General features: G+C 60.8%; 103 protein-coding genes (1 of these 103 running past the window's edge). 78 read left to right on the forward strand and 25 right to left on the reverse strand.

The genetic code is table 11. The features are described from left to right. The 6 genes from AC1Q9F_RS22910 to AC1Q9F_RS22935 form a co-directional block, all read right to left on the reverse strand. The coding region (locus AC1Q9F_RS22910; protein WP_492634787.1) for an Ig-like domain repeat protein at positions 1–2,989 on the reverse strand (2,989 nt) is incomplete at its 3' end. Positions 2,990–3,113: 124 nt separating this feature from the next. Next, positions 3,114–4,715 carry a hypothetical protein gene (locus tag AC1Q9F_RS22915; RefSeq protein WP_492621050.1) on the reverse strand — a complete coding sequence of 534 codons (1,602 nt, stop codon included), beginning with the start codon at positions 4,713–4,715 and terminating at the stop codon, positions 3,114–3,116. Between the two features lie 32 nt (positions 4,716–4,747). After that, positions 4,748–5,656: an immunoglobulin-like domain-containing protein gene (locus tag AC1Q9F_RS22920; protein WP_492621049.1), complete on the reverse strand. Its 909-nt coding sequence runs from the start codon at positions 5,654–5,656 to the stop codon at positions 4,748–4,750. A 70-nt stretch (positions 5,657–5,726) separates the two neighbouring features. Then, on the reverse strand, positions 5,727–9,743 hold the full coding sequence (locus AC1Q9F_RS22925; protein ID WP_492621048.1) for an RCC1 domain-containing protein: 4,017 nt from the start codon (positions 9,741–9,743) through the stop codon (positions 5,727–5,729). Positions 9,744–9,861: 118 nt separating this feature from the next. Continuing rightward, on the reverse strand, positions 9,862–10,257 hold the full coding sequence (locus AC1Q9F_RS22930) for a YbaN family protein (protein WP_492621047.1): 396 nt from the start codon (positions 10,255–10,257) through the stop codon (positions 9,862–9,864). Between the two features lie 10 nt (positions 10,258–10,267). Next, entirely contained in the window at positions 10,268–10,855 is a 588-nt protein-coding gene (locus AC1Q9F_RS22935) for a UPF0149 family protein (protein ID WP_085605689.1), read from the reverse strand. A 276-nt stretch (positions 10,856–11,131) separates the two neighbouring features. On the opposite strand from AC1Q9F_RS22935, the gene recQ reads away from it, so the two are divergent. The 3 genes from recQ (at position 11,132) to AC1Q9F_RS22950 (ending at position 15,739) form a co-directional block, all read left to right on the forward strand. After that, entirely contained in the window at positions 11,132–13,261 is a 2,130-nt protein-coding gene (gene recQ / locus AC1Q9F_RS22940) for a DNA helicase RecQ (RefSeq protein WP_127797260.1), read from the forward strand. A gap of 134 nt (positions 13,262–13,395) precedes the next feature. Continuing rightward, positions 13,396–13,830 (forward strand): MarR family transcriptional regulator, encoded by a 435-nt coding sequence (locus tag AC1Q9F_RS22945; RefSeq protein ID WP_007958397.1) that lies wholly within the window; start codon positions 13,396–13,398, stop codon positions 13,828–13,830. Between the two features lie 127 nt (positions 13,831–13,957). After that, entirely contained in the window at positions 13,958–15,739 is a 1,782-nt protein-coding gene (locus AC1Q9F_RS22950; protein ID WP_492621046.1) for a motility hub landmark protein FimV, read from the forward strand. Between the two features lie 6 nt (positions 15,740–15,745). On the opposite strand, the gene AC1Q9F_RS22955 is transcribed toward AC1Q9F_RS22950, so the two are convergent. After that, entirely contained in the window at positions 15,746–17,947 is a 2,202-nt protein-coding gene (locus AC1Q9F_RS22955; RefSeq protein ID WP_492621045.1) for a patatin-like phospholipase family protein, read from the reverse strand. Between the two features lie 71 nt (positions 17,948–18,018). Between AC1Q9F_RS22955 and AC1Q9F_RS22960 the strand changes: the two genes are divergently transcribed. Then, entirely contained in the window at positions 18,019–18,306 is a 288-nt protein-coding gene (locus AC1Q9F_RS22960) for an Rdx family protein (protein ID WP_011332993.1), read from the forward strand. On the opposite strand, the gene AC1Q9F_RS22965 is transcribed toward AC1Q9F_RS22960, so the two are convergent. Both AC1Q9F_RS22965 and AC1Q9F_RS22970 read right to left on the reverse strand, forming a co-directional pair. After that, a complete protein-coding gene (locus AC1Q9F_RS22965) occupies positions 18,300–19,193 on the reverse strand; it encodes a DMT family transporter (protein WP_492621044.1) in 894 nt (297 codons plus the stop codon). The two genes, AC1Q9F_RS22960 and AC1Q9F_RS22965, sit on opposite strands and share 7 nt — an antisense overlap. A gap of 72 nt (positions 19,194–19,265) precedes the next feature. Further along, positions 19,266–20,030, reverse strand: coding sequence for an AraC family transcriptional regulator (locus AC1Q9F_RS22970; RefSeq protein ID WP_492621043.1), 765 nt, complete (start codon positions 20,028–20,030; stop codon positions 19,266–19,268). A gap of 132 nt (positions 20,031–20,162) precedes the next feature. Between AC1Q9F_RS22970 and AC1Q9F_RS22975 the strand changes: the two genes are divergently transcribed. Further along, positions 20,163–20,978, forward strand: coding sequence for a UDP-2,3-diacylglucosamine diphosphatase (locus AC1Q9F_RS22975; RefSeq protein WP_207985383.1), 816 nt, complete (start codon positions 20,163–20,165; stop codon positions 20,976–20,978). 117 nt (positions 20,979–21,095) lie between these two features. Here AC1Q9F_RS22975 and AC1Q9F_RS22980 read toward each other — a convergent pair whose 3' ends face one another. Next, positions 21,096–21,686, reverse strand: a complete 591-nt coding sequence (locus AC1Q9F_RS22980) for an HD domain-containing protein (protein ID WP_207985384.1) — start codon at positions 21,684–21,686, stop codon at positions 21,096–21,098. 24 nt (positions 21,687–21,710) lie between these two features. Continuing rightward, positions 21,711–22,022 carry an Mpo1-like protein gene (locus AC1Q9F_RS22985; RefSeq protein ID WP_492621042.1) on the reverse strand — a complete coding sequence of 104 codons (312 nt, stop codon included), beginning with the start codon at positions 22,020–22,022 and terminating at the stop codon, positions 21,711–21,713. Between the two features lie 167 nt (positions 22,023–22,189). Here AC1Q9F_RS22985 and AC1Q9F_RS22990 point away from each other — a divergent pair, with 167 nt between their 5' ends. Continuing rightward, entirely contained in the window at positions 22,190–23,251 is a 1,062-nt protein-coding gene (locus AC1Q9F_RS22990; RefSeq protein ID WP_202949245.1) for an AraC family transcriptional regulator, read from the forward strand. On the opposite strand, the gene AC1Q9F_RS22995 is transcribed toward AC1Q9F_RS22990, so the two are convergent. Further along, positions 23,208–24,662, reverse strand: coding sequence for a TrkH family potassium uptake protein (locus tag AC1Q9F_RS22995; protein ID WP_085699555.1), 1,455 nt, complete (start codon positions 24,660–24,662; stop codon positions 23,208–23,210). The genes AC1Q9F_RS22990 and AC1Q9F_RS22995 overlap by 44 nt on opposite strands. 121 nt (positions 24,663–24,783) lie before the next feature. Between AC1Q9F_RS22995 and AC1Q9F_RS23000 the strand changes: the two genes are divergently transcribed. Next, positions 24,784–25,350, forward strand: coding sequence for a nitroreductase family protein (locus tag AC1Q9F_RS23000; RefSeq protein WP_492621041.1), 567 nt, complete (start codon positions 24,784–24,786; stop codon positions 25,348–25,350). Positions 25,351–25,355: 5 nt separating this feature from the next. On the opposite strand, the gene AC1Q9F_RS23005 is transcribed toward AC1Q9F_RS23000, so the two are convergent. The 6 genes from AC1Q9F_RS23005 to AC1Q9F_RS23030 form a co-directional block, all read right to left on the reverse strand. Next, positions 25,356–26,696: a sensor histidine kinase gene (locus AC1Q9F_RS23005; RefSeq protein WP_492621040.1), complete on the reverse strand. Its 1,341-nt coding sequence runs from the start codon at positions 26,694–26,696 to the stop codon at positions 25,356–25,358. Between the two features lie 175 nt (positions 26,697–26,871). Beyond that, positions 26,872–27,321 (reverse strand): Spy/CpxP family protein refolding chaperone, encoded by a 450-nt coding sequence (locus AC1Q9F_RS23010; RefSeq protein WP_007958371.1) that lies wholly within the window; start codon positions 27,319–27,321, stop codon positions 26,872–26,874. Positions 27,322–27,457: 136 nt separating this feature from the next. Next, entirely contained in the window at positions 27,458–28,135 is a 678-nt protein-coding gene (locus AC1Q9F_RS23015) for a response regulator transcription factor (protein WP_192563957.1), read from the reverse strand. Positions 28,136–28,142: 7 nt separating this feature from the next. After that, the gene (locus AC1Q9F_RS23020) at positions 28,143–28,553 is read right to left on the reverse strand and encodes an SH3 domain-containing protein (RefSeq protein ID WP_007958369.1); all 411 of its coding nucleotides are present in this window, start codon (positions 28,551–28,553) and stop codon (positions 28,143–28,145) included. 120 nt (positions 28,554–28,673) lie between these two features. Further along, positions 28,674–28,973, reverse strand: a complete 300-nt coding sequence (locus tag AC1Q9F_RS23025) for a YciI family protein (protein ID WP_064378589.1) — start codon at positions 28,971–28,973, stop codon at positions 28,674–28,676. 1 nt (position 28,974) lies between these two features. Then, entirely contained in the window at positions 28,975–29,571 is a 597-nt protein-coding gene (locus tag AC1Q9F_RS23030; protein WP_179692295.1) for a septation protein A, read from the reverse strand. 87 nt (positions 29,572–29,658) lie between these two features. Here AC1Q9F_RS23030 and AC1Q9F_RS23035 point away from each other — a divergent pair, with 87 nt between their 5' ends. From AC1Q9F_RS23035 to arfB, 9 genes are all read left to right on the forward strand, one after another. Continuing rightward, complete coding sequence (locus AC1Q9F_RS23035) at positions 29,659–30,522, forward strand: PHP domain-containing protein (RefSeq protein ID WP_085747145.1); 864 nt, start codon at positions 29,659–29,661, stop codon at positions 30,520–30,522. Between the two features lie 13 nt (positions 30,523–30,535). Beyond that, positions 30,536–31,165, forward strand: coding sequence for an L-threonylcarbamoyladenylate synthase (locus AC1Q9F_RS23040; protein WP_045121866.1), 630 nt, complete (start codon positions 30,536–30,538; stop codon positions 31,163–31,165). After that, positions 31,166–31,984, forward strand: a complete 819-nt coding sequence (locus AC1Q9F_RS23045; protein ID WP_007958362.1) for a segregation and condensation protein A — start codon at positions 31,166–31,168, stop codon at positions 31,982–31,984. A gap of 11 nt (positions 31,985–31,995) precedes the next feature. Then, positions 31,996–33,027 carry an SMC-Scp complex subunit ScpB gene (gene scpB, locus AC1Q9F_RS23050; protein WP_492621039.1) on the forward strand — a complete coding sequence of 344 codons (1,032 nt, stop codon included), beginning with the start codon at positions 31,996–31,998 and terminating at the stop codon, positions 33,025–33,027. A gap of 2 nt (positions 33,028–33,029) precedes the next feature. Then, entirely contained in the window at positions 33,030–33,221 is a 192-nt protein-coding gene (locus tag AC1Q9F_RS23055) for a DUF1289 domain-containing protein (protein WP_007958358.1), read from the forward strand. A gap of 154 nt (positions 33,222–33,375) precedes the next feature. Further along, positions 33,376–34,593 (forward strand): 23S rRNA pseudouridine(2605) synthase RluB, encoded by a 1,218-nt coding sequence (gene rluB / locus AC1Q9F_RS23060; protein ID WP_007958356.1) that lies wholly within the window; start codon positions 33,376–33,378, stop codon positions 34,591–34,593. Positions 34,594–35,441: 848 nt separating this feature from the next. Beyond that, entirely contained in the window at positions 35,442–36,857 is a 1,416-nt protein-coding gene (locus tag AC1Q9F_RS23065) for an amino acid permease (protein WP_129973378.1), read from the forward strand. Positions 36,858–36,965: 108 nt separating this feature from the next. Further along, the gene (locus AC1Q9F_RS23070; RefSeq protein ID WP_207985389.1) at positions 36,966–37,661 is read left to right on the forward strand and encodes a pentapeptide repeat-containing protein; all 696 of its coding nucleotides are present in this window, start codon (positions 36,966–36,968) and stop codon (positions 37,659–37,661) included. A gap of 21 nt (positions 37,662–37,682) precedes the next feature. Next, a complete protein-coding gene (arfB, locus tag AC1Q9F_RS23075; protein ID WP_011333010.1) occupies positions 37,683–38,096 on the forward strand; it encodes an alternative ribosome rescue aminoacyl-tRNA hydrolase ArfB in 414 nt (137 codons plus the stop codon). Here the strand turns inward: arfB and AC1Q9F_RS23080 are convergent. The 6 genes from AC1Q9F_RS23080 to phhA all read right to left on the reverse strand — a co-directional run bounded on the left by AC1Q9F_RS23080 (position 38,093) and on the right by phhA (position 42,515). Further along, on the reverse strand, positions 38,093–39,280 hold the full coding sequence (locus AC1Q9F_RS23080; RefSeq protein WP_207986181.1) for an MFS transporter: 1,188 nt from the start codon (positions 39,278–39,280) through the stop codon (positions 38,093–38,095). The genes arfB and AC1Q9F_RS23080 overlap by 4 nt on opposite strands. Positions 39,281–39,375: 95 nt before the next feature. Next, positions 39,376–39,555 carry a hypothetical protein gene (locus AC1Q9F_RS23085; RefSeq protein ID WP_007958348.1) on the reverse strand — a complete coding sequence of 60 codons (180 nt, stop codon included), beginning with the start codon at positions 39,553–39,555 and terminating at the stop codon, positions 39,376–39,378. 73 nt (positions 39,556–39,628) lie between these two features. Beyond that, positions 39,629–39,760, reverse strand: a complete 132-nt coding sequence (locus tag AC1Q9F_RS23090; protein WP_007958347.1) for a hypothetical protein — start codon at positions 39,758–39,760, stop codon at positions 39,629–39,631. Between the two features lie 303 nt (positions 39,761–40,063). Next, positions 40,064–41,257 carry an amino acid aminotransferase gene (locus tag AC1Q9F_RS23095; protein WP_492621038.1) on the reverse strand — a complete coding sequence of 398 codons (1,194 nt, stop codon included), beginning with the start codon at positions 41,255–41,257 and terminating at the stop codon, positions 40,064–40,066. Further along, a complete protein-coding gene (locus tag AC1Q9F_RS23100) occupies positions 41,257–41,613 on the reverse strand; it encodes a 4a-hydroxytetrahydrobiopterin dehydratase (protein ID WP_003222798.1) in 357 nt (118 codons plus the stop codon). Before AC1Q9F_RS23100 ends, AC1Q9F_RS23095 begins: the two co-directional genes overlap by 1 nt. A gap of 110 nt (positions 41,614–41,723) precedes the next feature. Continuing rightward, positions 41,724–42,515, reverse strand: coding sequence for a phenylalanine 4-monooxygenase (gene phhA / locus AC1Q9F_RS23105; protein WP_039765515.1), 792 nt, complete (start codon positions 42,513–42,515; stop codon positions 41,724–41,726). A gap of 280 nt (positions 42,516–42,795) precedes the next feature. Here phhA and AC1Q9F_RS23110 point away from each other — a divergent pair, with 280 nt between their 5' ends. From AC1Q9F_RS23110 to flhB, 53 genes are all read left to right on the forward strand, one after another. Then, entirely contained in the window at positions 42,796–44,355 is a 1,560-nt protein-coding gene (locus AC1Q9F_RS23110; RefSeq protein ID WP_492621037.1) for a sigma-54-dependent transcriptional regulator, read from the forward strand. 311 nt (positions 44,356–44,666) lie between these two features. Continuing rightward, entirely contained in the window at positions 44,667–45,407 is a 741-nt protein-coding gene (locus AC1Q9F_RS23115) for a flagellar basal body rod protein FlgF (protein WP_007958343.1), read from the forward strand. A gap of 45 nt (positions 45,408–45,452) precedes the next feature. After that, positions 45,453–46,238, forward strand: coding sequence for a flagellar basal-body rod protein FlgG (gene flgG / locus AC1Q9F_RS23120; protein WP_127797273.1), 786 nt, complete (start codon positions 45,453–45,455; stop codon positions 46,236–46,238). Positions 46,239–46,291: 53 nt separating this feature from the next. After that, entirely contained in the window at positions 46,292–46,987 is a 696-nt protein-coding gene (gene flgH, locus AC1Q9F_RS23125) for a flagellar basal body L-ring protein FlgH (RefSeq protein ID WP_085683025.1), read from the forward strand. 27 nt (positions 46,988–47,014) lie between these two features. Continuing rightward, entirely contained in the window at positions 47,015–48,103 is a 1,089-nt protein-coding gene (locus AC1Q9F_RS23130) for a flagellar basal body P-ring protein FlgI (RefSeq protein WP_045121865.1), read from the forward strand. An 11-nt stretch (positions 48,104–48,114) separates the two neighbouring features. Next, on the forward strand, positions 48,115–49,407 hold the full coding sequence (flgJ, locus tag AC1Q9F_RS23135) for a flagellar assembly peptidoglycan hydrolase FlgJ (protein ID WP_207985392.1): 1,293 nt from the start codon (positions 48,115–48,117) through the stop codon (positions 49,405–49,407). A gap of 21 nt (positions 49,408–49,428) precedes the next feature. Beyond that, positions 49,429–51,474, forward strand: coding sequence for a flagellar hook-associated protein FlgK (flgK, locus tag AC1Q9F_RS23140; protein WP_207985393.1), 2,046 nt, complete (start codon positions 49,429–49,431; stop codon positions 51,472–51,474). Positions 51,475–51,487: 13 nt separating this feature from the next. Beyond that, positions 51,488–53,056 (forward strand): flagellar hook-associated protein 3, encoded by a 1,569-nt coding sequence (locus AC1Q9F_RS23145; RefSeq protein WP_207985394.1) that lies wholly within the window; start codon positions 51,488–51,490, stop codon positions 53,054–53,056. A gap of 109 nt (positions 53,057–53,165) precedes the next feature. Then, complete coding sequence (locus AC1Q9F_RS23150) at positions 53,166–56,768, forward strand: glycosyltransferase (protein ID WP_492621036.1); 3,603 nt, start codon at positions 53,166–53,168, stop codon at positions 56,766–56,768. Between the two features lie 229 nt (positions 56,769–56,997). Further along, a complete protein-coding gene (locus AC1Q9F_RS23155) occupies positions 56,998–60,651 on the forward strand; it encodes a beta strand repeat-containing protein (protein ID WP_492621035.1) in 3,654 nt (1,217 codons plus the stop codon). A gap of 96 nt (positions 60,652–60,747) precedes the next feature. Continuing rightward, positions 60,748–62,754: a calcium-binding protein gene (locus tag AC1Q9F_RS23160; protein WP_492621034.1), complete on the forward strand. Its 2,007-nt coding sequence runs from the start codon at positions 60,748–60,750 to the stop codon at positions 62,752–62,754. 246 nt (positions 62,755–63,000) lie between these two features. Further along, positions 63,001–63,774 carry a glucose-1-phosphate cytidylyltransferase gene (rfbF, locus tag AC1Q9F_RS23165; protein ID WP_492621033.1) on the forward strand — a complete coding sequence of 258 codons (774 nt, stop codon included), beginning with the start codon at positions 63,001–63,003 and terminating at the stop codon, positions 63,772–63,774. Further along, a complete protein-coding gene (gene rfbG / locus AC1Q9F_RS23170; RefSeq protein ID WP_492621032.1) occupies positions 63,756–64,838 on the forward strand; it encodes a CDP-glucose 4,6-dehydratase in 1,083 nt (360 codons plus the stop codon). The genes rfbF and rfbG overlap by 19 nt, the downstream gene beginning before the upstream one ends. After that, the gene (locus AC1Q9F_RS23175; RefSeq protein ID WP_207985398.1) at positions 64,835–65,395 is read left to right on the forward strand and encodes a dTDP-4-dehydrorhamnose 3,5-epimerase family protein; all 561 of its coding nucleotides are present in this window, start codon (positions 64,835–64,837) and stop codon (positions 65,393–65,395) included. The genes rfbG and AC1Q9F_RS23175 overlap by 4 nt, the downstream gene beginning before the upstream one ends. Further along, positions 65,392–66,618 (forward strand): methyltransferase domain-containing protein, encoded by a 1,227-nt coding sequence (locus tag AC1Q9F_RS23180; RefSeq protein WP_492621031.1) that lies wholly within the window; start codon positions 65,392–65,394, stop codon positions 66,616–66,618. The genes AC1Q9F_RS23175 and AC1Q9F_RS23180 overlap by 4 nt, the downstream gene beginning before the upstream one ends. Beyond that, positions 66,615–67,472: an NAD-dependent epimerase/dehydratase family protein gene (locus AC1Q9F_RS23185; RefSeq protein ID WP_492621030.1), complete on the forward strand. Its 858-nt coding sequence runs from the start codon at positions 66,615–66,617 to the stop codon at positions 67,470–67,472. The genes AC1Q9F_RS23180 and AC1Q9F_RS23185 overlap by 4 nt, the downstream gene beginning before the upstream one ends. Before the next feature lie 64 nt (positions 67,473–67,536). Next, positions 67,537–68,271, forward strand: coding sequence for a cephalosporin hydroxylase family protein (locus tag AC1Q9F_RS23190; protein ID WP_179692274.1), 735 nt, complete (start codon positions 67,537–67,539; stop codon positions 68,269–68,271). 55 nt (positions 68,272–68,326) lie between these two features. Continuing rightward, positions 68,327–71,242 (forward strand): TIGR00180 family glycosyltransferase, encoded by a 2,916-nt coding sequence (locus AC1Q9F_RS23195; protein ID WP_492621029.1) that lies wholly within the window; start codon positions 68,327–68,329, stop codon positions 71,240–71,242. A 23-nt stretch (positions 71,243–71,265) separates the two neighbouring features. Beyond that, positions 71,266–72,267 (forward strand): UDP-N-acetylglucosamine 4,6-dehydratase (inverting), encoded by a 1,002-nt coding sequence (pseB, locus tag AC1Q9F_RS23200; protein ID WP_207985402.1) that lies wholly within the window; start codon positions 71,266–71,268, stop codon positions 72,265–72,267. After that, positions 72,264–73,421 carry a UDP-4-amino-4,6-dideoxy-N-acetyl-beta-L-altrosamine transaminase gene (gene pseC / locus AC1Q9F_RS23205; RefSeq protein ID WP_207985403.1) on the forward strand — a complete coding sequence of 386 codons (1,158 nt, stop codon included), beginning with the start codon at positions 72,264–72,266 and terminating at the stop codon, positions 73,419–73,421. Before pseB ends, pseC begins: the two co-directional genes overlap by 4 nt. Positions 73,422–73,452: 31 nt before the next feature. Further along, entirely contained in the window at positions 73,453–74,073 is a 621-nt protein-coding gene (locus AC1Q9F_RS23210) for a pseudaminic acid biosynthesis-associated methylase (RefSeq protein WP_207985404.1), read from the forward strand. Further along, the gene (gene pseF, locus AC1Q9F_RS23215) at positions 74,070–74,765 is read left to right on the forward strand and encodes a pseudaminic acid cytidylyltransferase (protein ID WP_492621028.1); all 696 of its coding nucleotides are present in this window, start codon (positions 74,070–74,072) and stop codon (positions 74,763–74,765) included. Before AC1Q9F_RS23210 ends, pseF begins: the two co-directional genes overlap by 4 nt. Beyond that, positions 74,762–76,264 carry a UDP-2,4-diacetamido-2,4,6-trideoxy-beta-L-altropyranose hydrolase gene (pseG, locus tag AC1Q9F_RS23220; RefSeq protein WP_492621027.1) on the forward strand — a complete coding sequence of 501 codons (1,503 nt, stop codon included), beginning with the start codon at positions 74,762–74,764 and terminating at the stop codon, positions 76,262–76,264. The genes pseF and pseG overlap by 4 nt, the downstream gene beginning before the upstream one ends. Further along, positions 76,261–77,313 (forward strand): pseudaminic acid synthase, encoded by a 1,053-nt coding sequence (gene pseI, locus AC1Q9F_RS23225; protein ID WP_492621026.1) that lies wholly within the window; start codon positions 76,261–76,263, stop codon positions 77,311–77,313. The genes pseG and pseI overlap by 4 nt, the downstream gene beginning before the upstream one ends. Positions 77,314–77,539: 226 nt before the next feature. Continuing rightward, positions 77,540–78,466, forward strand: coding sequence for a ketoacyl-ACP synthase III (locus AC1Q9F_RS23230; protein ID WP_085611535.1), 927 nt, complete (start codon positions 77,540–77,542; stop codon positions 78,464–78,466). A gap of 87 nt (positions 78,467–78,553) precedes the next feature. After that, positions 78,554–79,846 carry a motility associated factor glycosyltransferase family protein gene (locus AC1Q9F_RS23235; RefSeq protein WP_492621025.1) on the forward strand — a complete coding sequence of 431 codons (1,293 nt, stop codon included), beginning with the start codon at positions 78,554–78,556 and terminating at the stop codon, positions 79,844–79,846. Next, a complete protein-coding gene (locus AC1Q9F_RS23240) occupies positions 79,843–80,109 on the forward strand; it encodes a hypothetical protein (protein ID WP_207985410.1) in 267 nt (88 codons plus the stop codon). Before AC1Q9F_RS23235 ends, AC1Q9F_RS23240 begins: the two co-directional genes overlap by 4 nt. Before the next feature lie 243 nt (positions 80,110–80,352). Beyond that, the gene (locus AC1Q9F_RS23245) at positions 80,353–81,204 is read left to right on the forward strand and encodes a flagellin domain-containing protein (protein ID WP_207985411.1); all 852 of its coding nucleotides are present in this window, start codon (positions 80,353–80,355) and stop codon (positions 81,202–81,204) included. Positions 81,205–81,277: 73 nt separating this feature from the next. Beyond that, entirely contained in the window at positions 81,278–81,634 is a 357-nt protein-coding gene (locus AC1Q9F_RS23250; RefSeq protein WP_207985412.1) for a flagellar protein FlaG, read from the forward strand. 82 nt (positions 81,635–81,716) lie between these two features. Next, a complete protein-coding gene (gene fliD / locus AC1Q9F_RS23255) occupies positions 81,717–83,177 on the forward strand; it encodes a flagellar filament capping protein FliD (RefSeq protein WP_492621024.1) in 1,461 nt (486 codons plus the stop codon). Positions 83,178–83,306: 129 nt separating this feature from the next. After that, entirely contained in the window at positions 83,307–83,702 is a 396-nt protein-coding gene (fliS, locus tag AC1Q9F_RS23260; RefSeq protein ID WP_207985414.1) for a flagellar export chaperone FliS, read from the forward strand. A 10-nt stretch (positions 83,703–83,712) separates the two neighbouring features. After that, positions 83,713–84,009 carry a flagellar protein FliT gene (gene fliT, locus AC1Q9F_RS23265; RefSeq protein ID WP_127797297.1) on the forward strand — a complete coding sequence of 99 codons (297 nt, stop codon included), beginning with the start codon at positions 83,713–83,715 and terminating at the stop codon, positions 84,007–84,009. 172 nt (positions 84,010–84,181) lie between these two features. Beyond that, entirely contained in the window at positions 84,182–85,657 is a 1,476-nt protein-coding gene (locus AC1Q9F_RS23270) for a sigma-54 dependent transcriptional regulator (RefSeq protein ID WP_003222863.1), read from the forward strand. A gap of 110 nt (positions 85,658–85,767) precedes the next feature. Further along, on the forward strand, positions 85,768–86,979 hold the full coding sequence (locus AC1Q9F_RS23275; RefSeq protein ID WP_492621023.1) for a sensor histidine kinase: 1,212 nt from the start codon (positions 85,768–85,770) through the stop codon (positions 86,977–86,979). A gap of 5 nt (positions 86,980–86,984) precedes the next feature. Further along, the gene (locus AC1Q9F_RS23280) at positions 86,985–88,376 is read left to right on the forward strand and encodes a sigma-54-dependent transcriptional regulator (RefSeq protein ID WP_492621022.1); all 1,392 of its coding nucleotides are present in this window, start codon (positions 86,985–86,987) and stop codon (positions 88,374–88,376) included. 127 nt (positions 88,377–88,503) lie between these two features. After that, positions 88,504–88,833 (forward strand): flagellar hook-basal body complex protein FliE, encoded by a 330-nt coding sequence (fliE, locus tag AC1Q9F_RS23285; RefSeq protein ID WP_007958292.1) that lies wholly within the window; start codon positions 88,504–88,506, stop codon positions 88,831–88,833. Between the two features lie 15 nt (positions 88,834–88,848). Further along, positions 88,849–90,636 (forward strand): flagellar basal-body MS-ring/collar protein FliF, encoded by a 1,788-nt coding sequence (fliF, locus tag AC1Q9F_RS23290; RefSeq protein ID WP_007958290.1) that lies wholly within the window; start codon positions 88,849–88,851, stop codon positions 90,634–90,636. Continuing rightward, entirely contained in the window at positions 90,629–91,648 is a 1,020-nt protein-coding gene (fliG, locus tag AC1Q9F_RS23295) for a flagellar motor switch protein FliG (protein WP_007958288.1), read from the forward strand. Before fliF ends, fliG begins: the two co-directional genes overlap by 8 nt. A 4-nt stretch (positions 91,649–91,652) precedes the next feature. Then, a complete protein-coding gene (fliH, locus tag AC1Q9F_RS23300) occupies positions 91,653–92,459 on the forward strand; it encodes a flagellar assembly protein FliH (protein ID WP_492621021.1) in 807 nt (268 codons plus the stop codon). After that, positions 92,449–93,807 carry a flagellar protein export ATPase FliI gene (gene fliI / locus AC1Q9F_RS23305; RefSeq protein WP_207985417.1) on the forward strand — a complete coding sequence of 453 codons (1,359 nt, stop codon included), beginning with the start codon at positions 92,449–92,451 and terminating at the stop codon, positions 93,805–93,807. Before fliH ends, fliI begins: the two co-directional genes overlap by 11 nt. Before the next feature lie 6 nt (positions 93,808–93,813). Beyond that, positions 93,814–94,263, forward strand: a complete 450-nt coding sequence (gene fliJ / locus AC1Q9F_RS23310; protein WP_007951935.1) for a flagellar export protein FliJ — start codon at positions 93,814–93,816, stop codon at positions 94,261–94,263. 101 nt (positions 94,264–94,364) lie between these two features. Next, positions 94,365–94,670, forward strand: a complete 306-nt coding sequence (locus AC1Q9F_RS23315) for an STAS domain-containing protein (protein WP_492621020.1) — start codon at positions 94,365–94,367, stop codon at positions 94,668–94,670. A 5-nt stretch (positions 94,671–94,675) separates the two neighbouring features. Beyond that, positions 94,676–96,379, forward strand: a complete 1,704-nt coding sequence (locus AC1Q9F_RS23320; RefSeq protein ID WP_492621019.1) for an ATP-binding SpoIIE family protein phosphatase — start codon at positions 94,676–94,678, stop codon at positions 96,377–96,379. Between the two features lie 30 nt (positions 96,380–96,409). Continuing rightward, on the forward strand, positions 96,410–96,757 hold the full coding sequence (locus AC1Q9F_RS23325) for an Hpt domain-containing protein (RefSeq protein ID WP_007951942.1): 348 nt from the start codon (positions 96,410–96,412) through the stop codon (positions 96,755–96,757). 105 nt (positions 96,758–96,862) lie between these two features. Beyond that, entirely contained in the window at positions 96,863–98,224 is a 1,362-nt protein-coding gene (locus AC1Q9F_RS23330; protein ID WP_207985419.1) for a flagellar hook-length control protein FliK, read from the forward strand. Between the two features lie 211 nt (positions 98,225–98,435). After that, on the forward strand, positions 98,436–98,939 hold the full coding sequence (gene fliL / locus AC1Q9F_RS23335; protein ID WP_492621018.1) for a flagellar basal body-associated protein FliL: 504 nt from the start codon (positions 98,436–98,438) through the stop codon (positions 98,937–98,939). 9 nt (positions 98,940–98,948) lie between these two features. Beyond that, positions 98,949–99,917, forward strand: a complete 969-nt coding sequence (gene fliM, locus AC1Q9F_RS23340; protein WP_003222890.1) for a flagellar motor switch protein FliM — start codon at positions 98,949–98,951, stop codon at positions 99,915–99,917. Between the two features lie 56 nt (positions 99,918–99,973). Beyond that, complete coding sequence (gene fliN / locus AC1Q9F_RS23345; RefSeq protein ID WP_492621017.1) at positions 99,974–100,432, forward strand: flagellar motor switch protein FliN; 459 nt, start codon at positions 99,974–99,976, stop codon at positions 100,430–100,432. Further along, positions 100,433–100,888, forward strand: coding sequence for a flagellar biosynthetic protein FliO (fliO, locus tag AC1Q9F_RS23350; protein WP_492621016.1), 456 nt, complete (start codon positions 100,433–100,435; stop codon positions 100,886–100,888). Then, positions 100,888–101,646: a flagellar type III secretion system pore protein FliP gene (gene fliP, locus AC1Q9F_RS23355; RefSeq protein ID WP_007951950.1), complete on the forward strand. Its 759-nt coding sequence runs from the start codon at positions 100,888–100,890 to the stop codon at positions 101,644–101,646. The genes fliO and fliP overlap by 1 nt, the downstream gene beginning before the upstream one ends. Next, positions 101,643–101,912, forward strand: a complete 270-nt coding sequence (gene fliQ, locus AC1Q9F_RS23360) for a flagellar biosynthesis protein FliQ (RefSeq protein ID WP_179692254.1) — start codon at positions 101,643–101,645, stop codon at positions 101,910–101,912. The genes fliP and fliQ overlap by 4 nt, the downstream gene beginning before the upstream one ends. Positions 101,913–101,915: 3 nt before the next feature. Further along, positions 101,916–102,701, forward strand: coding sequence for a flagellar biosynthetic protein FliR (gene fliR / locus AC1Q9F_RS23365; protein ID WP_179692253.1), 786 nt, complete (start codon positions 101,916–101,918; stop codon positions 102,699–102,701). Between the two features lie 3 nt (positions 102,702–102,704). After that, positions 102,705–103,844, forward strand: coding sequence for a flagellar biosynthesis protein FlhB (gene flhB, locus AC1Q9F_RS23370; RefSeq protein ID WP_492621015.1), 1,140 nt, complete (start codon positions 102,705–102,707; stop codon positions 103,842–103,844). Between the two features lie 219 nt (positions 103,845–104,063). Here flhB and AC1Q9F_RS23375 read toward each other — a convergent pair whose 3' ends face one another. Then, positions 104,064–104,438 (reverse strand): DUF6124 family protein, encoded by a 375-nt coding sequence (locus AC1Q9F_RS23375; RefSeq protein WP_492621014.1) that lies wholly within the window; start codon positions 104,436–104,438, stop codon positions 104,064–104,066. Positions 104,439–105,151: 713 nt separating this feature from the next. Here AC1Q9F_RS23375 and AC1Q9F_RS23380 point away from each other — a divergent pair. The 9 genes from AC1Q9F_RS23380 to AC1Q9F_RS23420 all read left to right on the forward strand — a co-directional run. Further along, on the forward strand, positions 105,152–105,817 hold the full coding sequence (locus AC1Q9F_RS23380; protein ID WP_492621013.1) for a hypothetical protein: 666 nt from the start codon (positions 105,152–105,154) through the stop codon (positions 105,815–105,817). Between the two features lie 182 nt (positions 105,818–105,999). Next, the gene (flhA, locus tag AC1Q9F_RS23385) at positions 106,000–108,129 is read left to right on the forward strand and encodes a flagellar biosynthesis protein FlhA (protein WP_207985425.1); all 2,130 of its coding nucleotides are present in this window, start codon (positions 106,000–106,002) and stop codon (positions 108,127–108,129) included. Between the two features lie 11 nt (positions 108,130–108,140). Next, complete coding sequence (flhF, locus tag AC1Q9F_RS23390) at positions 108,141–109,481, forward strand: flagellar biosynthesis GTPase FlhF (RefSeq protein ID WP_007951958.1); 1,341 nt, start codon at positions 108,141–108,143, stop codon at positions 109,479–109,481. Positions 109,482–109,594: 113 nt separating this feature from the next. Continuing rightward, positions 109,595–110,425, forward strand: coding sequence for a flagellar synthesis regulator FleN (gene fleN / locus AC1Q9F_RS23395; RefSeq protein ID WP_003222917.1), 831 nt, complete (start codon positions 109,595–109,597; stop codon positions 110,423–110,425). After that, the gene (gene fliA / locus AC1Q9F_RS23400) at positions 110,422–111,162 is read left to right on the forward strand and encodes an RNA polymerase sigma factor FliA (protein ID WP_007951959.1); all 741 of its coding nucleotides are present in this window, start codon (positions 110,422–110,424) and stop codon (positions 111,160–111,162) included. The genes fleN and fliA overlap by 4 nt, the downstream gene beginning before the upstream one ends. 167 nt (positions 111,163–111,329) lie before the next feature. Then, positions 111,330–111,701, forward strand: coding sequence for a chemotaxis response regulator CheY (locus tag AC1Q9F_RS23405; protein WP_003183998.1), 372 nt, complete (start codon positions 111,330–111,332; stop codon positions 111,699–111,701). Between the two features lie 18 nt (positions 111,702–111,719). After that, positions 111,720–112,508 carry a protein phosphatase CheZ gene (locus AC1Q9F_RS23410; RefSeq protein WP_007951961.1) on the forward strand — a complete coding sequence of 263 codons (789 nt, stop codon included), beginning with the start codon at positions 111,720–111,722 and terminating at the stop codon, positions 112,506–112,508. Positions 112,509–112,547: 39 nt separating this feature from the next. Further along, positions 112,548–114,818, forward strand: coding sequence for a chemotaxis protein CheA (locus AC1Q9F_RS23415; RefSeq protein ID WP_492621012.1), 2,271 nt, complete (start codon positions 112,548–112,550; stop codon positions 114,816–114,818). A gap of 49 nt (positions 114,819–114,867) precedes the next feature. Next, positions 114,868–115,343 carry the start of a protein-glutamate methylesterase/protein-glutamine glutaminase gene (locus AC1Q9F_RS23420; RefSeq protein WP_179692246.1) on the forward strand. It continues 670 nt past the right edge of the window, so the window shows 476 of its 1,146 coding nt (coding positions 1–476); it begins with the start codon at positions 114,868–114,870; its stop codon lies off the right edge, out of view.

Consider the following 115,343-nt stretch of genomic DNA (forward strand, 5'->3'; position numbering starts at 1 on the left):
CATCGGTGACGGGCGCGACGGCGGTGGTGCCGTCATAGAGCTGCACGGTCTGGCCTGGGCTGGCCTTGCCGGTGATGATGACGCTGGTGTCGAAGGTGATGCCGTTGTGCGGCACGCTGCTCTTGGAGTCGGTGATGTCGGTGATAGTTGGTGGAACCGCTGCCATCACCGTAAAGGCACGGATCAGGCTGAAAACCGGGTCCGCTGCATATAGAGCGTGAGCTGTAATGTGATAATCCTTGATCTGGAGGTTGAGCAGCGTCTTGCGCCAGACGCCATCGGCACCAACATCAGCATTGCCGTGCGAGGTCGAGCCATCGAAAAGCTCGACCGTCTCATATTGGGTCGCAGAGCCTTCGACAGTTACCTGCTCAAAGAAAGTTTTGCCACCCTCCGTAACCTCCCCATTGGCGTCAGTCACATGGGTGATCTTCGGCGTCAGCCAGTCGTATCGGGTTCTGATCGTAAGCGGCAATCCCGGGAATTCAATCGCATCGACTTCTTGATCGCTGCCATCAAACGAGACTTTGCAAATCACGTTTGCCGGTGTGGAATGCCCCAGTTTCATCAACTCGCTTCTGAGCAGGACTTCATTCAGCCCGCTACCGACTTGCGCCAGAGTGATCTCGTCGCCATCGAGCATCCGGATGACGTGATCGCTTCCCGCCGCTGTCTTGCCTTCCAGCCTTAACCAGAGGCGTTGCTTGAGCGCAATGAACGGCCATTTCAATACGAGAGCTCTCGCATCGCCGATGAACATCATCAGATCGAGAACATCGTTGTTTGCCAAGGGGACTTGCGGACGGGGCCAGTCGTTTTGAGGATCCTCGAAGTTGGAAACATACAAGTCCAGTGACTCGGAGGGAGTGGTAAAGCCATAGCGTGTCACGCCATAACCGACGCTCACTCGTCGGTCGATGTTGGCGCCGATAACCGAGCCATCTATATGAAAAGTGATGGTTCCACTGGCATCCCCCGGCAATTCAAGATCAGTCGAGGTGCCAGCACCCGGTGTGCCGATCCAACTGAGGTTGATTTTATCCAGAACGGGTTTCATGTTTTCGTAACTGACGCGTACGTCGACGCCGTTGAGGCCGTCTTTGGGGTTCAAAATGTCATCAGGGGCCTGAATCACCTTGGGCGCAAGCAGTTCGCCAACCAATTCACCAATTAACAGAATGAGCGTTGCGGAATATTCGTAGCGCTGAGTGGAGGGGCGCCACAGCACATATCGCACCTTGACGTACTGCCCGATACTACGCGTGACGTACTCTTCGGGAACACGAAAACGCAGCGATTTACCGGCGCTCAGCGAGGTGATGGGCACCCCGTCGCAGATGCTGCCGAACTGATCGGGCGCTTGCCAGTACCAGGTCACGAAGTCGTCTTTTTGCGTCGGCGGATTTTCGATGAGTATGTGGACGACATCGAAGACTTTGGAAGGGTCGAGCACATCGGGGTCTTTGTCGGCTTCCTCCACCTCGGGCCTCGCCAGTGTCGCAGTGACGGCTTGCACCTTGACCAAGAGATGCTCTGAATCACTGACGCCGTAGAGCTCCGGCTTGTCATTGGACACGGTGTACCAAAGATTGAGTTTGCCCTTGTCGAGCACGATGATGTGCTCTGCGTCGACGTAAGCAGTGAAAAAGCCTTCTTTTGCCTCGCTGTCACTGACGGTGTGGGTGAACTCATGGACATAGGGCTGACCGTTGAACTTTTCACCTATCCAGTGAATGGCGACCAGATCGCCATTGGCAATGGTCAGGTACTTGATCAGTACCGTGGCGTAGGGCCTGAACGACTCGAGTATGTCACCCAGCAACTCGACAATCGTCGGTGCGTACGGCATCGAAACGTCACCCACCACGTCGGCGAACTTACGTTTGGAGGATAACGGCTTACTTCCGTCTGCTTTAGTCAGTACGTAGGAGGCATCGGCCCGGCCCATGGCGATGGCGCGGACTTGCGCGTACGGCACATCGAATTCCATGACGCTCGGGATGTTCCCCACCGGTTTGGTTTCCGTGTGAATCAACGGTTTGCCAGTGAAAGGGGTGCCGATCCAGGTCATTTTCACTGAATCGTTCAGCGCGAAATCCGAGCCCTCGATGTGGACCTGGACCGTGACGTCCTCCTTGTTCAAGTCGATGATCGTGATGATCCCATTGATCGATTCCTTGATAATCGGGGCAGCCAGACGCCAGGCGCCGGCGTCGACAGCGATTCGTGTGCGTTTGGAGTGCCGGGACGACCAGTTCAATACTTCATCGTGAGGGTCGTACATGATTTCCAGTGCCGCGCTGTCGCCACCGGCCAAAATGTCTTCCTGTTTTGCGACGATCACGATGGGATCCTTGCCCTCGGCCTGAGCTAGCGTGACGAGGTGAGGCGCCAGAGTATGGCTGCCCCAGCGCATCAGAATCGTGTCTCGCAGTCTGATTTCCGGGAAGGCAGGGACAGTCAGCGGAACGCCTTTTTTCGCCCAGTCGGCATCGATTACTCCCTGATCGATGATTTCCTGCGGCAATTGCGCGATGTGCAGTTCGGAGTGCCCGTCGGGTAGATGAGGTTCCCTGTCTCGACCACCGGGGCTGGTAAGTTTGACGAAAAAACGTGACGCCACAGAGGGATCGTCCGGCCTGCTTGCGCCGAACCGGGTCAATTCATAAAAGCATTCATGCAGACCAGGAGTGAACAGCGCCTTGGGCAGGTAAAAGAACAGGTGCTTGTCTTTTTCCCCCGTTTCAACCGTTCGGGTGAACACCGGAATGTCGTCCCAATAAACAACAATTTCATCACCCTCCAGCATGGCGAGGTACGCCACGATTACGCACAGCACCCCGCTGGCGCTTTCCTCGACCACTGCGATATTGATCCCGCCATCGGCATCCTCGACTGGCGTGACGGCGCCGCTGATCTGCATGGGCCGAAGCGCCAGGGTGACGGGCTGGTCGAGATGGGGAAACAGAAGCGGACTGTGGGTGAGCATGACGAAACTCCTGAACGAGCACGCAATGGGATCGCAGACGGTTTTTTATTGAACCTGAGGGGAGGAGGGAGGGGTACTGTCAGATCTGACAGGTGCAGGCTGGTTTGCGACGAACGGTCCAGGCTCACGGTATTTCCCCGCCAACTAGCTGGTCTTGCGGATCGAATTCAAATCTGTAGGCGTTGTCGGAAGCGTTGACGGTCAGTCGCATCACCGGCAGGAAACCTGCGGTTTGCTCGAAGTAATCCTGCTGGAAGTACCGGGCGCTCGGCTTACCCGAAACGTCGGTGTAGAAAAACGCCTGGAGCGGAATTTTTTCAGGAATGTTCTGCGGCCAGTCCGCGATGATGGATTCGTTATGAACACGTTGATCCTGCGCCGAAAACAATGCGCGAACCTGGATGCTTACGGCGAAAGGCGCTTGCTCGCCTTTAAGGCTGCATCCGGCGTAGCGATTGGCAAGTGCGTTGAAGTGAGTAAGGTAGGCGTCGACCGTCGTAATGCCTTGCACGTCGCATGGACGACTTGTCTCAAGGTTTAGCGAGCTTTCATTGCAGCTATCACTTCGATAATACGTAGCACCGTCAAATGGCCATGCGCAGCGCAGTGTCAGAGGATAAGCCGCAGGAGCAGACAGTTCCTTGAGGATCAAACCCTGCGGCTTTGACCAGGCCAGAATGGGCAGATAAATGTCGGCTCGCAAATAGGAAAAAGAAACCCCGTTGCGCTCTACCGACCCAGGGCTGGAATTCCACGCATGGTATTCGGGTGTTGCACTGGTCGTGCGTAACAGGACTCCGCTGCACTTGTAGGCGGGTTCATTATCAGGACACGTCATGGTCGTATTGGCGTAGCGGGCATTCAAATTCGCTGCGACCTGGTAGCCGGTGTACAACTGATCCTGCTGTTTGAAACCGAACACCCCACCTGCCGGCGGGCTCAAATCCATGCGCAGGATCGGCAACCACTCCCCCGTAGCCCTGAAATAATCGCGCTGATCTTTCTGTGCCCCGAGCAGTGAGCCTGTCTGCGTCGCGTCATAAAACAGCGCTTGCAGCGGCAGCTTGGCCGGTGTCTGTTCATCCCAGTTGCGGATTTGCACCTGCATCGGTTGCGCAGACCACGTGGCGTCGAGCCCTTGGTGCGCAATCAGGCTGGCCTTGAACTGTGCGGGATTTTCGCTGCTGAGTGAGCATTGCGCGACAGCCTGATTGCCTTGCTGTGCGAAGTGCGCGAGCCAGCCTTGTGCGTCAGTCACGCCCAGCGCCGTGCAGGAACTGATGTCTGGTGCACTTTGTACTGCGGCGGCGGCCCAGCCGCAGCCCATTTCCGGTCGGGTGGCGGGTATCGGAAATTCGAACGGATAGGCGCACAGGACATCCAGCGATTTGTCCACACCAATCGCGGTGAACTGATCACTGAATACCGCGCCGTATGCTTGCGCCAGCGTGCGGGTGCCGAGATCGGCGCGCAGATAGTTCAAGCCCTGTGCGCCGAGTTGTGTGGCGGGCGCACTTTGTTTCCAGAACTCTGCTGTTCCTGTGCTCCCAAGCAGCAATACGCCGCTGCAAAAATATGCCGGATTGTCGCCCGGACATTGGGTTGTGGTGTTCTGGTAGCGCTGGTTGAGCAGTTGAGCGGTTTCCGGACCGGTTGCGGCTTGGCTGACGCTGCCGAACAGTGACAATGCGAGCAACAGACATCTGATTCGCAACGTGCCTTGCATGGCGATCTCCACAAGTCTTTGGTCACAGTCGCTCAAGCCTGGGAGACACCCAAAACCTGCCAGAACGAGGCCATGTCCTGGCTGGTGGCGTTGTCATTGACCGAAGTACCGTTGAGGTCGTACGTCCAGGCGGTGCCGGCACCCAGGAGATCGGCGGTCCACACCGGGTAGTTCAGCCACTCGAGGAAATCCGCGACGGGGCCGCTGTCGGGGAAATAAAGCGTCCACAGCCGTTTTGTCTGGGCGAGGGTGATCGGTTGCAGTTTTGCAACGTTACAAATTCTGGTCATGCCCTCCCAATCCGCGCCGGCACTGAGGAAGTGCACCTCCTGAATACCCTTGACGGTGAGGGGGTACTCGCGGCTCTGGCTCTGGCTATCGGTCGCGCGGATCCTGCAGTCGCCGTTGCGCAGGGCGGTGATCTCGCCCGATTGTGTATCGGCACGGGCAATCAACGGATCGTTGCTGTCCCAGGTGTAGGGAGCCTGGCCCCAAGTGGCTTCACGGGTCATGCGAGCCGCAGGGGGAGGGGCAAGCGGTGGCTTGTCGACGGAGACGACGTAGTTTTCGGTGCTCAGATCCAGTGTGGCGGCGGCGTCGAAACCCGTCTGCAATTTCAGATCCAGGATGTCCGATGGTTCGCGAGTGCTCTGGTACAGCTGTACTTCGTAGCGAATCGGTACGATCTCATTTACGTCGGCAACAAATTCCGAAGCGTCAACACTGAATAAGACATCCTTGCCGACTGCACCGGCGCTGATCGGCAGGTCATCGGTGTAGGTGTCGCCGACGAACAAGTAAACGTGATCGCGGAACGTCATTGGTACCCAGGGCTTTATCCTGACGGTCGCCCCCCCGGGAGGAAGCGTTTGAGGATCCAGAATGCCGTTGGGCGCTTCGTCTACAGTTGGCGCCCGCAGATTGTTGTTGGTCTGGCTCATGTCACCCTCTCCTCAATTCAGATAGGCGGCGCTCGGGTGAGCGCCGCACAGCAAGGCATCGTCGAGGGTGTCAGGGGGTATTGAGCCTGGCCAAACGACTGGCCTTGAGCGCCAGACCGCGGGTGACCGCATTGGCGTAGTACGACACCTGGCCTTTGAGACGGTCTTGAGCGGCACTGCTGTCGCCGCCGGCGAGAGCGTTACCCCAAGTCACTACTTCGCCGTCGGAAGTGAGCGCCGTAAAGGCATGACGGTTGGCGTAGATCGCGACGACTTTGACCAGTTTGGCGGCGACGGGCGTGGTATCTCCGCCGAGCAATGGGTCTCCCCCGGCCACGACGGTTCCATCTCTGCACACTGCGGCGAACGCTCCGGCGGTGGCGGCCAGTTGAACATAATCGTCTCTGCTGGCCATCGCGTCAGGTGTCAGGCCACCCAAATTTTCGGCGGGCCATGCGGTGACGTGACCGCTGTGTCGAAGCACTGCAAACATATTCGAACTGGCGACGACTGAGTCGATATCCGTCAGGGAGCGGATTTCCGGAGGAATTTCCCCGCCATACGCTGAGGGCCCCCAGCCCGCGATTTGTCCGCTTGTGAGCATGACGACAAAGGCTTGGGCATTTGCGCAGGCCAGTGTCTTGATGTTGGTCAGGCCGGCGACATCGTCGGATACGGTGCCGCCTTTCGCGGCATCACCCCAAGCGACCACTGCGCCGTTTTCCCGATGTGCAGCGAAAGCGAAGCCATTGCCGATAACGTGTTTGATATCGGTGAGGCTGGCAATCTCTGCAGGAACAACGCCGCCAAACCCCGCTCCACCTCCCCACGCCATCACCTGACCGGTTGCCCTTAGGACGGCAAAGGCATTTCCTGCCGGGGTCAGCTCGACCGCGTCTCTCAAGGCCAGAATCTCGGCAGAGGGTGTCCCGCCGTTGGTAGCATTGCCCCACGCATGGACTGTTCCATTGGTTTTGATGCCCGCGATTGCAACGCTGTTGCCGGCGAACACTTTGAAGTCCGTAGGAACCACCGCGCCCATTTCTCCACCCTGACCTGCAGTCCCGGGCCATGCCACGGTGAAGTTGTTGGTGCGAATCAGCGCGTAGGAGCTGCCGGAACAAGTAATCCGGGCAATGTCGGTGAACGTCTGAAAGGTTGGCGGGATTTTCTGGCCATTCAATGGGTTGCCCCAGGCTGCCAGATTGTCCTTGTCCCGCAGCGCCACGAATGCCCCGTCATTGGCGGGAGTGCCAGGGCCACCGGTGCCAAATATATTCACTCTGTTCAGGGTGACCTGGTCGTCGCTGGTGCGAACTTGCAAGGGGGCATACGGATCGGTATCAACCCAGATCTTCGCTTTCGTCCAGGTGCTGTCGTCAGCGTATTTCCACTCTGCCTCTACGCGTTGCAGGGTGTCTGCATTGAAGGCGGATATGAGCCAGCTGGAACTGGTCTCCCGATAAATTCCCTTGTTGTACCGGGCTCCCATGACCCGCAACTTGCCGCTGCCGATCACCTTGCGCACATCGTAAACCGTCGGGTTGGAAGGACCATCGGTTCCGCCGGCCTTGCGTTTGATTTCGTAGCTCAAGGCGATGCTTCGGCCGTCGTTGGCGTTGATCTCGCTATGCGGCACCTTGATCACGGCCAGCTCTTTGTCGGCCTGCCCGGACGTCACTGTATGCGGATACGTGGTGGTGGTTTGACCCTCTACCGTTACTGTGATTTCGTCGTCTGTCTTCAGAAGGGCGGTTTCCGGTATCACCACGGTTGCGCCGTTCGGATAAACATCATCGGGATTCAGCTGATCATTTTGCGGACCGGTCGCCTCTTTGAACGTGGCGTCTGGCAGCTTGAACTCCGTCGCCTCGACTCTCAGCGAATGATCCTCCGCGGGGGCCTGGCCACCCTCCAACAGTTCCACGTAATAACGGATCACCACGTTTTTGTTCAGACAGGCGAGCAGGGTGGGGTGCCCAACCGTGAACTCGACGGGTTTGCCCTTGTTGTTTCCGCTGATGGATTTGTCATCCGTGTGCACTGTCACGCCATCCGTCGTGGCCCACGTCATGTAGTAATGATCACCCGCATTCTCTGGCCGATTGGCTGCAATTCTGACGGTTGCACCGTCCGGGGCATTGGCGGGGTCCAGGATTCCCTCAGGGTCTTCTTGCACCACTTCCGCTGGATCCAGCAGTGGTTGGTCTGCTTTGCCGACGACAAAGGGCAGCGGATTGGAATAGCTGGTGGTATCGGTTTCCTTGCGCCAGATCCGGTAAGTGGCAGTTATTTTTTTTCCGCGGTTGGGTTCAATGTGTTCCGCTACGAGTGCGGCATTCAGTGTGAAGGGCACATCCTTGTTGGCCGAGAGGGCGTTTAGCGTGACGAAGTCTTCCTTCTTGCCTGTGAGCTCGCCATCCAACGTATAGGTTACGATGTCGCCAGACTTGCTTGGCGTACCGGTTGGTCTTGGCGCAGTGAGCTTACTGGCGCCTGCGGGCAGGTCGCCGGGTTCCAGTGCACCATTCTTTTCTCCCAGAACGATAGGCTTGACCAGTTCAAACTGCGGTTCGCCGACGTTGACGGGGGTCGTAGCTCGAGAAGGGCGTTTGACGATTTCACCGTCTTTGTCCATCAGCAGTGTGTAGGACGCGACGACTTTTCCGCCTTTGAGGGTGTGAATGTGTACGCCGTCGATAGTGATGACAAAACCGTTTGGGTTGTCCACCTCGGACTGATCCGGGAAATACCACTCATCTTCGAAGCTGGGATCATAGGTACTGCCATCGGGTCGCGTGCCGAACCATCTAGGTTCGATTGCCATACCGACTTCAATGACCGGGTTGTGCGGGATTCGCAAAGTGGTATTCGGGAGGTCCTCGGGAATCGCACCATTTTGTGCATCGTCGAGAGTCGGGGCGGCCAGTTGATCGGCTTCGCCCACAATCTGCACGAACTGGCCTTTGGATCGAAGCGGGTCGGTGCTGCCATTGCGTTTCAGGTGGTAAGAGAAAGTGGCTTGGGTTTTTGCCAGCTTTCGCGCATCCGAGTTCTTGATTATCAACTCGTAGGTGTGTGGCAAGTTGTCAATGGTCACCAAGGGAGCAACGCCTTCGAACAGATCGCCATCTACTGTGGTGCCGCGCATCTTCAGTTCGATTTTGTCGTCATGCTTGAAGTCTGGGGCTCTGGCCACCACTTGAACGATGACGTTGTCATCACCTAGAGCCTCAAGATGAAGCACGTTGTTGATGGCCCGCTCGACAATAGGGGCGAGCAGAAGATTTATGCCTACCGATACTCTGATCCGAGTTTCCGTGCACCAGTCTTCTGCGTAGTTTTTCACGATGTCGTGAGGAATGAAGCTCACAGCAAGGCCTGTGTCATCGGTATCGCCGGCCTCCTCGATCATGGCTTTGTCCACCACAATTTCGATCGGATTGTTGGCGGGATCACTGATTTGCTCGGCGGTGACCGGTTCGGATTCTTTGAACACTCCACCCCACGTCAACTTCATCCTGTCACCGACCTCCACGTCAGAATAAGGCACACCGGATCCGGATTGAGCACGGACGATAATCGGCACACCTTCTTCAGCAATGTCCTTATCCACGACGCCGTTGACGATTTCCGGGTCGATATACATATACAGCCCAGAGTGGCCAGGGCCTGGCAACGTATCTTGCCCCGCTGGAATCTCGAGTTTTTCGTATATTTTGGTCGGTGGAGTCTGGGTTTCCCACGCTTGATTGAGTCGTTTGACTCGGTAATTCAGGGTATGCGAGCCGGTCCGGGCGTGTCGGGGGGCGACGAATAGCGTTACGCGCTGCCCGACCTCGGCGGCTTCCCTGATGGTGGTCTGAGCAACGACATTGCCATCTTTCAACAGCTCGACATTGTCACCAATGTCCATCTCGGTCCATTGCGGAATGTAAGTCTGCAGTCCTTGTTCAGGGTGTACCCCCATCGCCGCAGCCCAATTGATCCCCCACTCTCCGGAAGGCAGTTGTTCGGGTTGCTTGTCGGGGATTTCCAGCTCGGCAAGAGCCAAGGTGGTAACTCTTTTCGCAGGTTTTTTCAACATGACAGACACTCCTGTCGAGGGATGGGCGACGGAGTGATTTAAGGATTGAAGTCGATCGTCTGGCTACTGTCAGATCTGACAGGTGAGCAGGGTTTTTCGACCAGCGGTTGCTGAGCTCTCAGCGTTTGTGCAGGGTTTTCTGTCGCAGAATGTAGACCGTTACCAGCACCGCACTGGTCAACATGAACCCCCGCGCCCACACCAGCGGCACCAGGTAACACGAGAAAAGAATGCTCGCCCACATCAGCCCGATCGCGTAGACCTTGCCCTTGAGCGGAATGCCGTTGCCATTGAGGTAGTCGCGGATCCATGGCCCGAGCCGGGGATGCTCGACCAGCCATTGATAGAAACGCGGGGAGCTGCGGGCGAAACAGGCGGCTGCCAGCAGAAGGAAGGGGGTGGTGGGGAGAACAGGCAGGAAAATCCCGATCACCCCCAATGCCACGCTGAGCCAGCCGATGGCCAGCAGGATGTAGCGCAACATCAGGGGGCGGTTGCCTATGGGGTTGTCCATAGGCCGGATCTTAGTGGTGACGTGGCTTGAGGATCGCCGGTTTTTCGTCGGGCGCCTGGCACAGCAGGTACAGCGCAGTCAGGGCTTCCGGGATCTGGACGATCATGTCGTCCATCAGGTTGGCGTCCCTGGCGATGTCTTCGAACTCAGGCTGTTCGTCGAACAGGCCCGAACCGACCATGATCGGCAGGAGCATTTCGCTGACTTCTTCTTCGGCGGTTTCGAACCAGGCCGCCTCGCGCAGGAACACGCCTTCCATGAAGCCGATGCACCAGCCGCGCAGTTCGGAATCGTCCGGGTCGTCGCCCAGGTCCAGTTCGCAGGGCAGCTCGAATTCTTCATCGGAGGCCAGTTGGCGGGCGATGTGGGCTTTGAGGCCGATCAGCGTGGCTTCGATCTCTTCGCGCTGGGCTTCGCTGCTGTAATGCGGCTCTTCGGCGAACAGGGCGTCGATCCACTCACGATCCGGCACCACGTCGGCGCAGATCGACAGCGCCGTCAGGTAACCGTGAGCGGCCACGTAGTCCAGCGCCTCTTCATGCAGCTCGTCGGCGTCGAGGAAGACTTGCAGGCGGGTTAGTTGCTCGGCGAAGGACATTAAAGGGCTACCTTGGGGGAATAAACAATGCGGGAATTCTAGGCCTTCTTGAGCCCTCAAGCCAGCCGCACGGCAGATTTGCCCGCACAAGCTTCTTATCGGCGGTGCCCTTTGCCGGGGAGGGCTCGGGTATACTGCCGCGCTTTGCGATCCCTGCCGGTGTCGCGGCTGATTTTGTGGGCGCGATGCAATGCGCGCTTACGTTTTGTTTAAAGCAGCCTCGGCTGTCTTGAACCAGCCTGTGCAGGGATGTTTCGGTGGATTTTTGGAGTTTTTATGCTCGAACAGGCTCAACGCGTCCTCAAGGACATCTTCGGCTACGACAGTTTCCGTGGCCGTCAGGGTGCAATCATTGAGCGCGTGGCCAGTGGCGGTGATGCCCTTGTCCTGATGCCGACCGGCGGCGGTAAATCCCTGTGTTTCCAGGTGCCGGCGCTGCTGCGCGACGGCTTGGCGGTGGTGGTGTCGCCGCTGATCGCGCTGATGGACGATCAGGTCGCCACCCTCGAAGAGCTGGGCGTGGCGGCTGCCGCGTTGAACTCCACACTGAGCGCCGAACAGCAGCGCGACCTCGCCAACCGGATCAAGCGCGGCGAAGTGAAAATGTTGTATCTGGCGCCGGAGCGTCTGGTGCAGCCGCGCATGCTGTCGTTCCTGCAAGGCTTGAACATCGCCCTGTTCGCCATCGACGAAGCGCACTGCGTATCGCAATGGGGCCACGACTTCCGCCCGGAATACCTGCAACTGGGGCAGTTGGCGGAAATGTTCCCCGACGTGCCGCGCATCGCCCTGACCGCCACCGCCGACAAGCGTACCCGGGAAGAAATCGTCACTCGCCTGCATTTGCAGAACGCCGAACGTTTTCTGTCGAGCTTCGACCGGCCGAACATCTTCTACCGCATCGTGCCCAAGGAGCAGCCGCGCAAGCAGTTGCTGGCGTTCCTTGCTGAGCGGCGCAGTGACGCCGGCATTGTCTACTGCCTGTCGCGCAAGAAGGTGGAGGAGGTGGCCGCGTTTCTCACCGAGCAGGGCTTCCCGGCGCTGCCGTACCACGCCGGTCTGCCCAACGATCTGCGCGCCTATCACCAGAAGCGCTTCCTCAACGAGGAAGGCCTGATCATGGTTGCCACCGTGGCGTTCGGCATGGGCATCGACAAACCCAACGTGCGCTTCGTCGCTCACCTCGACCTGCCGAAATCCCTTGAGGCGTATTACCAGGAAACCGGACGCGGCGGCCGTGACGGCCTGCCGGCGGACGCGTGGATGGCCTACGGTCTGCAAGACGTGGTGATGCTCAAGCAGATGCTGCAGAACTCCGAGGGCGACGAGCGCCACAAGCGTCTGGAGCAGCACAAGCTCGACGCCATGCTCTCGCTCTGCGAAGAAACCCGCTGCCGCCGTCAGGCGCTGCTGGCGTATTTCGACGAGGACATGCCCGAACCGTGCGGCCACTGCGACAACTGCACCGACGGCGTGCAGACCTGGGACGCCACCGAGCCAGCGCGTCAGGCGCTCTCGGCGATCTATCGCACCGGCCAGCGTTACGGTGTCGGCCATCTGGTAGACGTGCTGCTGGGCAAGGACAACGAAAAGGTTCGCAGCTTTGGCCATCAGCACCTGTCGGTGTACGGCGTCGGCAAGGCGCTGAGCGAGAGCGAATGGCGCTCGCTGTTTCGTCAACTGGTTGCCCGCGGTCTGGCGGATGTCGATCACGAAGGTTATGGCGGGCTGCGCCTGAGCGACACCTGCCGGCCGCTGCTCAAGGGCGAAGTGAGCCTGGAGTTGCGCCGCGACCTCAAGCCGCAAGTCGCCGCCAAGAGCGGCAGCAAGAGCCCGGCCAGCCAACTGGTGCGCGGCGAAGAACGCGAGCAGTGGGAAGCGTTGCGGGCCCTGCGGCGCAAACTGGCGGAAGAACACGGCGTGCCGCCGTATGTCATCTTCCCCGACTCGACCCTGCTGGAAATGCTCCGCAGCCAGCCGACCTCGCTGGCGGACATGGCCCGGGTCAGCGGCGTCGGCGCGCGCAAGCTGGAGCGTTACGGCGAGGCCTTCCTCGAAGTGCTCGGCGGCGAAGCCGAGGCGCCGAAAGTGGTGGCCGACGTGCGCCACGAACTGATCACCCTGGCCCGCGCCGGCATGACGCCGCTGCAGATCTCCGGTCAGTTGCAGTGCTCGGAAAAGAACGTCTACACCATGCTCGCCGAAGCCATCGGCAAACAGCAGCTTTCGCTCGAGCAAGCGCTGGATTTGCCGGAAGACCTGATGGGCGAAGTCCAGGACGCGTTCCTCGACGGCGAAGGCGAGTTGCCGTCGGTCGCCGAAGTGGCGGAGCTGTTTGCCGGTCGCGTACCGGAAGGCGTGCTTTACTGCGTGCGGGCTGCGCTGCAATCCGAGTTTGAAATGTAAGAGGGCGTTTGTGCCAACCGTTATACGGTTGTAACGATTCAGTACAGGACGCCTCTTGCCTATAGGCAAATGTCATGCTTAGCTGACTAATAATTAGTTTTTCTCTATTTGTTCAGTCTAATCATGAGTGTTTTATGCCGTTAACCGATCAACACCGTTTTGGCATGCAATTGGCCCAGATGTCTCGTGGCTGGCGTGCCGAACTGGATCGCCGGCTGGCGGGTCTGGGCTTGTCCCAGGCACGCTGGCTGGTGCTGCTGCATCTGGCGCGTTTCGAAGAGGCGCCGACCCAGCGGGAGCTGGCGCAAAGCGTCGGCGTCGAAGGGCCGACCCTGGCCCGTCTGCTCGACAGCCTGGAAAGCCAGGGGCTGGTGCAACGCCAGTCCGTGATGGAAGACCGCCGGGCGAAAAAAATCGTGCTGTGCTCACCGGCCCTGCCGCTGATCGAACAGATCGAAACCATCGCCACACAACTGCGCAAGGAATTGTTCGAAGGCGTCGACGAGGCCGATCTGAAGGTGTGCATGCGGGTTCACGGGCACATTCTGGCCAATCTGGAAAAGTCTTGAGGCACAACCGCGTGCCGTTTTTTTGAGAGATCGCGCTGGGCAGACTATAAGAACTACTGGGCAATATCGTGTTCGTACCGGATGTGCGAACGCATAGAAGTCGGTTTTGCTTATTTAAGGGATGCTCATGCTCGGAAGTCGGCACGTGGTACTGCGTTGCGCCAACTCGCTGTGGGTGGCCGGTGTTTTCACCTGGTCCACCGCGTCATTGGCGCTGGGGCTCGGTGATATCACCGTGCATTCAGCCCTCAATCAGCCGCTCAAGGCTGACATCGCCCTGGTGGATGTCGGGGGCGTCAGCGAAAACGAACTGGCGGTTCGTCTGGCCTCGGCGGACGAGTTCGGCCGCGCCGGCATTGAGCGCGTGTTCTTTCTCAATGACCTCAAGTTCACCCCGATCCTGCGTGGCAATCGCAACATGATCCGGGTGACTTCGACCAAACCGGTCAACGAACCCTTTCTGAATTTCCTGGTGCAGCTCGATCAGCCCAATGGCCACCTGCTGCGCGAATACACCGTGCTGATCGACCCGCCGGGTTCGCCGGGGATTGTCCCGGCCACCGACGAGCCAACTGTGCGTGCGCAATCGTCGGAATTCCCGACCCCCGAGGCTCCCTCCGCAACCACGCCGGCCAAACCTGCTGCGCCTGTGCAGCCACCGGCCCCGGTCGCCGACACTCAGGCCGAGCAACTGGCGGCGAGCCTTGTGCAGAATCAGCAACTGCAAAAAACCATCGATGAATTGAACGTGAAGCTTCAGGCCCAGGAAGTGCTGATCGCTGACGGCAAGAAACAGCTCGGTGATTTGCAGGCCCGCCTGATTGAAGTGCAACAGGCGCTGCCGGCACCTGTCGCACCCGTGGCACCTGCGCCTGCGCCGGTCATTGCCCCGATCGAGTCTCAGGAGGATTCACTCAACTGGCCGCTGCTCGGCGGACTGCTGCTGGTGCTGGGGTTGTTGGTGGCGGGACTGTACGTGCGCCGGCAACGCCAACAGTCGCAAGGGGCTGAGGCGCCGACTCCGTTCCTGCCGGTACGAAATGAACCCCCGGTCGATGACGCCGAACCGATGCAGCCGAGTGCCGTTCACAGTGCTGTCGAACATCGCGAGGAACACGCCAACGGCGATGTGCTGGAAGCGGTCGGCATTTATCTGGCCTACGGACGCTTGGGCGAGGCCGCCGGTCTGTTGCGTGATGCCTTGCAGCGGGAGCCGGAGCGCATCGACCTCGGCGTGCAATTGCTTGAAGTGCTGGGGCGGCAGGGCGACACGCCGGCCTATGACGAGCAGGAAAGCCGTCTGCGCCAGCTCGGGGTCGAGGATCAGCGGCTACAGGAAATTCGCGCCCGCTATCCAAAACTGATCAGCGCCGCACCTCTGGTGGCGGCGGCCCCGGTGATTGCCGCGCTGCCGATCGAACCTGCAACGCCTGTGGAGCCGGTAGCCGAAGACAATTTCGAGCTGAACCTGGATCAGCTCTCGATGGCCTCCAGTTGGGATCTTGAGGAGGCTCGCCCGGCCACCACAGCACCTGAACAGCTACCATCAACGCTCGGCTCCGATCTGCAAGTATTGCCACAGGATTTCGAATTGCCGGAAACCCTGCCCGACGATGCCGAGACCGCCGAACTGGAATGGATCGTCGAGCCGGAAGCACAACCACTGGACGATGATTTCCTCAACGAGTTTGGCGATCCCGGCACGTCGCTCTCGCTCGAACCACTGGAACTGCAAGACCTGGAACCCGAACCCTCGGACACCGCCAACGCCGGCAAACTCGAACAGGCCCAGACCTGCATCGACGACGGCGATATCGACAGCGCCATTGCCTTGCTCAACGAACTGCTCAAGGAAGCCGACGAACCCCTCAGGCAAACGGCGCGCACGCTGTTGGCGGGGATTCGTTGACCGCTGTCAGAAGGTCTGCCCAAGGTTCAGGTACACCGCCTGTTCATCCGCATCGTTCAGGCCGTAGCTGAAATTCAGCGGCCCCAGCGGCGTATCGAAGCCGATGAACACGCTGGCCGCGTTGATGTAGCCGCTGTCGAACTCATTGTCGTTGTTCCATGCCCGGCCACGTTCCAGCGATGCGCCGGCGTACAGCGGGAAATCCAGTGGCAGGTATGAACGCGGGGTGAGGCGGCGGTAATACACCGCGCGCATCAGACTGACGTTCTGTCCGGAGATCGCGTCCTCGCGGAAACCGGACAACTGCCGGGCGCCGCCGAGCAGGAAACTGGAGGTCACCACATTGGCATCGTCCAGCGTGCGGCCGTAACGGCCACCCAGAATCAGCGTGTCCGGGCCACTGCTCATGGCCTTGTCCAGTTTGAATTCCCACTGCCGGTAGCGCGTATCGGAACCCAGGCTCGGCTCGAACTGCACCAGCGTCAGGCCAATGTCTTCGCCTTCGTGGGGGTAGTAGACGTTGTCCAGCGAGTCGAAGGAGTACTTCAGCGCATAGAACCCTTCGTTGAAGTTTTCGCTCGGCAGATCCTGATCGCCGATCCGCACATCCGCCTTGCCCCAGGCTTCGCCGACCCCGAAGCGCACCTCGCCGCTGTTGCCGATCTGCCGGCCAAAGTTGAGGCCGAAGCCGTAGCGCTCGACGCGATACTGGGCGATCGGATCGTTGTCCAGAACCGAGTCGACGTTCTGTGCGGCAAACGACGCATAAGGCGCCACGAAGTAGCGAGAGCCCACGTCCAGCGGCTGATAGAACTCACTGTACAACTCTTGTTTATCGCCGATCTGTGCCCGGGTCAGCCATTCCGCACCGAGGCGGTTGATGCCGTTCATGCGGTAACTGGCGCCGAGGTTGAAGGCGCTGTCACCGCGCATGTCGTCCGACAGGTTGAGGCCGACCCGCAGGTAATCCGTGCCAGTACGTTTGCCGCGCGCGCTGATCACCAGCGTGTGATCAGCGCCTTTGTGCACCACGCGGTATTGCACCTGCTCGAAGTAATCGAGGCCGTACAGGGTGCCCATGTCGGTTTGCAGACGACCCAGATCCAGTGGTTCGCCGATGTGCTGGCGGATGTAGTAGCGGATCACGTCATCGCCGACTTTCGAATCGTTCTCGACCTTGATCGCGGTGATGATCGGCGTGCGCTGGCCCGGCGCGCGGGCGGCGTTGAGTTCGGCGTCCTGCGACTGCACGGGTTTGAGACGGGCGAGGCGCACGTTCAGCGCCTGGGTTGCGCGGTAGCCGGCGTCGATCATTTCCTGGCCGCGACCGAAGTCGGTGGCGCCGAAACTGGCCAGTGGCGGCTGGATCAGCACGTCATCGGGATGCAGGGTCGCCAGTTGCTCTTCGGAGTTGCGCCGGGTCATCAGGGTGATCGACTGGTTCAGCACATCGACCACGGTCACCAGTTGCTTGCGGTTGCGCAGCGGGGTACCGATGTCGACCACGATGGCCACGTCGACGCCCATTTCACGGGCCACATCGAGGGGGATGTTGTCGGTCATGCCGCCATCCACCAGCAATCGGCCGTCGAGTTCGACCGGGGCGAACACCGCCGGGATCGACATGCTGGCGCGGATGACCTGGGGCAGGTGGCCCTTGCGGAACACCACTTTTTCGCCGTTGGCGATATCCGTGGTCACCGCGCGGAACGGGATCGGCAGCTTGTCGAAATCCCGGGTGTCACTGGTGTGGGCCAACAGGCTTTCCAGCAGCAGCGCGAGGTTCTGGCCCTGAATCACGCCCAATGGCAGGCCGAGGCTGCCGTCATCGCGAAAGCTCAGTTTCTGTTTCACCAGAAAATCGCGGTCGTCCTGCTTGCGCCGGAACGGCACGTCTTCCCGGGGCGGGGCGTCGGACAGCGCCTGCTGCCAGTCGATGGTCAGGGCGAGTTTTTCCAGTTCGTCGATCTTGTAGCCCGAGGCATACAGCCCGCCGACCACTGCGCCCATGCTGGTGCCGGCAATCGCATCGATCTTGATGCCTTGTTCTTCCAGGGCCTTGAGCACACCGATGTGCGCCAGCCCACGGGCCGCGCCGCCGGACAGCACCAGGCCGACTTTCGGGCGTGTGGCCTCACTGGCATGGACGCTGACACCAGCGAGCAGGGGAAGGAAACCAAGCAACAGGCAGATCAGAAGACGACGCATCGTGAGTCTCGGGGCGAGCGATAAAGCCGGCTATTATAGCGGCGCCCTCTGGCTCAGGAGTTTCAGCGATCATGACCGTCACAAAACCGGAAATCGTCATCACCTATTGCACGCAATGCCAGTGGCTGTTGCGCGCCGCATGGCTGGCACAAGAGCTGCTTAGCACCTTCGGCGACGACCTCGGCAAAGTGTCACTGGTGCCGGGCACCGGAGGGATATTTCACATTACCTGCAACGACGTGCAGATCTGGGAACGCAAGGCCGACGGCGGTTTCCCCGAAGCCAAGGTGCTCAAGCAGCGGGTGCGCGACCAGATCGACCCTGACCGCGACCTCGGCCACAACGACCGTACTCAGTGAGAGGCGGCTTCGGCCGCGACGGTTTTCTTGTCGTTGCCGCCTGACATTCGGCTCGACACCACGATCGCAACGATGATCAGCGCGCCGCCGATCAACATGCGCAGGGTCGGATCTTCATCGAACAGCAACCACGCCACAGTAATCCCGTACACCGGCTCCATGGCGAACACCACCGCGGCGGTGCGCGCCTTGATGACCGCTAGGCTGGCGACGAACAGGCTGTGGGCGACGCCGGTGCAGAACACCCCGAGCAGACCGATCCACAACCAGTCGATGGCCCGCACTTCGCTCAGTTGCGGCGCCGCCACCGGCAGCAGACACAACGCCACCACCACGTTCTGATACAGCGCCGCCTGCACCGCCGGGATGCGCCCGGAGCTGGCGCGGTTGGTCAGGGACAGCAGGGAAAACAGCAGGCCGGACAGGATCGCCCAGAGCAGGCCGGCGGTCGCGCCGCTGGCCAGATCGAACGCTGGCGTCACCAGCACCAGCCCGATACTGACCAGCGCCACCAGGATGATTTCATTGGCGCGGATGCGTTCGCGGAAGATCAGCCCTTCGAGGATCACCGTGAAGGCCGGGAAACTGGCGAAACCCAGGGTCGCAATGGCGACGCCCGCGACCTTGACCGCAATGAAGAAACTCACCCAGTGCCCGGCCAGCAGCACGCCGCTCAGGGCCAGTCGCCGCCAGTCGACGGCCTGCAGTTTCTGCCAGCCGCCCTGTTGGGCGAAACGGGCGAAAAATGCCAGGGCCAGAACGGCAAACGCGGCGCGTCCGAACACGATGACCGCGGGCGTTGCGGCCGCGAGTTTGCCGAAGACGCCGGTCAGGCCGAACATCAGTGCGCCGATATGCAGGGCGCCGAGGGCGGTACGGGGAGTCATTGCAGTCCTTTTTCCAAACACCATTACAGGCACACATTGAAGCGTGTCACGACGGAAAAGTCTGTCGGCAGGCTATCGACTTTTGTCGTCAGCCTCGCGTCGCAATTGTGTAGGAGAGGTGCCGAACTCACGCAGGACGGCGGCCGAGAAGGCGCTTTGTGAGTTGTAGCCGACGCGGCTGGCCACTTCACCGACAGGCAGCGTGGTGTTGCGCAACAGCGCCACGGCTTTGTGCAGCCGGCGACTGCGAATGTAGTCCATCGGTGTCTGCCCGCATTCGGCGACGAACCGCGCATGCAACCGGGCGCTGGATAATCCGGCGACGCGCGCCAGATCCGCGACTTGCAGCGGATAGGCCGCGTATTGCTCGATGTGCGCATCGAGTGCCGCGTAGGGCAGGCGGCGCGCGACGATCTCGGCGGGTGGCACGTGGTTCAGGCTCGCCAGCAACAACACTGCGCCCTGTTGCGCAATCAATGGATCATCCACCGGACTGTTCGCCAGCCAGTTGACCAATTGACCTTGCCCGGCATCCAGTGACAACCGGGCGGCGTTGTCCAGCAGACGGCGGCTGGCATCGGCGTGATTGCCCAGCGAGCGCGTCAGCCATTGTTCGTCGGGCACATCCAGCACCAGACAGCGGCTGCCCTTGGGACTGCCGCACGCGTGATGCGCGCCGGCGGGGATCACCACGAAGCTCTGCTGCAATACCTGACTGCCACGCCCTTCGACTTCGAAATCCAGCGCGCCGGACAGGCCGAACACCAGTTGCGCGTGGTCGTGGCTGTGGGCGATCAGGTCGTGGCTGTAATGGCGCAGGGTCAGGATCGGTTGCATGGCGGTCTCCGGGCGAGCCGCCAGTCTACACCGGCGCAGGGGCGGCGCGTTTGTCACACGACTGACGCATACCTGTCATGGTCGATTAACCGGGCGCGCGCAGAGTGGCGAAAACATCGCAGAGGGTTGCCCATGACCAGCGCCGAGCTCGCCAGACCCAGCCGTAAACAACGGGTTCGCACCCTGTGGATCTCCGACGTGCACCTGGGCACGCGGGATTGCCAGGCCGAGCATCTGTCGCAATTTCTCAAGGGCTATCACGCCGACAAGATCTACCTGGTCGGTGACATCATCGACGGCTGGAAACTGCGCGGTGGCATGTACTGGCCGCAGGCGCACACCAACGTGATCCGCCGTTTGCTGACCATGAGCAAGCGCGGCACCGAGGTGATCTACGTCACCGGCAACCATGACGAATTCCTGCGCCGCTATTCAAAACTGATTCTGGGCAACATCCAGTTGGTCGACGAAGCGGTGCACGTCACCGCCGATGGCCGGCATCTGCTGGTGATTCACGGCGACCAGTTCGACGTGATCACCCGCTATCACCGCTGGCTCGCGTTCCTTGGCGATTCGGCCTACGAGTTCACCCTGACCCTCAACCGCTGGCTCAATCACTGGCGGGCGAAATACGGTTACGGCTACTGGTCGCTGTCGGCCTATCTCAAGCACAAGGTGAAGACAGCGGTCAGCTTTATCAGCGATTTCGAGGAAGCCATCGCCCACGAATGCGTGAAGCGCGAGTTGCACGGCGTGGTCTGTGGGCACATCCACCACGCCGAGATCCGCAAGGTCGGCGAGGTGGATTACCTCAACTGTGGCGACTGGGTGGAGTCATGCTCGGCGCTGATCGAGCACTGGGACGGCACGATCGAGCTGTATCGCCTGGCGGATGCGCAGGCGCGGGAAGCGGAATTGAAAGCGGCGAAGGTTGCCGAACTGGCCTGAGCGACGGCCCCTGTGGGAGCGAGCTTGCTCGCGAATGCAATACATCAGACAAAGCTGTATTGACTGACACTCCGCATTCGCGAGCAAGCTCGCTCCCACAATGGGTCGGGATTGCCTTTATGCGGGGGTGTGCTCTTCCATCGCCGCTTTGTAGATCGAGTTTTTCGGCTGGGCGAACAGCCTTTCCATCATCGGCTCGAAGAAGCTCAGCGGCAGGGTGTCGTATTCGGGGTCGAACGCCGCCGCGTCGTATTTGGCGCAGAACTCCGCGGTCGCCAGAAACTGCGGGTGGTCGCTGAATTGCTCGCGCAGGTGCCGATCCATGCCCAGGTGATGGAAGAAGTAGTAGCCCTGGAAGATCCCGTGCTTTTCCACCATCCACAGGTTTTCGGCGCTGACGAACGGCTTGAGGATCGCGGCAGCGATGTCCGGGTGATTGTAGGAACCCAGGGTGTCGCCGATGTCGTGGAGCAGGGCGCAGACCACGTACTCTTCGTCGCGCCCGTCGCGAAAGGCGCGGGTCGCGGTTTGCAGCGAGTGGGTCAGGCGATCCACCGGGAAACCGCCGAAATCACCTTCGAGCAGTTTCAGGTGGGCCATGATCCGGCCCGGCAACTGACGGGCGTAGGCGCTGAAATCCGCCGCGATGATCGCCCAGTCGTCCTGTGTGCCGTCCTTCATGTGGGTGAAACGGGCAGTGGCATTCATCGGCAGTCCTCTTGGTCGGAATTTCTAGAACGGCACGCGGCCCAGGATCATGTCGCGGTACATGACGAAGTCGCCGAGCAGGCTGTAGAACGGATGCTGGAAGGTGGCCGGGCGGTTTTTCTCGAAAAAGAAATGGCCGACCCAGGCAAAGCTGTAGCCCGCCAGCGGCAATGCGAGCAAAAGCAGCCAGGCGCCCTTGGCGATGGTCAGGGCGAGAATGAAGATCACCAGCGTCGTGCCGATGAAATGCAGGCGACGGCAGGTGCTGTTGCTGTGCTCGTTGAGGTAATACGGATAGAACTCGGCGAAGCTGTTGAAATGCTTGATGGTTTCCACGACTGCGATCTCTGTGGTTATTGTTCTGATTGCAAGTTGTTCGGCGGGTAGCTTATTTGAGTCTAGAGTGATCAATGGCGTCGGCCAGTGACAATCGGCGCCACTTTACTATCCTTGGGAAATCCGCCGTAGTATGCGGCTCATCATGTCATCCAAGAAAAAACGCCATGAGCGAACGAACGACTTCTGCAAGCTGGGCGATGGGGATTGTCAAAGCACTGGAAATGGACGGCCTGGATTGCCGGGTTTTGTTCAGACAGCTGGGGCTCGACTACGCGGCGCTGGAGGATCCGGACGCACGCTTCCCACAGGATTCCATGACCCGACTCTGGCAACGGGCGGTCGAGCTGTCCGGTAATCCCGCCATCGGCCTGAACATGGGCAAGGTGGTGCGGCCGGCTTCGTTCCATGTCGCGGGTTATGCGCTGATGTCCAGCAATACGCTGGCGGAAGGTTTTCAGCGACTGGTGCGTTATCAGCGAATCATCGCCGAAAGTGCCGACCTGAGCTTTCGCCTGCTCGACGAAGGTTATGCGCTGATCCTGACGGTGCATGGCGATCATCTGCCGCCGACCCGGCAAAGTGCCGAAGCTTCGCTGGCCTGCGCGCTCGCGCTGTGCGGCTGGCTGACCGGACGCACGCTGCACCCGCGCAAAGTGCTGGTGCAGGGCGACGAGCCGGATGATCTTGAACCCTATAAACAAGCCTTCCATGCACCGCTGGTGTTCAACGCGCCGTACGACGCTCTGATCTTCGAACGGGCCGACATGGAAGCGCCACTGCCCACCGCCAACGAGGCGATGGCGCTGCTGCACGACCGGTTTGCCGGGGAATATCTGGCGCGGTTTTCCGAAAGCCGCGTGACCCACAAGGCGCGTCAGGTGTTGTGCCGTTTGCTGCCGCAGGGCGAACCCAAGCGCGACACGGTGGCGCAGACCCTGCATCTGTCGCAGCGCACCTTGCAACGACGCTTGCAGGAGGAGGGCACCAGTTTTCAGCAGTTGCTGGATGACACCCGCCGCGAACTCGCCGAGCAATACCTGGCGCAGCCGAGCATGACCTTGCTGGAGATTGCCTACCTGTTGGGGTTTGCCGACCCGAGCAATTTCTTCCGCGCCTTCCGCCGCTGGTTCGACACCACGCCCGGCGATTACCGGGCGCGGTTGCTGGAAGCGCCGAACGCGATCAGTGACGCCAGAACGCCGGAATACACAGTACAAACACCGTAATGATCTCCAGTCGGCCGAGCAGCATGCCGAACGACAGAATCCACTTGGCCGCATCCGGCAGGCTGGCGAAGTTGCCGGCCGGGCCGATGGTCTCGCCCAGGCCGGGGCCGACGCCGGACACGGTGCTGGCGGCGCCGGTCAACGCCGTCATCCAGTCCACGCCCAGCAGCGACAGCAGCAGGGCGATCACGCAGATGGTGATGGCGAAGAAGAACGAGAACGTCAGAATCGAACGGACGATCTCTTCGTCGAGTCGATGACCGTTGTACTTCTGCTTGATCACCGCCCGTGGGTGAATCAACTGGTTAAGGTTAGCCTTGAGCAGAATGTAGGCGACCTGGAAACGGAAGATCTTGATCCCGCCCGCCGTCGAGCCGGAACAACCACCGACGAAGCCCAGATAGAAGAACAGCATCAGCGAGAAGTTGCCCCACAGGCTGTAGTCCCCCAACGCAAACCCCGTGGTAGTGACCACCGACGTCACGTTCAGCGCCACATGCCGCAGCGCGTCCAGCCAATGCAGGTTGGTGGTCCACCAGTACCAGGTGCCGAGCACCAGCCAGGTCACCAGCAACATTCCGAGCAAACCCTGCACCTGTTGATCCTTGATCAGCGCCCGGCGGTTGCCGCGCAGTGTCGCCACGTACAGGGTGAACGGCAGGCTGCCGAGGATCATCACCACCACCGCCACCCAATGCACCGCCGGTTGCGTCCACTTGGCCAGGGATTGGTCGGAGGTAGAGAACCCGCCGGTGGAAATCGCCGACATCGCGTGGTTGATCGCATCGAACGGGCTCATCCCGGCCCACCAGAACGCCAGGCTGCCGAGAATCGTGATGCCGACGTACGCCGCCACGATCAGCCGCGCCACCATGTGCGAGCGAGGCATGACCTTTTCCGAGCGGTCCGAGGATTCGGTCTGGAACAGCCGCATGCCACCGATGCGCAGCAGCGGCAGGATCGCCACCGCCATGCCGATGAAGCCGATACCACCGATCCAGTGCAGCAGCGAGCGCCACATCAGGATGCCGGGGGACATGTCGTCCAGATGGTTGAGCACGGTCGAGCCGGTGGCGGTGATGCCGGACATGCTTTCGAAGAACGAGTCGGTGTAACTGATGTGCTGAGTCAGCAGAAACGGCAGTGCAGCGAAAATGCACACTACCAGCCAGCTGCTGACGGTCAGCAGGTACATGTCGCGGGGGCGCAGGTGAATGTGTTCCGGACGACCGGGAATCACCAGCGCGAGGCCGGCGACGAAGGTGATCATGCTCGCCCAGAGGAACGACGGCAGATCGCCGGTGCGCTCGAAAATCACCAGGGTGGCCATGGGCACGACCATGGCGATGGCCAGGGTGATCAGGAAGATGCCGATGATGAAACCAATGATCCGTAAGGTCGGCAACGCCATGAAGTCCGCTCGGGCTGATGTGGGAAGGGCGCCATTCTACCTGCGGTGCAAGGCATGTAAACCGACGCGTCTGGATCACTTGCAGCTAGAATAGCCGGACATTTTTTTCAGGAGGTGGCCGATGCAGGCTCTCGACGCTTTGCTCAACCGTGTTTCCGTTCCACGACTGATCGATCCGGCCCCCACCGCCGAACAGCGCGAAGTGCTGTTTGCCGCCGCGACCCGCGCACCGGATCACGGCCATTTGCAGCCGTATCGCTTCCTGACCGTCGAAGGCGCGGCGCGTGAGCAGATGGGCGAGTTGCTGGCGCAAGCGGCACAAATGCAGGAAGGCGAAGTCACCGAAGCGATGATCGACAAGGCCCGCAACGGCCCGCTGCGGGCGCCGCTGGTGGTTGTGGTCATCGCCAAATTGCAGGATCACGTCAAATACCCGAAGGCCGAGCAACTGCTGGCGGCGGGCTGTGCGGCTCACGGCATTCTGCTGGCGGCATACGCGCAGGGGATTGGTGCGGTGTGGCGTACGGGTGATCTGGCGTACTCGAAACATGTCGCCAAGGGTTTGGGCCTGACGGATGACGAAGAGGTGATTGCCTTCCTGTACCTCGGCACGCCGCAGAAAGAACCGCGGGTGGCGGAGAAAGTAGATCTGACGGAGTTTGTCAGCGCGTGGCCGGGTAAAGCCTGACTCCATCAGGGCTGAACAACAGCCCCAGGCTCCAGCGGTAACTCAAGACTGGCCACAAACCCGCCCTGCGGGTGATTGGCCAGCACCAGCGTCCCGCCATGCCGCTCCGCTGCCCGCCGGGCTATCGCCAGTCCCAGGCCATGCCCGGCAGCGGTCTGCCCCGGCGCTCGATAAAACGGTTCGCCCAACTGGCTCAGATGCTCGGCCTGCACCCCCGGGCCATGGTCACGCACGCTGACCACGATCCGCTCACCCTGACGTGACGCCTGCATTTCAATTGCCTGTCCGACCGGGTTGAAGCGCTGGGCGTTGCGCAGCAGGTTGTCCACGGCGCGTTCGATCATGGTCGGCCAGCCTGTCAGATTGAGCGCAGGCTCGGCCTCCAGACGCACGGTCTGCTCTGGCGAACCGAGTTGCGCGTCCTTTTGCAGGGTGGTGAGCAAGGCATTCAGATCCACGTCTTCGGCGCTGGCGTTGTCGGCATCGACCCGCGCCAGTACCAGAATTTCACTGATCAACGCTTCCAGCCGATCGCACTCGCGGGTCAGGCGCGGCCAGAGTTTTTCCCGTTCTTCGGGGCTTGCCCGTTCGGCCAGTGCCAGCGCGATGCGCAGCCGGGCCAGTGGAGAACGCAATTCGTGAGACACGTCGCGCAGCAACTGACGCTGACTGCCGATCAGGCTTTGCAGACGGGCGCCCATGCGATTGAAGTCGTTGGCCAGCACACCGAATTCATCGCGACGGTTGGCCAGTTGCGCCAGGCTGTTCTGCTGATAGGTGGTCTGGCCGAGGTCATGCACCGCGCCGCGCAGGCGACTGAGCGGGCGGGTGATAGAGAACGTCACCAGCAGGCTGAACAGGGTCAGCACCACCAACGCAATGCCCAGCGCACTCAATGGCCAGAGCAGGCTTTCGCGGTGCCAGGCGTCGAGTTCCGGGTGCGGGATGCGGTAGATGAAGAGGTAGGTGTCGCCGCTTTTGTCGCTGGTGAATTCGTCGGTCAGACGGCGCCATGGCAGGCGACGGTCATCGTTGTTCTGCCGCGCCTCGAAGGCGGCCGCACGCCGGGGGAAGGTGCCGCGCACCACCGGGTCGCCGCTTTCGTTCAGCACTTGCACGTCGATGTGGTACTGGCGTTTGCGCTGTTCGAGGATGTCCTGTGCGGCGTCTTCGCCCTGGGCTTCGTAGGTCTGCGTCCATTCGGCGGCCAGGGTGTTGAGGCCCGGGTGGCGGCTGAGGATCCAGGCGTCCTGGTTGAGCATGTGCCCCAGCAGAATGGAAAGCCCTGCAACCAGAGCGATGGCCAGCCAGAAGCTGGCGAGGATACGCCAGAACAATGAACGCACAATGATTCCTCAGAACAAACGCAAAACCCTGTGGGAGCGAGCTTGCTCGCGATAGCGTAGTGTCAGACAGCTAAGTTTTGTCTGATACACCGCTATCGCGAGCAAGCTCGCTCCCACATTTGATCGGGTGAAAGCAGGTCCGACGGGGTAAGCCGTCGGGCCTGGGGTCAGAACATTATTGCGCCTTTTGCGGCTGTTGCGCTTTCCAGGCTTTGAACTCGGCCCATTCGGCGCGACGCTCGGCCTGTTTCTTCTGGATCTCGTCGAACTTCTTCTGTTGATCCGGTTTCAACACGGCGCGGACATCGGATTCGGCTTTCTTGTGGTTGGCCGCCATCTCGTCCTTCATGGCTTTCTGGTCGGCTGGCGAGAGTTTCTCCAGGTATTTTTCGACCGTCTGCTTACGCTCGTGCATCTGCTCGCCCATGATCTTGCGGATCTGCTCGCGCTGTTCGCGGGACAGGTCCAGCTGGCTGTACGGGCCTTTGCCGTGCATGCCGTGCATCTGACCGCCATGGCGCGGGCCGTCCAGCGGGCCACCCATCGGGCCGCCATCCTGTGGCATGGCCATGGCGACGGTCGGCAGGGCAGCGGCAAACATCAGAGCGATAAGAGTCTTGCGCATGGTGAATCTCCTTTGTCTCGTTCCCGGTACGTTCCGGATGAGTACAGATTACGGAGATCAAGGTCAGCGGCGGTCAGCGCTGTGTAAAGCTTGGGTAAACACGTTTTCGCGCCGACCTGACAAAACTGACAGACGATCAGAGGCTGTAGTAGTAGCCACGGCTGCGCAGGGCGACGATGCGCGGGCGGCCGTCGGGGTGCGGGCCGATCTTTTTGCGCAGGTTGCTGACGTGCATATCGAGGCTGCGGTCGTACAGGGTCAGCTTGCGGCCGAGGGCGATCTGCGCCAGTTCCTGTTTGTCCAGCGGCTCGCCCGGTTGCTTGAGCAGGGCTTCGAGCAGGCGGCTTTCGGAGACGGTGAGGGTGAATTCCTTTTCGTCGATGCTGACCACGCCGCGCACCGGGCTGAAGCTCAGGTCCCCCAGTTCGAGCTGGGTCGACACGGCGGCCGGATGGCTGCGGCGCAGCACGGCGCGCAGGCGGGCGGTCAGTTCGCGCGGATCGCAGGGCTTGGCCAAGTAATCGTCGGCGCCCAGTTCCAGGCCGAGGATCCGGTCCAGCGGTTCGCCCCGGGCCGAGAGCATCAACACCGGCAGGTCGGCGTGATCGCTGCGCAGTTGCTTGAGCAGTTCCAGACCGCTGCCGTCGGGCAGCATCACGTCCAGCACCACGGCCGCCGGCGCGGTTTCGGCCAGCGCCTTGCGGGCGCTCTGACCATCGTGGCAGGCCCGGACCTGGAAGCCTTCCTGGCTCAGCCAGCTACTCAGGAGCTCACACAGCTCCACGTCATCATCAATCAGTAACAGCTCGCTCATGACTCACTCAATTTAGCCATTGCCGACGTTTTCGGCTTGCTCCACTGGCAAAGATACCGCAGAGCAGCGCCAATAGCGCTACCCCGGCCCCGGTGACGAACCATTGCTGCTGTTCGGTCAGCAGGCGCGGCAGCGGGCTGGCCTGGGCTTCCTTGAGTTGCAGCTTCAGACGCTGGTTCTCCTGGCGCAACCGGGCGAGCTGGGCGCTTTCGCGGGTGTTGTCGGCACTTTGCAGTTGTTTGCTCAGTTCTTCCCGTTGCTGCTCGCTGGCCTTCAGGCGCTGCTGCAACTCGGTGATCTGACTGCCGGCGCTCAACGACAGCGGCGTGGAGCTGCCGCCTTCGGTGCTTTCTTCACCATGGGCGGGCGCCACGATCGACAACGTGACCAACATCAGACACAACGGACCCTTGCGCATCGCGACTCCTGTTTCCAAATGGATATTGGGCAGGTTGTCGGCCGGCAAACGAGAATAATGAGCGATTGAGAACGCGATGAACCGACAAGGTTCATCGCGTGGGAGTATCGGCGGGGGAGGTTACGGCAGGACTTGCTTGAACGGCTTGACGATCACGTTGGCGTAGACGCCGGCGGCGATGTACGGGTCAGCATCGGCCCAGGCCTGCGCCGCGCTCAGGGAGTCGAATTCGGCAACGATCAGGCTGCCGCTGAAGCCTGCTGCGCCTGGGTCATTGCTGTCGACCGCCGGGTGCGGGCCGGCCAGCACGATGCGGCCTTCGCCCTTGAGCACTTGCAGGCGTTCAAGGTGTGCCGGGCGCGCAGCGAGGCGGGCGTCCAGGGAGTTGGCGACGTCGGTGGCAATGATGGCGTAGAGCATGTCAGTCCTCGGTTTTTGGCGTTGTGGTATCGGCGTCGTGCAGGTGACGGGACAGGTAGATGCCTTGAGCGACCAGGAACAGCACGGTCAAGCCCAGGCTGCCGAACACCTTGAAGTCCACCCAGTAGTCCTGGAAGGTGAAGGCGACGAACAGGTTGGCGGCACCGCAGAACAGGAAGAAACCGATCCAGGCGATGTTCAGTCGGGTCCAGACAGCGTCCGGCAGCGTCAGCGCGTGACCCATGATGCGCTTGATCAGCAGACGATCACCGATGAAGTGGCTGCCGATGAAGGCCAGGGCGAACAGCCAGTTGACCACCGGGGCTTTCCATTTCAGGAAGGTTTCGCTGTGGAAGGCCAGGGTCAGGCTGCCGAACACGAGGCAGGCGACCAGCGTCAGCCACTGGCTCTTCTCCAGCTTGCGCTGCTTGATGAAGATCGCGCCGTACACCACCAGGGAGCTGATGATCAGCACGGCGGTTGCACTGTAAATGCCGCCTACCGTCAGTTCATGGCCGGCAACGTCGACGGTGCGTGGATCGAGTTTGTAGACGATGAAGAACAGCAGAAGCGGGATGAAATCGATGAATTGTTTCACAGTGAGAGCCAGAAGCTGGATGTGGCGGCATAATAACAAACATATGGGCGCGCGATAGCGCCAGCTGATTTGAGGTTACACATCCCCGTGAATGTTGATTTGCACTGCCACAGCACGGCCTCCGATGGCGCCCTGGCGCCTGCGGCACTGGTTGCGCGTGCGTTCGAGAACGGCGTGCGAGTCCTGGCCCTGACCGATCACGACACCCTCGAAGGCCTCGCCGAAGCACGCACGGCCGCCGAGGCGCTGGGCATGCAACTGGTCAACGGCGTCGAGTTGTCCTGCACCTGGGGTGGGGCGACCATTCATGTGCTCGGCTACGGTTTCGACGTCAACGCCGCACCGTTGGTCGAGGCGATTGCGCAGTTGCACGACGGCCGCTGGCTGCGGTCTGAGGAAATAAGCCGCAAGCTCGCCCTCAAGGGCATGCCGAATGCGCTCGACGGCGCGCGGCAGATCCAGCAGGAACTGGGCGACAGCGGCAACGCGCCGGCCCGTCCGCATTTCGCCGACTGGATGGTGCGTGAAGGTTTTGTAAAGGATCGCGCCGAGGCGTTTCGCAAATGGCTCGGCGCCGGCAAGCTGGGGGACGTCAAGCAGCACTGGCCGACCCTCGAGGACACCGTCGGCACGCTGCGCGCCGCCGGCGCCTGGGTCAGCCTGGCGCATCCGTGGCACTACGATTTCACCCGCAGCAAGCGCCGAAAGCTGATTGCCGACTATATTCAAGCGGGCGGGCACGCGATTGAAGTGGTCAACGGTCACCAGCCTGCGGAACAGGTGGGCAGCCTGGCAATCCTTGCCCGTGAGTTCGGTCTGCTGGTCAGCGCCGGCAGTGATTTCCATGGCCCTGGTGGCTGGTCCGAGATCGGCCAGTACCGGCCGGTGCCGGAGGACCTTCCACCCCTGTGGTGTCGGTTCAAACATGACACAGTTATTGCCGCCGTCTGAACAGGTAGAGAATGTGAGTCAATTTTTCCAGATTCATCCGGAAAACCCGCAAGCGCGCCTGATCAAACAGGCGGTCGAGATCATCCGCAAGGGCGGGGTGGTGGTCTATCCCACGGACTCTTCCTACGCAATCGGCTGCCAGATCGGCGACAAGAACGGCATCGAACGCGTTCGCCGCTTGCGTCAGCTCGACGAAAAGCACAACTTCGCGCTGATCTGCAGCGACCTGTCGCAGCTGGGCAATTACGCCAAGATCGACACCGGGACCTTTCGAATCCTGAAAGCCCACTTGCCAGGGCCGTACACCTTCATTCTCAACGCCACCCGCGAAGTGCCGCGCCTGCTGCTGCATCCGAAGAAACGCACCATCGGTCTTCGCGTGCCGAGCCATCCCATCGCATTGGCGCTGCTGGCCGAACTGGGCGAGCCGCTGATGAGCGTGACCCTGATCATGCCGGGCGAAGAAGACCCGCTGAGCGATCCGTATGAAATGCGCCAGTTGCTCGAGCATCAAGTCGACCTGATCATCGACGGCGGTTTTGGCGGCATCAAGGCCTCCACCGTGATCGACCTCACGGGCGACGATCCGGAAGTGATCCGCGTCGGTTGCGGCGATCCGGCTCCATTCATGGTCGAGGCCTGAATGTCCGCAGTGGAAACCGTTGATCCCCAGGCCGGTGCCCAGCAGGAACTGCCGTTTGCCATGGTCTATGGCCAGGCCGTCACGGAAATGCCGCTGGACTTGTACATCCCGCCGGATGCGCTGGAAGTCTTCCTCGAAGCCTTCGAAGGCCCGCTCGACCTGCTGCTGTATCTGATCCGCAAACAGAACATCAACATCCTCGACATCCCGGTGGCGGAAATTACCCGTCAGTACATGGGTTATGTCGAGCTGATGCAGTCGGTGCGCCTGGAGCTGGCCGCCGAATACCTGGTGATGGCCGCGATGCTGGCCGAGATCAAGTCGCGGATGCTGCTACCCCGGGCCGAAACCGTCGAGGACGAAGAAGACGACCCGCGCGCCGAATTGATCCGCCGCCTGCAGGAGTACGAACGGTTCAAGGCCGCCGCCGAAGGCATCGATGGCCTGAGCCGGGTGGGTCGTGACGTGATCGTGCCCAAGCTCGACGCCCCGGAAGCCCGCGCGCGCAAACTCTTGCCCGACGTGGCGCTGGAAGAAATCCTGATGTCCATGGCCGAAGTGCTGCGCCGGGGCGACATGTTCGAAAGCCATCAGGTCAGCCGCGAGGCGCTGTCCACCCGCGAGCGCATGAGCGATGTGCTGGAGCGGCTCAAGGGCGGCGGGTTTGTGCCGTTCGTCGAGCTGTTCACCGCCGAGGAGGGCAAGCTCGGGGTGGTGGTGACCTTCATGGCGATCCTTGAACTGGTCAAGGAATCCCTGATCGAGCTGGTGCAGAATGAGCCGTTCGCCGCGATCCACGTGCGAGCCCGAGCCGAATAACGAGTCCCGATATGAACCTGACTGAACCCCGCGAGCTGGCGTCCCTGCTTGAAGCCTTTCTGTTGGCCTCGGGAAAGCCGCAATCCCTCGAGCGCCTGTATGAACTGTTCGAAGAAGGTGAACGCCCGGAGCCGCCGGTCTTCAAGAAAGCCCTGACCCTGCTCGGCAAATCCTGCGAGGGCCGGGCGTTCGAGCTCAAGGAAGTCGCCTCCGGCTATCGCCTGCAAATCCGCGAGAAGTTTGCGCCGTGGGTCGGTCGACTGTGGGAAGAACGTCCGCAGCGCTATTCCCGGGCACTGCTGGAAACCATGGCGCTGATCGCCTATCGCCAGCCGATCACCCGGGGCGAGATCGAGGACGTGCGGGGCGTGGCGGTCAATACCAACATCGTCAAGACGCTCATGGAGCGCGAGTGGATCCGCATCGTCGGTTACCGCGACGTGCCGGGCAAACCGGCGATGTTCGCCACCACCAAGGCGTTTCTTGATCACTTCAACCTGAAGAACCTCGACGACCTGCCGCCGTTGGCCGAGTTGCGCGAGATCGAGGCGGATCCGGTGCTCGACTTTGACGACGCCCCGGTGCCGCCGGGCTTGCAGGAGCTGGCCGACGCCAGTGCCGAGCCGGAAGAACCGAAGGAAGAAACCAGTTTCCACACCTTGTTGCTGGAACTGGACAGCATGGAGGAGGGGATCAAGACCGACTTCGACGACTTGCTGCGTGATGGGCTGGACGGTGAATCGAAGCCGAGCGGGTTTGAATCCGATCCGGTCGAGCCGTCGGTTGAGGGTGAGCCAGAATCTGATTTTGAGCCTGAATTCGAGCCTGAATTTGAGTCCGAGTCAGAATTCGAGCCAGAGCCCGAGCAGGAAGACGATGTGCTCGGCGTGGCCGAAGCCCGGGAAAAGCTGCTGGCTGCCGTCGCCCGGCTTGAACAGCCCGCGCCAGAACCCGCCGCCGAGGAAGAACTGAGCGAAGAGGAAGCCGAAGCCCGCGCCCTGGCCGAAGCCATCGAAGCCGAACGCCGCGAGTTCGAGGATTGAGCATGAGCTCGACCAAGGATCCGTGCATCAGCGTCTGCAAGTTCAGCGACGACATCTGCCTCGGTTGCGGCCGCAGCAAGCGCGAGATCAGGGCGTGGAAGAAACTCGACAAGGACGACAAACGCACTGTGCTGGCCGAGGCCGCGCTGCGTCTGATCAAGCTCGGGGCCACCGGTCGGCGGAAAAAGAAATAACCTTGGCCTGATCGACTAGTCTCTGATGCGCGCGCGGCCACATCCGCGTATGATTCGCGACCCTTCGGCGATCCCTTCGCCCGAAAACCCAGATTTCAACGCTTCAGCGGCTCAATTCAGCGCCGCTGAACAGACCACACCGGGAGGTGCCCAGATGAGTGACATCAATCAGAAAGACGACCAGGAAATCGGCCCAGCAGGCGAAAAGCTGCAGAAAGTCCTCGCCCGTATCGGCGTCGGCTCGCGCCGTGACGTCGAATCCTGGATCGCTGCCGGCCGGATCAAGGTCAATGGCAAAGACGCCACTTTGGGCCTGCGTGTCGACATGCACGACGCCATCACCATCGATGGCAAGGTCATCAAGCGCGAAGAAGCCGCCGAGTCGGTTCGCCGCGTGATCATGTACAACAAGCCCGATGGCGAGATCTGCACCCGTGACGACCCGGAAGGCCGTCCGACCGTGTTCGACAAGCTGCCGCGTCCGAAAGAAGGCCGCTGGATCAACATCGGTCGTCTCGACATCAACACCACCGGTCTGCTGATGTTCACCACCGACGGTGAACTGGCCAACCGCCTGATGCACCCGTCCTACGAGATGGACCGTGAGTACGCGGTGCGTGTGCGTGGCGAAGTCGACGACGAAATGATCGAGCGCCTGAAGGCCGGCGTTGTGCTGGAAGACGGCCCGGCGCGTTTCACCGACATTCAACAGGCACCGGGCGGCGAAGGCTTCAACCACTGGTATCACTGCGTGGTGATGGAAGGCCGTAACCGTGAAGTACGTCGTCTGTGGGAATCTCAGGGCCTGGTGGTCAGCCGTCTGAAGCGCGTGCGTTTCGGTCCGGTGTTCCTCAACTCCGACCTGCCGATGGGCCGCTGGCGCGAAATGAGCCAGTACGAAGTCGACGTGCTGAGCGCCGAAGTCGGCCTGACCCCGGTGGCCATGCCGCAACTGAACGCCAAGAGCAAAGACAAGCTCGACCGCATGCAGCGCAAGTCGTCGCGTCCGATGGCCCGTACCGAGCGCGTGCGCACCCTGCGTCCGGCCAACGGTGCACCGATTGGCGCCGGTCCGCGTCCGGTCCGCGAGCCGCAGATCGAAGGCGAGCGTCCAGGTCGCAAGCCGGCAGCGCGTCCGGATGGCGAGCGCGGTCCACGCACGCCGCGTCCGGCCAATGGCCGTACCGAGCGGGGCGAAGGTCGCGGTACGCCGGTGGCGGATCGTCCAGTCGACACCAAACGTCCGTCCAAGCCATCGCCGAAGCGTCCAGGCATCAAGCTGGCTGATGATGACAAACCGTCGGGCAAGCGCCGTGGCGCACCGGCTGGTTCCGGCCAGCGTCCGGGTTTCGGCCGCAAGAAGCCGGAATAAGGCCTCTGTAAGCTTCGAGCGGCAAGCTTTAAGCTGAAAACAGAAACGCCAACCTCAGGGTTGGCGTTTTTTTTTGGACTTTTTATTTCTTTTTTTCAGGCGTGTTTTTCTTGTTTTAAAACAAAAAACTTAACGCCTTTCAAATAGTTAGCCAGCTAACGTCAATCACCGGAGGGCACTTCGATGGGTCTGGAGTGGAAACTTTACGTTACGCACTGTCAGTGAATATTTACGAAAAAGCCGTCGCAGTCCCGTGAATCGGGTGTCTCTGTCAGGCTGTAAGGAAAATCTGCCGGAGCCAGGCCCGCCGGGCCTTGCGCAGCGCTCTGGCGCGCTTGTTTCAGCGTCGGTTGGAAGGTGAGATGCGCTGCATGCCTGTCGTGCAGGTGCATAACAAGAAGGAGGCGCAATGAACGCCGTTATCCAATTTCACTTCTCCACGTGGGGCGGATTTTCCATCGTCCACGCCGATGGCCTGCAAAGGCCTGACTCAATTTTTGCAGCCGCCCGGGCCTCCCGGGGTGGACACATGCAATCCCGGCAACCGACACGCTGATCCGGCGAGGTCTGGCAGCAGGGGGTTAGCGGTGTACAATGCGCCGCGTTTTAACTGTGACCCTCTGCGTAATCGCGCAAACCTCAAGGTTTATCCGCCTTGTTCACTCCGCCGCGTCATAAGCGTGTCGGGTTCGATTTCGTCACAGATAAAAACAAACAGGTGACGCATGACCGTTGTAAAAAAGCTGAATTCCTGGTGCCTGCGCTGGGGTTTGATCAAGGTTGGCTGAAATCGCAACCTTGCAGCAACGTCTACTGAACATCATCAAACCTTGCGTGAGACCTTTTTCATGAGTGGACAAAACTCGCAATCAGGCGAGCTGAAACGCGGCCTGAAAAATCGCCATATTCAACTGATCGCCCTCGGTGGCGCGATCGGTACCGGATTGTTCCTCGGCTCGGCCGGGGTGCTGAAGTCCGCCGGCCCGTCGATGATCCTCGGCTATGCCATCTGCGGCTTCATCGCCTTCATGATCATGCGCCAGCTCGGCGAAATGATCGTCGAAGAGCCGGTGGCCGGCTCCTTCAGCCACTTTGCGCACAAATACTGGGGCGGATTCGCCGGCTTCCTGTCGGGCTGGAACTGCTGGATCCTGTACATCCTGGTGGGCATGTCGGAGCTGACCGCGGTCGGCAAATACATCCACTACTGGGCGCCGGAGATCCCGAGCTGGGTCACCGCTGCCGCGTTCTTCGTGCTGATCAATGCGATCAACCTGGCCAACGTCAAAGTCTTCGGTGAAGCCGAATTCTGGTTCGCGATCATCAAGGTCGTGGCGATCGTCGGCATGATCGCCCTCGGCAGCTACCTGCTGGTCAGCGGCCATGGCGGCGAGCAGGCGGCCGTTAGCAACCTGTGGTCCCACGGTGGCTTCTTCCCGAACGGCGTCAGTGGTCTGGTGATGGCCATGGCGATCATCATGTTCTCCTTCGGCGGTCTGGAAATGCTCGGCTTCACCGCAGCCGAAGCCGACAAGCCGAAAACCGTGATCCCGAAAGCGATCAACCAGGTGATCTACCGGATCCTGATTTTCTACATCGGCGCACTGGTGATCCTGCTGTCGCTGACCCCATGGGACAGCCTGCTGGAAACCCTCAACGCTTCGGGCGATTCCTACAGCGGCAGCCCGTTCGTGCAGGTGTTCTCGATGCTTGGCAGCAACACCGCTGCGCACATCCTCAACTTCGTGGTCCTGACCGCGGCATTGTCGGTGTACAACAGCGGCACCTACTGCAACAGCCGCATGCTGCTGGGCATGGCCGAGCAGGGCGATGCGCCGAAAGCGCTGGCGAAGATCGACAAGCGCGGCGTGCCGGTGCGTTCGATCCTGGCGTCGGCGGCCGTGACTCTGGTGGCGGTGCTGCTCAACTACCTGATCCCGCAACACGCGCTGGAACTGCTGATGTCGCTGGTGGTTGCAACGCTGGTGATCAACTGGGCGATGATCAGCTTCTCGCACTTCAAGTTCCGCCAGCACATGAACAAGACCAACCAGAAGCCGTTGTTCAAGGCGTTGTGGTACCCGTACGGCAACTACATCTGCCTGGCGTTCGTTCTGTTCATCCTCGGCGTGATGCTGCTGATCCCGGGCATCCAGATCTCGGTGTACGCGATCCCGGTGTGGGTGGTGTTCATGTGGGTCTGCTACGTGATCAAGAACAAGCGCAGCGATCAACGCGCGGTGCTTGGGGCCGCGGCCAAGTAGGCAACGGACGACAACAAAATAGCCGACTTCTGTCGGCTATTTTGTGCCCGGTCCTACGCGAAGTGACGATAGACTGCCGGCGCCAATTGAATCGCGAGGGAGTCGGGCATGGATCAGGTGCAAACGCACTACGAGGTCGAGGGAGACGCGCTGACGCGTGATGATGTGCAGGCGTTGATCGCGTCCCAGCGCTTGCCGCTGCGGTTTATCGGGGTGGATTTCACCGATGTCGATCTGTCGCGACTGACGCTGGATCGCGCCGAGTTCCAGCGCTGCATTCTGCTGCGCACGCAATTTCTCGGTGCCCGCCTCGAAGCGACTCAATGGAAGGGCTGCCGGGGTGCCCACGCGGTGTTCGAAGCGGCGCAGTTGCTGGAGGCCTTGTTCAGCAGTTGCGATTTGAACAACACACGCTGGCAGCGGGCGAAACTGGCGCAGGTCGCTTTCACGGGTTGCAAGCTGACCGGTGCCAACTTCAGTCACACTTCCAGTCTGGGTCTGTCGTTCAGTGAGACCCGGCTCAACAGTGCATTTCTGGCCGGCATGTCATTCGCCCGCACGACGTTGAACGGTCTGGATTTCTCCGATGCGGACTTGAGCGATGCAGACTTTCGCAAGGCGGAGTTCGTCGAGTGCAGCCTGGCTCACGCACGGATCAATGGCGCCAGGTTTACCGATGCCGATCTTCGCGGTGCCGATTTGAGCGGCTTTCGGCTCAACGATGCCAAACTGTTCAAAGGGGCGGTGATTTCCCGGGCCCAGGCGTCGATGCTGTTGTCCGAACTGGGGTTGTCTGTCGCTTAGCGACTTGAAGGTAGAGTTTCCATGCTGGTGATTTCCAACAACGTGCATCTGCCGGATGCCGAGATTGAACTGACGTACATCCGCGCCCAGGGCGCCGGAGGGCAGAACGTCAACAAGGTCTCCAGCGCCGTGCACCTGCGCTTCGACATTCCGGCCTCGTCCTTGCCCGAGTTCTACAAGGAGCGGCTGCTGGCGCTGCGCGACAGTCGCATCACCGGCGACGGCGTGTTGATCATCAAGGCTCAGCAGTACCGCACGCAGGAACAGAATCGCGCCGATGCGCTGGAGCGTCTGACCGAGCTGATCCTCAGCGCCACCAAGGTCGAGAAGAAGCGCCGGCCGACCAAGCCGACGCTGGGTTCAAAGAAGCGTCGGCTCGAATCGAAAACCAAGCGCGGCAGCATCAAGGCCGGGCGCGGCAAGGTGGATTTCTAGTCTTCGCGGTACTTCGCCGTGTGGCGGTAGAGGTAGACGCTCAATCCCAGGCCGCTCAGCGCGGCGAGGGCGGCGAACAGGAAGATCGAGGCAAAACCGAAGCCAGCAGCAATCGCACCCGCCAGCGGCCCGGTGATGCCCAGCGACAAGTCGATGAACAACGAATAGGCCCCGACCGCCGCGCCACGGCTGGAGGCGGGCACCAGGTTCACGGCTTCCACGCCCAGCGCCGGGAACACCAGCGAGAAACCGAAACCGCTCAATGCCGCACCGGCCAATGCCCAGTGCGCGTCCGGCGCGAGCCACAGCAATAGCAGGCCCAGCGTTTCCACCGACAGACAGGCAATCGCCACACGAAAGCCGCCGAGGCGGTTGATCAGGTTGCCGAACAGCAGTCGCGCGCCGATAAAGCTGGCGCCGAACAGGCTCAGGCACAGCACCGCGTTATCCCAGTGCTGCGTGGCGTAATACAGGGTGATGAAGGTGGCGATGGTGCCGAAACCGATCGAGCCCAATGCCAGTCCGCAGCCGTGCGGGAAGACGCGCCCCAGCACGTGCATGAACGGCAGACGCTCGCCGGCCACGATCGGTGCGGCGGTTTTCGGCCAGGCCAGCAGCAGTCCCAGCGTGGCCAGCAGCAGAATGCTTACGCCCATGCTCCACAGACCGAAACGGCTGACCAGCCACACCCCGAGCGGCGCACCGACCGCCAGCGCGCCATAACTGGCGATGCCGTTCCACGAGATGACTTTGGCGGTGTTGGCGGCGCCGACGCGGCCGATGCCCCAACCGATCGAGCCTGAGCCGACCAGGCTTTCAGCGCTGCCCAGCACCAGACGGCCGACGAACAGGCTGATCAGGCTGAGCAGCGGCAGATTGGGTGTCCACGCCGAAATCAGCATGAACACACCGCTCAAGCCACAACCGGCCAGACCAATCATCACCGCACGTTTGCTGCCCTGATTGTCGATGATTTTGCCGGCATACGGACGGCTGAGCAGGGTGGCCAGGTATTGCACGCTGATCACCAGCCCGGCGATGACCGCGCCGAAGCCCAGGTCGCTGTGAACGTAGCCGGGCAGCACCGCCAGCGGAATGCCGATGTTCAGGTAGCCGATGAAGGTGAACAGGACGATGGAAACGACTTGCAGCGTGACCGCCAGGGGACGCTGGGGTTCTGGCATTGAGGACGACATGAATTACGATCCACGGGAAGAGCAGAATAGATAGGCTGCTCATGATACCGATGCGGACGCGTCTGGGGCGGGGAAAAGTAAAACTATTTGGCCGGAGCGACCAATTGCGTGGTGACCAATGCAGCCAGCGCGTTTTCTTCGCTGCCGAAACGGGCGAGCAGGGCGGCCTGTTTCTCGGGCGAGAGACGGCTCCAGATCTCGATCATCTTTTCGGTGGCACCGATCAGGATCTCGGCCTGTTGTTCATCGAATTCTTTGGACATGGCGGCTCAGGTTTCAGGCAGTGTGGAAAGCGCATGTTAGCGCTTTCCACACGGTCTGTACGGCGGGTGTTGCCTACTCTTCGCTGTCGGCCGGACGGCTCTCGGCGGCTTCTTTCGGCTCGGGCTGTTGGGCACCGGCTTGTTGCGTGGTCGTCTGCTCAGTTTCGTGCAGGCTTGGGAAGGGGAGATTCGGAATCTCGTGCATGGTTGCGCTCCTCGCTAAGTCTGTTGATAGATCTGGTAGATCCGCGCTTTCAGAAAGCTTGCGAAGGATACAGCAGGAAAAGTGACAAACAGATTTTTAAATCCATTTGTTTCGACGGGCGGGATTGTCTAGACAAGTGCGACAGTGTGACGCAGCCCTGATCCGACACCATGTTCCGTGCCTAATCGTTCCCACGCTCCGCGTGGGAATGCCTCAATGGACGCTCTGCGTCCGCTTCGGCAGGGACGCAGAGCGTCCCGGGCTGCATTCCCACGCAGAGCGTGGGAACGATCATGGATGGGATTATTTGCAGACGGTAGCGATCGCTTCCGCCAGCAGGTCGAGGCGCGTCGCATCAATCCCGGCGACGTTGGCCCGGCCCGAGCTGACCATGTACACGCTGTGATGCTCGCGCAGGTTTTTCACCTGTTCCGGCGACAGGCCGGTGTAGGAGAACATCCCGCGTTGCACGCCGATGTGCGCAAAACGCTCGCGCAGGCCGTGCGGTTCCAGCGCGTCCACCAGACCGCTGCGCAACTGGGCGATGCGCAGACGCATCGCTTCCACTTCGTCGGCCCAGCGGCGTTTCAGCTCCGGGTCGGCGAGGATTGTGGCGACGACGGCCGCGCCGTGATCCGGCGGCGTCGACCACACGTTACGGGCGATGTGCGCCAGCTGACTGCGGATGTCGATGAGCTTGTCAGCGGTTTTCGCGCTGACGATCAACGCACCGGTGCGGTCGCGGTACAGGCCGAAGTTCTTCGAACAGGAGCTGGTGATCAGCAGTTCAGGCAACTCGGCCGCAAACAGCCGGGTCGACCACGCATCCTGCTCCAGACCGTCGCCAAAACCCTGGTAGGCAAAGTCGATCAGTGGCAGCAGATCACGGCTGCGCACCACATCCAGCACGCGATGCCAGTCGTCGTGGCTCAGGTCGAAACCGGTCGGGTTGTGGCAGCACGCGTGCAGCAGCACCACATCACCTTTCGGCACTTCGTTGAGCACGGCGAGCATCGCGTCGACATCGAGGCGGTTGTCGCTGCCGACATACGGGTAATGGCTGATCTTGACCCCGGCGGCCGCGAAAATCGTTTCGTGGATCGGCCAGGTCGGGTTGCTCAGCCAGACGCCTTTGCCCGGCAGGCATTGCGCGATGAAATCCGCCGCCAGACGCAGGGCGCCAGTGCCGCCCGGGGTCTGTGTGGCGCCGGCACGTTGCTCGGCGATCAGTGCCGAATCGGCACCGAGCACCAGCTCATTGATGACTTTGCCGAACAGCGGATTGCCGTGGCCACCGATGTAGGTCTTGGTGTCCTGGCTCTCGACCAGTCGCGCCTCGGCGATTTTCACCGCTTCGGGAATCGGTGTCAGGCCCTGGGCATCCTTGTAGACGCCCACGCCGAGGTCGAACTTGCGCGGGTTGGAGTCCTGCGCGTAGGCCTCCATCAGGCCGAGGATCGGGTCGCCGGGCACCCGGCCGATGGCGTCGAAGTGCATTACTTGCGTCCTTCTGCAGTCTTGGCCACTTCGTCAGTGCGCGCGGCCATGATGAAGTCGTTGCGGTGCAGGCCCTTGATCGAGTGGCTCCACCAGGTCACGGTGACTTTGCCCCACTCGGTCAGCAGGCCCGGGTGGTGACCTTCGGCCTCGGAGATCTCGCCGACGGCGTTGGTGAAGGCCAGCGCGTGCTTGAAGTTCTTGAACAGGAAGACTTTTTCCAGCTGCATGATGCTGTCGCGTACTTCGATGTTCCAGTCAGGGATCTGCTTGATCAGGATCGGCAGTTCTTCATCGCTGACTTGTGGGGCATCGGCACGGCAGGCTTCGCAATGGGCTTGGTTCAAAGTGGACATGGTGGACTTCCTGAAATCTGAAGGTGTTTTTTTATATTGGCGGTCAGTGTCGCCACGCTAAACCAAAGTGGCGACGACGGACAGACTCACTTGTAAGCAAAAGTCGCGGGTCACGCGGCTTTCGGTTTTGGCGGAAACTTCGGTGCGTGCAGACCCAGCTGCATGCCTTGCTTGACCATGGCCATGATGTCTTCGTGGGCGAGGTCGAACAGGCGCTTGAGGTTCGGCAGGACAAAATACAGCGGTTGCAGGATGTCGATGCGGTATGGCGTGCGCATGGCTTCCAGCGGATCGAAGGCCTGATGCTCGGGCTCGTCCGACAGCGAATAAACGGTTTCTTTTGGCGAGGACAGGATGCCGCCGCCGTAGATGCGTTTGCCTTGCGGGGTGTCGACCAGGCCGAACTCGATGGTCATCCAGTACAGGCGCGCCAGATAAACGCGTTCTTCCTTGGTCGCTTGCAGGCCGAGTTTGCCGTAGGTGTGGGTGAATTCGGCGAACCACGGGTTGGTCAGCAACGGGCAGTGGCCAAAGATCTCGTGGAAAATGTCCGGCTCTTGCAGGTAGTCCAGTTCTTCACGGGTGCGAATGAACGTGGCCACCGGAAACTGCTTGCTGGCGAGCAATTCGAAAAAGGTCTGGAAGGGGATCAGCGCCGGAACGCGGGCAACCTGCCAACCGGTGGTCTCGCCGAGCACCTTGTTGATCTCGCCCAGTTGCGGAATGCGGTCGTGGGGCAGACCGAGTTTTTCGATACCGTCCAGGTATTCCTGGCACGCACGACCCTCGATCACTTTCATCTGGCGGGTGATCAGCGTGTTCCACACCGCGTGTTCTTCGGCGGGGTAGTCGATAAAACCTTGCGCATCGGGCTCGCGGGCCACGTATTGCGTCTGCTTCATACTGCTCTCCTGCGAGGGGAATTTCGTTCTTGTTATGTCCTGCGATGGACTGAGAAATACCCCGGAACGTTCGTTGTTGCAGCAGGTTGAAGGCTGCTCAAGTAGGAAAAGTCTCTTTAATTCGTAAAATTTTCGTTACGCTTCGTGCGATAAGTCGTGTTTGCGGTGACTGTCGGGTTTGAAAAGGCCGATGGCTGTCACATAATCTTGACGACTATCTTGCGCGCTGCGCAGAAAATTCCGGCGTCAGACCGCCTCTTCACCTGTTTCGGGCCTTTATATGCGTATCAAAGTCCACTGCCAGAACCGCATCGGCATCCTGCGCGACATTCTCAATCTGCTGGTGGAGTACGGGATCAACGTCGCCCGTGGCGAGGTGGGCGGTGAGCATGGCAACGCGATCTACCTGCATTGCCCGAACCTGATCAACATTCAGTTCCAGGCGCTGCGACCCAAGTTCGAGGCCATCGCCGGGGTGTTCGGCGTCAAGCGAGTAGGGCTGATGCCCAGCGAGCGGCGGCACATGGAGTTGAATGCGCTGCTCGGCGCGCTGGAGTTCCCGGTGCTGTCGATCGACATGGGCGGTTCCATTGTGGCGGCCAACCGTGCGGCGGCGCAGTTGCTCGGGGTGCGGGTAGACGAGGTGCCGGGGATTCCGTTGTCGCGTTACGCCGAGGATTTCGACTTGCCGGAACTGGTGCGCGCCAACAAATCGCGAATCAACGGCATGCGGGTCAAGGTCAAGGGCGACATCTTTCTGGCCGACATCGCGCCGCTGCAATCGGAACACGACGACAGCGAGGCCATGGCCGGTGCCGTGCTGACATTGCACCGGGCGGACCGGGTCGGCGAGCGCATCTATAACGTGCGCAAACAAGAGTTGCGTGGCTTCGACAGCATCTTCCAGAGCTCGAAAGTAATGGCGGCGGTGGTGCGCGAAGCACGGCGCATGGCTCCGCTGGATGCGCCGTTGTTGATTGAAGGTGAAACCGGCACCGGCAAGGAATTGCTGGCGCGGGCCTGCCACCTGGCGAGCCCACGCGGTCAGTCGCCGTTGATGGCGCTCAACTGCGCGGGGCTGCCGGAGTCGATGGCCGAGACCGAACTGTTCGGCTACGGCCCCGGTGCCTTTGAAGGCGCACGGGCCGAGGGCAAGCTCGGGCTGCTGGAACTGACGGCGGGCGGCACTCTGTTCCTCGATGGCGTTGGCGAAATGAGCCCGCGCTTGCAGGTGAAATTGCTGCGTTTCCTGCAGGACGGTTGCTTCCGGCGGGTGGGCAGTGATGAAGAGGTTTACCTGGATGTGCGGGTGATCTGCGCAACCCAGGTCGACCTGTCGGAATTGTGCGCACGAGGCGAGTTTCGCCAGGATCTGTATCACCGCTTGAACGTGCTGTCGCTGCACATCCCGCCACTGCGCGAATGCCTCGACGGTTTGACGCCGCTGGTGGAGCACTTCCTCGATCAGGCCAGCCGGCAGATCGGCTGCCCGTTGCCGAAACTGGCGCCGGCGGCGATGGACCGGCTCAGTCACTACCATTGGCCGGGCAACGTACGGCAACTCGAGAACGTGCTGTTCCAGGCGGTTTCGCTGTGCGACGGCGGCACGGTCAAGGCCGAGCACATTCGCCTGCCGGATTACGGCGTGCGTCAGCCGCTTGGCGATTTCTCCCTCGAAGGCGGGCTGGACGAGATTGTCGGGCGCTTCGAGAAGGCGGTGCTGGAACGCTTGTATTCCGAGCATCCGAGTAGCCGGCAACTGGGCAGGCGGCTCGGGGTTTCGCACACCACGATTGCCAACAAGCTGCGTGAGTACGAAGTCGGCAAGAGTGAGTCTTAACCGGTAATTACATCGCTTCTGATGGCCTCATCGCGAGCAAGCTCGCTCCCACAGTTGAAATTCGATCTCTTGTGGGAGCGAGCTTGCTCGCGAAAGCGGTAGTCCGGGCAACCTCCGCGTCGGTGTTTGCCGCCAAGCGGCATGACACCGCCGGTTTTTCGACTTCGATACATTTCCCTCATCCTCGCAAAATCCCTCAAGTCCTTTGTTTACCGGGCCTTCGGCCGCCAGAAAAAAGTTGGTCTGCAAATTGCTTATGGCTCAGCAGTACAGCGGTGGGCGGCAAACGTCCGGCATGCAGAGGAAAGAGTGTGGACAAGTACCTTTATGTGGCAATGACCGGCGCCAGCCAGAACGCACTGGCGCAAAAGGCTCATGCCAACAACCTGGCGAACATCTCCACCAACGGTTTTCAGCGCGACCTGGAGCAGGCGCGTTCGATGCCGGTGTTCGGTGACAGCTTTCCGGCGCGTGCGTTTGCCATGAGCGAACGGCCCGCCACCGACTTCACGCCGGGCTCGCTGGTGCAGACCGGTCGTGATCTCGACGTCGCCGTGTCCGGCAACGGCTGGATCGCCGTGCAGAACCCTAATGGCGGTGAAAGCTACGTGCGCACCGGCAGCCTCAATATCGATGCCCTCGGCGTATTGCGTGCCGGCAACGGCATGCCGGTCATGGGCAACGGTGGGCCGATTGCCGTGCCGCCGGAGCAGCAGGTGGAAGTCGGTGAAGACGGCACCATCAGTATCCGTGCGATGGGCGAGGGCCCGCGCGTCATGGCTGAAGTCGACCGGATCAAGCTGGTCAACCCGGACATCAAGAACATGAACAAGGGCTTGGACGGTTCGATTTACACCAAGGACGGCCAGCCTGCGCCGGCCGATGCCAACGTCAAACTGGTGTCGGGTTTCCTGGAGTCGAGCAACGTCAATGCCGTGGAAGAGATGACGTCGGTGCTGGCCCTGGCCAAGCAATTCGAATTGCACGTCAAGATGATGAACACCGCCAAAGACGACGACCAGGCCATGGCTCGGGTCTTGCAGATCAGCTAATTATCAGAACGTCGCGCCGTAAAACAGGCGCACGAGGAGAATCGAATGCTTCCGGCTCTATGGGTTGCCAAAACCGGTCTGTCCGCCCAGGACACCAACCTGACCACCATTTCCAACAACCTGGCGAACGTGTCGACCACGGGTTTCAAACGTGACCGCGCCGAGTTCCAGGACCTGCTGTACCAGATCAAGCGTCAGCCAGGCGCCCAGTCGACCCAGGACAGCGAACTGCCGTCGGGTCTGCAACTGGGTACCGGTGTGCGCATCGTCGGCACCCAGAAAAACTTCACCGCCGGCAGCCTGCAAGCCACCGAGCAGCCACTGGACATGGCCATCGACGGTCGCGGTTTCTTCCAGATCCTGCAGCCGGACGGCACCACGTCCTACACCCGTGACGGTACGTTCCACCTCGATTCCAACGGCCAGATCGTCAACGCCAGCGGTTTCGCCCTGGAGCCGGCCATCGTCATTCCGAACAACGCCCAGAGCTTCACTGTCGGTACTGACGGCACTGTGTCGATCACTGTCCCGGGTAACCCGGCTGCTCAGGTGATCGGCAACCTGCAAACCGCCGACTTCATCAACCCGGCCGGTCTGCAAGCAGTGGGCAACAACCTGTTCCTGGAAACCGCCGCTTCCGGTGCACCGCAAGTCGGTACTCCGGGCCTGAACGGTTTCGGCACCACCCTGCAGAACACCCTGGAAACCTCCAACGTCAGCACCGTGGAAGAGATGGTCAACATGATCACCACCCAGCGCGCGTACGAGATGAACTCCAAGGTGATCTCCACCGCCGACCAGATGCTCTCGTTCGTAACGCAGAATCTGTAATCAAGTCTATGAGGCGGCCATGAGGTCGCCTGCAACACCGTGAGGTAAGGGTCATGAAGCGCTTTGTATCTGTAGTGGCATTGAGTGGGGTCGTCTCGCTCGCGGGCTGCGTCGCTCCGACGCCCAAGCCCAATGATCCTTACTACGCCCCGGTGTTGCCGCGCACACCGTTGCCGTCGGCCGCCAACAACGGCTCGATCTATCAGGCCGGTTTCGAGCAGAACCTGTACAGCGACCGCAAGGCGTTCCGGGTCGGTGACATCATCACCATCACCCTGAACGAGAAGACTCAGGCCAGCAAGAACGCCAACTCGCAGGTGGCCAAGAACAGCAAGACCGGCATCGGTCTGACGTCGCTGTTCGGCGGCAGCGCCACCACCAACAGCCCGTTCGGTGACGGCGACCTGAGCCTGAGCGCCAGCTACAGCGGTGACCGCGCGACCAAGGGTGACAGCAAGGCGGCCCAGGGCAACACCCTGACCGGCTCGATCACCGTGACCGTCGCCGACGTGCTGCCCAACGGCATCATCGCCGTGCGTGGCGAGAAGTGGATGACCCTCAACACCGGCGACGAGTTGGTGCGGATCGCCGGTCTCGTGCGGGCCGATGACATCGCCACCGACAACACCGTGTCCTCGACCCGGGTTGCCGATGCACGCATCACCTATTCGGGCACCGGTTCGTTCGCCGATGCGAGTCAGCCAGGCTGGTTCGACCGTTTCTTCCTCAGCCCGCTGTTCCCTTTCTAGGTGGCTACGTTGAATCTGAAAAGCTTTATGGTGGCTGCGCTGTTGCTGTCGGCGGCCTTCAATGCACAAGCCGAACGGTTGAAGGACATCGCCAGTATTTCCGGCGTGCGTTCCAACCAGTTGATCGGCTATGGCCTGGTGGTCGGTCTTAACGGCACCGGCGACCAGACCACGCAGACCCCGTTCACCCTGCAGACCTTCAACAACATGCTCTCGCAGTTCGGCATCAAGGTGCCGCCGGGATCGGGCAACGTGCAGCTGAAAAACGTTGCGGCGGTATCGGTGAGTGCCGATCTGCCGGCGTTCGCCAAACCGGGTCAGCAGGTCGACATCACTGTCTCGTCCATCGGTAACTCCAAGAGCCTGCGCGGCGGCACCCTGTTGCTGACCCCGCTCAAGGGTATCGACGGCAACGTCTACGCCATTGCTCAGGGCAACCTGGTGGTTGGCGGTTTCGACGCTGAAGGCCGTGACGGTTCGAAGATCACCGTCAACGTTCCGTCGGCCGGTCGCATCCCTGGCGGTGCGTCGGTCGAGCGTTCGGTGCCGAGCGGTTTCAACCAGGGCAACAGCCTGACGCTGAACCTCAACCGTTCCGACTTCACCACCGCCAAACGCATCGTCGACAAGATCAACGACATGCTCGGCCCTGGCGTGGCACAGGCCATTGATGGCGGCTCGATCCGCGTCACCGCGCCGCTCGATCCGAGCCAGCGTGTCGACTACCTGTCGATCCTGGAAAACCTCGAAGTCGACCCGGGCCAGGCGGTGGCGAAAGTCATCATCAACTCGCGTACCGGCACCATCGTCATCGGCCAGAACGTGAAGGTGTCGCCGGCCGCCGTGACTCACGGCAGCCTGACCGTGACCATCACCGAAGACCCGATCGTCAGCCAGCCTGGCCCGCTGTCCAACGGCCAGACCGCCGTGGTGCCGCGCTCGCGGGTGAATGCCGAGCAGGAAGCCAAGCCGATGTTCAAGTTTGGCCCGGGCACCACTCTCGACGAGATCGTCCGGGCGGTGAATCAGGTCGGCGCAGCGCCGGGTGACCTGATGGCCATCCTCGAAGCTCTGAAGCAGGCCGGCGCGTTGCAAGCCGACCTGATCGTGATCTGAGGACGGCGACCATGGATATGCGCAAAAGCGGTCTGGTCAGCAGCAGCGATTCGGGTTCGTACTCCGACCTCAATCGTCTGAACCAGTTGAAGGTCGGCGACAAGAACAGCGACGCAAACATGCGCAAGGTTGCGCAGGAATTCGAATCGCTGTTCCTCGGTGAAATGCTCAAGTCGATGCGTTCGGCCACCGAAGCGCTGGGCCAGGACAATCCGCTCAATACGCCGGCCGCCAAGCAGTATCAGGAAATGTACGACCAGCAACTGGCGGTTTCCATGTCCCGCGAGGGCGGGGGTATCGGCCTGGCCGACGTGCTGATCAAGCAGATGTCGAAGAACAAACCGATGGCGCCGGGCGAGGCTGCGGCCGCGTCCGCCGCCAAGCAGGAAGAAGCCAGGGTCAAGGCCGCTGCCGTGGCCACGCCGATTGCTGCCGGCACCGTGGCCACCAATGGCCCGTTGTCGCGACTCAATGGTGAGCGTCCGCTGTGGGCGTCGCGTTCGGGACATGCGCCGAACACCGAACTGACCCATCGCAACGACATGGAAATGATCAACAAGCGTCGTCTGGCGTTGCCGCCGAAACTGGCGGATCGCTTGCTCGCAGGTCTGGTGCCGTCGGCCACGCCGGCAGCGACCACTCAACTGCCGCAACGCGCCACGACCGCTGCTGTCACCGGTTCCGGCCCGTTGTACAACGGCGACTGGCTGGATCGCGCCGAGGCGGACAAAGCCTCCGGCGGGCAGATGCAGATTTACGGTCGCGCCATGGCGCAGATCCCGCTGGCACCGGCCAAGCGCGCGTTCAGCAACGCCGACCAGTTCGTCAACACCATGTTGCCGATGGCGCAGGAAGCCGCTGCACGCATTGGCGTCGATCCGCGATATCTGGTGGCTCAGGCTGCACTGGAAACCGGCTGGGGCAAATCGGTCATGCGCGCCCAGGACGGCAGCAGCAGTCACAACCTGTTCGGCATCAAGGCGAGCAGCAACTGGAAGGGCGATTCGGCCCGGGCGATCACCAGCGAATTCCGCAACGGGCAGATGGTCAAGGAGACGGCCGAGTTCCGTTCCTACGCCTCGTACAAGGACAGCTTCCACGATCTGGTGACTTTGCTGCAGAGCAATAATCGCTATCAAGATGTGCTGAAGTCGGCCGATAACCCAGAACAGTTTGTACGCGAGTTGCAAAAGGCCGGTTACGCGACCGACCCGAACTACGCGACGAAGATTTCGCAGATTGCCAAGCAGATGACGGTAAATCAGAACTACGCTGCGGCCGGCGTTTCAACAACGCCCTTATAAACACAAGGTAAGGTTTGAATCATGAGTTTGCTCAATATCGGGATGTCGGGGTTGAACGCGAGTTCATCCTCTCTGGCTGTGACAGGTAACAACATTGCCAACGTCGACACCGCCGGTTATTCACGCCAGCAAACCGTGCAGGGCACCAAGTCCTCGATTCAGTACGGTAACGTGTTCATTGGTACCGGTACGACCCTGGCCGACGTGCGCCGGGTGTACAACTCTTACCTCGAATCGCAGCTGCGTACGGCCACGTCGCTCAACAGCGAATCAGCCGCCTTCGGTGCCCAGGCGACGGCACTGGATGGTTCGCTGTCCGACACCAACACCGGCCTGACCGGCGTGCTGCAGAAATTCTTCACCTCGATGCAAGGCGTAGCGACTTCGGCGACCGACGACACATCTCGTCAGTCGGTGCTGACCGGTGCGCAGGCGCTGACCAGTCGCTTCAATGCCCTGGCCAAGCAGATGAACGATCAGAACGCCTCGCTCAACGGCAATCTGTCCGACATGGCGTCTCAGGTGAACAAGCTGGCAACCTCGATTGCCACGCTGAACCAGAAGATCGGCGAGATTTCCAGCAGCGGCGGCCAGCCGAACGACCTGCTCGACAGCCGTAACGAAGCCGTGCGTCAGCTCTCCGAGTTGACCGGTACGCAAGTCGTCGAGCGTGGCACCAGCTTCGACATCTACATCGGCAGCGGCCAGCCGTTGGTTATCGGTAACAGCACCAATACCCTGAGCACCGTACCGGTCAAGGGTGACCCGTCGCGCATGGGCATCCAGATGGAGCGCGGTTCGAGCACCATCGACATCACTTCGGCAATGACCGGCGGTGAAATCGGCGGTCTGCTGACCTATCGCAAGGAAGTCCTCGACCCTGCGCTCAACGAACTGGGCCGTGTGGCGCTGGTCGTCGCCGATCAGGTCAATCGTCAGCAGGCCCAGGGCATCGACAAGAACGGTGAGTTTGGTGCGGCGATTTTCAACAACATCAACAGTGCCGCCCTGATCAGCCAGCGCAGCATCGCCCAGTCCGGCAACAGCGCAGGTTCGGGCAACCTTGATGTCACTATCAAGGACACCGGCAAGCTGACCACCAGCGACTATCAGGTGACCTTCACCAGCGCGACCGACTACACGGTCAAGCGCTCCGACGGCACCGACATGGGTTCGTTCAGCACCACGACCACGCCGCCTCCGGTGATCGACGGCTTTACCCTGTCCCTCAACGGTGGCGCCCTGAGCGCCGGCGACACGTTCAAGGTCACCCCGACCCGCAACGCGGCGGCCAGCATTCAGACCGTGCTCACCGACCCGAAGAAAATCGCGGCAGCCGCACCGCTGACCGGCGTGGCCAGTGCCAACAACTCGGGTACCTACACCCAGCCGACGCTGACCGACGTTGTCGATATCTACAACCCGGCGTCGCAGACGGAGTTGCAGAACGCGCTCAAGTATTCGACTCCGGTCAAGCTGGTGTTCGGCGCCACCACCAGTGGCAGCCAGACTTACAACATGGTCGACTCCAAGGGTTTCACGATCGGTTCCGGCGTCATCGTTCCCGGTCAGGCCAACACCCTGAACCTCAAGATCGGCATGGTCGATTCCACCGGTGCTGCGGTGATGGACACCTCCGTCATCCCGAACGTGCAAAAGACGTTCACCGTGCAGACCACCGTGAGCGCCACGCCAAAGTCCGGCGAAACCTTCACCATCAACCTGACCGGTGCGGCCTCTTCGGACAACCGCAACGCCCAGGCGCTGGTTGGCCTGCAAACCAAGCAGACGGTGGACACCGGCACGGCGAGCAAGGGCATCAGCCTGACTGACGCCTACAACAAACTGGTGACCAATGTCGGTACCCAGGCCGCCCAGAGCAAATCCGACAGCGCAGCCACCACGGCCATTCTGGATCAGGCGCAGGGCGCGCGTGATTCTCTGTCTCAGGTCAACCTGGACGAAGAGACCGGCAACCTGGTCAAGTATCAGCAGTACTACACAGCGTCTTCGCAGATCATCAAGGCTGCGCAGGAAACCTTCGCCACGCTGATCAACAGTCTTTAAGGAGTCGTAATTCATGCGCATTTCCACCGCTCAGTATTACGCGACGCAAGCTGCTCAATATCAGCGCAACTACAGCAAGGCTGTCGCGACCGCGAACGAAGCCAGCAGCCTGCAGCGCATCAACACCGCCGCCGACGATCCGATCGGTGCCGGCCGCTTGCTGAAGCTCGGCCAGCAGGCCGCGGTGCTTGAGCAGTATCAGGGCAACATCGACTCCACCAAAAGCGCGCTGACCGTGCAGGAGTCCACGCTGAACTCCATCACCACCGCTTTGCAGCGTGCGAAGGAAATCGGTCTGGCCGCCAACAACGGCATCGCCACCGACGCAGACCGCAAGGCCTACGCGGCGGAGCTGGGCCAGATCCAGCAACAGGTGCTGGGCCTGATGAACTCCAAGGATGCCAACGGCAATTACCTGTTCTCCGGTTCGAAGACCGATACCGCGCCGTACTCGCAGAACGCCGACGGCACTTACACCTACAACGGCGACCAGACCCAGATCAATCTGGGCATTGGCGACGGCCTTTCGGTGGCCACCAACACCACCGGTTGGGATGCATTCCAGCAGACCATCAACACCAGCCGCACCCAGACCACGATGACGGCTCCGCTCGTCGATGACGGACGCGTGGTGCTGTCCAGCGGTACCATCGGTTCCAGTACGACCTATGACGCCAAGTTCGCAAGCGGTCAGCCTTATACGATCAGCTTCCTGAGCAGCACCCAGTTGAAAATCACCGATGCCCTGGGCAACGACGTGACGGCTGAAGCCAGCAAGAACGGTGTGATCAGCAACAGCAACGGTGCGAACCAGGCGGTCAGCTTCCGTGGCGTCGATCTGAAGCTGAACATCAACCTCAAGTCCGGTGACAACGCGGATGCGGTCATTGCCGGTCACAGCTTCCAGCTGTCGGCTACGCCTGACTCGTTCACCACTGCGCGCAGCCCGGGCAACCCGTCGACCGCGGTCATCACCGGTTCGAACGTGACCAACCAGGCGGCCTACAACGCCGCCTTCCCGTCCGGCGGCGGTGCGGTCCTGAAGTTCACCAGCGCTACCGCGTTCGACCTGTACGCGGCGCCTGTCACCGCCGACAGCAAGCCGATCTCGTCGGGTACCGTGGTCGGTGGCAACGCCACCGCTGCGGGCGTGACTTTCGCTATCGGTGGCGCACCCGCCGCCGGCGATCAGTTCTCGATCCAGTCCAACAACCACCAGACCCAGAACGTGCTCGACACCCTGGGCCAGATGGTCACGGCGCTGAACGGGCAGATCGACGCTGATCCGGTGACCAAGCAGAAATTCCAGGGTGCCATGGAATCGGCACTGGGCAACCTCGACAGCGCTTCCAATCAGATCGGGGCTGCCGTGACTTCGATCGGTGCTCGCGGACAGTCGCTGGATGAGCAGACCACCACCAACCAGAGCCTGGTCCAGGCGAACACCATGACCCAGGGCACGATCCGCGATTCGGATCCGGCCGAAGTGATGACCCGCCTGACCTTGCAGCAGACCATGTTGCAGGCCTCGCAATTGGCATTCAGCAAGATCAGTCAGTTGGGTCTGTTCAACAAGATCTGATGCTGGACGGGCGCGCAAGCGCCCGTTTGCCCAGTTCCTCAGTTAACGTTTTTTAGCGGTTTCATGGGCTCGCTTTACCGAGCGGGCTCGTACCGCCTGTGAGCCCGCCGTGAAGTCACTTCCCCTCGTCAGTCTTGTCATCCCAGCCTTCAATCCGCGTTTTTTCGAACGGGCATTGCGCAGCGCCGTCAGTCAGGGTTATGGCAATCTCGAAATCATCGTGTGCGATGACAGTCGTGGCCCTGAAATCGAGGCCATGGTCGCGGCGATGATCGAGCAGAGCGGGGTTGCCGTGCATTACGTGCGTAACCCGCGCACCCTGGGCATGGTCGGCAATCTGCAAGCCTGCCTGGATCAGGCGCAGGGCGAATTCATCAAGTTTCTGTGTGATGACGATCAGCTGTTCACCAGCTGTATCGAGCACCAGGCCGATGTGCTGGCCCGGCATGACGAAGTCAACCTGGTGCTGGCCCAGCGTCTGTTCTGGGACGCCGACGACATGGTGTTGCCTTCGCGGCTGGAAAATACGCCCCTGTCGCCAACCAGTGGTCTGTTCAAGGGTGTCGACCTGCTGGCCCTCTTCGAGACGTTTCCGTCAAACATCCTCGGTGGTTTCAGCAGTGCCCTGTTCCGTCGCGCCGATATTGTCGAATTACTGCCGGCCTTGACTCAACCGGGCCACTGCTTTGTGGCGAGCCTCGACTTTGCACTGTTCGTGTGTTTGCTGCGTCGCGGCAATGCGGTCGTCTCCAACCACGTCTTGAGTGTCGAGCGTCTTTATCCCGATCGTCTGAGCGGCCAGCAAGCCATGAAGGATGCTCTGGGGGTCGAGCAGCAATGGCTGCTGCAAATGCTCAAGTCGCGCAGTGGCGAGTCGGCACCTGCAAAGGGGTGGGTGCGTCATGTGCCGATGCTCAAGGCAGACGAATCGCCGCGGGTCTGGGAAGAGCTGCCCCTGAGCCGAACGCTCGGTACCAAACAGAGTGCACAGATTTGGCAAGTCGGCAGTAAGAGCCAGAGTTTTTCCGAGCTCTATTCGCAATGGCTGGAGTGTCGCGCGCTCAGCGACGTCCAGCGCAGATTGCTGCCGGACATTCTGGCGGGCTGGCCATCGACGCCGCGCATCGTGCCAATCGTGGTGGATGAGCAGGGCAGTCCGGCGGCGCTGGAGCGCACACTGGAAAGCCTCGCCGCCCAGGATTACCCGCCCGAACTGACACTGGTGCTTTCCAGCGATTGCGCGGAGCCGGCACTGGATGGGCGAGTGTTTCATTTGCCGTTGCAGGACGATTACCTGCAACAGATCAATCAGCTGCTGCCGCAGCTGGAAGGCGCCGACTGGTTCTATCTGCTGCGTGCCGGCGATCGTCTGGTGGCCCCTGCGTTGCTGATGATGGCCGAGCGCATCGCCTTCGACACTGCCTTGCGCACCGTGTACAGCGATGAGGGCGGTTTGCGTGCGGGTGAGCCGGTCGGACCGGCGTTCAAGCCTGATTTCAACCTGGACCTGATGCGCAGCTTTCCTTATGTCGGCCGCGCCCTGGCGTTCCAGCGCGACACCTTTCTGGCGCTCGGCGGTTTCGACTCGACGTTCACCGAGCTTGCGCCGCACGACATGCTGTGGCGGATGGTGGAGGATCAGGGCACTCAGGTGGTCGGGCATCTGGCCGAGGTTGCCATCGAGTCGGTATTCGACCTGACCCAGTGGCTGTCGCTGCCTGAGGTGACGCAAAACAACTCGCGATTGCTATCGGCGCACCTTGAGCGCCTGGGAATCTCCCACGACCTGCGCCGCGGCAGCGTCGAGCTGCTCAATCGAGTCGATTATCGGCATGCGAATCGGCCGTTGGTCTCGATCATCATCTCGACGCGCGACCATATTGCGGCGTTGCAACGCTGTGTCGAGAGCCTGCTGGAAAAAACCGCGTACAGCGAATACGAGTTGTTGCTGGTCGACAATGGCAGCCAGACCGCCGAGGCCCGTGCCTGGCTGGAAGGTATGGCGCAATTGGGCAGCGAGCGGGTGCGGGTGCTGACGTACGCGCAGCAGGGTAACCTCGCCGCAATGCGCAACTTTGCCGTGGGCCAGGCGAGGGGCGAATATGTGCTGCTGCTCAACCCTTACACGGTGATCACTCAGGGTGACTGGCTCGACGAGTTGCTCAATCATGCCCAGCGCCCGGAAGTCGGCATCGTCGGCGCCAAGATCTTCAACCCTGATGGCTATGTTCTGCACGCGGGGCTGGTGCTCGGTTTGCAGGGGACGGCCGGCCTGCCGTTTTATGGTCAGGCCATGCAGTCCCCCGGGTACATGTTCCGCTTGCAGGCCGTTCAGGATCTGAGCGCCGTGGGTGCTGACTGCCTGATGGTGCGCAAATCGGTATTCGATGCGGTTGATGGCATGGATGAGCAGAGCCTGCCGCACATGCTGCATGAAGTGGACCTGGCACTGCGCGTAGCCCGGCAGGGTTATCTGGTGGTGTGGACGCCTTACGCAGTGCTGGCGCTGGGTGCGCAGCCGGTGGAGGCGGTCAACGATGAGGAAGGGGTCTCGCACAGTCAGCAGGAAGAAACGTTCTTCAAGCGTTGGCTGCCGGTCATTGCCCGTGACCCGGCCTACAATCCCAATCTGTCGTTGCACAAGCACACGGGCTCAAGCTTCACGCTCGAGCCGGGCCTGCGTACGGGTTGGAGCCCCTTGTGCAATAGCACCTTGCCGAAGATTCTCGGGTTGCCGATCAACGCATCCGCCATCGGCCACTACCGTGTCACTCAACCGCTGATCGAACTCGAAGCGGCAGGCCGGGTTCAGAGTCATATCCGCTACAGCGTGAACCTGCCGCCGATTGTTGAAATCGAGCGTATGGCGCCGGATGTGATCGTTCTGCAAGGGCGTTATACCGAAGCACCGGTCAATGAAATGCCGTTGCTGGGCAACTACTTCAAGGCGCGGCGCATTTACGAGCTGGATGACTACGTCATCGATGTTCCGCATCGCAACGCGCATATCCGCAACATGCCGGACAAGTATGAAATGGAGCGTGTCGTTCGTCGTGCGATCGGCATGTGCGACCGTGTCGTGGTCTCCACTCAGCCGTTGGCCAACGCATTGTCGGACATGCATCACGACATCCGTGTCGTGCCGAACATGTTGGCGAAAGAGTTCTGGAGCAACCTGCGCAGCCTGCGCCGGACTTCGAAAAAGCCGCGTGTCGGCTGGGGTGGCGGCACCAGTCACCATGGTGACCTGGCGGTGATCGCCGATGTCGTGCGCGAACTGGCGGATGAAGTCGACTGGGTCTTTTTCGGCATGTGCCCGGATGACCTGCTTCCCTACATGCACGAGTTCCATGGTGTGATTCCCCTCGATGCGTACCCGGCGAAACTGGCCAGCCTCAATCTGGACCTGGCGCTGGCGCCGCTGGAATTCCACATCTTCAACGACTGCAAGAGCAACCTGCGTCTGCTGGAGTACGGCGCCTGCGGTTATCCGGTGATCTGCACCGATACCGAGGCCTACCGCGGCTACCTGCCGTGCACCCGGATCAAGACCAACACCACGGACGAATGGCTGCAGGCAATCCGCATGCACCTGGCCGATCCGGACGCCAGCTATCGCATGGGCGACGAGTTGCGTGAGGTCGTGCTGCGCGATTACGTGCTGCGTGGCGATAACCTGCGGTACTGGGAGGCAGGTTGGCTGGCGGACTGACCGGTTCAAGCGGACCTCCCTGAAAAACAGGCGACTTTCGAGTCGCCTGTTTTTTTTTGCGCCGCAAAAATCGTATTTGTATCAATCGCGATACTTTTTTTACCGGCGGACTCAAGCAATGGGTTTTTTCTGTCGATATCAACAGATTCGCTGAACGAGCGGTGCGCCGCGATCAAGTGCGTTCGCCACGCTGAAAAGTACCGGTTCATACAAAGGCAAGGAAGAAACAATGGCAGTCATAAACGGAACAAACGGCGCGGATACGCTGAACGGTACTTCGGGTGACGATGAGATCAATGGGCTGGCGGGCAATGATTTCATCAGAGGAAGTGCTGGAGCTGACAAGATCGATGGCGGTGATGGAAACGCCGATACCGTCGATTACTCAGCGTCCTCAGAGGCGGTCAATGTAAACCTTGCAGGTCTTGCCAGTACCGGCGGCGATGCCCAGGGCGATACCCTGACCAATATCGAGAAGGTTATCGGTAGCGCATTCAACGACACGTTCACGGCGCAGAAGGGCGGTCTCACCTTTGAAGGCGGTGCCGGTAATGATGTCTACATCCTCGACAATGGCGGTACGGTGATCGAGCAGGCGGGAGGCGGCGACGACGAGGTGCGTTCCAGCTTTGGCCAGATTTACCTGAGTGCGAACGTCGAGCGGTTGACCTATACCGGCACCGGGGCCTTCGTCGGCTGGGGCAATGCCGGCGACAACATTATTACCGGTGGCGTCGGTAACGATCTGTTGTATGGCGGCGCGGGCGCCGATCAATTTATCGGTGGCGCGGGCATCGATACCGCCAGCTACGGCGACAGCACTGTCGGCGTCAGCATCAACCTGAAAACCGGCGTCAATTCCGGGATTGCGGCGGGGGATACCTACACCGGAATTGAACGAATCCTCGGCTCGAACGGCAATGACACCTTCGTCGCCGATAGCCGGGTTTTTGCATTTGACGGCGGCACCGGAACGGCTGACGTGGTGGATTACTCGACCTCCGCCGACGCAATCAATGTCGATATCCGTAGTACCGGCCCGGGACGTGCCGGTATCGGTGGCGATGCAGAAGGTGACACCCTGCAGAACATCGACAAAGTCATCGGCACCGCGTTCAACGACACCTTCAATCTCGACTCGGCCACCGCGACGTTCGAGGGTGGAGCGGGGGATGATGTCTACGTTCTCAACGGCGGCGGCGGCACGGTCATCGAACAGGCGGGTGGCGGTAACGATGAAGTGCGCAGCAACTTTGGCCAGATCTACCTGGGCGCCAACGTCGAGCGGCTGACCTACACCGGCACCTCGGCATTCACCGGTTGGGGCAATGCCAGCGACAACGTCATTACCGGGGGCATTGGCAATGACACCCTGTATGGCGGCGCAGGTGCCGATCAGTTCATCGGTGGGGCGGGTGTCGACACGGTCGGCTACGAAGACAGCCCGGTCGGTGTGACCATCAACCTGAAGACCGGGGTCAATTCCGGAATCGCTGCCGGCGATACCTACAACGGCATCGAAAGAATCCTCGGCTCGAAAGGCAGCGACACTTTTGTTGCCGACAGTCGGGCCATGGCTTTTGACGGTTTTTATAACGATAAAGCCGTCGATACTGTGGATTACTCGACCTCCGCCGAGGCAATCAACGTCGATATCCGTAGTAACGTCCCGGGACGTGCCGGTATCGGTGGCGATGCAGAAGGTGACACCCTGCAGAACATCGACAAAGTCATCGGCACCGCGTTCAACGACACCTTCAATCTCGATACGGCCACCGCGACGTTCGAGGGTGGAGCGGGGGATGATGTCTACGTTCTCAACGGCAGCGGCGGCACAGTCATCGAACAGGCGGGTGGTGGTAACGATGAAGTGCGCAGCAACTTCGGCCAGATCTACCTGGGTGCCAACGTCGAGCGGCTGACCTATACCGGCAACGCTTCATTCATCGGCTGGGGCAATGCCAGCGACAACATTATTACCGGTGGTGCCGGGAACGATCTGTTGTATGGCGGCGCAGGTGCCGATCAGTTCATCGGTGGGGCGGGTGTCGACACGGTCGGCTACGAAGACAGCCCGGTCGGTGTGACCATCAACCTGAAGACCGGGGTCAATTCCGGAATCGCTGCCGGCGATACCTACAACGGCATCGAAAGAATCCTCGGCTCGAAAGGCAGCGACACTTTTGTTGCCGACAGTCGGGCCATGGCTTTTGACGGTTTTTATAACGATAAAGCCGTCGATACTGTGGATTACTCGACCTCCGCCGAGGCAATCAACGTCGATATCCGTAGTAACGTCCCGGGACGTGCCGGTATCGGTGGCGATGCAGAAGGTGACACCCTGCAGAACATCGACAAAGTCATCGGCACTGCGTTCAACGACACCTTCAATCTCGATTCGGCCACCGCGACGTTCGAGGGTGGAGCGGGGGATGATGTCTACGTTCTCAACGGCGGCGGCGGCACGGTCATCGAACAGGCGGGTGGCGGTAACGATGAAGTGCGCAGCAACTTTGGCCAGATCTACCTGAGCGCCAACGTCGAGCGGCTGACCTATACCGGCAACGCTTCATTCATCGGCTGGGGCAATGCCAGCGACAACATTATTACCGGTGGTGCCGGCAACGATCTGTTGTATGGCGGCGCAGGTGCCGATCAATTTGTCGGTGGTGCCGGGTTTGACACTGTCAGCTACGGTGACACGACGGTGGGCGTCACCATCAACCTGAAAACCGGGGTTCACACCGGAATCGCAGCAGGGGATACCTACAGCAGTATCGAGGCTTTGACCGGCACGATAGCCGGTGACATCTTCATCGCTGACAGCGCAGCCATGGCCTTTGACGGGGTGGCGGGCATGGACATGGTCAGCTACGAGCAATCCGATAGCGCCGTGACCATCGATTTGAAAACCAAGGTCAATGCGGGTGACGCGGCCGGTGATACCTACACCGGAATCGAGTTTTTCCAGGGCAGCAGCTTCAACGACACCCTGTCCGGAACCGCGTTCGGTGACAACTTCATCGGTGGCATCGGTGCGGACCTGATCGATGGGCGTGAAGGGCATGACACCGCCTGGTACATCAACAGCAAGGCCGCTGTGAACATCAATCTGCAGACCAACGTCAACGAAGGTGCAGATGCTCAAGGTGATGTGCTGCTCAATATCGAGCGAGTGATCGGCAGTCAATTCAACGATACGTTGACCGGAAGTTCGGCCGTCGATTTTCTTGAGGGCAACACAGGCAACGACGTGATCTATGGCGGCGACGGGGCCGACTTCATTTATGGAGGCCTGGTTTCCCTGGCCGGGCCGTTAGCCAGTTCGGCAGCCAATGCGGGGGCTCAGGCCGATACGCTCTATGGCGGCAATGACAACGACACGATTCTCACCGCGGCCAACGATACCGGCAGCCGTGCGTATGGCGAAGCGGGCGATGACACTATCACCGTAGTTCATGGCATCGCCGATGGTGGTGAAGGCAATGACACGTTGACGGGTACCGGTCTGGGCTTCTCGCTGTTTGGCGGCGCGGGCAAGGACAGTCTGATATTGCAGTCCATCGGTTCGGCCTTCGGTGGTGAAGGTGACGATATCTACACCATCAACACTTGGGCACTGGTCACCCTCCAGGACGACGGCACCAGCCGTGGCGACAAGATTGTGCTGTCGAACATTCGCGCTTCGGAACTGCAAGTCGACCGTGTCGGTGACGACCTCTACCTGCACCGTTACAGCGTTTCAGCCGGACAGACGCCAGAGGAGGGCGTGCGCCTGAAGGATTGGTTTGCCGGTTCCGACACCATCGAGCAAATCGAGACAGCCGATAGGCAGATCATCGACCTGCCGGCCAATAGTGATGCATTCGCAATGTTTGGCTGACCACTGAGTCGCGCACCTGCAATCGCCATGCGGCTGCAGGTGTGCACTCGGCAGCTGAGGGATCAACCCGGTTTCAACCACGCAAGGAAGTAGCAAATGTCAGTGATTTATGGAACGAGTGAAGCCGATGTCGTGGTCGGCAGTGAAGGCAATGACGAACTCTATGGACTGGAGTCGGATGATCTGATCGGGGGGACCACAGGCTCCGATCTGCTGGATGGTGGCGAAGGGTTCGATTCGGTGACTTATCAGTTTATACACCAAGGTGTCAGTGTCGATTTCCGCGAGGGACTGGCCACTGTCACCAAGGCGGACGGCTCCATCGATACCCTGGTCGGCATCGAAAAAATCATCGGCAGCTTCCGGGATGACACCCTTGCCAGTTCGATCGCCGGCGTCACGCTGGCAGGCGATAACGGCGATGATGTGTACATCGTCGGCAGCGAAGGCGTGACGATCATCGAGGACGAACGCGGCGGTTATGACGAGCTGCGCACCAGCGTCAACACCCAGAAGATGGACCCGTTTCTGGACAAGATGACCTTCACTGGCACCGGCGATTTCAAGGGTTACGGCAATGCCGAGGCGAACGTGATTATCGCGGGTAGCGGTAATGACGTGCTGTGGGGGGGTGACGGCAGCGACGAGTTCTTTGGCGGTGAAGGATTCGACACCGTCAGCTATACCGACAGCCTTGAAGGCGTCAGTATCGAGCTCTCGAGCAATTGGGGCTCCACCGGCATTGCATTGGGCGATACCTACTCAAGCATCGAGGCTGTGCAGGGGTCGAACTTCAACGACGTGATTTTCGCCGGCGCAAGCACGATGGTCATGGACGGTGCCGATGGCTTTGATGCCGTCGATTACAGCAATTCCAACGATGCGGTCAGCATCGAGTTTCGTGATGGCAAGGGCTTCGGTTCCGGCGGTTACGCCGAAGGCGACACCTTGATCAATGTGGAAAAGGTTGTCGGGACAAACCTGGACGACCACTTCACCGCCAACTCCGGTGGCGTGACCTTCGAAGGTGGTTGGGGCAGCGACGTCTACACGATCAACAGCGAGGGTGTGACCATCATCGAGTCAGACTCGGGCCCGGGTTATGACGAGTTGTACACCAGCCTGTCGGTCATGAAGATGGACCTGTTCATCGAGAAGATGGCCTACACCGGCACTGCCGATTTCACCGGTTATGGCAGCGATTCCGACGACCACATCTACGGCGGCAGCGGCAATGACCTGTTCTACGGTGGCGCGGGCTCGGATGCCTTCGTGGGCGGCGCCGGAACTGACATCGTAAGCTATGACGACAGCGATACGGGGGTGGTGGTCAACCTGTGGCGGACCGGCCAGAACGGTACGGCCCAAGGGGATATCTATTACGAAGTCGAAGGTCTGCGCGGCAGTCGTTTCAACGATGTGATGGATGCCGGCCGGGAGGACGCAATCCTGGAAGGCGGCAACGGCGATGATGTGATCAATGGCAACTATTTCAACGATCACCTCTATGGCGGACTGAAGTCCGGTCTCGACGGTGATGTCGCGCAGGCCGACACACTGTCTGGCGGCTCGGGCGATGACGTTATCGTCAGCGCCGTGAATGACCTGGGTACGGTGGCTCACGGTGACCTGGGCAATGACACCATCACGGTCCACAACGGCAGTGCCTATGGTGATGAAGGGGACGACGTGCTCACCGGCACCGGCAACCATTATCTGTTGTCCGGTGGCGACGGCGATGACGTGCTGGTCCTCAACCTTGCGGGGCAGTCGGGCACTGGCGGCATCGCACTGGGTGGTACGGGTGACGATACCTACATCGTGAACACCACCGGGCTGGTATCGATTCAGGACGAGGGCTGGTATATCAATGACACCCTGATCCTGAACACCATTGCCAATATCAGCCAGTTGAACGTCACCCGCATCGGTGACGACGCCTATCTGCATGGCGCCAACGATGGCAGCGCCGGCGTTCCCGACAGCGGCGTGAAGCTGCAGGGCTGGTACGCCGGGTACAACAACATCGAGCATCTGCAGACTGCCGACGGCCAGGTCTACGATCTGCCCGCCACCGTCGACGGATTTGCGATGTTTGGCTGATCCGCCCGATTGATTGAAACAGCTCGATGAAAGGGATGACTCCGGCAACGGACTCATCCCTTTTTTCATGCCTTGAATTTCTGCCGACGCAGGGCTGGCGGAGCTGGCGCGTTTCCTGCAAGTCCCCCGCAAATCGCCATAAAACGAGCGCTCGCGGTCATTCACCTGAGCCCGGACTGGCAAAGGTTCAGCCGCAAAGGCCTGCAACAGCGAGGCCGAGCCCTGTGACGTAGAAGAGGGGAGACGATGAAGGCAGTAATTTTGGCGGGTGGCCTCGGCACGCGCATCAGTGAAGAGTCGCACCTCAAGCCCAAGCCAATGATCGAGATCGGCGGCAAGCCAATTCTCTGGCACATCATGAAGCAGTATTCCGCCCACGGAATCCACGACTTCGTGATCTGCCTGGGCTACAAGGGCTACGCGATCAAGGACTTCTTCGCCAACTACTTCCTGCACACCTCCGACGTCACCTTCAACATGCGCGAGAACCGCATGGACGTGCATCAGAACTACAGCGAGCCGTGGAGCGTTACGCTCATCGACACCGGCGAGGAAACCATGACCGGTGGCCGTCTGTTGCGTGCCGGCCGTTACCTCAAGGATGAAGAGGCGTTCTGCTTCACCTACGGCGACGGCGTTTCCGATCTGAACATTCGTCAGCTGGTCGACTACCACAAGGCCCATGGCCGTCTGGCGACCGTGACCGCGGTGCAGCCGCCGGGTCGTTACGGGGCGCTGGAGCGCCAGGGCGATCAGGTCCTCGGCTTCACCGAAAAGCCTCGTGGAGACGGCGGCTGGATCAATGGCGGCTTTTTCGTGCTGTCACCCAAAGTGTTGCCATACATCGCGGGCGATGAAACCACTTGGGAAGCCGAGCCCTTGGCTCGTCTGGCCAGGGAGGAACAGCTCAAGGCCTTCGAACACGACGGTTTCTGGCAACCGATGGACACCCTGCGCGACAAGAACCATCTGGAAGCGCTGTGGCAGAGCGGGGAGGCCCCATGGAAGCAATGGGCCTGAGTCCTGAGTTCTGGCGCGGCAAGCGGGTTCTGGTTACCGGGCACACCGGTTTCAAGGGCAGCTGGCTGACCTTGTGGCTGCAAAGCCTCGGTGCGCAAGTCAGCGGTTTCTCCCTCGACCCGTCGACCGAGCCGAGCCTGTACGAACTGGCGCGCGTGAGCGAAGGCATCAACGATCAGCGCGGCGACCTGCGTGACCTCGGCGCCTTGCTGGAAATCATCGCCGACACCGAGCCGGAAATCGTCCTGCACCTAGCGGCCCAGCCGCTGGTGCGTGAAGGCTATCGTGATCCGCTCGGCACCTATTCCAGCAACGTCATGGGCACCCTCAACCTGCTCGAAGCGATTCGTCAGGTCGGTTGCGTGCGGGCCTGCGTGCTGGTGACCACCGACAAGGTCTACGCCAACAAAGAATGGCTGTGGCCGTACCGCGAGGACGAAGCCCTCGGTGGCCACGATCCTTACAGCAGCAGCAAGGCCTGCTGCGAGTTGCTGGCGCAGTCTTACGCGGCATCGTTCTTCCCGGCCGACAAGTACGCCGAGCACGGCCTGGCCCTGGCCACCGCGCGCGCCGGCAACGTGTTGGGCGGCGGTGATTTCGCCCCTGAACGGCTGATTCCCGATGTATTGAAAGCCTGGTCGGCCGACGAGCCGGTGACTCTGCGTTACCCGCAAGCCGTGCGCCCGTGGCAGCACGCGCTGGAGCCGCTGGCCGGCTATCTGCAACTGGCGGCCGGGCTCTACGAAGACGGCCCGGAGTACGCCGGGGCGTGGAACTTCGGCCCGGGTGAGGCGGACATGTGCAGCGTCGGCGAAGTGGTCGAACTGCTCTCCAATCGCTGGCCTCAGGCTCGTGGCCTGCGCCTCGAAAAGAGTGACCTGCACGAAGCCGGTCTGCTGCGCCTGGACAGCAGTCGCGCCCGTCAGGTACTGGGCTGGCAACCGCGCTGGACGTTGCAGCAATGCCTGACCCAGACCCTCGACTGGCATCTGGCGTGGCAGAACGGCGACGACATGCGCACCGTGACCCTCGGCCAATTGAACCTGTACCGGGGCGCGCTGTGAGCGAGTTTTCCTTGAAACCGTTGCCGCTGGCCGGGTTGTTCAGCGTCCAGCACAAACGCTTCGAAGATCAGCGCGGGCACTTCGCCCGACTGTTCTGCGAAGGCAGCCTGAAAGCGTTCGGCAGCGAATTCCACATCCGCCAGATCAACCATTCCTGCACCCGCGAGAAGGGCAGCGTGCGCGGTCTGCATTATCAGAACGCCAATGCGCCGGAAGCCAAGTTGATTACCTGCCTGCGCGGTGAAGTGTGGGACGTGGCGGTTGACCTGCGCCCGGATTCCGAAACCTTCCTGCACTGGCACGCCGAGCACCTGAAGGCCGGCGACGGTCGCAGCCTGCTGATTCCGGCCGGCTTCGCCCACGGGTTCCAGACCCTCACCGAAGACGCCGAACTGCTTTACCTGCACAGCGCCGATTACGCGCCGGAGCACGAGGGCGGTCTGTCGGTGAACGATCCACGGCTGGCGATCGCCTGGCCGTTGCCTGTCAATAATTTGTCAGCGCGTGATTCCAGCCATCCCGCGCTCGATCCACACTTTGCTGGAGTGCGTCTATGAACTGCCGTGGGTGCGCCGCACCGCTGAGCCTGCCGCTGATCGACCTCGGCACCTCGCCACCGTCCAACGCCTACGTGCACGCCGATCGGCTGGAGCAGGCCGAACAATGGGTGCCGCTGAAAGTCGCCGTGTGCGAGCAATGCTGGCTGGTGCAGACCGAGGATTACACCAGCGCCGACAGCCTGTTCGACGCCGAGTACGCCTACTTCAGTTCGTTCTCCAGCACCTGGCTGGCCCACGCCGAGCGTTATGTGGCGGAGATGGTCGAGCGCTTCGGCCTGACCGGCGACAGCCGCGTGGTGGAAGTCGCCGCCAATGACGGCTACCTGCTGCAATACGTGGCCGGTCGCGGCATCCAGTGCCTGGGCGTCGAGCCGACCCGCAGCACCGCGCAGGCGGCACGGGAAAAAGGCCTGGAGATCCGTGAACTGTTCTTCGGTCGCGACACCGCCGCACAGTTGAAAAGCGAAGGCTGGGCCGCCGACCTGATGGCCGCCAACAACGTGCTGGCCCACGTGCCTGACATCAACGATTTCCTCGGCGGTTTCGCTGCGCTGCTCAAACCGACCGGCGTCGCCACGTTCGAATTCCCGCAACTGCTGACGCTGATGGCGGGCGCGCAGTTCGACACGCTGTATCACGAACACTATTCCTACCTGTCCCTGACCGCCGTTAAAACACTGTGCGAGCGCAACGGTCTGGAAGTGTTCGACGTCAGCCAACTGACCACCCATGGCGGATCGCTGCGTGTGTTTGTCCAGCGCAAGGACGGCGAACGCCGCGCCGTGCAGCCGGCCGTGCAACAGCAGTTGCAGGCCGAACTCGACGCAGGCGTGAAAACCACCGGTTACTACGCGACGCTGGCGCCGGCTGCCGAGCGCATCAAGCATGACCTGCTGCGTTTCCTGTTGCAGGCCAAGGCCGACGGCAAGCGTGTGGTCGGTTACGGCGCTGCTGCCAAAGGCAACACCTTGCTCAACTACGCCGGGGTCAAACCGGATCTGCTGGCCTGGGTCGCCGATGCCAACCCGCACAAGCAGGGCAAGTTTCTGCCGGGCAGCCGCATTCCGATTGTCGCGCCAGCGCAGATCGATATCGAGAAACCGGATTACGTGCTGGTGCTGCCGTGGAACCTGCTGCACGAAGTCAGTCAGCAGCTGGCTCAGGTGCGTCAGTGGGACGGTCGCTTCGTGATCGCCGTGCCTGAGTTGAGCGTGCTGTGAAGGTTCTGGTCACTGGCGCTACCGGCTTCGTCGGTCGTCATCTGGTCGCGGCGTTGCTGGCCCGTGGTTGCACGGTGCGGGCGGTTGCCCGTGACGCGCAGAAAGCCGCGGACATGCCGTGGATCAAGGACGTCGAGTTCGTGAGCGCGGATATTCACGCGGCGGATCTGGATTTGGGTGCGCTGACCGAGGGCGTCGATGCACTCGCGCACCTGGCTTGGCCGGGGTTGCCGAACTATCGGGCGCTGTTCCATTTCGAGCACAACCTGATGGCCGACTACCGCTTCATCAAAGGCGCGGTGGTGGCGGGCGTGAAGCAGGTGCTGGTGACCGGCACGTGCTTTGAGTACGGCATGCAGAGCGGTCCGCTCAGCGAAAGCACGGAGCCGCAGCCGAGCAATCCCTACGGGTTGGCCAAGCACACCTTGCACCTGTTTTTGCAGAACCTTGCGCAAGAACATCCGTTCACTCTGCAGTGGGCGCGCCTGTTCTATCTGCATGGCGAGGGGCAGAACCCCAACAGTCTGCTGGCGGCGCTGGACCGGGCAATCGATGCCGGCGATGTGACGTTCAACATGTCGGCGGGCGAGCAGTTGCGAGATTTTCTGCCGATCCGGACAGCGGCGAATCATCTCGCCGCGATCCTGCAGCAACGCGACTTCAACGGCGTGATCAATTGCGCCAGCGGCCAGGCGATTTCGGTCAGGACGCTGGTCGAGCAACACCTGCGTGAACGCGGCGCTTCGATCGATTTGAACCTGGGGCATTACCCCTATCCGACACACGAACCCATGGCGTTCTGGGCGGTGGTCGACCGTTTGCAACAGTTGCTGGAGGCACAGCAAACCAACTGATGTGCCTCGACGCGAATGCCTTTGGCAGCGTGACTATCAAATGACTTTTCAGTGAGACCGGACAATGAGCGATAACGTAATCAAAGCCTTCGAGGCGGAGTGCCAGGCCGAAGTGATTGCCCAGGGCCAGGACAAGGACCTGAAGGCGCTGGCCCAGGAGTTCTACAACCAGTCGGCCAAACACAAGTACACCTACCATTTCTCGTGGATGGGGCGTCCGATCATTCAGTTGCCGCAAGACATGATGGCGATGCAGGAGTTGATCTGGCGGATCAAGCCGGACCTGGTCATCGAGTGTGGCATCGCCCACGGCGGCTCGATCATTTACTACGCCTCGCTGCTGGAACTGCAGGGCCACGGTGAAGTGCTGGGCATCGATCGTGATATCCGTGCGCACAACCGTGAGGCCATCGAAAGCCATCCGATGATCAAGCGCATCAGCATGATCGAAGGTTCCAGCCTCGATCCGGCGGTGGTCGAGCAGGTGCGTCAGGCTGCTGCCGGCAAGAAAGTCATCGTGGTACTCGATTCCAACCATACCCACGAGCATGTCCTCGAAGAGTTGCGTCTGTACGCACCACTGGTTTCGGTGGACAGCTACTGCGTGGTCATGGACACCGTGGTTGAAGACATGCCGGCCGATGCGTTCCCGGATCGTCCATGGGGGCCGGGTGACAACCCGAAAACCGCCGTCTGGGCCTATCTCAAGGAGAACACTGATTTCGAGATTGATCAGCACATGCAAGACAAGTTGCTGATCACCGTCGCGTCGGACGGCTATCTGCGTCGGGTTCGTTAATCGGTTCCATCATCAAAGTGTTTTTCGGGCGGTTTCGCCGGTCGTGGGAGAAGTTATGCAAGGCAATAACGGTATTGAAAACAAGCTGCCATTGAGCGAGTTGCTGACGGTGGTTCTGATCACCCACAACCGCCCGGCTTTTTTGCGTCGAGCGCTGCAGTATTACAGCAGCCTGCCTTGCAAGGTCCTGGTGCTGGACTCTTCTCCCGAGCGCCCGGAAGGTGATTTTTCATCGGTCGACTATCAGCATCTGCCGCAATTCGCCTATTGGGGCATGCAGGCCAAGCTGACCTACGGTGTCGAGCAACTGACCACGCCTTACATGGTGTTCGCGGCCGACGACGATTTTATCCTGCATGAGTCGCTGGCCGAGTCGGTGAGCTTTCTGGAAGCCAACCGCGACTATGGTCTGTGCCACGGCTATTGCCTGATGTACCTGGCGCTGGCCGGGAGTGTCAGCTACTACCGTCGCGACAAGAAGATCTGCGAAGACTACGCGTCGGAGCGTGCCGAGGAGCGAGTCCTCGACTTCATGCATCAGTACGTCCCGCCGTTCTACGGCGTGTGCCGGACTTCGATCATCAAGGACTGGTACGCGGCATTGCCACCGGGCACCAGTTTCGAGTGGCAGGAAATCGGCCACACCTATTATCTGCTGGCGAACGCCAAGGCACGCGTTTTGCCAATCCCGTATGTGGTGCGCGAAATCAACGTCGGTTTCTCCGACCACAACACCGAGGTCTATCACGCGCTGTCGTATGTCGATGCCAAGTCGGTGGCCGAGCGTGAAGCCTTCGCCGAATTTCTCGCGTCCTTGCCGACGGGCATCAACGATCTCGACCAGGCGCAGCGCAAGGCGTTCGCCCTGGAAAGCTTCGCGGCCATGACCGATAGCCTGGTGACAGGTCGCGCACTGACGGCCGAGCTGATTTTCCAGTCCATCTGGAACAACGTATCCAAACAACCAGAGCGCAAATTCGGGCCTCTGCAATACGTCGAGATGCCGTTCTACAACCAGCGCTTTTTCGACTTGCTGGCCGGGTTCGAGTTTCTGTTGCACGCGATGCCGGCCGGCCGTGTGCAACTGGAACAGCTCGAGGGCGTCTGGACCCAGCAGAACTACCTGATGCAGGCACGCAATAACGACACCCCGGAAAGTGTGCTCGACCGCTTGTGGCAGGCCCATGACAGCAACGCGTTCAACCGTCGAGTGGTCAAGCGTCTGGTCGAGCAACTGCACGCGGTCGGCGATGACACACAAGCGCAGGAACTAGCCGAGTGGGATGCGCGTCTTGAGTCGGTGTCGAAGGCTGATCATTACCCGGTCTTCAATAAAATGCGTTCCGGCCGTTTGATCGAATGGCTGGCGTGCCGCGAGCCGGACGTCGAGCAGCGCGCGACGATTGCCGCTCATCTGGCGGCGAACAACGGCGGGCCACAGTTCGGCATTTTCCTGCTGGATCTGGATGACAACATCGAGAAGTTGCAAGTGACTCTCGACAGCCTGGTCGAAGGTCACAGCAAAGCCTTCAAGATCGTGGTCTTCACCACCGGCGAGCCGCAGGCTGCGACTACGGCGCAGAACACCCTGCACTTTGTCCGCGTTACCCCGGGCAATCTCGTCGACAAACTCAACCAGAGCGCTGCCCAGTCTCCCTGCGACTGGCTGCTGCTGGCACAGGTGGGCGATGAGTTCACGGCGAGTGGCTTGTTGCGCGCCGGCCTGGAGTTGATGTCGGCCACTGGCCTTCGCGCCGTCGCCACCGATGAGATCCAGCGCACTGAAGAGGGCGCGCTGATCGATGTGTTCCGCCCGGGCTTCAATCTTGACCTGTTGCAAAGCAACCCATCGCTGATGGCGCGCCACTGGCTGATTCGTCGTGACGCTTTCCTGGAGGCGGGTGGTTATCAGGCCGACTTCAGCAAGGCGATGGAGTTCGACCTGCTGTTGCGCCTGATCGAGCAGGGTGGCCTTGACGGTCTGGCGCATCTCGACGAGCCGCTGCTGATCACCCAGGTCGCGGTGCAGGAGGAAGTGGCCCATGAGCGTCAGGCGCTGCTGCGTCATTTGACCAATCGCGGTTACAAGGCCAACGTCACTCCGGCGTTGCCGGGTACCTGGCAAGTCGATTATCGACATACCGAACAGCCGATGGTGTCGATCATCCTGCCTGCTGGCGATGATCTGGTGGCGCTGCGTCGCTGCCTCGAAGGTGTGTTGCTGCGAACCCGTTACAGCCGTTACGAAGTGTTGATCGCGGCCAATCCGAACCAGTCGGCGCAGGTCAACGACTGGCTGGGTACGCTGCGCAGCAGCAAAGTGAATGTGCTGCGCGCCGATCAGCCACTGAGCGAAGTCGCGTTGTATAACGCCGCCAGCGAGCAGGCACAGGGTGAGTATCTGGTGCTGCTGGCCACTGACAGCGAAATCGTCAATCCGAACTGGATCGACTCGTTGCTCAACCACGCCCAGCGTCCTGAGGTCGGCATTGTCGGTGCGAAACTGGTCGACCGCGACGGCAAGGTCTCCCAGGCCGGTTTGATCCTTGGTCTGAACGGGGGCGTGGGCTCGGCCTTCATTGGCGAGAAACACTCCGCTGCGGGTTACATGCAACGTCTGGGAGTCGAGCAGAACTACTCGGCGGTGTCGAAGGTTTGCCTGATGGTGCGCAAAGAGCTGTTCGACGCGCTGGGTGGTCTGGACGAAGTCAACTTCGCCGAAGGTTTCAGCGATGTCGATCTGTGTCTGAAGGTCGGTCAGGCCGGCTACCTCACCGTGTGGACGCCGTCGGTGCAGGTGCTGCACACCGGCGAGCTGCCACAGTCTGCGGAGGCACTGGCGGCACTGCGTGAAAAATGGAGCGACGCTTTCGCGCAGGATCCGGCTTACAACGCCAACCTGGCCCAGACCGGCAAAGGTTTTACCCTGGGCGAAAATGCCTCGGTCAACTGGGCACAGTTGCTCGCTTGAGCCTGCCGGACAGGAATCAGAACATGTTCAACGGTAAGTCGATTTTCATCTCCGGAGGCACCGGCTCGTTCGGGCGCAAATTCATCGCGCGCCTGCTCGAGCAATACCAGCCCAAGCGCGTGGTGGTGTTCTCCCGGGATGAGCTCAAGCAATACGAAATGCAGCAGACGTTCAACGCGCCGTGCATGCGTTACTTCCTCGGTGACGTGCGCGACGCCGAGCGTCTGCGCCAGGCCATGCGCGGCATCGATTACGTGGTGCACGCCGCGGCGTTGAAGCAGGTGCCGGCGGCGGAATACAACCCGACCGAATGCATTCGCACCAACGTCAACGGCGCGGAAAACATCATCGCCGCCGCCATCGACAACGGCGTGAAGAAAGTCGTCGCGCTGTCCACCGACAAGGCCGCGAGCCCGATCAACCTGTACGGCGCGACCAAGTTGCTGTCGGACAAGTTGTTCGTGGCGGCCAACAACATTGCCGGCGAACAGCAGACGCGTTTCGCCGTGGTGCGCTACGGCAACGTGGCCGGGTCGCGCGGGTCGGTGGTGCCGTTTTTCAGCCAGCTGATTGCCGATGGCGCGACCGAACTGCCGATCACCGATGAGCGCATGACCCGCTTCTGGATCACCCTCGATCATGGCGTGCAATTTGTGCTCGACAGCTTCGCGCGGATGCACGGCGGTGAAGTGTTCGTGCCGAAGATCCCGTCGATCCGTGTGGTCGATCTCGCGCGGGGAATGGCCGAGCACCTGCCGCACAAGAACGTCGGCATTCGCCCGGGCGAGAAACTGCACGAGCTGATGGTGCCGCTGGACGATGCGCGGATGACTCTGGAGTTCGCCGATCACTACACCATCCAGCCGTCGATTCGTTTCACCAGTGTCGACGTGGATTTCTCCGAGGACAAACTCGGCGAGCGTGGCGTGCCGGTCGGTGAAGATTTCGAATACCGCTCCGATACCAACCCGCACTTCCTCTCGGTGGGGCAGATCGCCGACCTGCACGCGAAGCTGTCGGTATGATTCCCTACGGTCGGCAAAGCCTCGACCAGACGGACATCGATGCGGTTGTCGAGGTGTTGCAGTCCGACTGGTTGACCCAGGGCCCGACCATCGAACGCTTCGAGCAGGCGATGGCCGAGCGTTGCCAGGCGGATTTCGCCGTGGCGGTGTGCAATGCCACGGCGGCGCTGCACATTGCCTGTGTGGCGGCGGGGCTGGGAGCGGGCGATCGTTTGTGGACCACGCCGAACACCTTTCTGGCTTCGGCCAACTGTGGGCGTTACTGCGGCGCGGATGTCGACTTCGTGGACATCGACCCACTGACGTGGAACCTCGATGCCGAAGTACTGGCGAGCAAACTCGATGCTGCCGAACGCGACGGCACGCTGCCCAAAGTGCTGGTGGCGGTGGCGTTCTCCGGGCAGAGCTGCGACATGCGGCGAATTGCCGAACTGGCCGAGCGCTACAACTTCACGGTGATCGAAGACGCCTCCCACGCGGTCGGCGCCCGTTACGCCGGGCGCCCGGTGGGCTGCGGTGAATTTGCCGCGATGACCGTGTTCAGTTTTCACCCGGTGAAGATCATCACCAGCGGCGAAGGTGGCATGGTGCTGACCAATCGCCCGGAACTGGCCGAGCGCCTGCAACGCCTGCGCAGCCACGGCATGACCCGCGATCCGCAGCAGATGACCGAACCCAGTCACGGCCCGTGGTATTACCAGCAGGTCGAGCTGGGGTTCAATTACCGGATCACCGATCTGCAAGCCGCATTGGGCCTGTCACAGTTGAGCAAACTGGACGGGTTCATCGCCCGTCGCCGGGAGCTGGCCGCGCGTTACGACCGCTTGCTGGCGTACTTGCCGGTGACTTTGCCGAGCCTCCAGCCGGAGGCCGAGTCTGCCTGGCATCTTTATGTGGTGCGTTTGCAGACGGATCGCATCAGCCTCAGCCACCGTCAGGTGTTCGAAGGCCTGCGTGCCGCCGGCGTCGGCGTGAACCTGCACTACATTCCTGTGCATTTGCAGCCTTACTATCGTGACCTGGGTTTCGCCGAGGGAGATTTCCCCGAGGCCGAACGTTATTACGCCGAAGCGATCAGCCTGCCGCTGTTCCCGTTGCTGAGCGATCAGCAGCAGGACTACGTGGTCGAGCAATTGCGTCGGTTGACTGAATGATTGCCGCTGCGGCGGTGGATGGAAAACGGTAATGCGTGATCTGAGCGAGCAGGAACAATTCTGGCAGGGCGAATTCGGCAACCAGTACGTTGACCGCAACGTCGGCCAGCCACTGGTGGCGGCCAATCTGGCGTTGTTCGCCAAGGCGCTGACCCGGGCCGGGCGGATCGACAGCCTGCTGGAACTGGGCACCAACGCCGGCAACAACCTGCAGGCGTTGCGTCAGTTGCTGCCGAAGTGCGAGCTGTTCGGCGTCGAAATCAATGCCAGTGCCTGTGCCCAGGCGCGTGCGCTGGACATCGCGAACATCTGGCACGGTTCGCTGTTCGACTTTCCCCGTGAGCGCCAATATGACCTGACCCTGAGCAAAGGCGTGCTGATCCATCTGGCGCCGGAGCTGTTGCCGACGGCGTATGCGCAGTTGTATGAGTTGAGTTCGCGCTACATTCTGATCGCCGAGTACTACAATCCGTCGCCGGTGGAAGTGTCCTATCGCGGCAACAGCGGCAAGCTGTTCAAGCGCGATTTTGCCGGGGAAATGCTTGACCGTTATCCTGATCTGCAACTGCTGGATTACGGCTTCGGTTATCACCGCGATCCGCAATTTCCGGTCGACGACATCACCTGGTTCCTGTTGGAAAAACGTCCTTGAACAACGTCGCAATCATCCCGGCCCGCGGGGGCAGCAAACGCATCCCGCGCAAGAATCTCAAACCGTTCGACGGTGTGCCGATGATTGTCCGTTCGATTCGCACGGCCCTCGATTCAGGGTTGTTCGAGCAAGTGGTGGTCAGTACCGACGACGCAGAGATAGCAGACGTGGCGCGGGCCAATGGCGCTCACGTGCCGTTCATGCGTCCGGCGGAGCTGGCCGATGATTTCACCGGCACCGCGGCGGTGATCGTGCATGCCTTGCAGCAATTGCCGGCCTTCGATTACGCCTGCTGTGTGTACGCCACTGCACCGTTGTTGCAGGCGCGGTTTCTGCGTCAGGGGCTGGAGTTGCTGGCGCAGCATCCGGACAAATCCTTTGCTTTTTCAGTCACCGATTTCGGCTTTCCGGTGCAGCGCGCGTTGACCCTCGACGGGCAGGGCGCGCTGACGGCGTTATACCCCGAATTTCGCAATACCCGTTCCCAGGATCTGCCGACAGCCTTTCAGGATGCCGGCCAGTTCTACTGGGGTCGCAGTGATGCCTGGTTGCGGGGCGAGGTGCTGTATTCGCCGGCCAGTCTGCCGGTGATCCTGCCCCGGCATCTGGTGCAGGACATCGATACCGTCGAAGACTGGACGCGCGCCGAGTACCTTTACGCGGCACTCAAGGCTGGCGGGGAATTGCAATGAGAGTGTTGATCCGTGCCGACGCCTCGCCGACCATCGGCAGCGGCCACATCGCTCGCTGCCTGACACTGGCGCGGGTGCTGCGCACGCAAGGCAGTCATGTCGCGTTTGCCTGTCGTCGTTTGCCGGGGCATCGACTTGATGCGTTGCAGAGCGAAGGCTTCGAGACCTTCGCGTTGCCGGATCGCTACGTCGATGAAGATCCGGAGCAGGCCATCGAGTCGATGCTGCCGTGGCAGGCGGATATCGAGGCACTGGCGGCGCAGCTGGAAGGGCAGCCCGGGTTTGACTGGGTGATCGCCGACCATTACGGCCTCGACCATCACTGGCAGACCGCCGCACGCCGCTTCGCGCCACGGATTGCCGCCGTCGACGATCTGGCGACCCGTCGGTACAGCGTGGATCTGCTGCTCAATCAGAACCTCTCGGGGCTCAGCGAAAACTATCAGCCGTTGTTGCCAGCCGGTTGCCGAACGCTGCTCGGTCCGCGCTTCGCCATGCTGCGCGAAGAATTCAGTGGCCCGGCCATCGAGATCAAACCGGTGGCGCGACGGGTGCTGGTGAATTTCGGCGGCTTCGATGCAGCGCGGCAGACCCATCACGCGATGCTGGCGCTGGCGGACTTTTCGGCGCTTGAAGTGGATTTCGTCGCCGGTGCCGACAACCCGGCCTGGGCAGAGATGCAGGCGCTGGCCGAAACGCGGTCGCACTGGCGCCTGCACAGTTTTGTCAGCGATTTTCATCGGCGCATGACCGAGGCCGACCTGTTTATCGGCGCCGGCGGTGGCACCAGTTGGGAACGCGCGGCGCTGGGCTTGCCGACGATCTGCATTGCGGTATCGAACAACCAACAGACCAACGGTGAGGTGATGGCGGCGGCCGGCGCGCATGTGTTCATGGGCGCGCGGGAGCAGGTCAGCGTCGAGCAACTGCGCGATGCCATCGGCTTTGTCGTGGGCAACTTTTATCTGCGCCAGAGCCTGGCGGAGCGTTCGCGACAACTGGTCGATGGACGCGGTGCGCTGCGGGTTGCAGCGGCACTGGCCGGCGCGGTGCTCAAGTTGCGCCTGGCGACGCAGGACGATGCGCAGTTGTTGTTCGATGGACGCAATGCCGAGGTGGTGCGCCGCTGGTCGCTGGACAGCGCTGAGATTGATTGGGCGCAGCACGTGAACTGGCTGGTTGCGTGCCTGCGCAATCCTCAACGACTGCTGCTGGTGGCCGAGGCGGATGATGGCCCGGTTGGTGTCCTGCGCTACGATCTGCGCGGCTTTGAGGCAGAAGTTTCGCTGTATCTGTTCGAAGGGCGTCTGGGTCTCGGCTGGGGCAGGGCGCTGCTGGCGCAGGGGGAGACCTTTGTGGCTGCGCACTGGCCGCAGATGACCGCCATCACCGCCCAGGTATTGCCGGCCAATCAGCCCTCGATGAATGTTTTTCGTGACGCCGGGTTCACCCAGAGTGCCTGCGCGTTCAGCAAGGTTTTGAAGGAATCCCGTCAATGAGCAGTTTCAAGATCGGCGACCGCCGGATCGGTGCCGATGCGTCGCCGTTCATCATCGCTGAAATGAGCGGCAACCATAACCAGTCGCTGGACGTCGCCTTGCAGATTGTCGAAGCGGCGGCCAAGGCCGGCGCGCATGCCTTGAAACTGCAAACCTACACCGCCGAAACCATGACCCTGGATCTGGCGGAAGGCGAGTTCTTCATCAAGGATCCGAACAGTCTGTGGGCTGGCACCTCGCTCTACGACCTGTATGAAAAGGCCCACACACCTTGGGAATGGCACGCACCGATCTTCGCTCGGGCGAAAGAGCTGGGCATGCTCGCGTTTTCGACACCGTTCGATGACAGCGCCGTGGACTTCCTTGAAAGTCTCGAGGTGCCGGCCTACAAGATCGCCAGTTTCGAGAACACCGATCTGCCGTTGATCCGCCGTGTCGCAGCGACCGGCAAGCCACTGATCATTTCCACCGGCATGGCCAGCCTCGCCGAACTCGACGAAACCGTGCGCGCTGCGCGTGAGGCCGGGTGCAAGGATCTGGTGTTGCTCAAGTGCACCAGCACTTACCCGGCGACGCCGATCAACAGCAACGTGCGCACGATCCCGCATCTGCGTGAGCTGTTCGGCTGCGAGGTCGGCTTGTCCGATCATTCGATGGGTGTCGGTGTGTCGGTGGCGGCGGTGGCGCTGGGCGCGACCGTGGTGGAAAAACACTTCACCCTCGACCGTGCAGCCGGTGGGGTGGACGCCAGTTTCTCGCTGGAGCCGGCGGAACTGGCCAGTCTGGTGGTCGAGACCGAGCGCGCCTGGCAGGCCATGGGCCAGGTGCATTACGGCGTGACCGAGGCTGAGAAAAAGTCGCTGGTCTACCGCCGGTCGCTGTACGTCACCGCTGATATGGCGGCCGGTGAACCCTTCACGGCGGCCAATGTGCGCGCCATTCGTCCCGGTCTCGGTCTGCCGCCCAAGCACACCGATGCCGTCCTCGGGCGCCGAGCGCGCCAGCCGATCAAACGCGGTACGCCGCTGGACTGGTCATTGGTCGAATGACCCGATCTGTCACCGATTCGGCAAAATAGCGTGACCTGCGAGTCATAACGCGCATCTTCACTGTATTGTAATGACCGGGGAGATGGCGCCTGGCCCGTTTTCGGTTCCAGTGATAGCCCTTTGCGCTCCCCGTGGCTGCCCGTTGTGGCGGCCGTTTTCTGTTTGTCGGCGCCCCTCGAATCCTTGCGAGCGGTGGTATTGGGCTGTTTATTATTGGGAAGCCGTAATGATTGGCATAAAAAGCATTGCGAGCTACGTTCCTGTAGCCGGCGTGGACAATTACGCACAAGGTGCAAAATTCGAGAAGGATGAAGAATTCATCCTCGGCAAGATCGGTTCGGCCTTCCTCCCACGCAAAGACGCGGAACAGGAAACCTCCGATCTGTGCGTTGAAGCGGCCAATGCGCTGTTTGCCAACAACCCTGAACTGAAACGTGAATCCATCGATGCGCTGATCGTCGTCACCCAGAACGGTGACGAAGAAGGCCTGCCGCACACGGCTGCCATCGTCCAGGACAAGCTCGGCCTGCCGACCAATGTCGCGGCGTTCGACATTTCCCTGGGTTGCTCCGGCTACGTCTACGGCATCTACGCGATCAAGGGCTTCATGGAAGCCGCAGGCCTGAAGAACGGCTTGCTGATCACCGCTGATCCGTATTCGAAGATCGTTGACCCGGAAGATCGCAACACCACCATGCTGTTCGGCGACGCCGCCACCGCGACCTGGATGGGCGAAGACCCGGTCTGGGCGCTGGGCAAGGCCAAGTTCGGCACCGACGGTTCCGGCGCACCGCACCTGAAGGTGACCGATGGTGTGTTCTTCATGAACGGCCGTCAGGTGTTCAACTTTGCATTGTTGAAAGTCCCGGCGCACTTGCATGAACTGCTCGACGATTCCGGCCTGAAGGCCGATGACATCGACGCCTTCTGCATCCACCAGGGCAGTGCGGCGATTGTCGATGCGGTAGCGCGACGTTTCGAAGGCGAGCCGGAGAAGTTCATCAAGGACATGGTCGAGACCGGTAACACCGTGTCGTCCAGTGTGCCGCTGCTGCTGGAAAAACACGTGATGGATTCCGACTGGAATCGCATTGCGATCAGTGGTTTCGGTGTCGGTCTGTCGTGGGGTTCGGCGATTATTTATCGTCCTTGAATCCGCTAAAAAACGGCGGATACAAAAATAGCGTTCAAGGGTTAACCTTGAACGCTATTTTTTTGCCTGAAGAGAGCGCGAGGCGTCATGAGTGAGTTTTTCCAAGCCAACGCTGAAGTCATCGAACGACGCTGGCCGGCGCTGTTCGCACGATTGCTGAACGAAGACAGTTCGGCGATCGAGGCCGAACTGACGCAGGGGCTGGGCTCGACGCTGAGCATAGACGGCATTCAGCTCACCAGCCGGCATGACCGTGCCCGCGAGGCGCAGATTCAGGCTGCCAGCCTGCCGACGGACAAGCCGCAACTTCACGTCTACGGCACCGGTCTCGGGGATTTGCCGGTGGTGCTGTTGGAGCGCTCCGGGCTCGAGCGTTTGTACGTGCACATTCTCAATGGCGCGCTGTTCGCTCTGGTGCTGCAACTGCTGGATCAGCGGGAGTGGCTGCAGGATCCGCGGGTTGAATTGCTCTATGCCGGCGACCTGTCCGACATCTGCACGCCGTTTTTCGCCTTGCCTGCCGAGATGCTGCTGGCCGATGACTACAACGCGAAGATTCGTGATCGGCTGGTCAGTGAAGTGCACCTGAGCTTCAACAATCGTGAATTCGATCCGCAGTCACCCTTCATTCGACAGCGTCTGCAGGACTGCTTGCCGGTATTGCTTGGCGACGATGATGTGGCGACGTTGTTCGGCACCTGTGCCGGTCGGGAGATCTATGTGATCGGCACCGGGCCGACACTGGAACAGCATTTCGAACGTCTGGCCGCGATCCGCGAGCGGGCCGGGCGTCCGTTGTTCATTTGTGTCGATACCGCCTACCGGCCACTGCGCGAGCACGGGATCGTGCCCGACTATGTGGTGAGCATCGATCAGCGCATCAGCTTCCGGCATTTGCCTTTCGAGGAGTCCGACGGCATCCCGCTGGTGTATCTGCCCATGAGTGATCCTGAAGTGTTGAGGGCCTGGAAGGGCAAGCGTTATGGCGGTTACTCGGCCAGTCCGGTCTATGCGGCATTGAGTGAGCAGCACCCGCGAGCGCTGTTGCATATGGGCGGCAGCGTGATTCATCCGGCCGTGGACCTGGCGGTGAAGATGGGCGCTTCACGCATCACGCTGTTCGGTGCCGATTTTGCCTTCCCGATGAACAAGACCCATGCCGGCTGGAATGATGGTGACCTAGGGCCGTCGGTGAATCAGGCGCGGCACTGGGTGCGTGACGGGCATGGTCAGCGCGTCAGTACCCAGCTCAATTTTCGCGGTTACTTGTGTGTGCTGGAGCGATACATAGCCAGTCAGCCGCACGTGGCGTTTTTCAACAGCAGCCGGGCGGGTGCGCAGATTGCCGGGACGGGTTTCAATCAGGAGTTCGTGCAATGAGTGCGCCGCAATCATGGGTAGACGAATGCCACCAGTGCGCCGGGCTGTTCCGCCTGGGGCGTGATGTCGAGGCGGCATTGACCATGGTCGATGTGTTCGAGGGCGCGCAGCAGTCATTGCTGTCGGCCGGCGCGCAGACGCAGCAAATCTGGGCGCAGTTGCTCACGCAAATGCTCGAGTGCCAGGAGCGTCAGGACTGGTTGGGACTTGCCGATTTCATGGAGTACGAGTTGATTCAATTGCTGGAACAACCGTCCACCTGAGGAAGGTCGAAGGCGCTGGCCCGCAGGTTTGCGCCACGGACGGTTTTATGACGTCATTTTTTCGAAGGTAAAGTGCTGCTAAGTCTTTGTTTTCTAGGGGGTGGCAGGTTGATGGCAAATTTTTTCAAAAAAGCCCTCAAGCAACCTGCAAACCCGACGATAACTATTACGAAGGTTCTCTAGGCCATACCCGGCGGTTGCCAGGGCCGGAAGCCGCAGTACCCAACCAACGAGGAATTCGTCATGGCTTTAACAGTAAACACCAACACCACGTCGTTGAACGTTCAGAAAAACCTGAACCGCGCTTCCGACGCTCTGTCGACTTCGATGCAGCGCCTGTCTTCCGGCCTGAAAATCAACAGCGCTAAAGACGACGCCGCTGGCCTGCAGATCGCCACTCGTATGCAATCGCAAATCCGCGGTGGCAACCAGGCTATCCAGAACGCCAACGACGGTATCTCCGTTGCCCAGACCGCTGAAGGCGCTCTGCAAGCTACTACCGACATCCTGCAGCGTATGCGTGAACTGGCTGTTAAAGCACGTACCGGCACCAACGGCACTGCTGACCAGCGCGCAACCAACGGCGAATTCGCTGACCTGTCCGACGAAATCAGCCGTATCGCTGCTTCCACCAACCTGAACGGCAAAAACCTGCTGGACGGTTCGGCTGGTACTGTGACCCTGCAAGTTGGTGCCAACACCGGTACTGCTAACCACATCGACCTGGTACTGAGCTCCAAGTTCGACGCCGTCAGCCTGTCCGTGGACAAAGCTACTCTGGCTCTGACCGGTGCTACCCCTGCTGCTGCTGGTAGCAACATCGACAACGCTATCACTGCAATCGACGCTGCTATCGCTGCGATCGGTGATACCCGTGCCAGCCTGGGTGCTTCGCAAAACCGTCTGAACAGCACCATCGCCAACCTGCAGAACATCGTTGAGAACACCACCGCTGCACAGGGTCGTGTACAAGACACCGACTTCGCCGCGGAAACTGCTAACCTGACCAAGCAGCAAACTCTGCAGCAGGCTTCGACCTCCGTTCTGGCTCAAGCCAACCAACTGCCTTCCGCTGTACTGAAGCTGCTTCAGTAATTTCGGAATGAGTTTGGGCGGGGGAGTGCGCTAGTCGTGCTCTCTCGCCTTTTTACGTTAGGAGGTGATGAGCATGGACATGAGCGTAAAGCTTAACCAGTCTTATCCGGCTCCCAAGCCAGTAACGCCGGTTGCTGACAAACCGTCAGAGACGCCCAAGGTTGCCAAGGCTGACGCGCCGGTCGCTGACAAGGGTCAGGATACGGACGAGACGAAGTTGAAGCTGGCGGTGCAGGAGATCGAGAAGTTCGTTCAATCGATCAAGCGCAATCTGGAGTTCTCTATCGACGAACACTCCGGGAAGGTCATCGTCAAGGTGATCGCGAGCGAGACGGGTGAGGTCGTTCGACAGATCCCCTCCGCAGAAGCCCTCAAACTGGCAGACAGCCTCGCGAACGCAAGTCACGTATTGTTCGACGCCAAAGTCTGAGAGCTGGCATGAATAGTGTTTGTCCGTTCTCAGGATGCGTGTAACGGTCAAAAGAACGGCAACAATTTGAAGGGAGATGCACATGGCAAGTCCAATTCTACCGGGTACCGGACTGGGTTCCGGCCTGGATATCGGTGCGATTGTCACTGCGCTGGTCAACGCCGACAAGGCGCCGAAGCAGTCGCAGATCGATACTGCGACCAAAGCCAACACGCTGAAGATTTCCGGCATCGGTTCGTTGAAGAGCGCGCTGACCACGTTCCAGACGGCGATGAAAAACCTGGGCAGCACGACCAATCCTGCGTTTGCCGGCTTCACCGCGACTTCAAGTAACACGAACGTTCTGAATGCTACTTCCGACAGCACCGCAGTGTCGGGCAATTACAATGTTGTCGTGACCCAGTTGGCCACCGGTTCGAAAATTGCCAGTGCCTCTTTCGCCGGCGGTGCCGCCAGTGCCATTCCGAGTGGTACCCTGAAAATCAGTCAGAATGGCACTGATTACAACGTCGACATTCCGGCCGGTTCTACCTTGCAAAACACCCGCGATGCCATCAACAAGGCTCAGGGTGCCAACGGTATTTCCGCCAACATCGTGACTGACGCCAGCGGTGCTTCGCGTCTGGTGATCAGTTCGAACAAGACCGGCGCAGGTTCCGACCTCACCGTCAGCGGTATTGCGGGCCTGGAAATCGATGGTACCAAGCCGATGAGCACCAGTCCGGCGGCAGGTGATTCGGGCGCGGTCAACGGCGTTGCCAAAGATGCCCTGTTGACTATCGATGGTCTTCAGGTCAGCAGCAAAAGCAACACTGTGACTGGCGCAATCAGTGGTCTGACGCTGAATCTGACAACCGTCAGCCCTGGCTCGCCGACGCCCACTCCGACTGTTGTCAGCGTAGATGCCAACACCAAGGGCCTGCAGACATCGATTCAGCAGTTTGTCGATGCCTACAACGCGTTGAAGACCACCATCGATACGCTGTCCAAGGCGACACCGGACGAAGATGGCAAACTGACCGTGCAAGCGGCTTTCACGGGTGACGCGATGCCGCGTGCACTGATTGCCAGTGTTCGCGCCGAGTTGACGGCACCAGGGGCGGGTGGTCCGCTGGCTGTGCTGTCGCAGTTGGGTGTGATGACCGACCGCAACACCGGTAACCTGACGTTTAATACCGATACGTTCAACAAGACCATGGCCCAGCCAGGCATGACCGGTCAGGTTCAGCAGTTGTTCACGGGTACCGACGATAAAAATGGGCTGTTGACGCGTATGAGCAAAGCGGTTGATCCGTATCTCAACCCGCCGGCGAGCAATAAGTCCACCCCTAGTTTGCTTGACCAGCGCATGGCCATTCTGACCAAAAACACGCGTAGTCTTGCCGATCAGCAGACGGCTCTGGATATACGCGTTGCCGGCATGACCAAGACGTTGACTGCCAAGTACAACGCCATGGACTTGCTGGTAGGGCAAATGAAGGCGACGGCGAGCAATATTACGTCGTTCTTCGCCTCGCTGAACGCTCAGCAATCCGCGAAGTAACCAGCAGGCACGACAAAAACCCGGCTACGCTCCATCGGCGTGCGCCGGGTTTTTGTCTTTTGATCTAAAGTTCTGTGATTCGTTGGCGATACACTGGTTATACGAGTCATTGTGGCAATGAGGTAGAACATGAATCCAATGTTAGCCCTTCGGCAATACCAGAAAGTCGGCGCACACGCCCAGACGTCCGAAGCGAGTCCGCACCGCCTGGTGCAAATGTTGATGGAAGGTGGCCTGGACCGGATCGCGCAAGCCAAAGGCGCCATCGAGCGCAAGGATATTGCTGCCAAGTGCACGGCCATCAGTAAAGCCGTTGGCATCATCGGTGGATTGTGTGAAGGCCTGGATCTGGAAAACAGCGCTGACTCGGTGGGTGATCTCAACCAGCTTTACATTTACATGATGAAGCGACTCGCTGAGGCCAACGCCAAGAGTGATCCACGGATACTCGACGAGGTGGCCGACCTGCTGCGCACCGTAAAGGAAGGCTGGGACGGCATTGCTCCACCAGGCCCCCAGTTTTAAGGAGAGCACCATGAGTCTTGTATTGCAGAGAATCGCCGATACCCGTGAAGCGCTGGTCGGTGCGCTGGCCGAGCGTAACTGGGAGGCCATTGGAGAGCTGGATCTGGCTTGCCGTTCCTGCATGGAAGACGTCATGGCCGAGGCCTCGCTTGATGAGCAGGCGTTGCGCGATAACCTTGAGGAGTTGCTGCATGTCTACAAGCAGCTTCTTGAAGTCGCCATGGGCGAGCGTCAGGCGATAGTCGACGAGATGTCGCAGATCACCCAAGCGCAGAACGCGGCAAAGGTTTACCATCTGTTTGGTTAATTAACCCTCAGTTAATCCAGACATGTGCGCCATAAATTTGACTGTGCACGGTTTTTTGACTTAACTAGTGGCTGTTTTCAGATTTCAGGCGTCTACAGGCACAAGGTGTCCTGCAAGCGTCTCGCTTGCCCCTCATTTTGGGCATTGAGTTGACTAGGGAAGTTGCTATTGCATGTGGCGTGAAACCAAAATTCTGCTGATCGATGACGATAGCGTCCGCCGCCGCGACCTGGCGGTGATCTTAAATTTTCTTGGCGAAGAAAATTTACCCTGCGGAAGCCATGACTGGCAGCAGGCAGTCGGCTCTTTGTCGTCTAGTCGAGAGGTCATTTGCGTACTGATCGGGACGGTCAATGCTCCTGGTGCGCTTTTGGGCCTGTTAAAGACACTCTCGACCTGGGATGAGTTCCTTCCGGTTTTGCTGATGGGCGATAATTCTTCGGTGGACTTGCCCGAAGACCAACGCCGCCGGGTGCTTTCGACTCTCGAAATGCCGCCGAGCTACAGCAAGCTGCTCGACTCCCTGCACCGTGCCCAGGTCTATCGCGAAATGTACGATCAGGCTCGCGAACGCGGCCGTCATCGCGAACCCAACCTGTTCCGCAGCCTTGTCGGCACCAGCCGTGCGATCCAGCACGTGCGCCAGATGATGCAGCAAGTGGCCGACACCGACGCCAGCGTGTTGATCCTCGGCGAGTCCGGTACCGGCAAGGAAGTGGTTGCGCGCAACCTCCATTACCATTCCAAACGTCGCGACGCGCCGTTCGTCCCGGTCAACTGCGGGGCGATCCCGGCCGAGTTGCTGGAAAGCGAACTGTTCGGTCACGAGAAGGGCGCCTTCACCGGCGCGATCACCAGCCGTGCCGGCCGCTTCGAGCTGGCCAACGGCGGTACGCTGTTCCTCGACGAAATCGGCGACATGCCGCTGCCGATGCAGGTCAAGTTGCTGCGCGTGTTGCAGGAGCGCACCTTCGAGCGTGTGGGCAGCAACAAGACCCAGAGCGTCGACGTGCGGATCATCGCGGCGACCCACAAGAATCTCGAAAGCATGATCGAGATCGGCACCTTCCGCGAAGACCTCTACTATCGCCTGAACGTGTTCCCGATCGAGATGGCGCCGCTGCGTGAGCGCGTCGAAGACATTCCGTTGCTGATGAACGAGCTGATCTCGCGCATGGAGCACGAGAAGCGCGGTTCGATCCGCTTCAACTCCGCCGCGATCATGTCCCTGTGCCGCCACGGCTGGCCGGGCAACGTCCGTGAGCTGGCCAACCTGGTGGAGCGCATGGCGATCATGCATCCGTACGGGGTGATCGGCGTGGTCGAGTTGCCGAAGAAATTTCGCTACGTCGACGACGAAGACGAGCAAATGGTCGACAGCCTGCGCAGCGATCTGGAAGAGCGCGTGGCGATCAACGGCCATACGCCGGACTTCACCGCCAACGCCATGCTGCCGCCGGAAGGTCTCGACCTGAAGGACTACCTCGGTGGTCTGGAGCAGGGCTTGATCCAGCAGGCGCTGGACGACGCCAACGGCATCGTGGCCCGCGCCGCCGAACGCCTGCGCATTCGCCGCACCACGCTGGTGGAGAAGATGCGCAAGTACGGCATGAGCCGTCGTGAAGGTGATGAACAGGCGGATGATTGACGCCTGTTTTTCAACTGCTTCATTTATAAGCGGTTTTTTTTAGGCACGGGTATTGCTACATCCCTCGCAACGTTCCGTTTAACTGACGGTCAGCCAAGCGAGAGAGCACAATGCCCCAAGCCTCCCAGATGTCTTCTGTTCCCGAGTCCTCGGGGCAACTGCCGTCCGTAGAGCAGGCGAGCCGTCAGGGGCTTGAGCAGGCATTCGCCCTGTTCAACCAGATGTCCAGCCAGTTGACCGACTCCTACAGCATGCTCGAAGCCCGGGTTACCGAGCTCAAGGGCGAGCTGGCCGTGGTCAGCGCCCAGCGCATGCAGGAACTGGCGGAAAAAGAACGCCTGGCCAACCGTCTGCAAAACCTCCTCGATCTGTTGCCCGGTGGCGTGATCGTCATCGACGGTCACGGCATGGTGCGTGAGGCCAATCCTGCCGCCATCGACTTGCTCGGCCTGCCGCTGGAAGGCGAACTGTGGCGCCATGTCATCGCCCGCTGCTTCGCGCCCCGCGAAGACGATGGTCACGAAATTTCCTTGAAAAACGGTCGGCGCCTGTCGATTGCCACTCGCTCGCTGGATGCCGAGCCGGGACAGTTGGTGCTGCTCAACGACCTGACTGAAACCCGTCACTTGCAGGATCAACTGGCGCGCCACGAGCGACTGTCGTCACTGGGGCGGATGGTTGCGTCGCTGGCTCATCAAATCCGTACGCCGTTGTCCGCTGCATTGCTGTACGCCAGTCATTTGACCGAGCAGGAATTGCCGGTCGCCACGCAGCAGCGTTTCGCCGGTCGCCTCAAGGAGCGCCTGCACGAGCTGGAGCATCAGGTGCGCGACATGCTGGTGTTCGCTCGCGGCGAGCTGCCGCTGACCGACCGTGTCACGCCGAATGCCTTGATGCAGTCGTTGCAGGCCGCGGCGCTGACCCATGTGCAGGATCTGCCGATCCGCTGGCAGTGCGACAGCCATGCCGGCGAGTTGCTGTGCAATCGCGACACGCTGGTCGGGGCGCTGCTCAATCTGATTGAAAATGCCATCCAGGCGAGTGCCGGCGAGGTGCGTCTGAAGGTGCATTGCTATACCCGCGACAACACCCTGCGTTTGTGTGTCAGTGACAGCGGCAGCGGTATTGATGCGGAAGTGCTGGCGCGGCTGGGCGAGCCGTTTTTCACCACCAAAGTCACCGGGACCGGCCTGGGCCTGACCGTGGTCAAGGCTGTGGCGCGTGCGCATCAGGGAGAATTGCAGCTGCGTTCGCGGGTCGGGCGCGGTACGTGCGCGCAGGTCATCCTGCCGTTGTTTTCTGCTGTACAGGGAGCTGAGTGAAGGTCATGGGCATCAAGGTTCTGCTGGTCGAGGATGACCGCTCGTTGCGCGAAGCGCTGGCCGATACGCTGTTGCTGGCCGGTCACGACTATCACGCGGTGGGTTCGGCCGAAGAGGCGCTGAACGCCGTCGAGCGCGAAGCGTTCAGTCTGGTGGTCAGCGACGTCAACATGCCGGGCATGGATGGTCATCAATTGCTCGGCCTGCTGCGCGCGCGACAACCGCAATTGCCGGTGCTGCTGATGACTGCCCATGGCGCGGTCGAGCGCGCGGTCGATGCGATGCGCCAGGGCGCGGCGGATTATCTGGTCAAGCCGTTCGAGCCCAAGGCTCTGCTGGATCTGGTAGCACGCCACGCCTTGGGCAGTCTCGGCGCCAGTGACGCCGAAGGGCCGGTCGCGGTCGAGCCGGCCAGTGCTCAATTGCTGGATCTGGCGGCGCGGGTTGCGCGCAGCGATTCCACCGTGCTGATCTCCGGCGAGTCCGGCACCGGCAAGGAAGTGCTGGCACGTTACATCCACCAGCAATCCCATCGCGCCAGTCAGCCGTTCATTGCGATCAACTGTGCGGCGATCCCGGACAACATGCTCGAAGCCACTCTGTTCGGTCACGAAAAAGGCTCGTTCACCGGCGCCATCGCGGCCCAGGCCGGCAAGTTCGAACAGGCGGACGGCGGCACCATTCTGCTCGACGAAATTTCCGAAATGCCCCTCGGCCTGCAAGCCAAGCTATTGCGGGTTTTGCAGGAGCGGGAAGTCGAGCGGGTCGGTGCACGCAAGCCCATCACCCTCGATATTCGCGTAGTGGCGACCACCAACCGTGATCTGGCCGGTGAAGTGGCGGCGGGGCGGTTCCGTGAAGACCTCTATTATCGTCTGTCGGTATTTCCGCTGGCCTGGCGTCCGTTGCGCGAGCGCACCGCCGATATCCTGCCGCTGGCCGAGCGTCTGTTGGCCAAGCACGTCAATAAAATGAAGCATGCGATGGCTAAGTTCTCGCCCGAGGCGCAAGCGTGCCTGATCGGTTATCCGTGGCCGGGCAACGTGCGCGAGCTGGATAACGCGGTCCAGCGGGCCTTGATTCTCCAGCAGGGCGGCTTGATCCAGCCGCAGGATTTCTGTCTCTCCGGGCCTGCGCTGTTTGCTCCATTGCCGGCGGCGGTGCCGGTTGCGCCGGTCATTCGTGAAGTCGAGATCGAGGCGGATTCGGCCGGTGCGCTGGGCGATGACCTGCGCCGTCGCGAGTTCCAGATGATCATCGACACCCTGCGTACCGAGCGCGGTCGACGCAAGGAAGCCGCCGAAAAACTCGGCATCAGCCCGCGCACCCTGCGTTACAAACTGGCGCAAATGCGCGATGCGGGCATGGATGTCGAAGGTTACCTGTTCGCCACCTGACGGGTGCGCAAACGTTTGAAACGGCTTTTCTGAAAGCGGTGCCCACGAGCTGGCACCGTTGTTGCTAACACCTGAGTACCCGCCGAGTGAGTGTCAAAAAATTGCGGGCCGCCCAAGAGAGTAGACCATGAGCCAAGGTATTGAATTTAATCGGTTGATGATGGACATGAAGGCCATGCAAATGGACGCCATGTCGAAGCCGAAATCGATTGCCGCTGCCCCTGAAGTGGCAGGCAGCAGCTTTTCCGACATGCTCGGTCAGGCCATCAACAAAGTCAGTGATACCCAGCAGGCGTCGACTCAGTTGGCCAACGCATTTGAAATCGGCAAGAGCGGCGTCGATCTGACGGACGTGATGATTGCCTCGCAAAAAGCCAGCGTGTCGTTCCAGGCCTTGACCCAGGTGCGCAACAAGCTGGTTCAGGCTTATCAAGACATCATGCAGATGCCGGTTTAAGGACGAGATTGAGTCATGGCAGAAGCAGTCGCCGATAACGTTCCGGCCAAGGCCACCCCGATAGACGGCAAACCGCCGCTGTTCGGCCTGTCCTTCCTGGAAAACCTCTCCGAGATGACCGTGCTGCGTCAGGTGGGCCTGTTGGTCGGCCTGGCCGCGAGCGTGGCGATTGGCTTTGCCGTGGTGCTGTGGTCGCAGCAACCGGACTACCGGCCTCTGTACGGCAGCCTTGCCGGTATGGACGCCAAGCAGGTCATGGACACCCTGGCCTCCGCCGATATTCCCTACACCGTCGAACCGAATTCCGGCGCCTTGCTGGTCAAGGCCGATGACCTGTCCCGCGCGCGGCTCAAGCTCGCGGCCGCTGGTGTCACTCCCAGCGACGGCAACATCGGTTTTGAGATTCTCGACAAGGAACAGGGTCTGGGCACCAGCCAGTTCATGGAAGCGACCCGTTATCGTCGCGGCCTCGAAGGCGAGCTGGCCCGCACCATTTCCAGCCTGAACAACGTCAAGGGCGCGCGCGTTCACCTGGCGATCCCGAAAAGTTCGGTGTTCGTCCGTGACGAACGCAAGCCAAGCGCTTCGGTACTGGTCGAGCTGTACTCCGGTCGTTCGCTGGAGCCAGGCCAGGTCGTTGCCATCATCAATCTGGTGGCAACCTCCGTTCCCGAGCTGAGCAAATCGCAGATCACCGTCGTCGACCAGAAGGGCAACCTGCTGTCGGATCAGGCGGAAAACTCCGAAATGACCATGGCCGGCAAGCAGTTTGACTACAGCCGCCGCATGGAAAGCATGCTCACCCAGCGCGTGCACAACATTCTGCAACCGGTACTGGGCAACGATCGCTACAAGGCTGAAGTGTCGGCCGACGTTGATTTCAGTGCCGTCGAATCGACCGCCGAGCAGTTCAACCCGGATCAACCGGCCCTGCGCAGCGAGCAGTCGGTCAACGAACAACGCACCGCCAGCAATGGCCCGCAAGGTGTGCCGGGTGCCTTGAGCAACCAGCCACCGTCGCCGGCTTCGGCGCCGCAGACCACCGGTGGTGCAGCCGCGCCGGCAAGCATGGTGCAGCCAGGTCAGCCACTGGTTGATGCCAACGGTCAGCAGATCATGGATCCGGCCACCGGCCAGCCGATGCTCGCACCGTATCCGGCGGACAAGCGTCAACAATCCACCAAGAACTTCGAACTCGACCGTTCCATCAGCCACACCAAACAGCAGCAGGGTCGCCTGAATCGCCTGTCGGTGTCGGTGGTGGTGGACGATCAGGTCAAGATCAATCCGGCCAACGGCGAAACCACCCGTGCGCCGTGGAGCGCCGACGAATTGGCGCGCTTCACCCGTCTGGTACAGGACGCTGTCGGCTTCGACGCCAGCCGTGGCGACAGCGTCAGCGTGATCAACATGCCGTTCTCCGCCGAGCGCGGCGAAGTGATCGCCGACATTCCGTTCTACTCCCAGCCATGGTTCTGGGACATCGTCAAACAAGTGCTGGGTGTGTTGTTCATCCTGGTGCTGGTGTTCGGCGTGCTGCGTCCGGTGCTCAACAACATCACCGGTGGCGGCAAAAGCAAGGAGCTGGCCGGTCTGGGCGGCGACATGGAACTCGGTGGCATGGGCGGTCTGGATGGTGAACTGTCCAACGATCGCGTCAGCCTCGGCGGCCCGACCAGCATTCTGCTGCCGAGCCCGAGCGAGGGTTATGACGCTCAGTTGAACGCAATCAAGAGTCTGGTGGCAGAAGACCCGGGTCGTGTGGCCCAGGTCGTGAAAGAGTGGATTAACGCAGATGAGTGATAACCGAGCCGCCGTCGCCAAACTGTCCCGGGTCGATAAAGCCGCGATTCTGCTGCTGTCCCTGGGTTCGACCGATGCCGCACAAGTGCTGCGCCACATGGGCCCCAAAGAGGTCCAGCGAGTCGGTGTGGCCATGGCCCAGATGGGCAACGTCCACCGTGAGCAGGTCGAGCAGGTCATGAGCGAGTTCGTCGACATCGTCGGCGACCAGACCAGCCTGGGCGTCGGCTCCGACGACTACGTGCGCAAAATGCTCACCCAGGCCCTGGGTGAAGACAAGGCCAACGGCCTGATCGACCGCATTCTGCTGGGTGGCAACACCAGTGGCCTCGACAGCCTGAAATGGATGGAGCCGCGCGCCGTTGCCGACGTGATCCGTTACGAGCACCCGCAGATTCAGGCGATCGTGGTCGCGTACCTCGATCCGGATCAGGCCGGTGAAGTGCTGGGCAACTTCGACCACAAAGTGCGTCTGGACATCATCCTGCGCGTCTCGTCGTTGAACACCGTGCAGCCGGCCGCGCTGAAAGAATTGAACCAGATCCTCGAGAAGCAGTTCTCCGGCAACTCGAACGCCTCGCGCACCACCCTGGGTGGTATCAAGCGGGCGGCGGACATCATGAACTTCCTCGACAGCTCGATCGAAGGCCAGCTCATGGACTCGATCCGCGAAGTCGACGAAGACCTGTCCGGTCAGATCGAAGACCTCATGTTCGTGTTCAACAACCTGGCCGATGTCGACGACCGCGGTATCCAGGCGCTGTTGCGCGAAGTCTCCTCCGACGTGCTGGTGCTGGCCCTCAAGGGTTCGGACGAAGGTGTCAAAGAGAAGATCTTCAAGAACATGTCCAAGCGTGCTGCCGAACTGCTGCGCGACGACCTCGAGGCCAAGGGCCCGGTGCGCGTCAGCGACGTGGAGACCGCGCAGAAGGAAATCCTCACCATCGCCCGCCGTATGGCCGAAGCCGGAGAAATCGTGCTCGGCGGCAAGGGCGGCGAGGAAATGATCTAAGCCCATGGACAAGCATGACGACGATGTGACGGACCTGATCCGTGCCCGGGACGTCCGCGGTTTCGATACCTGGGCCTTGCCCAGCTTCGATCCGCCGAAACCTGAGCCCGAGCCGGAACCGGAGCCCGAACCGCCGGAAATGGAAGAAGTGCCGCTGGAAGAAGTCCAGCCACTGACTCTGGAAGAACTCGAAAGCATCCGTCAGGAGGCCTACAACGAGGGCTTCGCCATCGGCGAAAAGGAAGGCTTTCACAGCGCCACCCTCAAAGTGCGCCAGGAAGCCGAAGTGGTCCTGACGGCCAAGGTCAACAGCCTTGAGCAACTGATGGGCCACCTGTTCGAGCCCATCGCCGAGCAAGACACCCAGATTGAAAAGTCGCTGGTCGACCTCGTGCAGCACATCGCCAAACAGGTGATTCAGCGCGAGCTGGCCATCGACTCGACGCAGATCGAACACGTCATGCGCGACGCGCTCAAGCTGTTGCCGCTGGGCGTGGGCAATGTGCGGCTATACGTCAACCCGCAGGATTTCGAACAGGTCAAAGCCCTGCGCGAACGTCATGAGGAAACCTGGCGCATTGTCGAGGACGAATCCCTGCTGCCGGGCGGTTGCCGGGTCGAGACCGACCACAGCCGGATCGACGCCAGTATCGAAACCCGCGTCAGCCAGGTCATGGCCAAGCTGTTCGACCAGTTGCACGAACAGGCCCTGCACCCGGCCGCGCCGGACCTGAGCCTGGACCTGCCGGAAGCGCCAAAACCGGCACCGGTCGCAGAAGAGCCGCTCGCGGACGCCCCCGATGCGCCTTGAACGCACCAGTTTCGCCAAGCGCCTGAGCACCTACGCCGAGGCCACCGAAATCGCCGGTGCGCCGATCCTCGAAGGGCGCCTGCTGCGCATGGTCGGCCTGACGCTCGAAGCCGAAGGTCTGCGCGCCGCCATGGGTACCCGCTGCATGGTGATCAACGACGACACCTATCACCCGTCCCAGGTTGAAGCCGAAGTCATGGGCTTCTCCGGCAGCAAGGTGTTCCTGATGCCGGTCGGCAGCGTAGCCGGCATTGCCCCGGGCGCCCGCGTGGTGCCGCTGGCCGACACCGGTCGTTTGCCGATGGGCATGAGCATGCTCGGTCGCGTGCTCGACGGCGCCGGACGTGCGCTGGACGGCAAGGGCGGCATGAAGGCCGAAGACTGGGTGCCGATGGACGGCCCGACGATCAACCCGCTCAACCGTGACCCGATCAGCGTGCCGCTGGACGTCGGCATCCGTTGCATCAACGGTTTGTTGACGGTCGGTCGCGGCCAGCGTCTGGGTCTCTTCGCCGGTACCGGTGTCGGTAAGTCGGTGTTGCTCGGCATGATGACCCGCTTCACCGAGGCCGACATCATCGTCGTCGGTCTGATCGGTGAGCGGGGTCGAGAAGTTAAAGAGTTCATCGAGCACATCCTCGGTGAAGAAGGCCTCAAGCGTTCCGTGGTGGTGGCGTCGCCAGCGGACGATGCGCCCCTGATGCGTCTGCGCGCGGCGATGTACTGCACGCGGATCGCCGAGTATTTCCGCGACAAGGGCAAGAACGTCCTGTTGCTGATGGATTCCCTGACCCGTTTCGCCCAGGCCCAGCGGGAGATCGCCCTGGCCATTGGCGAGCCGCCGGCGACCAAGGGCTATCCGCCTTCGGTGTTTGCCAAGCTGCCGAAACTGGTGGAGCGCGCCGGTAATGCGGAGAAGGGCGGGGGTTCGATCACCGCGTTCTACACCGTACTGTCCGAGGGCGATGACCAGCAGGACCCGATTGCCGACTCGGCGCGGGGTGTGCTCGACGGGCACATCGTGTTGTCTCGGCGGCTGGCCGAGGAAGGTCATTACCCGGCCATCGATATCGAAGCCTCGATCAGCCGGGTGATGCCGGCGGTGGTGTCGCCGGAACACATGACCCGCGCGCAATACTTCAAGCAGCTGTGGTCGCGCTACCAACAGAGCCGCGACCTGATCAGCGTCGGCGCCTATGTCGCTGGCGGTGATCGCGAGACCGACCTTGCCATCAATCTGCAACCGCAATTGGTCAGATACCTGCGTCAGGGTCTCAACGACAACATCAGCCTGGGTGAAAGCGAGGCGTACCTCGAAACGATTTTCGCCCCGGCGGCCGGCGGGTAACCGGTCATGGCCCTGAGTCGAGCCGCGCGTCTGGCGCCAGTGGTGGACATGGCCGAGAAGGCCGAGAAAACCGCCGTGCAGCGCCTGGGTTACTTTCAGGGTCAGGTGAAGGTGGCCGAGAGCAAACTCGCCGACCTGCATGCCTTTCGTCTGGATTACTCCGAGCAGTGGATCGTTCGCGGCAGCACGGGTGTTTCCGGGCAATGGCTGCTGGGTTTTCAGGGCTTTCTGGCGCAACTCGACACCGCCGTCGATCAACAGCGTCAAAGTCTGCAATGGCACCAGAACAACCTGGACAAGGCCCGCGATGCCTGGCAGCAGGCATTCGCCCGGGTCGAAGGTCTGCGCAAGCTTGTACAGCGTTATCTGGATGAAGCGCAGCGTGCCGAAGACAAGCGCGAACAGAAGCTGCTGGACGAGTTGTCCCAGCGTTTGCCGCGCCACGAGGCGTTTTGACGGGCAGATCTCGCACAGATCCCGACGCCATCGCGCCTTGCCCATGGCCCCTCCAGGTGCTAAACCTTGTACACGTTCGTCAATGACAAGGAAGCCAGTACATGTCAGTCGTTACAGAAGTCTCTCCGGATGGGCAAAAGCTGACGATTTCGATCAAGGGCCGGTTCGATTTCGGTCGCCATCAGGAGTTTCGCGAGTCCTACGAGCGACTCAACAGAAAGCCCGACGCCATCGTCGTGGATCTCAAGGATGCCACCTATCTCGACAGTTCAGCGCTGGGCATGCTGCTTCTGCTGCGTGATCACGCGGGTGGTGACGACTCGGATGTACGAGTGATCAACAGCAATTCGGATGTGCGCAAGATCCTCGCCATTTCCAACTTCGACAAACTGTTCGACATCAGTTGACGGCCATGCAGCCGCAAGAGCCGCTGACGATCCTGATCGCCGAAGACAGCGCCGCCGACCGGCTGTTGTTGTCGACCATCGTCCGTCGTCAGGGGCATGAAGTGCTGACGGCCACCCACGGGGCGGAGGCGGTCGAGGCGTTTATCCGGCAAAAACCGCATCTGGTGTTGATGGACGCCATGATGCCGGTGATGGACGGGTTCGAAGCCGCGCGCCAGATCAAGAAGCTGGCGGGTGAGAACCTGGTGCCGATCATCTTCCTCACGTCGCTGACGGAAAGTGAAGCCCTGGCTCGCTGCCTTGAGGCCGGCGGTGACGACTTTCTGGCGAAGCCCTACAATCAGGTGATCCTCGCCGCCAAAATCAAGGCGATGGATCGCTTGCGACGCTTGCAGGCCACGGTTCTTCAGCAGCGCGATCTGATCGCCAAACACCACGAGTATCTGCTCAACGAGCAACGGGTCGCCAAGGCCGTGTTCGACAAGGTCGCGCACTCCGGCTGCCTGAGCGCGCCGAACATCCGTTACCTGCAATCACCCTATGCGCTGTTCAACGGCGACCTGCTGTTGGCGGCGTACACCCCGGCCGGCGACATGCATGTGTTGCTCGGTGATTTCACCGGTCACGGCTTGCCGGCGGCGGTCGGTGCCATGCCGCTGGCCGAGGTGTTCTATGGCATGACCGCCAAAGGTTACGGTCTGGCCGAAACCCTGCGAGAAATGAACGCCAAGCTCAAGCGCATCCTGCCGGTGGACATGTTCTGCTGCGCGACGCTGTTGTGCCTGAGTTTTCAGCGGCGCTCGGTGGAAGTCTGGAACGGCGGCATGCCCGACGGTTATCTGCATTGCCTGGCTACCGGGGAGCGCAAGCCACTGGCGGCTCGGCATCTGCCGCTGGGTGTGCTCAGCCCGCAGACCTTCGATGACCGCACCGAGGTTCACTCGATGGCGGTGGGCGATCGGGTGTTCCTGCTTTCCGACGGGGTCATCGACACCTGCGATGCCAACGATCAGTTGTTCGGTGTCGAGCGCTTGCACCAAGTGTTCGCCGCCAATCGCCAGCCGGATCGGCTGTTCGAGGAAATCGAGCAGGCGTTGCAGGATTTTCGCGGTGAGGCCCGGGACGATGTGAGCATGGTCGAGGTCAGCCTGCTGGAAATGGCGCAGGTCAATCCGTCGGCGCCGGTGTATTCCGACAGTGGTCAGTCCTGTCCGCTGGACTGGTCGGTGAGCTTCGAATTTCGCGGTGCCACGCTCAAGCGCTTCAATCCGTTGCCTTATCTGTTGCAGTTGCTGCTGGAGGTACATGGATTGCGGGCGCAGAGTGGCGCACTGTACAGCGTGCTGGCCGAGCTTTATTCCAACGCGCTCGAGCATGGCGTGCTGGGTCTGGATTCGAGCCTCAAGCGCGATGCGTCGGGTTTCGCCCGTTATTATGAGCAGCGCAATGCGCGCCTCGAGGCCTTGCAGGACGGTTACGTGCGCGTGCATTTGCAGGTGCGGCCGGAAGGTGAGGGTGGTTGTCTGGTGGTGCGGGTCGAAGACAGCGGCCAGGGATTCGATGTCTCGCGCGTGATGGAGCGGCCGCTCGACGGTGTCCGTCTGTCGGGGCGCGGGGTCAGTCTGATCCGGCAATTGGCGCGTAATGCCAGCTGGTCAGACGATGGTCGCAGTGCTCGCGTGGAGTTTTTCTGGGAGGCTCTGGCATAATCCGCGCATTCTTGATCAAGGAGTGAACAAGTGGCTGATACACATGTGGACCACGAGGCGCTAAGCGCGCTGCGGGAAGTGATGGAGGACAGCTATCCGGAACTGCTGGATACCTTCCTCGCCGATTCCGAAAATCGCCTGCGCGAGTTGCAGCAGACTGCCGATGCCGACGCATTGTCTTCCGTTGCACACAGCTTCAAGGGCAGCAGCAGCAACATGGGCGCGACCCGTCTTGCGGTGCTGTGCCAGGAGCTGGAACAGCATGCCAAAGACAAAAGCCCTTCTGAAATCATCAAGCTTGTCGCCGATATTCATAGCGAATTCGCCGATGTGCGGCCCGTTTATGTCGCCGAACGACAGCGCTCGCTGACCCACTGACTCTACCGCCGGGCGATTTTGTCGGATTGCTGACGAAACTGGCCCGGCACTTGCAGTCATCTATCCCAACTGTACCTACGATCCCAGTGCAGCGGAGACCGTGCCATGCCTGCAAGCCCCAACATTCTTCTTCAGACCGCCGCCCAGGCCAAGGCACAAGCTGCCTCGGCCAAATCATCGGCAGTGGCCGCAGAGCCCGGGGACAAGGCCTCCAGCTTCGCTCAGGTGTTTGCCGATCAGGGCTCGAACAAGCCCTCGGTGACCGTCGACAATTCGGCAAAACCTGCCCGTGACAAGGTGGCCGACAACAGCGGCAAGAAAGACGTGGGCAAGGATCAGTCTGCCGCCCCGGAGCCGGCGGTTGCCGATAGCGGCAAAGCCTTGCCCGCCGACAAACCGGCGACAGCGGCAACGGACGACAAGACCACTAGCGATGACGAAACGGCTGAAACCGTGCCGGCTCCCGTGGTCGACACGGCGCCCGTGGACCCGGCGCTGATGGCAGCGGTAGAGCCCGTCGTTACGGCACCGGTGGTGGCCACTCCCGTCGTCGATACCGCCGCGAAACCGCAAACCGATCAGCCTGCCGTGGCGGCATTGCCGGGCATGGTCAAGGATCCGGCGCCGACCACTGATCCTGCTTTCGACCCCGAGGCGGATCCACTGGATTCGCTGCCTGCCGTGCGCATGGCCATGGAGCAGAGTGGTCACATTTCCGCTTCCAGCCAGTCCCAGCCCAAAGCCACCCCGGCACAGGCTCAGGCTGACGGTGAATTGACCTCGGCGCAGAACTTCGCTGCCGGCATGGCCAGCATGCTCGATGTGCAGGCTGACAAGGACAGCACCAGTGAGGGCGGTGAGAAAGCGTTCAGCGGTCTGATCGATGACGGTCTGAAAGACTTGAAGACCGCCACCAGCGACACCCGCGTGGATGACTTCGCCAACCGTCTGGCGGCGCTGACCCAAGCGGCCACGCCGAAAACCGCCAACGCGGTGCCGGTGAACCAGCCGATTGCCATGCACCAGAACGGCTGGACCGAAGAAGTGGTCAACCGTGTCATGTACCTGTCGAGCAACAACCTGAAGGCGGCTGACATCCAGTTGCAACCAGCCGAGCTGGGGCGTCTGGATATCCGGGTGAACATGGTCCCGGACCAGCAGACCCAGGTGACCTTCATGAGCGCGCATCCGAGCGTGCGTGAAGCCCTCGACGGTCAGATGCACCGCCTGCGCGACATGTTCAACCAGCAAGGCATGGGGCAGGTCGACGTCAACGTTTCCGACCAGAACCGTGGCTGGCAGGGTCAGGGCCAGGAACAGGCGCAGCAGGGGCAGGGCGGTCGCACCAGCGCTGCCGGCGGTCGCCTGGATTCGGCCGAAGAAGAGTTGACGCCGGCGGCCGTGGCTGAAGCGGCGGCCACCGCCACGCACGTGATCGGCTCCAGCGCTGTCGACTACTACGCCTGATATACGAGGCAAATTAACTGTGGGAGCGAGCTTGCTCGCGAAGGCTTTTTGACGAACAACACCTGTGTTGAATGTTAAACCGCTTTCGCGAGCAAGCTCGCTCCCACAGTTGTTTGCGCGGCCCTCTCTACCCCTCCGACACTTCTGGCATAACACTTGCTCTTGCCTTGCCGTGCGACTGTGAAAACCCGATTAGTGACGGATTATTGGCATGGCGAAGAGCGAAGCTGCAGCAGTAAAAGACCCCGCAACCAAAGGCAAACTCAAGCTGATCATCATGATCGTGCTGGGTCTGTTGCTGGCGATCGGTACGTCCGTGGGGGCGACGTGGTTCTTCATGCACAGTGCCCAGAGCAAGCCTGCGGCGGCCGCCGAAGCGGCCCCGGTCGGCAAGCAACCGGCGATTTTCGAGCCGATGGCACCGGCCTTCGTGGCCAACTTCAACCAGAACGGCCGTCAGCGCTACATGCAGGTGAGCATCACCATGCTGGCGCGCAATCAGGCGGATCTGGAAGCGCTCAAAGTGCACATGCCGGTGATCCGCAACAACTTGGTCATGCTCTTCTCCGGTCAGGACTTCGCCACTTTGGCGACGCCGGTCGGTCAAGAGATGCTGCGCCAGAAGGCCACAGCCAGCGTCCAGGAAGTGGCGCAGAAAGAGCTGGGCAAAGTGGTGATCGAACAGTTGCTTTTCACTAATTTCGTACTGCAGTAGGAACACGACATGGCCGTGCAGGATCTGCTGTCCCAGGATGAAATCGACGCGCTGTTGCATGGCGTCGACGATGGTCTGGTACAGACCGATAACGCTGCCGAACCCGGCAGTGTCAAAAGCTACGACCTGACCAGCCAGGATCGCATCGTCCGTGGACGCATGCCGACTCTGGAAATGATCAACGAGCGTTTTGCCCGCTACACCCGCATCAGCATGTTCAACATGCTGCGCCGCTCGGCGGACGTTGCCGTCGGTGGCGTACAGGTGATGAAGTTCGGCGAATACGTGCACTCGCTGTACGTGCCGACCAGCCTCAACCTGGTCAAGATCAAACCCCTGCGCGGCACCGCGCTGTTCATCCTCGACGCCAAACTGGTGTTCAAGCTGGTGGACAACTTCTTCGGCGGCGACGGCCGTCACGCCAAGATCGAAGGGCGTGAATTCACCCCGACCGAACTGCGCGTGGTGCGCATGGTGCTGGAGCAGGCGTTTGTCGATTTGAAGGAAGCCTGGCAGGCGATCATGGAAGTCAACTTCGAGTACATCAACTCGGAAGTGAACCCGGCGATGGCCAACATCGTCGGCCCGAGCGAAGCGATCGTGGTCTCCACGTTCCACATCGAACTCGACGGCGGTGGCGGCGATCTGCACGTAACCATGCCGTACTCGATGATCGAGCCGGTGCGCGAAATGCTCGACGCCGGTTTCCAGTCGGACCTCGACGACCAGGACGAGCGCTGGGTCAACGCCCTGCGCCAGGACGTGCTCGACGTCGACGTGCCGATCGGTGCCACCGTGGCGCGCCGCCAGTTGAAACTGCGCGACATCCTGCACATGCAGCCGGGTGACGTGATTCCGGTCGAGATGCCGGAAGACATGATCATGCGCGCCAACGGCGTGCCGGCCTTCAAGGTCAAGATGGGCTCGCACAAAGGCAATCTCGCGTTGCAGGTCATCGAGCCGATCGAGCGCCGCTGAAGCGGCGCAACACCCCTTACGCATTTAACTGAATTGTTGCCCGCCGAGGACAAATGATGAACGACGATATGAACGCCCAGGACGATCAGGCACTGGCCGATGAATGGGCTGCCGCCCTGGAAGAAACCGGTGAAGCCGGGCAGGCCGACATCGACGCGCTGCTGGCCGCCGATGCGGGCTCCTCGAGCTCCAACCGTCTGCCGATGGAAGAGTTCGGCAGCGTGCCGAAGAACAACGACCCGGTGACCCTCGACGGTCCGAACCTGGACGTGATCCTCGACATTCCGGTGTCGATCTCGATGGAAGTGGGCAGCACCGACATCAACATCCGCAATCTGCTGCAACTCAACCAGGGTTCGGTGATCGAGCTCGATCGTCTGGCCGGCGAGCCGCTGGACGTGCTGGTCAACGGCACCCTGATCGCTCACGGTGAAGTGGTCGTGGTCAACGAAAAGTTCGGCATCCGTCTGACCGACGTGATCAGCCCGAGCGAACGCATCAAGAAGCTGCGCTGAGTGAAAAAGGTTCTGGGTGCTTTGTCCGGTCTGGCACTGGCATTGCCGTTCAGCGTGCTGGCGGCCGAGCCGGTGGCGGCGACTGCGGCTGCTGCGCCGGCCGTCAACAGCGGCGTGGCGGGGCAGCTGACGCAACTGGTACTGGGTCTGTTGCTGGTGCTGGGGTTGATCTTCTTCCTCGCCTGGCTGTTGCGCCGGGTGCAGCAGGCGGGTCCCGCCGGCAAGGGCCAGGTGATCGAGTTGATCGGTTCCCGCGCGCTCGGGCCGCGTGACCGTCTGGTGCTGGTGCAGGTCGGCAACGAGCAGATCCTGCTCGGCCTCAGTCCCGGAACCATCACTGCGTTGCATGTGCTCAAAGAGCCGGTCGAGGTGCCGGGCACCGCCGACAAAGCGACTCCGGAATTTGCCCAGCATCTGTTGAAGATCCTCGGCAAGGATCAGAAGGATAAGAAGTAATGGGTGCGTTGCGCATCGTCTTGACCCTGGCCTTGATGTTGGCCGCGCCGCTGGCGTTCGCCGCCGATCCGTTGTCGATCCCGGCGATCACTTTGGGCACCAACGCCGAGGGCGCGCAGGAGTATTCGGTCAGCCTGCAGATCCTGCTGATCATGACGGCGCTGAGCTTCATTCCGGCCGCCGTCATCCTGATGACCAGTTTCACCCGGATCATCATCGTCTTCTCGATCCTGCGTCAGGCCCTGGGCCTGCAGCAGACGCCGTCGAACCAGATCCTCACCGGCATGGCGCTGTTCCTGACGCTGTTCATCATGGCGCCGGTGTTCGATCGCGTGAACAACGATGCCTTGCAGCCGTACCTCGCGGAAAAGCTGACGGCCCAGCAGGCAGTGGAAAAGGCTCAGGTGCCGATCAAGGATTTCATGCTCGCCCAGACCCGCTCGAGCGATCTGGAGCTGTTCATGCGCCTGTCCAAGCGCACCGACATCGCGACGCCGGATCAGGCACCGCTGACGATTCTGGTGCCGGCGTTCGTGACGTCTGAACTGAAGACCGCGTTCCAGATCGGCTTCATGATCTTCATCCCGTTCCTGATCATCGACCTGGTGGTCGCGAGCGTGCTGATGGCGATGGGTATGATGATGCTGTCGCCGCTGATCATTTCCCTGCCGTTCAAAATCATGCTGTTCGTGCTGGTGGATGGCTGGGCGCTGATCATCGGCACCCTGGCCAGCAGTTTCGGAGGTGTATCGCCATGACGCCAGAAGTAGCGGTCGACATCTTTCGCGAGGCCCTGTGGCTGACCACCATGATGGTGGCGATCCTGGTGGTCCCGAGCCTGCTGGTGGGGCTGGTGGTGTCGATGTTCCAGGCCGCCACCCAGATCAACGAACAGACCCTGAGCTTCCTGCCGCGTCTGCTGGTGATGCTGGTAACGCTGATCGTCGCCGGCCCGTGGCTGGTGCAGACGTTCATGGAATACATCACACAGTTGTACAAAAACATTCCGATGGTCATCGGCTAAGCCATGCAATCGCTGCTTCAGTTGACGGATACCCAGATCAGCACCTGGGTAGCGTCGTTCATGCTGCCGATGTTTCGCGTTGCCTCGATGTTGATGGTGATGCCCGTCTTCGGAACCACGCTGGTGCCCCGGCGGATCCGTCTGTACTTCGCCTTCGCGATTACCGTGGTGATCACGCCCAATCTGCCGCCGATGCCGGCGGTCAGCCCTCTGGACCTCAGCGGCCTGCTGCTGATTGCCGAGCAGATTCTGGTCGGTGCGGTGCTGGGCTTCTCTCTGCAGTTGTTCTTTCAGGCCTTCGTGGTGGCGGGGCAGATCGTCGCGATCCAGATGGGCATGGGCTTCGCATCGATGATCGACCCTACCAACGGCGTGTCGGTGGCGGTGATCGGGCAGTTCTTCACGATGCTGGTGACCTTGTTGTTCCTGTCGATGAACGGGCACCTGGTGGTGTTCGAAGTGCTTACCGAAAGCTTTACCACGCTGCCGGTCGGCGGCGGGCTGATGACCACGCATTACTGGGAGCTGGCCGGCAAACTCGGCTGGGTATTGGGCGCCGCGTTATTGCTGGTGCTGCCGGCGATCACCGCGCTGCTGGTGGTCAACATCGCTTTGGGCGTGATGACCCGCGCTGCACCGCAGCTCAACATTTTCTCCATCGGTTTTCCGCTGACCCTGGTGCTCGGTCTGTTCTTCGTCTGGGTCGGGCTGGCAGACATTCTCAATCAGTATCAACCGCTGGCCTCCGAGGCTTTGCAGTTTTTACGCGAACTGGCAAGGGCGCGCTGAGTCATGGCTGAGAGCGAGAGCGGTCAGGATAAAACAGAAGACCCCACGGAGAAGCGCAAGAAGGACTCCCGGGAAAAGGGTGAGATCGCGCGCTCCAAGGAACTCAACACGCTGGCGATCATGCTCGCCGGTTCTGCCGCACTGCTGATTTTTGGCGGGATGCTGGCGCAGGAATTGATGGAGTTGATGCGCCAGAACTTCACGCTGTCGCGGGAAGTGATCATGGACGAGCGCTCCATGGCGACGTTCCTGATGAGTTCCGGATTGCAGGCATTGCTGGCGATCCAGCCGATCATGATCACCCTGTTGCTGGCGGCTTTCCTCGGGCCGATCGCGCTGGGTGGCTGGCTGTTCGCCGCCGGTTCGCTGGCACCCAAGTTCAGCCGGATGAACCCGGCGGCGGGCCTCAAGCGGATGTTCTCGATGAAGGCCGTGATCGAGCTGCTCAAGGCGCTGGCCAAGTTTCTCATCACGTTGGGTGTGGCGCTGGTGGTGCTCAATTCGGACATCGACGACCTGCTGCGCATCGCCCACGAACCACTGGACCGGGCGATCATTCACAGCTTGCAACTGGTGGGCTGGAGCTCTCTGTGGCTGGCGTGCGGGTTGATCATCATCGCCGCTGTCGATGTGCCCGTGCAGATTTGGGAGAGCATCAAGAAGCTCAAGATGACCAAGCAGGAAGTACGCGACGAGCACAAGGACCAGGAAGGTCGGCCGGAGGTCAAACAGCGAATTCGCCAGGTTCAGCGCGAGATGTCGCAGCGGCGGATGATGGCGGCGATCCCGGATGCCGACGTGGTCATCACCAACCCGACCCACTACGCCGTGGCGCTCAAGTACGACGCCGAGAAGGGCGGGGCGCCGATGCTGCTAGCCAAGGGCAGCGACTTCCTGGCGCTGAAGATCCGCGAAATCGCCGTGGCCAACAACGTCATGCTCCTCGAATCGCCAGCGCTGGCGCGTTCGATCTATTACTCCACGGAGCTGGAAGAAGAAATCCCCGGTGGTCTGTACCTGGCGGTCGCTCAGGTGCTGGCCTATGTCTACCAGATCCGCCAGCACCGCGCGGGCAAGGGCAAGTTCCCGGAACCGCTCAAGGACGATCTGCCAATTCCGCCAGATCTGCGCCGCGATTCCTGATGAAACAAAAAAACCGCCACCTGATTGAACCCGGTGGCGGTTTTTTTATGCCCGATGACCTGTGTTGCCTGTGAGGCCGCTTTCGCGAGCAAGTCGAATCGTCGCACCGTCGCTCCCACAGGTTTAGCGTCGCTCTGAAAATATGAGCACACCACAAATCACTGTGGGAGCGAGCTTGCTCGCGATGACGTCAGCAGCCACGACACATCACTCAAGCCTTTACACCGGGTTCGGCGACTGCGGTATTTCCAGATTATCCAGCACCCGATTCACTGCCAGCTCCCCGAGCATGATCAGTTGCGCAATCCCCACCAGCGTCCTGCGCTGCGACGCAGGCATGAGGTGGGTGAAGTCATTGACGATGGTTCTGGCTGAGGCCAGGGTTTCGCAGGCATCGGCCAGCAGCTCTTCGTTTTTGAAGTCCGCGGTGACGGCGTACATTCGGCGGGTCTTGCGCGGTGGAGGCGTGGAACCGGGCGGGCAGAGATAGTGATCGAGGGCGCGGTCGGCGGCTTCGTGAAGCTTTCTGGAATCGGCGGATTCGTAGGGCGAGGCGGGGTCGGTTTCGGGTGGATTGGGTGTGGGTTTGATCATGGTGAAGCTCCTTTGTGGTGGAGCCGCCAAATCCAGTCGCTAAACAGGAAGGGTGGCGGCTGTACGCGGGTTAGCGAACCGGTCAAAGGCACCCGGGTAGACCACGAGGGTCTCCCGCATACAGCCACCATAACGAAATTGCAGACAAATAGATCCACAACGAAGCCTGGAACGCTGGTGCACCTTTAAATTGAGCCGAGTCGCTAAACTCGATCGCTGATTCGTCAGCGACCGACTCACAATAGAACCCGACCCCACAGCGCACAAGCCGGCGGATTCTGGCGTAGCTGTAGGCAACGGCGCAAGGATTCGTAGCCTGTAAGGCGTGTCTGAAGGTGTCTTTTAAACACCCGAGTTTAAAAGGCATTTTGTGCTGACTTCTTGGCCCCCTTCGCGAGCAGGAAATGCATTCCAAGCGTGGGAGCGACGGTGCGACGATTCGACCTGCTCGCGAAAGCGGCATCCCGGTCAGCAGAAAAATCACGCTCAAGCCCTCTGTTTCAATCCTTGGTAAATAAATCCGTCGCGTTTTATGTCCCGTTTTTCCTTTCGTCCCGTTTTCCGCTCGTCGGAAATCCCTCGTCACCTGTTAGTTCTGACAGTAGACAGGCACCGCCCTCTGGCGCCCCATTGGCCTTGTCCTCATCCCGATGAATGCTCGCGCATTGAAAGCGCCGGGAATGAGTCATCCACTCAGGGCTGAAGGAGTCATTATGACGACGCGCTTATACAAACATCTGGACGGGATGAAGTTGAAGTTCATTTCGGGAAAGCTGGAGCGGGACGTGGCGCAGAGAGCCATTTACTACCAAATGACCTGGGAGCTGGCTCTGGATTTTGCCAAGTTCGAGGCAATGGCAAATTTCTACATTCCGGGTTATTTATCGGGCCCGATCAACGCAATTCGCCCCGAGTTGTCTGGGGTGGCGTATCACTATTCCTACAATTACTTGTTTAGTGCAGCAGGCAGCATCGTCGATAACCAGACGCTGTTTGCGCTGTTCAGCAGCCCCGGTTATTACATGGACGAATGGTCGAGCGGAGGAGGTCCGGTGGAGCATCGTTATGACAAGCCGGTCTTCCAAATGGTGGGAGGTAATTTTCATATCACTTCCAGACGATACTTTCGGCTCGGGGCGGGAGATCCGCCAATCGAGCCCCGCGATTTGCCTCTTATCTGGTTTGAGTGGGGCCTCAATTTGATGAAGGGCGATACAAAAGTCTCGGTCTTTAACCCGGAAACCGTGGTAGTGGTCATGCACGCCGAGGAGGCTTTGGTGGATGTGGGCGGGTCTCCTCTCTACAAAGGGACGCCGTACTTCGATAGCAACGCCCTCGCATTAGGTCCGATTTTCGCCCAGCAGATTCTGATCGCATAACCGTCGATGGCTTGGCCTCGTCGTGTTTCGCTTTCTGAGGCGAGCCCCTGGTTGTACGCCTCAGAACAGCTTATCTCCCCCTCTATTTCAATCACCTGCAAAAGTTGGAAGGCTTCTTGCAGTAGCCGCCGTGCGCCTGCTTCGGGCGTCAAAAGTTTGCTTTAAAGGAACGGGGAAAACCGGTGGATCGCTCTCAGTTAATCAACAGTGCTCGCTCGAACATTGCCGACCTCAGTCGGGGCAATCTGGGTGTGCCGCTGTTGCTGCTGGTCATGCTGGCGATGATGATGTTGCCGGTGCCGCCGTTCCTGCTCGACGTGTTCTTCACCTTCAACATTGCCCTGTCGATCGTCGTGCTGCTGGTCTGCGTGTACGCCTTGCGGCCGCTGGATTTCGCGGTGTTCCCGACGATCCTGCTGGTGGCGACGCTGTTGCGACTGGCGCTGAACGTGGCGTCTACGCGGGTGGTGATGCTCCACGGTCAGGACGGCCACGCCGCTGCCGGTAAGGTGATCCAGGCCTTCGGTGAGGTGGTGATCGGCGGTAACTACGTGGTCGGTATCGTGGTCTTCGCGATCTTGATGATCATCAACTTCGTCGTGGTAACCAAGGGTGCCGGCCGGATCTCCGAGGTGAGCGCGCGTTTCACCCTCGATGCGATGCCTGGCAAGCAAATGGCGATCGACGCCGACCTCAACGCCGGTCTGATCGATCAGGCCCAGGCCAAGGCCCGTCGTCAGGAAGTCGCCCAAGAGGCAGAGTTCTACGGTTCGATGGACGGTGCCAGCAAATTCGTGCGTGGTGACGCCATCGCCGGCCTGCTGATTCTGTTCATCAACCTGATCGGCGGCATGGCCGTCGGTATCTTCCAGCACAACATGACCTTTGCCGACGCGGGCAAGGTTTACGCCTTGCTGACCATCGGTGACGGTTTAGTGGCGCAATTGCCATCACTGTTGTTATCTACAGCTGCGGCGATCATGGTGACCCGTGCTTCCGGTTCGGAAGACATGGGCAAGCAGATCAATCGCCAGATGTTCGCCTCGCCCAAAGCGCTGGCGGTGGCTGCCGGTCTGATGGCGGTCATGGGCCTGGTGCCGGGCATGCCGCACTTCTCGTTCCTGTCCATGGCTGCTCTGGCCGCCGGTGGCGCTTACCTGTTCTGGAAGAAGCAGAACGTCGCCAAGGTGCAGGCGCTGCAAGAGGTTCAGCGTCAGCAGGAATTGCTGCCGTCGCCGGCCCGCGCCATGGAAACCAAGGAGCTGGGCTGGGACGACGTGACCCCGATCGACATGATCGGCCTGGAAGTCGGCTACCGCCTGATTCCGCTGGTGGACCGCAACCAGGGCGGGCAATTGCTGGCGCGGATCAAGGGCGTGCGCAAAAAGCTCTCGCAAGATCTGGGCTTCCTGATGCCGACCGTGCACATCCGCGACAACCTCGACCTGGCGCCTAGCGCCTATCGCCTGACCCTGATGGGCGTGATCCTGGCCGAAGCCGAGATCTACCCGGATCGCGAACTGGCGATCAATCCGGGGCAGGTCTACGGCACGCTCAACGGCATTACCGCCAAAGATCCGGCTTTCGGCCTGGAGGCGGTGTGGATCGAAGTCAGTCAGCGCGCGCAGGCACAATCGCTCGGTTATACCGTGGTCGATGCCAGCACCGTGGTTGCGACCCACTTGAACCAGATTCTGTACAAGCACTCCAGTGAGCTGATCGGCCACGAAGAAGTGCAGCAACTCATGCAATTGCTGGCCAAGAGCTCGCCGAAACTGGCCGAAGAGCTGGTGCCGGGCGTGGTCACGCTGTCGCAACTGCTCAAGGTATTGCAGGCGCTGCTGGCCGAACACGTGCCGGTGCGCGATATCCGCAGCATTGCCGAAGCCATCGCCAACAATGCCGCCAAGAGTCAAGATACCGCCGCTTTGGTGGCCGCTGTGCGGGTCGGCGTATCCCGCGCCATCGTCCAAAGCATTGTAGGGACTGAGTCGGAGCTGCCAGTTATCACGCTGGAGCCAAGGTTGGAACAAATATTGCTCAATAGTCTGCAGAAGGCAGGACAAGGCTCGGAAGAGGGCGTTCTGCTGGAGCCGAGCATGGCCGAGAAGCTGCAGCGTTCGCTGATCGAAGCGGCGCAGCGCCAGGAAATGCAAGGTCAGCCGGTGATCCTGTTGGTAGCAGGCCCGGTTCGCGCGATGCTCTCGCGCTTTGGTCGCCTGGCAGTTCCCGGACTGCATGTGCTGGCCTACCAGGAAATTCCGGACAACAAGCAAGTGACCATCGTTGCGACAGTAGGGCCCAACGGCTGAGGTAGTGGTTTATGCAAGTTAAGCGTTTTTTCGCCGCCGATATGCGTCAGGCCATGAAGCTGGTTCGTGATGAGCTGGGCGCTGATGCCGCCATCATTGGCAACCGCCGCATTGCCGGCGGCGTCGAGCTGACGGCGGCGCTCGATTACAAACTGTCGGCGCTGGCCCCGCGTGTTCCGAACATGGAACTCGAGGATGAGCTGCGCAAGACCCAGTCGCGCATCGTCACCGCCCAGGCCGAACTGAGCCTGCGTGGCGAAGCCGACGGCAACACCAATCGCCAGCTGTTCGCCGGGCTGCCGTTGACGGCCGGCCTGCCGCTGACCGCTGCCGAGCCGCTGACCGAACCGACCTACGAGGCTCCGGCCCGTCCAGCCCCGGCGCCTGCAGCGGTTTCCGCTGGCGTCGACCCGCGTGCTCTCGACTCGATGCGTTTCGAGCTCAACAGCCTGCGCGAGCTGATGGAAGTGCAACTCGGCACCCTGGCCTGGAACCAGCTGCAAGGCAGCCGTCCGGCTCAGGCCAACCTGTACCGTCGTCTGCAACGCATCGGTTTGTCCGGCCCGCTGTCCCGTGATCTGCTGTCGATGATCACCGAGATCGACGAACCTCGTCAGGCCTGGCGCATGCTGCTGGCGCACCTGGCGCGGATGATTGCCGTACCGGAAGTCGAGCCGCTGGAAGAGGGTGGGGTGATTGCCATGGTCGGCCCTGCCGGCATGGGCAAGACCACCACCCTCGCCAAACTGGCCGCCCGTTACGTGCTCAAGTACGGCGCGCAGAACATCGCGCTGGTGAGCATGGACAGTTTCCGTATCGGCGCGCAGGAGCAGCTCAAGACTCTGGGTCGCATCCTTAACGTTTCGGTGACCCACGTCGATCCGGGCCAGTCCCTGGTGCAGGCGCTGGATCCACTGCTGCGCAAACGCGTGGTGCTGATCGATACCGCCGGCCTGCAAGCCAGCGATCCGGCACTGCGCATGCAGCTGGAAAGTCTGGCCGGTCGTGGCATTCGGTCGAAAAATTATCTGGTCCTGGCAACCACCAGCCAGAAACAGGTTCTAACCGCCGCTTATCACAGTTACAAGCGTTGCGGGCTGGCCGGGTGCATCCTGACTAAACTGGATGAGACGGCCAGCCTTGGCGAAGTGCTGAGCCTGGCGATCAGTCACGAACTGCCGGTCGCCTACCTGACCGATGGGCCGCGTATTCCGGATGATCTGCATCTGCCGCGCCGTCATCAACTGGTCAGCCGCGCCGTCAGTGTGCAAATGCAGGAAGAACCCAGCGAAGAAGCCATGGCTGACATGTTCGCTGATATCTACCACAGTCCGACCAAGCAGGTTGGCTGAGGTAATGAACCGTTTTTGTACCTACATCGATGGTCTGCCATGCATTGTTCCGGTTGTGAACGCGCAGCCAGTAATGTGGCCTCCGTCTATGCAAGACAAGGTAAAGAAATAACATGGGCAGCATGCATCCCGTACAGGTGATCGCGGTGACCGGCGGCAAAGGTGGCGTCGGCAAGACTAATGTGTCAGTGAACTTGTCCCTGGCCCTGGCAGAGCTTGGCCGTCGGGTCATGCTGCTGGACGCCGACCTGGGGCTGGCGAACGTCGACGTTCTGCTGGGCCTCACACCCAAACGCACCCTGGCCGACGTGATCGAAGGCCGCTGCGAGCTGCGCGACGTGCTGTTGCAAGGCCCCGGCGGGATCCGCATCGTGCCGGCCGCTTCCGGCACCCAGAGCATGGTTCACCTGAGCCCGGCCCAGCATGCCGGCCTGATTCAGGCGTTCAGCGACATCGGCGACAATCTCGATGTACTGGTGATCGACACCGCTGCGGGTATTGGTGACTCGGTAGTCAGTTTTGTTCGCGCAGCCCAGGAAGTGTTGCTGGTGGTCTGCGACGAGCCGACCTCGATCACCGACGCCTACGCGCTGATCAAGCTGCTCAACCGCGATTACGGCATGAACCGCTTCCGCGTCCTGGCCAACATGGCCCAGAGCCCGCAGGAAGGTCGCAATCTGTTCGCCAAGTTGACCAAGGTCACGGATCGCTTCCTCGACGTCGCCCTACAATACGTCGGCGCAGTGCCCTACGACGAAAGCGTGCGCAAGGCGGTGCAGAAGCAGCGTGCGGTCTATGAAGCCTTCCCGCGTTCCAAGTGCGCACTGGCGTTCAAGGCGATCGCACAGAAGGTCGACACCTGGCCGCTGCCCGCCAACCCGCGCGGTCACCTCGAATTTTTCGTCGAGCGCCTCGTGCAGCAAACGGCAGGACCTGTGCTATGACCGCCAGCGGTATGAACCTTTACAAAAAGTCGGCGCGTGACGCGCAGTACGAGCTGATCGAGCGTTACGCGCCACTGGTCAAACGCATCGCCTACCACTTGCTGGCGCGATTGCCGGCCAGTGTGCAGGTCGAAGACCTGATCCAGGCCGGGATGATCGGCCTGCTTGAAGTCTCGACCAAATACGACGCCAGCAAGGGCGCCAGTTTTGAAACGTACGCGGGCATCCGGATCCGCGGTGCGATGCTCGATGAAGTCCGTAAGGGGGACTGGGCACCGCGCTCGGTTCACCGCAATACCCGTATGGTCAGCGACGCGATTCGCTCGATTGAAGCTAAAACCGGCCGTGACGCTAAAGATCACGAAGTTGCGGCCGAACTCCAATTGAGTCTCGACGATTACTACGGGATTTTGAACGACACCCTGGGCAGCCGGCTGTTCAGTTTCGACGACCTGTTGCAGGACGGCGAACACGAAGGGCTGCACGAGGATGGCGCCAGTGCTCATCTGGAGCCGTCGCGCGATCTGGAAGACGAACGTTTCCAGGCCGCGCTGGCGGACGCGATTGCCAATTTGCCGGAGCGTGAGCGACTGGTGTTGGCGCTGTACTACGACGAAGAGCTGAACCTCAAGGAAATCGGTGAAGTCCTTGGCGTCAGTGAATCGCGGGTCAGCCAGTTACACAGCCAGTGCGCGGCCCGCTTGCGGGGGCGTTTGGGGGAGTGGCGAGCGCGCTGAAGGCAGTGTGGGGACACTGCGAACGAGGCTGGTGCGGTGGTGAACGGCACCGGTCTTGCTCTGTTGTGCTCCAGACAGTCATCGAGTGTTTTGCCGGATTGATTGAAATGGCGCGTCCAGGTGCTGGACGCGTTTAAGACTGCTTGGAGGTCGAATTGAACAAAGACATGAAAATCCTCATCGTTGATGACTTCTCAACGATGCGGCGGATCATCAAGAACCTGTTGCGTGATCTCGGGTTCACCAACACCGTTGAAGCCGACGATGGCACCACCGCCATTCCGGTGCTCAACAGCGGCAGCATCGACTTTCTGGTGACCGACTGGAACATGCCTGGCATGACCGGTATCGACCTGCTGCGCCACGTGCGCGCCGATGAAAAGCTCAAGCACCTGCCAGTGCTGATGGTGACCGCTGAAGCCAAGCGCGAGCAGATCATCGAAGCGGCCCAGGCCGGCGTTAACGGCTATGTGGTCAAACCTTTCACGGCCCAGGCGTTGAAAGAAAAAATCGAGAAGATTTTCGAACGCATCGGCTGATGAACGCGCGGGGGAGCTATGGAGCATAAAGAATCTTCACAGGGCGACTTCGAGTCGACCCTGAAAAAACACGCGGTCGAACTGGTCGAAAGCCTTGAAAAGGGCAGGTTCGGCGACGCTGTGCAACTGATCCATGAGCTCAATCAGACCCGTGACCGTGGCCTGTACCAGGAAGTGGGCAAGCTCACGCGTGAACTGCACAGTGCGATCGTCAATTTCCAGATCGATCCGCACATGCCGCAGGCTGAGGAAGTGTCGCAAATCACCGACGCTACCGAGCGCCTGGGCTACGTGGTCAAACTGACCGAAGCTGCCGCCAACCGCACCATGGATCTGGTGGAAAGCGCGACCCCTGTGGTCAATGGCCTGGCTGACGAAGCCCAGGCCTTGAGCGCCGATTGGGGCCGCTTCATGCGCCGTGAGGTCGGGGCTGAAGAGTTCCGTGAACTGGCGCGCCGGGTTGACGGTTTTCTGGCACGCAGCAGCGCGGACAACCGCGCGGTGTCGAGCAATCTGAACGACATTCTGCTCGCCCAGGATTACCAGGACCTCACAGGCCAGGTGATCAAGCGCGTGACCCAATTGGTCACCGAAGTCGAAAGCAACCTGCTCAAGCTCGTGCTCATGGCCAGCCAGGTGGACCGCTTTGCGGGCATCGAACATGACCGTGCGGCGATGCTTGCTGAAAAAGATCCACAAAAACATCTCTCGCAGGGTGAAGGTCCGCAGATTCATGCCGATAAACGAGAAGACGTTGTGTCCGGTCAGGACGATGTGGACGATTTGCTATCCAGCCTTGGATTTTGAGTTTTTTTGGGTTTTTAGACCTGTAGGAGCACCCCATTAATGAGCTTCGGCGCCGATGAAGAGATCCTTCAGGATTTCCTGGTTGAGGCCGGCGAGATTCTTGAGCAACTGTCCGAACAACTGGTCGAGCTGGAAAGCCGCCCGGATGACGCAGATCTGCTCAACGCAATTTTTCGCGGTTTCCACACTGTAAAAGGGGGCGCCGGCTTCCTTCAGCTCAACGAGCTGGTGGAGTGCTGTCACATCGCCGAAAACGTGTTCGACATCCTGCGCAAGGGTGAACGACGCGTCGATGCAGAACTGATGGACGTGGTGCTCGAAGCGCTGGACGCGGTGAACAGCATGTTCAGCGAAGTCCGCGATCGTAGCCCGATCACCGCCGCCACCCCGGAACTGCTGGCCGCCCTGGCGCGTCTGGCTGAACCGCAATCGGCGGATGAAGCCCCGGCTTCGCCTGTTGCCGAGATGATCGAAGAACTGGTCGTCGAAGGCGATTCGGGTGACATCACCGATAACGAATTTGAACAGTTGCTGGACTCGCTGAACGCCGTCAAGGCCGAAGCCGAAGCCCCGGCGGCTGCCGCTGCACCTGCTTCCGATGAAGCGGCCAGCGATGAAATCACCGACGCCGAGTTCGAGTCGCTGCTCGACCAGTTGCATGGCAAGGGCCAGTTCGCGGCTGACGCCGTGGCTCCGGCCGCTGCGGCACCTGCTGCTCCGGCGGCGGGCGACAGCTCGGACATCACCGACGACGAATTCGAAGCCTTGCTTGATCAGTTGCACGGCAAGGGCAACTTTGCCGTCGATGCGCTGGAGTCGGCGATTGCTTCGGTTCCTGCGCCTGCTGCCCCGGCAGCAGCTGCGGCCGGTAGCGATCTGATCACCGACCACGAGTTCGAATCGCTGCTCGACGATCTGCATGGCAAAGGCAAGTTCACTGACGTTGCCACCGGTGCCGTCGTGACGGCCGGCAATGCTTCGGCGGTTGCAGCGCCTGCCGCCAAGGCCCCGGCCGCTGCGGCAAAACCTGCTGCAAAAGCGCCTGAGCCGAAAGCCGAACCGGCCAAACCGGCTGCCGCCGCTGCACCGGCTCCGGCCCGTGCACCGGCGACGCCGCCACCGGAAAAACCGGCGAGCGAAGCCGAGACCACCGTACGTGTGGACACCGCGCGTCTCGACGAAATCATGAACATGGTCGGCGAGCTGGTGCTGGTGCGTAACCGTCTGGTGCGCCTGGGCCTGAACAGCGGCGACGAGTCGATGCAGAAGGCCGTGTCGAACCTCGACGTGGTCACCGCCGACTTGCAGACCGCCGTCATGAAGACCCGGATGCAGCCGATCAAGAAAGTCTTCGGCCGCTTCCCGCGTCTGGTTCGCGACCTGGCACGCCAGCTCAAGAAAGAGATCAACCTGGAACTGGTGGGCGAAGAGACCGACCTCGACAAGAACCTCGTCGAGGCACTGGCCGACCCGCTGGTCCACTTGGTGCGCAACGCGGTCGACCACGGCATCGAGTCGCCGGAAGAACGCGAAGCGTCGGGCAAGGCCCGTGGCGGCAAGGTGATCCTGGCGGCCGAGCAGGAAGGCGACCACATCCTGCTGTCGATCTCCGATGACGGCAAAGGCATGGACCCGAACGTCCTGCGTGCCATCGCCGTGAAGCGCGGTGTGATGGACAAGGATGCCGCCGATCGCCTGAGCGACACCGAGTGCTACAACCTGATTTTCGCCCCGGGTTTCTCGACCAAGACCGAGATCTCCGACGTGTCCGGCCGCGGTGTCGGCATGGACGTGGTGAAGACCAAGATTTCCCAGCTCAACGGTTCGATCAACATCTACTCGACCAAGGGTCAGGGCTCGAAGATCGTCATCAAGGTGCCGCTGACGCTGGCGATCATGCCGACCCTGATGGTGATGCTCGGCAACCAGGCGTTCGCGTTCCCGCTGGTGAACGTCAACGAAATCTTCCACCTCGACCTGTCGACCACCAACGTGGTGGACGGCCAGGAAGTGGTGATCGTGCGGGACAAGGCGCTGCCATTGTTCTACCTCAAGCGCTGGCTGGTCAGCTCCGCCGCTCACGAAGAGCAGCGCGAAGGCCATGTGGTGATCCTTTCGGTGGGCACCCAGCGGATCGGCTTCGTCGTCGATCAACTGGTCGGCCAGGAAGAAGTGGTCATCAAGCCATTGGGCAAAATGCTCCAGGGAACTCCGGGCATGTCCGGCGCCACCATCACCGGTGACGGCCGCATTGCACTGATTCTCGATGTTCCGAGCATGCTCAAGCGTTACGCCGCACGGCGTATTTGAATCCGGGGCGGCGGGGCGACAACGTCCCGCCGCACCTAATGGAGTGTTTATGGCAGTCAAAGTCCTGGTGGTGGACGATTCGGGTTTTTTCCGCCGCCGCGTCTCGGAAATTCTTTCAGCGGATCCGAGCATCCAGGTTGTCGGCACGGCAACCAACGGTAAAGAGGCGATCGATCAGGCCCTGGCCCTCAAGCCGGACGTGATCACCATGGACTACGAGATGCCGATGATGGATGGCATCACGGCCGTGCGGCACATCATGCAGCGCTGCCCGACGCCGGTGTTGATGTTCTCCTCGCTGACGCACGAAGGCGCCCGGGTCACCCTGGATGCGCTGGATGCCGGCGCGGTGGATTTCCTGCCGAAGAATTTCGAAGACATCTCCCGTAATCCGGAGAAGGTCAAGCAACTGCTGTGCGAGAAGGTTCACAGCATCTCGCGCAGCAACCGTCGTTTCAGTGCCTACAGTGCGCCGGCGCCTGCCGCTGCACCTGCGCCGACTCCTGCTCCTGCGCCGTCGGGCTT

It is taken from the genome of Pseudomonas sp. GW823-FHT04A03 (genome assembly GCF_058796615.1).

Bases quoted from the DNA above. Each gene is read 5' to 3' on its own strand.
- AC1Q9F_RS22915 (WP_492621050.1), bottom strand. From the start codon at position 4,715: ATGCAAGGCACGTTGCGAATCAGATGTCTGTTGCTCGCATTGTCACTG.
- AC1Q9F_RS22920 (WP_492621049.1), bottom strand. From the start codon at position 5,656: ATGAGCCAGACCAACAACAATCTGCGGGCGCCAACTGTAGACGAAGCG.
- AC1Q9F_RS22925 (WP_492621048.1), bottom strand. From the start codon at position 9,743: ATGTTGAAAAAACCTGCGAAAAGAGTTACCACCTTGGCTCTTGCCGAG.
- AC1Q9F_RS22930 (WP_492621047.1), bottom strand. From the start codon at position 10,257: ATGGACAACCCCATAGGCAACCGCCCCCTGATGTTGCGCTACATCCTG.
- AC1Q9F_RS22935 (WP_085605689.1), bottom strand. From the start codon at position 10,855: ATGTCCTTCGCCGAGCAACTAACCCGCCTGCAAGTCTTCCTCGACGCC.
- recQ (WP_127797260.1), top strand. From the start codon at position 11,132: ATGCTCGAACAGGCTCAACGCGTCCTCAAGGACATCTTCGGCTACGAC.
- AC1Q9F_RS22945 (WP_007958397.1), top strand. From the start codon at position 13,396: ATGCCGTTAACCGATCAACACCGTTTTGGCATGCAATTGGCCCAGATG.
- AC1Q9F_RS22950 (WP_492621046.1), top strand. From the start codon at position 13,958: ATGCTCGGAAGTCGGCACGTGGTACTGCGTTGCGCCAACTCGCTGTGG.
- AC1Q9F_RS22955 (WP_492621045.1), bottom strand. From the start codon at position 17,947: ATGCGTCGTCTTCTGATCTGCCTGTTGCTTGGTTTCCTTCCCCTGCTC.
- AC1Q9F_RS22960 (WP_011332993.1), top strand. From the start codon at position 18,019: ATGACCGTCACAAAACCGGAAATCGTCATCACCTATTGCACGCAATGC.
- AC1Q9F_RS22965 (WP_492621044.1), bottom strand. From the start codon at position 19,193: ATGACTCCCCGTACCGCCCTCGGCGCCCTGCATATCGGCGCACTGATG.
- AC1Q9F_RS22970 (WP_492621043.1), bottom strand. From the start codon at position 20,030: ATGCAACCGATCCTGACCCTGCGCCATTACAGCCACGACCTGATCGCC.
- AC1Q9F_RS22975 (WP_207985383.1), top strand. From the start codon at position 20,163: ATGACCAGCGCCGAGCTCGCCAGACCCAGCCGTAAACAACGGGTTCGC.
- AC1Q9F_RS22980 (WP_207985384.1), bottom strand. From the start codon at position 21,686: ATGAATGCCACTGCCCGTTTCACCCACATGAAGGACGGCACACAGGAC.
- AC1Q9F_RS22990 (WP_202949245.1), top strand. From the start codon at position 22,190: ATGAGCGAACGAACGACTTCTGCAAGCTGGGCGATGGGGATTGTCAAA.
- AC1Q9F_RS22995 (WP_085699555.1), bottom strand. From the start codon at position 24,662: ATGGCGTTGCCGACCTTACGGATCATTGGTTTCATCATCGGCATCTTC.
- AC1Q9F_RS23000 (WP_492621041.1), top strand. From the start codon at position 24,784: ATGCAGGCTCTCGACGCTTTGCTCAACCGTGTTTCCGTTCCACGACTG.
- AC1Q9F_RS23010 (WP_007958371.1), bottom strand. From the start codon at position 27,321: ATGCGCAAGACTCTTATCGCTCTGATGTTTGCCGCTGCCCTGCCGACC.
- AC1Q9F_RS23015 (WP_192563957.1), bottom strand. From the start codon at position 28,135: ATGAGCGAGCTGTTACTGATTGATGATGACGTGGAGCTGTGTGAGCTC.
- AC1Q9F_RS23020 (WP_007958369.1), bottom strand. From the start codon at position 28,553: ATGCGCAAGGGTCCGTTGTGTCTGATGTTGGTCACGTTGTCGATCGTG.
- AC1Q9F_RS23025 (WP_064378589.1), bottom strand. From the start codon at position 28,973: ATGCTCTACGCCATCATTGCCACCGACGTCGCCAACTCCCTGGACGCC.
- AC1Q9F_RS23045 (WP_007958362.1), top strand. From the start codon at position 31,166: ATGTCCGCAGTGGAAACCGTTGATCCCCAGGCCGGTGCCCAGCAGGAA.
- scpB (WP_492621039.1), top strand. From the start codon at position 31,996: ATGAACCTGACTGAACCCCGCGAGCTGGCGTCCCTGCTTGAAGCCTTT.
- AC1Q9F_RS23055 (WP_007958358.1), top strand. From the start codon at position 33,030: ATGAGCTCGACCAAGGATCCGTGCATCAGCGTCTGCAAGTTCAGCGAC.
- rluB (WP_007958356.1), top strand. From the start codon at position 33,376: ATGAGTGACATCAATCAGAAAGACGACCAGGAAATCGGCCCAGCAGGC.
- AC1Q9F_RS23065 (WP_129973378.1), top strand. From the start codon at position 35,442: ATGAGTGGACAAAACTCGCAATCAGGCGAGCTGAAACGCGGCCTGAAA.
- AC1Q9F_RS23070 (WP_207985389.1), top strand. From the start codon at position 36,966: ATGGATCAGGTGCAAACGCACTACGAGGTCGAGGGAGACGCGCTGACG.
- arfB (WP_011333010.1), top strand. From the start codon at position 37,683: ATGCTGGTGATTTCCAACAACGTGCATCTGCCGGATGCCGAGATTGAA.
- AC1Q9F_RS23080 (WP_207986181.1), bottom strand. From the start codon at position 39,280: ATGCCAGAACCCCAGCGTCCCCTGGCGGTCACGCTGCAAGTCGTTTCC.
- AC1Q9F_RS23085 (WP_007958348.1), bottom strand. From the start codon at position 39,555: ATGTCCAAAGAATTCGATGAACAACAGGCCGAGATCCTGATCGGTGCC.
- AC1Q9F_RS23090 (WP_007958347.1), bottom strand. From the start codon at position 39,760: ATGCACGAGATTCCGAATCTCCCCTTCCCAAGCCTGCACGAAACTGAG.
- AC1Q9F_RS23095 (WP_492621038.1), bottom strand. From the start codon at position 41,257: ATGCACTTCGACGCCATCGGCCGGGTGCCCGGCGACCCGATCCTCGGC.
- AC1Q9F_RS23100 (WP_003222798.1), bottom strand. From the start codon at position 41,613: ATGTCCACTTTGAACCAAGCCCATTGCGAAGCCTGCCGTGCCGATGCC.
- phhA (WP_039765515.1), bottom strand. From the start codon at position 42,515: ATGAAGCAGACGCAATACGTGGCCCGCGAGCCCGATGCGCAAGGTTTT.
- AC1Q9F_RS23110 (WP_492621037.1), top strand. From the start codon at position 42,796: ATGCGTATCAAAGTCCACTGCCAGAACCGCATCGGCATCCTGCGCGAC.
- flgG (WP_127797273.1), top strand. From the start codon at position 45,453: ATGCTTCCGGCTCTATGGGTTGCCAAAACCGGTCTGTCCGCCCAGGAC.
- flgH (WP_085683025.1), top strand. From the start codon at position 46,292: ATGAAGCGCTTTGTATCTGTAGTGGCATTGAGTGGGGTCGTCTCGCTC.
- AC1Q9F_RS23130 (WP_045121865.1), top strand. From the start codon at position 47,015: ATGGTGGCTGCGCTGTTGCTGTCGGCGGCCTTCAATGCACAAGCCGAA.
- flgJ (WP_207985392.1), top strand. From the start codon at position 48,115: ATGGATATGCGCAAAAGCGGTCTGGTCAGCAGCAGCGATTCGGGTTCG.
- flgK (WP_207985393.1), top strand. From the start codon at position 49,429: ATGAGTTTGCTCAATATCGGGATGTCGGGGTTGAACGCGAGTTCATCC.
- AC1Q9F_RS23145 (WP_207985394.1), top strand. From the start codon at position 51,488: ATGCGCATTTCCACCGCTCAGTATTACGCGACGCAAGCTGCTCAATAT.
- AC1Q9F_RS23155 (WP_492621035.1), top strand. From the start codon at position 56,998: ATGGCAGTCATAAACGGAACAAACGGCGCGGATACGCTGAACGGTACT.
- AC1Q9F_RS23160 (WP_492621034.1), top strand. From the start codon at position 60,748: ATGTCAGTGATTTATGGAACGAGTGAAGCCGATGTCGTGGTCGGCAGT.
- rfbF (WP_492621033.1), top strand. From the start codon at position 63,001: ATGAAGGCAGTAATTTTGGCGGGTGGCCTCGGCACGCGCATCAGTGAA.
- rfbG (WP_492621032.1), top strand. From the start codon at position 63,756: ATGGAAGCAATGGGCCTGAGTCCTGAGTTCTGGCGCGGCAAGCGGGTT.
- AC1Q9F_RS23180 (WP_492621031.1), top strand. From the start codon at position 65,392: ATGAACTGCCGTGGGTGCGCCGCACCGCTGAGCCTGCCGCTGATCGAC.
- AC1Q9F_RS23190 (WP_179692274.1), top strand. From the start codon at position 67,537: ATGAGCGATAACGTAATCAAAGCCTTCGAGGCGGAGTGCCAGGCCGAA.
- AC1Q9F_RS23195 (WP_492621029.1), top strand. From the start codon at position 68,327: ATGCAAGGCAATAACGGTATTGAAAACAAGCTGCCATTGAGCGAGTTG.
- pseB (WP_207985402.1), top strand. From the start codon at position 71,266: ATGTTCAACGGTAAGTCGATTTTCATCTCCGGAGGCACCGGCTCGTTC.
- pseC (WP_207985403.1), top strand. From the start codon at position 72,264: ATGATTCCCTACGGTCGGCAAAGCCTCGACCAGACGGACATCGATGCG.
- AC1Q9F_RS23210 (WP_207985404.1), top strand. From the start codon at position 73,453: ATGCGTGATCTGAGCGAGCAGGAACAATTCTGGCAGGGCGAATTCGGC.
- pseG (WP_492621027.1), top strand. From the start codon at position 74,762: ATGAGAGTGTTGATCCGTGCCGACGCCTCGCCGACCATCGGCAGCGGC.
- pseI (WP_492621026.1), top strand. From the start codon at position 76,261: ATGAGCAGTTTCAAGATCGGCGACCGCCGGATCGGTGCCGATGCGTCG.
- AC1Q9F_RS23230 (WP_085611535.1), top strand. From the start codon at position 77,540: ATGATTGGCATAAAAAGCATTGCGAGCTACGTTCCTGTAGCCGGCGTG.
- AC1Q9F_RS23235 (WP_492621025.1), top strand. From the start codon at position 78,554: ATGAGTGAGTTTTTCCAAGCCAACGCTGAAGTCATCGAACGACGCTGG.
- AC1Q9F_RS23240 (WP_207985410.1), top strand. From the start codon at position 79,843: ATGAGTGCGCCGCAATCATGGGTAGACGAATGCCACCAGTGCGCCGGG.
- AC1Q9F_RS23245 (WP_207985411.1), top strand. From the start codon at position 80,353: ATGGCTTTAACAGTAAACACCAACACCACGTCGTTGAACGTTCAGAAA.
- AC1Q9F_RS23250 (WP_207985412.1), top strand. From the start codon at position 81,278: ATGGACATGAGCGTAAAGCTTAACCAGTCTTATCCGGCTCCCAAGCCA.
- fliD (WP_492621024.1), top strand. From the start codon at position 81,717: ATGGCAAGTCCAATTCTACCGGGTACCGGACTGGGTTCCGGCCTGGAT.
- fliS (WP_207985414.1), top strand. From the start codon at position 83,307: ATGAATCCAATGTTAGCCCTTCGGCAATACCAGAAAGTCGGCGCACAC.
- fliT (WP_127797297.1), top strand. From the start codon at position 83,713: ATGAGTCTTGTATTGCAGAGAATCGCCGATACCCGTGAAGCGCTGGTC.
- AC1Q9F_RS23270 (WP_003222863.1), top strand. From the start codon at position 84,182: ATGTGGCGTGAAACCAAAATTCTGCTGATCGATGACGATAGCGTCCGC.
- AC1Q9F_RS23275 (WP_492621023.1), top strand. From the start codon at position 85,768: ATGCCCCAAGCCTCCCAGATGTCTTCTGTTCCCGAGTCCTCGGGGCAA.
- AC1Q9F_RS23280 (WP_492621022.1), top strand. From the start codon at position 86,985: ATGGGCATCAAGGTTCTGCTGGTCGAGGATGACCGCTCGTTGCGCGAA.
- fliE (WP_007958292.1), top strand. From the start codon at position 88,504: ATGAGCCAAGGTATTGAATTTAATCGGTTGATGATGGACATGAAGGCC.
- fliF (WP_007958290.1), top strand. From the start codon at position 88,849: ATGGCAGAAGCAGTCGCCGATAACGTTCCGGCCAAGGCCACCCCGATA.
- fliG (WP_007958288.1), top strand. From the start codon at position 90,629: ATGAGTGATAACCGAGCCGCCGTCGCCAAACTGTCCCGGGTCGATAAA.
- fliH (WP_492621021.1), top strand. From the start codon at position 91,653: ATGGACAAGCATGACGACGATGTGACGGACCTGATCCGTGCCCGGGAC.
- fliI (WP_207985417.1), top strand. From the start codon at position 92,449: ATGCGCCTTGAACGCACCAGTTTCGCCAAGCGCCTGAGCACCTACGCC.
- fliJ (WP_007951935.1), top strand. From the start codon at position 93,814: ATGGCCCTGAGTCGAGCCGCGCGTCTGGCGCCAGTGGTGGACATGGCC.
- AC1Q9F_RS23315 (WP_492621020.1), top strand. From the start codon at position 94,365: ATGTCAGTCGTTACAGAAGTCTCTCCGGATGGGCAAAAGCTGACGATT.
- AC1Q9F_RS23320 (WP_492621019.1), top strand. From the start codon at position 94,676: ATGCAGCCGCAAGAGCCGCTGACGATCCTGATCGCCGAAGACAGCGCC.
- AC1Q9F_RS23330 (WP_207985419.1), top strand. From the start codon at position 96,863: ATGCCTGCAAGCCCCAACATTCTTCTTCAGACCGCCGCCCAGGCCAAG.
- fliL (WP_492621018.1), top strand. From the start codon at position 98,436: ATGGCGAAGAGCGAAGCTGCAGCAGTAAAAGACCCCGCAACCAAAGGC.
- fliM (WP_003222890.1), top strand. From the start codon at position 98,949: ATGGCCGTGCAGGATCTGCTGTCCCAGGATGAAATCGACGCGCTGTTG.
- fliN (WP_492621017.1), top strand. From the start codon at position 99,974: ATGAACGACGATATGAACGCCCAGGACGATCAGGCACTGGCCGATGAA.
- fliP (WP_007951950.1), top strand. From the start codon at position 100,888: ATGGGTGCGTTGCGCATCGTCTTGACCCTGGCCTTGATGTTGGCCGCG.
- fliQ (WP_179692254.1), top strand. From the start codon at position 101,643: ATGACGCCAGAAGTAGCGGTCGACATCTTTCGCGAGGCCCTGTGGCTG.
- fliR (WP_179692253.1), top strand. From the start codon at position 101,916: ATGCAATCGCTGCTTCAGTTGACGGATACCCAGATCAGCACCTGGGTA.
- flhB (WP_492621015.1), top strand. From the start codon at position 102,705: ATGGCTGAGAGCGAGAGCGGTCAGGATAAAACAGAAGACCCCACGGAG.
- AC1Q9F_RS23375 (WP_492621014.1), bottom strand. From the start codon at position 104,438: ATGATCAAACCCACACCCAATCCACCCGAAACCGACCCCGCCTCGCCC.
- AC1Q9F_RS23380 (WP_492621013.1), top strand. From the start codon at position 105,152: ATGACGACGCGCTTATACAAACATCTGGACGGGATGAAGTTGAAGTTC.
- flhF (WP_007951958.1), top strand. From the start codon at position 108,141: ATGCAAGTTAAGCGTTTTTTCGCCGCCGATATGCGTCAGGCCATGAAG.
- fleN (WP_003222917.1), top strand. From the start codon at position 109,595: ATGGGCAGCATGCATCCCGTACAGGTGATCGCGGTGACCGGCGGCAAA.
- fliA (WP_007951959.1), top strand. From the start codon at position 110,422: ATGACCGCCAGCGGTATGAACCTTTACAAAAAGTCGGCGCGTGACGCG.
- AC1Q9F_RS23405 (WP_003183998.1), top strand. From the start codon at position 111,330: ATGAAAATCCTCATCGTTGATGACTTCTCAACGATGCGGCGGATCATC.
- AC1Q9F_RS23410 (WP_007951961.1), top strand. From the start codon at position 111,720: ATGGAGCATAAAGAATCTTCACAGGGCGACTTCGAGTCGACCCTGAAA.
- AC1Q9F_RS23415 (WP_492621012.1), top strand. From the start codon at position 112,548: ATGAGCTTCGGCGCCGATGAAGAGATCCTTCAGGATTTCCTGGTTGAG.